The organism is Peteryoungia ipomoeae (genome assembly GCF_004912165.1).
Classification (GTDB): domain Bacteria; phylum Pseudomonadota; class Alphaproteobacteria; order Rhizobiales; family Rhizobiaceae; genus Allorhizobium; species Allorhizobium ipomoeae.
Genome location: NZ_STGV01000001.1, coordinates 964,689 through 1,077,882, shown reverse-complemented (window position 1 = coordinate 1,077,882; position 113,194 = coordinate 964,689). Strand labels below are relative to the sequence as shown.

The following is a 113,194-nucleotide window of genomic DNA, read 5'->3' as shown; positions in this document are numbered from 1 at the left end:
GGCAATATCCGATGCTCTCGGAGCCGCGCCCGGAGTACAATGGGGTTGTCCTGCATCAGACCTTCGGCAACTTCGCCTTCGCCATCGCCTGCCGTGTCCTCGGCCTCAGAGATCTTGGACCGGCGATTGCGCCGATGAACGCTTTCCTGCTCCTCACCGGCATCGAGACGCTGCCGCTGCGCATGCAGCGCCACTGCGACAATGCGATGAAGGTGGCAACCTGGCTGAAGAGCCATCCGAAGGTCGCCTGGGTGAACTATGCCGGCCTTGCTGACGATCCGAACAATGCTTTGCAGAAGCGCTATTCGCCGAAGGGCGCAGGGTCCGTCTTCACCTTCGGCATCAAGGGCGGGCTGGAAGCCGGCAAGGCGCTGGTTGGTGGCTTGAAGCTCTTCTCGCATCTTGCCAATATCGGCGACACCCGCTCGCTTATCATCCATCCGGCCTCGACGACCCATGCCCAGCTGTCCGAAGCACAGCAGATCGCAGCCGGTGCCGGGCCTGATGTGGTGCGCCTCTCCATCGGCATCGAAGATCCCGAGGATATCATCGCCGACCTCGAACAGGCGCTGGCCGCCGCGTGACACGAGAGAGGCGGCGCTTCAGGAAGAGCGCCGTCTCACTTTTTGGAGAATCTCATGATCCTTGCCCTGCCGTTCAATCCTGAAACCGTCACGCCGGAAGAAGGCGCGCCGGCGCCCGACCGCCTGATCTCTGGCGATCCGCGCTTCACCACCTGGAACATCGAGGAAGCCGAAGGCGGCATCTATGCCGGTATCTGGCAGTCGACGCCGGGCAAATGGAGGATCCACTACGAGGAGTGGGAATATTTCCACATGCTCGAAGGCCACTCTGTTGTGACCGAGGATGGCGGCGAGCCCATTCACTTGAATGCCGGTGACCGCCTCATCCTCAGACCCGGCTTCAAGGGAACCTGGGAAGTCCTTGAAACGACTCGCAAGGACTATGTGATCCGACTTTAAGCGTTCGCCTTTAGCTGCGCTGCTGCGGCTTCATGCTCCGCGACCATCTTGGCATCCTCTGCCGAGACCTTTTGCAGGCTCTCCCGGTTGCCGATCCGCTCCATATAGGCCTGGAAGGCGGGGCGCGCTTCCACAAGCCCGAACATGGTGGTCCAGCGCAGTGCGATCCCCCACAGCAGATCGGCAGCGGTGAACCTGTCGCCGAGCAGATAGGGACCCTTTTTCAGTGTGTCCTCCAGCAAGTCGATCAGCGAATCATAGCTTGCATAGGGCGTCTCGTTCATCGAGCTTGGTTCGCGCTTCATGTAGCGATCCACCACGGCCGGTTCGAAGCAGCTGCCATAGATGAACAGCCAGCGCAGATAGGCCCCGCGGTCGGAATCGGTGAGGGCAGGTGCAAGTCTTGCTTCCGGAAAGAGGTCGGCGAGATAGAGATAAATGGCTCCCTGCTCGGTCACCAGCGTGTCGCCAACATGGATTGCGGGGACCTTGCCGAGCGGGTTGATCGAGAGATAGGTCGGCTGGCGCTGTTCGCCCGTCTTCATGTTCAGGACATGAAGAGTGTAGGGCACCTTCAACTCCTCAAGCAGCACACGTGCGCCGGTCGCGCGGGTCTGGGGTGAGTAATAGAGGGTTATCGGCAGGGTGTTGCTCATTGAAATCTCCTTTTCGAATGCATCGCGCCGTAAGGCGATGCGTGGAGAATGCGCCGGCATACCTGTCAGATTCTGTCAGGTTGGTTTAGCATGATCGCCGAAAAGAGGATTTTGTTATGCGCGCGAGCCGGCTCATCAACATTCTGACCACCCTTCAGGCCAAGGGTCTGGTGACCGCCGAAGCGCTCGCCGAGGAAAATGCGGTCTCCGTGCGCACCATCTATCGCGACATTGACGCACTGTCCCTGTCAGGCATCCCCGTTTACAGCGAGCGGGGATCTGATGGCGGTTACAGGCTTCTCGACGGCTATCGTGTGCGCCTGAACGGGCTCTCTCTGGGCGAGGCCGAGGCCATGTTTCTCTCCGGCATCCCCGGTGCCGCTGCCGATCTCGGCCTCGGCTCGCTGATGGCGGCGGCGCAAAGGAAACTGACGGCGGCCCTTCCTGAGGATTTGAGGGACAGCGCCCGCAAGATGCAGGCGAAGTTTCACCTGGATGCGCCAACCTGGCTTTCGGCGGGTGAGCAGCCGGGCTATCTGCAGGCCGTTGCCGACGCGGTGTGGAATTCCAAGCGTATCCGCATGCGCTACCGTTCCTGGAAAGCGGAAAGGACACGGATCGCCGAGCCCCTGGGCATCGTAATGAAAGGGGGGGCCTGGTATCTCGTAGCCCAAGTCGAGGACACTGCACGCACCTACCGGATTTCCCGCATCCTTGATCTGCTGGTTACCGAAGAACGATTCGACTGGCCACGGGATTTCGATCTTGCCGAATACTGGCGAGAAAACACGCAGCGTCTTGAGAGAGAACTCTATCCGCACTGGGCAACGATCCGCCTTTCGGCGCGCGCGGTGAAGGAACTGCAACACACGGCCGCCCCCTTCGTGCTTAAGCACCTCGAGGTCAAGGGCGAGCCGGATGCGCAGGGTTGGCTGACGGCACGCATGCCGGTCGCGCATCCTCGGATGGCCGTTTCGGAATTGCTGCGACTGGGCGGTGACGTTGAGGTGCTGGAGCCGCAGGATCTGCGGCTCGCTTTGCTGGAGACGGTAAAGGGTCTACTGTCCCTCTATGCGAGAAATGACCTGCAAGCTGTTGAAAATATGAAAAAAATCTGAAGCTCTGCCGAGCCAAGGGGTGTGGTCGCGATCCGCTGTATGGTCATGTTGCCCAGCGAAGATCGAGCCGTTCAAGGCCATGGAAATGATAGACATCCTTGACCTTGGGGGTGGCCGCCAGGGCGAGGCCCGGCAGGCGTTTGAAAAGCAGAGGCAGAGCCACGTTCAGCTCCAGCCGGGCAAGCGGCGCGCCGATGCAGAAGTGAATGCCGGCGCCGAAGGACAGGTTGGCGCCTTCGTCGCGATCCGGCTTGAACTGTAGCGGCTCCGGGAATTTGCGAGGATCGAGATTGGCTGCGGCCAGGATCAGGCCCACCTTGTCGCCCCGCTTGAAGGAAAGGCCGTCGATTTCGGCCGGTTCAATGCACCAGCGCTCGAAGATGTGCACGGGCGCACAAATCCGCAGCGTTTCCTCGACAGTCCGTTCGGTTGTCTTTTCATCGGCAAACATTCTGGACGGATCGAGGCCGCTTTCGAGAATGACCCTGACGGAGTTGCCGATCTGGTGAACGGTTGCCTCATGGCCGGCATTGAGCAGCACGATTGTCGTCGAGATCAGCTCGTCCTCGGTCAGGAACTGACCCTTGTGCTCGGTATGGATCATATGGCTCAAGAGGTCGTCGCGCGGCTCTGCTCGCCGTTCGGCGATCACGCTGCGAACGTAGTCGGCAAATTCCTTGGCGGAGCGGTCCGCGGCTTCTTCATCGGCGCGTGTCCGCTTGAACATATACATGCCGACATAGTCGTGGCTCCATTTCAGAAGCTGCGGTCCCATCTCTTCCGGGATGCCGATCATCCGGGCAATCATCGTTACGGGAATGATATCGGCAAAGCGGGCCAAGAGCTCCACCGAGCCATCCGCCTCAAACTGATCGATCAGCTGGTTGGCCAGCACCTCGATCTCGCCCTTCATCTTCTCGACGTGCCGCGAAACAAATGCGCGGTTTATCAGCGTGCGCAGTCGCGTGTGTTCCGGCGGCTCGATTTCGAGCAGCGAATGCTCCTCCGCCTTGTCGAAATGACGCGTATGGGCGGCAGGCTCCGCCATTCCAAGTTCGTCCCGGCTGGCAACATGCAGGATCTGCCGGCCGAAACGCCGGTCGCGCAGCAAAGCGTTGACATGGTCGTAGCCGGTGAAAAACCACTGCTTCTGCTGGGTCCAGTAGAAGGTCGGGCACGCCGCATGAAGGGCGGCATAGGTCCGGTTCGGGTCGGCATAGAAGTCCGGCGCGCGGGCATCGAGCGAGACTTCCCGTGTGGCGGGATCGACATGGAGAAATGGAAGCTGGGTCATGTTGACTGTTTAGCGCAAGCCTGCCGTTGTGCAAGGGTGCTCAAGGTTCAGTCCAGGGTAGCGCCGGTCGCGGCAATCCGGCGCAAAATCGCAACCTGACGGTCGGCCTGCGCATCAATGCCGCGCGGTGCTTCGCCCGGAATGGTGACAAGCTTCTCGCCTGTCTTGATCGATGTGCGATTGCCGCCGCGGGCTATCGCTGCCGCCAGGGCTTCCGAGGCGGCTATCATCAGGGGCTCGAATTGGGCGGTTGCCGGTTCGGCAGTGGCTATGCCCACGCTGACGGTTGCTTTCTGGGTCGTGCCGCTCTGTGAGGTCCGGCTCTCCAGCGCAAGCCTGATTGCCTCGGCCAGAAGCACGGCCTGTCGCGCCCCCTCGACGCCAAGCGCCACGCTGAATTCCGCACTGCCGGTCCGGCCAAGCACCGCCTGTTCAGGCAGATGCGCCCCACACAGATAGGCAAACTCGACGAGAAGGGCATCACCGGCGCCGGGGCCAGATGCGGCATTGATTGCCCGGAAACCGTCCACCTTGAAGACAAGCAGGGCAATGACCGGCTTCTTCGATCCGGTTGAGGCCTTGAAGGCAGCAATGAAGCTTTGCCGATTGAGCGTTCCGGTCAGGCGATCCATCCGCCCCTGAAGCGCGTGATTCTGTTGGCTATGATCCAGGTGGATCCAGGCCATCAGGACGAGCGACACAATCATGCCAATCTGAAAAAGGATGACGGCGATGGACGGTGTCGGAATATCGGCTGCTTTGTCCGGTGCGACGATCACGACCGTGAGCGCCAGCGAGAGTGCGAAGCATGCCTGGAGGATCCAGCTCGCCGACAGCGAAACGCGCTGCCTGCTTCTTCCTCTGACTATCTGAAGGGCCGCGACAGCCAGCACCAGATGGCCGACGGAAAGTGCAAGCAGATAGACTGTAAGGCGATGCGCGAAACTATCCTGCAATGGCAACACCAGGCTGGCGGCAAACCAGATGAGAGCAGGGATCAACGCGGCTGCCGGCATATGCGCGCGCCGCGAATCGGCAAGGGCGACCGTCAAGGGCACAAAGGCAAAGAGAGAAAGGGGATAGCCGACCGCATCTGCCACACCTGGCGGCAATGGCGTCCACCCGCCGATCATCGTCAGGCCGAGAGAAGCGAACAGGAGGCCAAGCCCAAGAATGGCCAGGCGGACTTCACGGCGAGCGCCGAGCCACGCGCCCAGCAGCAGCACGGCCAGCGTGCCGGTCTGGATCACATGGAGAGCGAGGGCAATCTGCAGGTCTGGCACGTTGGATCGTCCCGATAAAGTTTGGGCCGTCACCATGAATGGCGAGGGCCTCCGTCTCGACAATGACCGTTATGTGGGGCGGCATCAATCCACGGCGAGAGTCCCTCCCGAGGAAAAAAATTACCGGAACTTCACCATGTTAGAAGGTACTTGTGGAGGTGGGGCCGTCGGCAGCCGAAGCGTTGGCGATTTGCCGTGAAACCGGCTAGAGGGTCGGCGTCTGGCACGCCGGACCATTAAGGATATCATTTCCTGCCGTCTTGAATGTCTGGGTGCGGACACTCTATGTAGGGATTGACAAGAGTTACGTGATTCCCGCCGCCGATGGGTCGGGGAGAGGCTGATAAAGGACCGACATGAAAAACCCCGTTGATACCGCCCTGGCTTTGGTGCCGATGGTCGTGGAGCAGACCAACCGTGGCGAACGTTCCTATGACATCTTCTCCCGCCTCCTGAAGGAGCGCATCATCTTTTTGACGGGACCGGTCGAAGACACCATGGCTTCGCTGGTCTGCGCCCAGTTGCTGTTCCTTGAGGCGGAAAATCCGAAGAAGGAAATCGCCATCTACATCAATTCGCCGGGCGGCGTTGTGACGTCTGGCATGGCGATTTACGACACGATGCAGTTCATTCGTCCGGCGGTGTCGACGCTCTGCATCGGCCAGGCTGCTTCCATGGGCTCGCTGCTGCTGGCAGCCGGCGAGAAGGGCATGCGCTTTGCCACCCCGAATGCCCGCATCATGGTGCATCAGCCTTCGGGCGGCTTCCAGGGCCAGGCGTCGGACATCGAGCGCCACGCACGCGACATCATCAAGATGAAGCGTCGCCTGAACGAGGTCTATGTGAAGCACACGGGCCGCACTTATGACGAAGTGGAAAACACGCTCGATCGCGACCACTTCATGGAGTCGAGCGAAGCCAAGGACTGGGGTCTGATCGACCGTATCCTGACCTCGCGCGCCGAAATCGAAGGCGCGGCACCTTCGGCCTCCTGAGGTCCGAATTGGCATTTTCGGCGGCTGCGCCGAAGCTTGTGAATGCGCCGGGGGTTTAAACTCTCCCGGAAAGCGCTAATACTAGGATTAAGGCTATGTTGAATCTTTGTGACATAGTCTGCCGTGATGGGAGTTTTCGTTGCCGCCGTTCCGAATATGCGGACCGGCTAGTGGCTCCAGATCGGAAGAAGGGTCGACCAACGGCGGCGGTCGACACCCAACAGTGAGAGTGACCGCCCGGCCGCGATTTGCGGTAGCGCGGCGTGCTGGAAGGATAAAGACATGAGCAAAGTCAGCGGAAGCAACGGCGGTGACTCCAAGAATACCCTTTATTGTTCCTTCTGCGGCAAGAGCCAGCACGAGGTCCGCAAGCTAATTGCCGGACCGACGGTGTTCATCTGTGATGAATGCGTCGAACTCTGCATGGATATCATCCGCGAAGAGAACAAGTCTTCGATGGTCAAGTCCCGTGACGGCGTTCCCACGCCGCAGGACATCATCAAGATCCTCGACGAATACGTCATCGGCCAGAAGCAGGCGAAGAAGATCCTGTCTGTCGCCGTGCACAACCACTACAAGCGCCTGTCGCATGCCTCCAAGGGCGGTGACGTGGAGCTGGCGAAGTCGAACATCCTGCTCGTCGGTCCGACTGGCTGCGGCAAGACCTATCTTGCCCAGACGCTGGCGCGCATCATCGACGTTCCCTTCACCATGGCCGATGCCACGACGCTGACTGAAGCCGGTTACGTTGGTGAAGACGTCGAAAACATCATCCTGAAGCTGCTGCAGGCTGCGGATTACAATGTCGAGCGCGCCCAGCGCGGCATCGTGTACATCGACGAAGTCGACAAGATCTCCCGCAAGTCGGACAATCCTTCGATCACCCGCGACGTGTCGGGCGAGGGCGTCCAGCAGGCGCTGCTGAAAATCATGGAAGGCACGGTCGCTTCGGTTCCGCCGCAGGGTGGCCGCAAGCATCCGCAGCAGGAATTCCTGCAGGTCGACACGACGAACATCCTGTTCATCTGCGGCGGCGCATTCGCCGGCCTCGACAAGATCATCTCGGCACGCGGCGAAAAGACATCCATCGGCTTCGGCGCAATGGTGTCCTCGCCGGAAGATCGCCGCGTCGGCGAAGTGCTGCGTGATCTCGAGCCGGAAGATCTGGTCAAGTTCGGTCTCATCCCGGAATTCATCGGTCGTCTGCCGGTTCTGGCAACGCTCGAAGATCTCGATGAGGATGCACTGATCCAGATCCTGTCGGAGCCGAAGAACGCCCTCGTCAAGCAGTATCAGCGCCTGTTCGAGATGGAAGACGTCGAGCTGACCTTCCACGAAGATGCCCTGCGCGAGATCGCCCGCAAGGCGATCGTGCGCAAGACGGGTGCCCGCGGTCTGCGCTCGATCATGGAAAAGATCCTGCTCGACACGATGTTCGAGCTGCCGGAGCTGGAAGGTGTCCGCGAAGTGGTCATTTCCGACGATGTCGTCAACGGCTCGTCGCGTCCGCTCTACATCTATGCGGATCGCCAGGAAGAGAAGGCCAACGCTTCGGCCTGACCGCTTCGGAGCTTAAATTGAAAAGAATGGGTCCGCCGCTGGCGGGCCCATTTTCGTTTGGGGGAAGGTCGCGATTAACCGTTTCTCCTGTTGCCTGTTTCGAGCTTTGGGCTAGAACGAAGAGAACGGCGCCGGTTTGTACTGTTGTCGACGCCTCGACCCCGACACAAAGTATGACGAGTATGTGTCAGTGCGAATCCGATCCTGTGCGTGCACATGGTTCGGTACAGCTTGCGTTGATAGCGTTCGATAAACGCCGTCCGCAAGGATCGGTGCCGATGAGGTGTCAGATCAGTCTGCAGGGTTGAATATCGCGGTTCCAAACGCCACTTGTTGGTGGAGCAAGAATATGCCGGTGCCTTTGGGCCGGCATCCAGTCCCGGTGCTCCGGGACCTTCGAAAGGAAGTGAAATGTCGAATACGTCTGCAGCAAATGAGGTTGCCACCTATCCGGTGCTGCCCCTGCGCGACATCGTTGTGTTCCCGCACATGATCGTCCCCTTGTTTGTCGGTCGTGAAAAATCCATCCGCGCTCTTGAAGAGGTGATGGGGTCCGACAAACAGATCATGCTGGCCACGCAAATCAATGCCAGCGACGATGATCCTGCGCCCAATGCCATTTACGAAGTTGGCACCATCGCCAATGTTCTGCAGCTGCTGAAGCTGCCTGACGGCACCGTGAAGGTGTTGATTGAAGGCCGTGCCCGCGCGAAAGTCGAAAACTATACCGACCGCGAGGACTACTACGAAGCCTCCGCGCGCGTTCTTGCCGAGCCGGCGGAAGATGCCGTCGAGATCGAAGCCCTGTCCCGCTCCGTCGTTTCGGAGTTTGAAAACTACGTCAAGCTCAACAAGAAGATCTCTCCCGAGGTCGTCGGCGCCGCAAGCCAGATCGAAGATTATTCGAAGCTTGCCGATACGGTTGCCTCGCACCTGTCCATCAAGATCACCGAAAAGCAGGAAATGCTGGAGACGGTCTCCGTCAAGACGCGCCTGGAAAAGGCGCTTGGCTTCATGGAAGGCGAGATCTCGGTTCTGCAGGTCGAAAAGCGCATCCGCTCGCGCGTCAAGCGCCAGATGGAGAAGACCCAGCGCGAATACTATCTCAACGAACAGATGAAGGCGATCCAGAAGGAACTCGGCGACGGCGAAGACGGCCGTGACGAGATGGCCGAGCTGGAAGAGCGCATTGCCAAGACCAAGCTTTCCAAGGAAGCCAAGGAAAAGGCCGATGCCGAGCTGAAGAAGCTGCGCCACATGAGCCCGATGTCGGCGGAAGCCACCGTCGTGCGCAACTATCTCGACTGGCTGCTCGGTCTGCCCTGGGGTAAGAAGTCCAAGGTCAAGATTGATCTTAACGCCGCGGAAAAGACCCTGGATGAGGATCATTTCGGCCTCGACAAGGTCAAGGAACGGATCGTCGAATATCTGGCCGTTCAGGCGCGTGCGACAAAGCTGAAAGGCCCGATCCTTTGCCTCGTCGGCCCTCCGGGCGTCGGCAAGACCTCGCTCGCCAAGTCGATCGCCAAGGCGACCGGCCGCGAATACGTGCGCATGGCGCTGGGTGGCGTGCGGGACGAGGCGGAAATCCGCGGTCACCGCCGGACCTATATCGGATCGATGCCCGGCAAGATCGTCCAGTCGATGAAGAAGGCGAAGAAGTCCAACCCGCTCTTCCTGCTCGACGAGATCGACAAGCTGGGCCAGGACTATCGCGGCGATCCGTCCTCCGCACTGCTGGAGGTGCTGGATCCAGAACAGAATGCAACCTTCATGGACCACTACTTGGAGGTCGAATACGATCTGTCCAACGTAATGTTCGTGACGACCGCCAACACGCTGAACATCCCGGGTCCGCTGATGGACCGCATGGAGATCATTCGCATCGCCGGTTACACGGAAGATGAGAAGCTGGAGATCGCCAAGCGCCATCTGCTGCCGAAGGCGATCAAGGAGCATGCCCTGCGTCCGGAGGAATTCTCCGTCGCGGACTCGGCGATCCTTGCCATCGTTCAGCAGTACACCCGCGAGGCCGGCGTTCGTTCCTTCGAACGCGAATTGATGAAGCTCGCCCGCAAGGCGGTCACCGAGATCATCAAGGGCAAGGTCAAGTCGGTTGCCGTCACCGGTGAGAACATCAGCGACTATCTCGGCGTTCCGCGCTATCGCCACGGCGAAGCAGAGGGCGAGGACCAGGTGGGCGTCGTCACGGGTCTCGCATGGACGGAAGTCGGTGGTGAACTGCTGACGATCGAAGGCGTGATGATGCCGGGCAAGGGTCGGATGACAGTGACCGGCAACCTCAAGGACGTCATGAAGGAATCGATTTCGGCGGCGGCATCCTATGTCCGTTCGCGCGCTGTCGATTTCGGCGTCGAGCCGCCGCGCTTCGATAAGTCGGACATCCACGTGCACGTGCCGGAAGGGGCAACCCCGAAGGACGGTCCGTCTGCAGGTATCGCGATGGCAACCGCCATCGTCTCGATCATGACCGGTATCCCGGTATCGAAGGATATCGCCATGACGGGTGAGGTGACCCTGCGCGGACGGGTGCTGCCGATCGGTGGCCTGAAGGAAAAGCTCCTTGCGGCACTTCGTGGTGGCATCAAGAAGGTTCTTATCCCGGAAGAGAATGCCAAGGATCTGGCGGACATTCCTGATAACGTGAAGAACAATCTTGAGATCGTCCCGGTCTCCCGCATGGGTGAGGTTATCCGTCACGCGCTGGTGCGGGTGCCGGAGCCCATCGAGTGGGACGGAACCGTTGAAACGCCGGCGATCGGTGCGGTTGAAACCACCGACGAGAATGGCGCCACCATCGCCCATTGATGCTTTTTGGCACCTATCTCGGCCACTTGGTTAAAAAAATGAAGGAAGACCGGCATTTTTGCCGGTCTTTTTTTGTGAACAGACGCTGAAAGCGCTTGTTTTCCGGGCCTTTCGAGTGCTTTTGAGTTGCGAAGGGCAGAAGCATTCGTATTCTCCGCCCGACTTGAGCACTTTGAGTCGTTTCATACCAATCAGAAAGGGTGGAAACATGAACAAGAACGAACTCGTATCCGCGGTCGCCGAAAAGGCTGGCCTGACCAAGGCCGACGCGGCGTCTGCCGTCGACGCCGTTTTTGAAACCGTCCAGGCCGAACTGAAGAACGGCGGCGACGTACGCCTCGCCGGCTTCGGCGCCTTCACGGTTGGTCGCCGCGAAGCTTCCAAGGGTCGCAACCCTTCCACCGGCGCTGAAGTTGATATCCCGGCGCGCAACGTGCCGAAGTTCACGGCCGGCAAGGGCCTGAAGGACGCTGTCAACAGCTGATCGGCCGCGACCGTCGCCACCCACGGTGCGATGGTCAGCTGACGACATTTTAAGCCCGGCTTCTGCCGGGCTTTTCTTTTGCCTCTCTTGCGCTGCCTTGAAAGGCTCCTTATGTGTCGAGCGCCGGTTTGCCGGCATTCGTTCTCAGGGCGGGGTGCAATTCCCCACCGGCGGTATGGGGTGTCCCCGAGCCCGCGAGCGCCTCCATTGCTGTGCAATGGAGGGTCAGCAGATCCGGTGCGATGCCGGAGCCGACGGTTACAGTCCGGATGAAAGAGAATGAGGTGGAGCCTGGATCCATGCCCGCAAGGGAATGGATCTGCTTGGCGTTTTGCCCGTTAAGAAATGGGCAGCCCCTCATCTGTCCTGATTTGTGTTGGTCCTTTGAAAAGGTAACAGGACATGAATCAGTTTTCCCCCACGCTCCTGCGGTCACGTGCCGTCATCGGCGCGGGCTTCATGGTTTTGGCAGGTATTGCCTTCGCAGCCTTGAACGTCGTGACGCAATGGCTGGCCATGACCTTGCAGTTCCCGCCGGCATCCACCGCCTTCTGGCAATATGGCTTTGCCCTCGTGCTTTCCCTGCCTTTGCTCTATCGGTTGGGACTTCGGGCGATGAAGACCGCCTATCCGGTTCGCCACGTCTTGCGTGTGCTTCTCGCAGCCTTCGGTGTGCAGGCCTGGGTTACGGGTCTCGTGACGGTTCCAATCTGGCAGGCCATCGCTCTGGTGATGACGTCGCCATTTTTCATCATCATCGGTGCGCGGCTGTTTCTGGGAGAAACGGTCGGTCGAGACCGCTGGCTTGCTACCCTGACCGGCTTTGTCGGGGCGATGATCATCCTTCAACCGTGGCCTGATGCCTTCACCCTGTCTGCGCTGCTCCCGGTCCTCTCTGCTTTGCTGTGGGGTGGCTCCTCGCTCATCATGAAGAACCTCACGCAATATGAGGCACCCGAGACGGTCACGGTCTGGCTGCTTGTGCTTCTGACGCCGATCAATGCGGGTCTGGCGCTTGGCAGCGGATTTGCCGTGCCGGAGGGCCTTGCCCTGTGGCTCTTGCTGGCTGCGGGCCTTCTGACGGCGATCGGCCAGTATCTGCTGACGCTTGCCTATAATGCCGCCGATGCTGCCTATGTCCAGCCGTTCGATGATCTGAAGCTGCCATTGAATGTGCTCGCCGGCTGGCTCGTGTTCGGATACGCGCCCTCAGGCTACCTGTGGATTGGCGCGCTGCTCATATTGGGAGCGTCGCTTTTCCTGATGTTGCGCGAAGCCGGCAAGGAAGGACGGGGTGAATAATCACCGCTTTGACATCCGAGTGGTCGGGCATGTCATCTGACTGTCACGCGCTTGCGCCAAAGACCTCCTGTTCCATTTCTGGATACAGGAGGTTTCCCGATGACCCATGGTCTCACGCGCGTCGCCTTGACGGCCGCACTTCTCGCATCTGTCGCCTTTCCGGCCTCTGCCGAACAGGTCTTCAACCGCATCGCCACCTTCCCGGTCGCGGCAAACCTGCCGGCTGACAAGGACAAGCTCTCCACCACATCCGCCGAGATCATCACGGCCTCGGAAGACGGCAACACGCTGATCTATTCCGATAGTCCGCTGGGCGGCATCGGCTTCATCGACATCACCGACGCCAAGGCCCCAAAGGCCGCCGGCGCGCTGATGATGGACGGAGAGCCAACCTCGGTCGTCGTCGCCGGTGGAAAGGTCCTCGTCGGCGTCAACACATCGGAGAACTTTACCAGCCCCTCGGGCAAGCTCGCAGTCGTTGACATCGCCTCCAAGGCCATCGACGCGACCTGTGACATCGGTGGTCAGCCGGATTCGGTTGCTGTCGCCAAGGATGGTTCCTTTGTCGCGATTGCCATCGAAAACGAGCGTGATGAGGAGGTCAATGATGGCGCTCTGCCGCAGATGCCGGCGGGTAACCTCGTGATCCTGTCCCTGAAGGACGGTGTTGCCGACTGCGCCTCGGTAAAGCGCGTGGCGCTTACCGGTCTGGCTGAAATCGCGCCGGAAGATCCGGAGCCGGAATTCGTTGCCATTAACAGCCTGGGCGAAATCGCGGTCACGCTGCAGGAGAACAATCATATCGCCATCATCGACGGCAAGACCGGTGAAGTGAAGGCACATTTCTCCGCCGGCACGGTCGACCTTGATGGTATCGACACGAAGTCTGACGGTGCACTGAAGTTTACCGGCACCAAGGAAGGCGTGCCGCGTGAACCGGATGCCGTCAAGTGGCTCGGCGACGACCGTCTCGTGGTCGCCAACGAAGGTGATTGGAACGGTGGCTCGCGCAGCTTCACCATTTTCGACAAGACCGGCAAGGTGGCCTACGAATCGGGTGCGTCGCTGGAGCATGAAATCGCCCGGATCGGCCATTTTCCGGACAAGCGCGCCAAGTCCAAGGGCATCGAGCCGGAAGGTCTGGAAGCCGCGACCTTTGGCGATCAGGACTATTTCTTCGTTCTCTCCGAGCGCTCTTCGATCGTCGGCGTCTACAAGGACACCGGTGCCGAGCCCGAGTTGACCCAGCTGCTGCCGTCCGGCGTCTCGCCGGAAGGAGCTGTTGCCATTCCCGCGCGCAACCTGATCGTCACAGCCAATGAGGTCGACCTTGGCGAAGACGGCGGCCCACGCTCGCATGTCATGCTCTACGAACTGGGCGAGGGGGTCGCTGCCTATCCTATGATCCAGTCCGCCATGATCGATGGTGCCCCCATCGGCTGGGGCGCGCTTTCCGGTCTCGTCGGCGATGCCGAAAAGGCAGGTCAGCTCTATGCCGTGAATGACAGCTTCTACGCCATGCAGCCATCGATCTTCACGATCGACGCGTCTCAGAAGCCTGCCGTGATCACGGCGGCCCTGCCGATCACCCGCGGCGGTGCTGCGGCCCAGAAGCTTGATATCGAGGGCATCACGCTGGATGGCAAGGGCGGTTTCTGGCTGGCCTCTGAGGGCGATGCCGCAAAGCTCGCCGGGCATGGCCTCTACAACGTCGATGCCAAGGGTGAGATCAAGGCAGAGATCGGCTTGCCGACAGAACTTCTCGCCGGCCAGACCCGATTCGGCCTCGAAGGCATTACGAGCGTCGGCACCGGCGACGACATGACCCTTTGGATGGCTGTTCAGCGCGAATGGGCTGACGATGAGAAGGGCTCGGTCAAGCTCCTCTCCTACAATCCCAAGTCCAAGGAATGGGGCGCCGTCCGCTACCCGCTCGAAACCGCGGATGCCGGCTGGGTTGGTCTCTCCGAAATTTCGGCCCATGGCGACTACGTCTACATCGTCGAGCGCGACAATCAGGTCGGTGACAACGCCAAACTCAAGAAGCTCTACCGCGTCGCGATTGCGGATCTGAAGCCGGCCAAGATCGGTGAAGAGCTTCCGACCGTCGTCAAGGAAGAAGTGCATGATTTCATCCCGGACCTGAAGGCGGCCACGAACGGCTACGTCGTCGACAAACTGGAAGGCTTTGCCTTCGACATCTCCGGCAAGGCCTTTGCCGTCACCGACAACGACGGCGTGGATGATAGTTCCGGTGAGACCCTGTTCTGGGAGGTGAACCTGCAGGGCACCAACTGATCGAAAGATCGAAATCCCGAAACGGCAGAGGCCGGGTGATCGCTCACCCGGCCTCTTTGGTTTGACGATCCCGACCGCTTACCAGCAGTGATGCACATGCTGTGCAATCAGCCGCTCATAGACCTCGCGCGAAGCCGCCATGACGTCTGCGGACAAGGGGGCAAGGCTTGCCGCCGCCGCGTTCGCCCGAGCCTGATCGCCATTGCGGGCGCCGGGGATCACCACCGTGACGGCCTCGTGCATGAGGATCCAGCGCAGGGCAAATTGTGCCATCGAGGCGCCCGCCGGAACCAGCTTGCGAACCTCTTCCACCGCCGCAAGGCCTGTCTCGAACGGCACGCCGGCAAAGGTCTCACCGACATCGAAAGCTTCGCCGTTGCGGTTGAAGTTGCGGTGATCCTCGGCGGCAAACTGGGTGCTCGCGTTGATCTTGCCCGAGAGGAGGCCACTTGCCAGCGGCACGCGGGCGATAACGGCGACGTTCCGACGCTTGGCTTCCTGGAAAAACAGGCCCGCCGGGCGCTGACGGAACATGTTGAAGATGATCTGGACGGAGACGACGCCCGGATACTCGATTGCCTTCAGCGCTTCCTCGACCTTTTCGACCGAGACACCATAGTGCTTGATCTTGCCGGCCTTGCGGATGTCTTCCAGTCCCGCGAACATCTCGGGCTGGTAGTAGACTTCGGTCGGTGGGCAGTGCAGTTGAACGAGATCAAGGCAGTCGATCTCAAGATTTTGCAGCGAGCGGTCTATGAAGGCTTCGATATTGGCCTTTGTGTAACCCGCAGCCACATGCGGGTTCAGTCGACGTCCTGCTTTGGAGGCCACCATCGGCCGTTCGCCACCGCGCTCCTTCAACACCTCGGCGATGATGCGTTCCGAACGACCGTCGCCATAGACATCCGCCGTATCGATGAAGGTGACGCCTGAATCGAGGGCGGCGTTCAGGGCCGCGCGCCCGTCGGCTTCTGATACCTCGCCCCAGGATCCGCCGATTTGCCAGGCGCCGAAGCCGATAGGGCTGACGGAAAATTCGGTTCTGCCGAAGGGGTTCTGTTCCATGGTCATGTCTCTCCCGTGATTGATGAGAGGACCTAGCAAGGGGAGGGGCGTTAAACAAGCGCAGGTCCGGGTGATCCGACATCAGCACGGGTGCGAAGAAGCGGTATGGCCCTGACCAGGAACTGCCGATGACCAAAATGACCAAGAAGAGCAATCTGCCGACGAAGCTCTGTCTTTGCTGCGCCAAGCCATTCGCCTGGCGCAAGAAGTGGCAAAGGGATTGGGAGACCGTCAGGTACTGCTCCGAGCGCTGTCGCCGAGCGGCGAAAACCGACGATCGCTCCAAGCCGTAGTGTAACCAAGCGACGGCACGTCGAAGTGGAGATATCATGGACCGACAAACCAATGGCAATGCGCGTTTTGCCCTTTACGCGCTGCCCGCCATTCCACTGGCTGCCATTGCGCTCCCGTTCTACATCGTCGTTCCAACCTTCTATGCGGAGAACTTCGGCATCTCGCTAACCGCAATCGGTGCCGTCCTTCTTGCAATCCGGTTTCTCGATGCGGTCACTGATCCGCTGTTCGGCTGGCTGTCGGATCGCGTGAGATCGCGCTTCGGTCGCCGCAGGTTCTTCTTCGTTATTTCCACGCCTTTGACGGCGCTATCTGCCTTTATGCTGTTTTGGCCTCCGACCGGCGCCGGGATCGGCTATCTTGCTGTATGGGGTGTGGCACTCTCGATTGGCGCCACCTGGTCGCTTCTTCCCTATACCGCATGGGGTGCCGAGCTTGCGACCGGTTACCAGGACCGCGCCCGCCTGTCGGGATGGCGGGAAGCGGCCACGCTGGTTGGCTCTTTGATAGCCATCACCATCCCTTTTGTTGGCGGGCTTGATGCAAGCCAAGCCTTTCATGGGCTTGCATGGCTTGCCGTCATGATCGCGGTTCTTCTGCCGAGCCTTGCTCTTGCCGCTGCGTGGCGGGTGCCCGAGCCCAAGGATTTCTCTAGGCGCCAGCTGGCCTTGCGGGAGGGCTTGAAGCACCTAATGCGCAACGGTCCTTTCCTCCGACTCGTGGCGGCTTTTCTTCTGAACAGCTTCGCCAATGCAATTCCGGCCTCCCTGTTCATCTATTTCGTCGGCGAGCGGCTAGGGCGACCGGATCTGCAGGGGCCGCTGCTGTTTGTCTATTTTCTCTGCGCTATTGCCGGTGTGCCGCTGGCGGTCCGTATGGCCAGACGCTTTGGCAAACATCGCACCTGGTGCGTTGCCATGCTGGCCGCCTGCCTGATTTTTTCGGTTGCCGGCCTTCTGTCGGAGGGCGATGTCGTCGCTTTCGCCATTGTCTGCATCCTGACCGGCTTGTTGCTCGGCTTCGACCTGACGCTGCCGGCGGCCATCCAGGCCGATGTGATCGATGAAGATACGGCGGTGTCTGGGGAGCAAAGAACGGGGCTCTATTTTGCTGCCTGGAGCTTTACCACGAAGCTGTCTGTCGCCCTGTCGGCCGGCCTTGTCTTTCCGCTCCTCGATGTCGCCGGTTTTGTTGCCAGCGCTTCCGGCCCGCAAACGCCAGAGGCCCTATCGATGCTGTCTGCCCTGTATGCCTGGCTGCCAATCCCGGCAAAGCTGGCAGCGATCGTGATCATGTGGCGCTTTTCCCTGGATGAGGATGCGCATCGCAAGCTTCGGGTGCGGCTGGAAGAAAGCTTGGTAAACAGCCGATGAAATGAGCGGTTACCGCTCTTGCACCGGGTCCTCGATCCGCTTTTGCTCAAGAAAATCTGTTGCCAAGCCGGCGATTATTCATTTTGTCATGCCAGTGTCGTCGTCACAGGTTCACGGATGGCTTTAAAGGCCGCCGATGGCACGTCAATGGATATGGGTGTTGCATGCGCGTTGTAATGATTGGTTCGGGATATGTCGGTCTTGTTTCGGGCGCCTGCCTTGCCGACTTTGGACATCGGGTGATCTGCGTCGACAAATCGCCGGATAAGATCGATGCGCTGGAGCGCGGCGAAGTGCCAATCTTCGAACCCGGTCTCGAGCAGATCATTGCGCAGAACACGACGGCCGGGCGTCTCGGCTTCTCGCTTGATCTGCCGCGTGCCGTTGCCGATGCCGACGTGGTCTTCATTGCGGTTGGCACGCCTTCACGCCGTGGCGATGGTCATGCTGACCTCTCTTATGTCTATGCCGCAGCCCGCGAGATCGCCGCCGCCGTGACCGGCTTTACCGTGGTCGTGACAAAATCGACGGTTCCCGTGGGGACCGGCGACGAGATCGAACGCATCTTTCGCGACGAGTTTCCAGAGAAGGATATCGTTGTGGTGTCAAATCCGGAATTCCTGCGCGAAGGTGCGGCAATCACGGATTTCAAGCGTCCCGATCGCATCGTCATCGGCACCGATGACGAGCGTGCCATCGACATCATGCGCGAGGTCTATCGCCCCCTCTACCTCAACGAGGCGCCGCTCTATTTCTGCGAGCGTCGTACCTCTGAGCTCATCAAATATGCGGCCAATGCCTTCCTCGCCATGAAGATCACCTTCATCAACGAGATCGCCGATCTCTGCGAGCAACTCGGTGCCGACGTGCAGAAGGTTGCCAAGGGCATCGGCATGGACAAGCGTATCGGCGACAAGTTTCTGCATGCGGGGCCCGGCTATGGCGGATCCTGCTTCCCGAAGGATACGCTGGCGCTGGTCAAGACCGCCCAGGACCACAACAGCCCGCTTCGACTGATCGAGACGACGGTGGCGATCAACGACAATCGCAAGCGTGCCATGGGCCGCAAGGTCATTGCTGCTTGCGGCGGTGCCGTTCGCGGCAAGAAGGTTGCCCTTCTGGGCCTGACTTTCAAGCCGAACACCGACGACATGCGCGACGCCCCCTCCATCACCATCGTCCAGGCATTGCTGGACGCCGGGGCCGATGTTCATGTTTTCGACCCCGAGGGCATGGAAGCGGCGAAATCCGTGCTCGGCCCCGTGACCTATGGTGACAGCCCTTACGCGATCGTGGATGGTGCAGAAGCCGTGGTGGTGGTGACGGAATGGGAAGAATTCCGTGCACTTGACTTCCGCGAGTTAAAGGCGCGGATGGCCAAGCCGGTGATTGTGGATCTGCGCAACATCTACAAGCCGGAAGAAATGGTGAAATACGGTTTCTCGCATTTCCCCATCGGCAAGCGGATAACAAAGGCCTGAGCATGCGTTATTTCATCACGGGGACGGCGGGTTTCATCGGGTTTCACCTTGCCCGCCGACTGCTGGCGGAGGGCCATGAGGTCGTCGGCTTCGACGGCCTGACGCCTTATTACAATGTCAAGCTCAAGGAAATGCGCCACGCGGCGCTGACACAGTATCCAGCCTTTCGACCCGTCATCGCCATGCTCGAGGACCGCGCCTCGCTTGAGGCCGCTCTTGGCGAATGCAAGCCCGATGTGCTGATCCACCTCGCGGCGCAGGCGGGGGTTCGATACAGTCTTGAAAACCCCGGCTCCTACCTGTCCTCCAATATTGCGGGCTCCTGGAACATTATCGAGCTTGCCGAGCGCTTCAAGGTGAAGCACCTGATGATCGCCTCGACCTCGTCTGTCTATGGCGCAAATGAGAGCATCCCGTTCCGCGAGACCGACAAGGCCGATGAGCCACTGACGATCTATGCGGCGACGAAGAAGTCGATGGAGCTGATCGCGCATTGTCATGCGCATCTGCACAAGCTGCCGACAACGGCGTTCCGCTTTTTCACCGTCTATGGCCCATGGGGCCGGCCTGATATGGCCTACTTCAAGTTCGCCGACCGCATTCTTGATGGCCAACCCATCGAGATCTATGGGGAAGGGCAGATGAGTCGCGATTTTACCTATATCGACGACCTCGTCGAATCGATCATCCGCCTCTCGGCCGTCATTCCGGGTGAGGCCAACAGGGTCGCAGACCCTTCGGTCGAGACGCTGTCGCACCAGGCGCCCTTCCGGGTGGTCAATATTGGTGGCGGACAGCCGGAAAGTCTGATGGATTTCGTCGAGACTGTCGAAAAGGCGCTGGGACGTCGCGCCATCCGTCAGTTGCTGCCGATGCAGAAAGGCGACGTGCCGCGCACCTATGCAGCCCCCGACCTTCTGCGCGCCTTGACGGGGTATGTGCCCCAGACGCGATTGGCGGAGGGCGTTCAGGCCTTTGTCGACTGGTATCGCGAAGCGCGAAGCGAAATCCGGGGCGGTTGATCTCATTCCCGCCATAGGCCTCTTCCGTCTGCACTTGACATTGCCTGGCGAAATTCGCTGTCTGGCGGGAGACAGGCGCATGGGCGCGAAGCATCGGGATTGAGACCATGGCTGCTGCCGACAAGGCAAAATCGGATCTGGCAGACGGCAGCGAGCCCGCAAGCGCTGAAGGCGCACGTCCGCGCGGCTCCAGCGCTGAAACCATCTATCAGTCCCTGCGACAGGATATCCTGGCCATGCTGCGGGCGCCGGGGAGCCCCCTGGATGAAACCCGGCTGTCCGAGCAGTTCGGCATGTCGCGCACGCCGGTCCGAGAAGCCTTGCTGCGGCTGACGGCGGAAGGGCTGGTGACCACCCTGCCGAATCGCAACACGATTGTTTCGGTCATCGATTTTTCGGCCCTGCCGACCTATTTCGAGGCCTTGTGCCTGATGTACCGCGTGACTACACGAGGTGCGGCGGCGAAATCTGGCGATGCCTTCATGGCGACGATTGTTGACCGGCAACGCAGCTTTGCCGAAGCCGTGGAGGCGCAGGATGCCTTTGCCATGATCGAAGCGAACCGCGAGTTCCACGTCGCCATCGCCGAGCGGGCCGGCAATGCCTATTACACGACTTTTTTCGCCCGCCTGCTTGATGACGGCCGCCGCATCCTCAGGCTCTACTATCAGACCTTCGACGACCGATTGCCGCGCCGCTATGTCGAGGAGCATGAGGCGATGATTGCTGCGATCAGGGCAGGGGATGTGGAAGAGGCCGACCGGCTCGCTGTCGTCCATGGCCAGCAGATCGTCCGGCAAATCCAGGATTACGTGGCGCGCAACAGCGCCGCTGCCGCAGCATTCCCGATCGCCTGAACAACGCAGCTGGTCATCCGTTCGCGGGGTGAGAGACGCGGCAAACCGCAGGCATCAGTCGGGATTGCGCTTGTCGACAAACTGTATATCATGTCTTGCATCATGCAAAGGAGCGTTCCATGACAACTGGCTGGCACGGCGTTTTCCCCGCCGCAACGACACAATTCAACGAAGATCTGTCGATCGATTTCGACGCAACGCAGCGCGTGCTCGATGCGCTCGTCAATGATGGCGTCAATGGTCTGATCGTCATGGGTACCTGCGGCGAGAACAACTCGCTCGACCCGGACGAAAAGCGCAAGGTGCTGAAGGCCGCTGTCGAAGTGGTCAATGGCCGTGTTCCGGTTGTCACCGGCGTGTCGGAATTCGATACCCGCCGCGCGTCAGCCTATGCCAGCGATGCGGAAAAGATCGGCGCCGATGGCCTGATGCTGCTGCCGGCCATGGTCTATGTGCCGAAGCCGCATGAGCTGGTTGCGCATTTCAAGACGGTGGCTGAGGCGACCGGCCTGCCGATCATGCTCTACAACAACCCGCCAGCCTACCGCGTCAACATCGGCGCGGAAGTGCTCGAAGCGCTGGATGGCGTGAAGAACATCAAGGCCGTCAAGGAAAGCGCGCCCGATCCGCGCCGCTTCACCGACCTGATCAACGCCTTCGGTGACCGCTACGACATCTTTGCCGGTCTCGACGATGTGGCGCTCGAAGGCCTGATGCTCGGCGCCAAGGGCTGGGTCTCCGGCCTCACCAGCGCCTTCCCGGCCGAATCGGTGGCACTCGTTGCTGCGGCCGATCGGGGCGACTGGATGGAAGCCCGCCGAATCTACCGCTGGTTCATGCCGCTGTTGCATCTCGATGCCGAACACGACCTGGTGCAATCGATCAAGCTCGCCGAACAGATCATGGGCCGCGGCTCCGAACGCGTCCGCATGCCCCGCATGCCGCTTGAAGGCGCACGCCGCGCCGAGGTGACCGCCATGGTCGAGAAGGCGGCGGCGACAAGGCCGGTGGGCGGGAAGTAAGCGTGAAAGATCCGTGAGATGCATGAGGCCCGTCGGAGCGATCCGACGGGCCTTCGTGCGCTGGTGGGGACGGTCACTCTTTGTCAAAGAAGCGATAGTAGGTTGTAAATCGAAAACTGGACCATTTGGGCCGGTATGCAACCCTCGAAGATTAGGCAGGCGACATGGCAGTCAATCATCGTCCTCCACGGCTTGCTGTGCTGATTGATGCAGACAATACGTCAAGCAAGATCATGGATGGCTTGTTCGAAGAAGTGGCTCGACTGGGCGAGGCCAGCGTCAGACGGATTTACGGCGACTTTTCCAGCCCGCACACCAAGGGTTGGAGCGAGATACTGATGCGCCACGCGATCGCTCCACACCAGCAGTTTGCCTATACGGTGGGTAAAAATTCCACAGATATCGCTCTGGTCATAGACGCCATGGATTTGCTCTGGAGCGGTCGCTTCGACGGCTTCTGTCTTGTGAGCTCTGACGGCGACTTTGCCCGACTCGCGACGCGACTCCGCGAACAGGGAGTGGATGTGTTCGGCTTCGGCAGAGAAAAATCATCCGAAGCCTTCCGTCAGGCCTGCCGGAAATTTATTTTTACCGAGAGCCTTGTCCGCGAAGCGGCTGCAACGTCGAAACCGAGGGCGTGTTCGCCACCAGTTAAGACCGTCGCGCCACCACCTGCTGCGACCGACGCAATTCCGGTTCTGGAGAAGATGCTGTCTTGCATGAAGAGCGATGGTGGTTGGGTTTCGCTTGCGGAACTCGGAACGCAGCTGTCGCAAGCCCAACCAAAGTTCGATCCTCGCGCCTATGGTTCCAGCAAGCTAAGTGGTCTCGTGAAAAAGACGGGCGCGTTCGACATCAAGCAGGCAGGACAAGCCGTGCATGTCAAAAGCAAGAAAATCTAACGCCAGAAGGAAAGGAATGGTGGGCGATGAGAGACTCGAACTCCCGACATCTTCGGTGTAAACGAAGCGCTCTACCAACTGAGCTAATCGCCCGTACGCTTGCCGGATCATGTCCGCCGCGTCGGTGGCTGTGATCTATGCGGATCGCGGAAATTCCGCAAGAGCGTTTGTGCAGATTTTTTCGTTTTTTTGTCATGCGCGTTTTTCGCGGTGTGGAAAACTTCTGATCGCGCCGAGCGTAAGGCCCTGCGGCGTGGTGTCGCGAAGGCAGGGGAGGCGAGGGATGGGAAATCGGGCCTGTGGGAAAAAATCTCATGGTCACGGTTTTGTCTCAGATGCTGCTTGACACCTCGAAACGAACCCCGTAGAGACCCGCTCATCGAACGGGCAAGCCCGGTCGGCGGGGTCGCCCTGACCCCTCAAATGGAAATGCGCGGGTGTAGCTCAGTTGGTTAGAGTGCCGGCCTGTCACGCCGGAGGTCGCGGGTTCGAGCCCCGTCACTCGCGCCATTCCACTGAAAATCAAGGCAAGTCGCTTAAAGGCGGCAAATGTGAACCTGGTTCACGAAAATGCGCGGGTGTAGCTCAGTCGGTTAGAGTGCCGGCCTGTCACGCCGGAGGTCGCGGGTTCGAGCCCCGTCACTCGCGCCATTCTCTCTAACCTCCACCCTTTGCGATCCTTCTGAAGACATCGCGCCCAAGCTTTCCTAACGACAGGCATTTTACCTCGTGGTAAGGTAAACTCGGTATCGGGTGAAAAGGTTTTACTTGGTCTTGCACTGGCTCACTGGCTGCGCTAACCACGGCTCGTTGCAACTCTCTTTCGGCTTGTCGGCTCCGCCCTATATGCCATTCGGCATGTGAGACAAGCAGGGTGATATGATGACTGATCTGCTCAGTTCCTACCTTCCGATCGCCATCTTCATCGGTATTTCCCTCGTGATCGGCATCGCGCTTCTCGTGGCGCCTTTTGCCGTGGCCTACAAAGCTCCCGATTCGGAGAAGCTTTCGGCTTACGAGTGCGGATTCAATGCCTTTGACGATGCGCGCATGAAGTTCGACATCCGCTTTTATCTGGTGTCGATCCTCTTCATCATTTTCGACCTCGAAGTGGCCTTCCTGTTCCCGTGGGCGGTCTCCTTCTCCGAGATCGGCTGGTTCGGTTTCTGGTCCATGATGGTGTTCCTCGGTGTGCTCACCGTCGGCTTTATTTATGAATGGAAGAAGGGGGCGCTCGAATGGGAGTGATCCAATCCGACGCCACGCTGGTGGCACCTCAGGCCAAGGGCATCATTGATCCGAATACCGGCAAGCCCATCGGCAGCGACGACAAGTTCTTCGGCGAGATCAACAATGAGCTCGCCGACAAGGGTTTTCTCGTCACTTCGACGGATGAGCTGATCAACTGGGCCCGTACCGGCTCGCTGATGTGGATGACCTTCGGTCTTGCCTGCTGTGCGGTCGAGATGATGCAGCTTTCCATGCCGCGTTACGACGCCGAGCGTTTCGGTTTTGCGCCGCGCGCCAGCCCGCGTCAGTCCGACGTCATGATCGTTGCCGGCACACTGACCAACAAAATGGCGCCTGCGCTTCGCAAGGTCTATGACCAGATGCCGGAGCCGCGTTACGTCATTTCGATGGGTTCCTGCGCCAATGGCGGCGGTTACTATCATTATTCCTATTCCGTCGTGCGTGGTTGTGACCGCGTCGTGCCGGTCGATATCTACGTGCCGGGCTGTCCCCCCACGGCAGAAGCATTGCTCTATGGCGTGATGCTCCTGCAGAAGAAGATCCGGCGCACCGGCACGATCGAGCGGTAAGGGAAGGGACGAGACAAATGAGTGAAGCCCTGAACGAGCTTGCCTCCTATCTGACGGAAACGCGCGGCGCGCTGATCGCGGCAAGCGAGATCGCCTATGGCGAGCTGACGCTGACGGCGAAGTCGGAAAACATCATTCCGCTTCTGACCTTCCTGCGTGATGACGTGCAGTGCGGTTTCGTCAACCTGATCGATATCTGCGGCGTCGACTATCCGACCCGAGAAGACCGGTTCGACGTCGTCTATCACTTGCTGTCGCCGCGTCAGAATCTGCGTATCCGCATCAAGGTATCGACGGGCGAATTCAAGCCGGTGCCATCTGCCTGCCCGGTCTTTCCGGGTGCCGACTGGTTCGAGCGCGAAGCCTGGGACATGTACGGCATCCTGTTCACCGATCACCCGGATCTGCGCCGCATCCTGACCGACTACGGTTTTGAAGGTCACCCGCTGCGCAAGGACTTCCCCACGACAGGCTTTGTCGAAGTGCGCTATGACGACCAGGCCAAGCGCGTTGTGTACGAGCCGGTCGAACTGAAGCAGGAATTCCGCAATTTCGACTTCCTCTCGCCTTGGGAAGGCACTGATTACGTGCTGCCCGGCGATGAAAAAGCGGCCAAGTGAGCGGAAGGGCAGGGACCATGACCGAGCATAATGTTCGCAACTTCAATATCAACTTCGGCCCGCAGCATCCGGCGGCGCACGGCGTTCTTCGCCTCGTTCTCGAGCTCGACGGCGAAATCGTCGAGCGCGTCGATCCGCATATCGGCCTTCTGCACCGCGGCACCGAAAAGCTGATCGAGACCAAGACCTATCTGCAGGCGCTGCCCTATTTCGATCGCCTCGACTATGTCGCGCCGATGAACCAGGAACATGCCTATTCGCTCGCGGTCGAGAAGCTGCTCGGTCTCGAGATCCCGATCCGCGGCCAGCTGATCCGCGTGCTCTATTCGGAAATCGGCCGTATCCTGTCGCACCTCCTGAACGTCACGACGCAGGCCATGGACGTCGGCGCACTGACGCCGCCGCTCTGGGGCTTCGAGGAGCGCGAGAAGCTGATGGTCTTTTATGAGCGTGCCTCGGGCGCGCGCATGCACTCGGCCTACTTCCGTCCCGGCGGCGTCCACCAGGATCTGCCGCATCAGCTCGTCGAGGATATCGGCAAGTGGTGCGACCAGTTCCCGGAAAAGCTTGACGACATCGACGACCTGCTGACCGGCAATCGTATCTTCAAGCAGCGCAACGTCGACATCGGCGTGGTTAGCCTCGACGACTGCTGGGCCTGGGGTTTCTCCGGCGTCATGGTCCGTGGTTCGGGTGCGGCCTGGGACCTGCGCAAGTCGCAGCCCTACGAGTGCTATGCCGACATGGATTTCGACATCATGGTCGGCAAGAACGGCGACTGCTACGATCGTTATCTGATCCGCATGTTCGAAATGCGCGAATCGGTGAAGATCATGAAGCAGTGCGTCAATCGTCTGCTCGGCGATGCGAAGACCGGCCCGGTCTCGTCGCTCGACGGCAAGGTCGTCCCGCCGAAGCGTGGCGAGATGAAGCGCTCGATGGAAGGCCTGATCCACCACTTCAAGCTTTACACCGAAGGCTATCACGTTCCAGCCGGCGAGGTGTATGCCGCCGTTGAAGCGCCCAAGGGAGAGTTCGGCGTGTTCCTCGTCTCCGACGGCACCAACAAGCCGTATCGCTGCAAGATCCGCGCGCCGGGTTATGCCCATCTCCAGGCCATGGACTTCCTGTGCCGTGGCCACCAGCTTGCCGACGTCTCGGCGGTTCTCGGATCGCTCGACATCGTGTTCGGAGAGGTTGACCGCTGATGCTGAAGGCTCTCGCCGCAATGATGCTCTGTCTTGCAGCCACCCAGGCGGTGGCGCAGGATCGGACTGCGTTGACGTCGAGATCGTCGGCTTCGATGGCCAAGCTCATCCAGGATGGATACGAGATCAAGAGTTCGACCTGGACCGGCTCGAAGATGTTCGTGTTCCTGCAGAAAGACCAATCGGCCTACGCCTGCGAGTTCGTCAACGTGACGACGACGCGGTGCGGTGCCATAAACTGACAAGGCGTGAGGAAGTATGTCCGTTCGTCGACTAGCCGAAGAGCAATTCCAGCCCGCAGCTTTTTCCTTCAATGCGGAAAACATCGCCTGGGCTGAGGCCACCATCCGCAAATATCCGGCGGGCCGCCAGCAGTCGGCCGTCATTCCGCTATTGATGCGGGCGCAGGAGCAGGATGGCTGGGTGACCAAGGCCGCGATCGAGCATGTCGCAGAAATGCTCGACATGCCGTATATCCGCGTGCTTGAGGTCGCGACCTTCTACACGCAGTTCCAGCTGAAGCCGATCGGCACGCGCGCGCATATCCAGGTGTGCGGCACGACCCCTTGCATGCTGCGCGGAGCGGAAGACCTGATCCACGTCTGCAAGTCCAAGATCCACCCGGAGCCCTTCGAGCGCAATGCCGAAGGCACGCTGTCGTGGGAAGAGGTCGAGTGTCAGGGCGCCTGCGTCAACGCGCCGATGGTGATGATCTTCAAGGATGCCTACGAAGACCTGACGCCGACGCAGCTTGAGCACATCATCGACCGCTTTGCGGCCGGCAAGGGCGACGACATCAAGCCGGGCCCGCAGGTCGATCGCATCCATTCGGCCCCGGTCGGCGGCCCGACGGCGCTCACCGATCCGATCCAGCCGATCCGTTTCTCGGACAATCCGGAATCGGCACCCGCCGCTGCTGCCTCTGTTCCGCCGGCAAATGCCGCCAAGCCGGATACGAGCGCTCCGGAAACCGATCCGAAGCTGAAGACGCCGGCAACGGCGAAGAAGGCTGCGGCTGAGAACGTCAAGGTCGAAGGCGAAAACGCCGACACCGCGCGTCCGGTGGAAAAGGCGGCAGCGGCTGCCCCTTCGCCGGAAAAGAACCGACCAGTCGGCATCGATCGGCCCGAAACGCCTGATGACCTGAAGATGATTTCCGGCGTCGGTCCCAAGATCGAGGCAACGCTGAATGGTCTCGGCATCTACACGTTCGAGCAGATCGCCAAATGGAAGAAGGCGGAACGCGAGTGGGTCGACACCTATCTCAAGTTCTCCGGTCGCATCGAGCGCGACGACTGGGCCAAGCAGGCCAAGGTGCTCGCCAAGGGTGGCGAAGCCGAGTACATCAAAGTCTTCGGCAAGAAGCCGCGCTGAGAGGTAAAGAGACATGTTGAAGGATCAGGATCGCATCTTTACCAACATCTATGGCCTCAAGGACAAGTCCCTGAAGGGCGCCATGGCGCGTGGCCACTGGGATGGCACCAAGCAAATCCTTGAAAAAGGCCGGGACTGGATCATCAACGAGGTGAAGAACTCCGGTCTGCGCGGCCGTGGCGGCGCGGGCTTCCCCACGGGTCTGAAGTGGTCCTTCATGCCGAAGGAATCGGACGGCCGTCCGCATTACCTCGTCGTCAATGCCGACGAATCCGAGCCCGGCACCTGCAAGGACCGCGACATCCTGCGCCATGATCCGCATACGCTGATCGAAGGCTGCGTCATCGCCTCCTTCGCCATGGGCGCGCATGCGGCCTACATCTATGTCCGCGGCGAGTTCATGCGCGAGCGTGAGGCGCTGCAGGCAGCGATCGACGAGTGCTACGATGCTGGCCTCCTCGGCAAGAACAACAAGCTCGGCTACGACATCGACATTTATGTCCACCACGGCGCCGGCGCCTATATCTGCGGCGAAGAAACCGCGCTGCTCGAAAGCCTCGAAGGCAAGAAGGGCCAGCCGCGCCTGAAGCCGCCGTTCCCGGCGAACATGGGTCTCTATGGCTGCCCGACCACGGTCAACAACGTCGAGTCGATCGCGGTGACCCCGACCATCCTGCGCCGTGGCGCCGGCTGGTTCTCGTCCTTCGGGCGCCCGAACAATGTCGGCACGAAGCTGTTCATGATCTCCGGCCACGTCAACCGTCCCTGCACGGTTGAGGAAAGCATGGGCATCACCTTCCGCGAAATGATCGAAAAGCATGCCGGTGGCATCCGCGGCGGCTGGGACAATCTGCTCGCGGTCATTCCTGGCGGCGCGTCCTGCCCGGTCGTCAAGGCCGAGGATATGATGGATGTCGTGCTTGATTTCGACGGTCTGCGCGAAGTGAAGTCTTCCTTCGGCACCGGCGGCATGATCGTCATGGACAAGTCCACCGACATCATCAAGGCGATCTGGCGCATCTCGGCCTTCTTCAAGCATGAGAGCTGCGGCCAGTGCACGCCGTGCCGCGAAGGCACCGGCTGGATGATGCGCGTCATGGAACGCATGGTGAAGGGCAACGCGCAGAAGCGCGAGATCGACATGCTGTTCCAGGTGACCAAGCAGGTTGAAGGTCACACCATCTGTGCGCTCGGTGATGCGGCGGCCTGGCCGATCCAGGGCCTGATCCGCAACTTCCGTCCTGAGATTGAAGCGCGCATCGATCAATACACCCGCAACGCGATGGCGCATGGTGTCGTCATGGAAGCGGCCGAATAAGGAGACGAGGCGATGACAGGCTCTTCGGACAAGAGCGGTGACGGAAAGTCGGGCAAGCCGACTGATGAAACCAGCGCTTCCGAAGATCTCGATAACCTCCTGAACGATCCGGCGGCCGTCATGGCCGCCGCAACGGCCTTCGGACTTTCCGTGGCGACGCAGATGAGCCGCTTCTGGCTTGGGTCTCTGCAGGGCGCGATGGAAGTGACCGGGCAACTGGCACGCCAGCTGGAAGAGGAGCGCAAAGCCAATGCGGCAGTGCGCGGCTCCGCAGAAGAGGCGGCAAAGCCGGTTTCTGAGCCGAAACCGCAGGCTGCGCCTACCGAGACGCCGGCGAGGTCAGAGCAGACTGGACCCGCTAAGTCCAAGGCGAAGGTCAAGGCGCCTGCAGCGCAGCCGAAGGCGGCTCCAAAGCGGTCTGTGACCAGGCCGGTGGCCGAGCCGGTTGCGACGAAGAAGGAGGCGACTGCCAAACGGGCTGTCGCGTCCAGGATGAAAAAGGGAAGTGGCCAGGCTGACGATTTGAAAAAGATCGAAGGCATCGGCCCGAAGCTCGAACAGGTGCTGCGGGGCAGGGGGATCTCCCGCTTTGTCGACCTGATGGACTTGGACGATGCCGCGCTTGCGGCACTCGATACGGAATTGGGTCTTGACGGACGCTCGCTTCGGGACGACTGGAAAGGCCAGGCAGCCCGACTCGTCAAGCCGGGCAGAAAGCCGCGCTAGTTGCGATCGGCAAACAGGAATTCGGACTAGGCTTCGGGCTGATGCCTGTGGCTCTGACCAAGGGATACAACAGGTCGATTGCGTTTCTTTTAGGGTGGCAATCGACCAACCGGAGCGAAAGGCTTCGGGTTCAGACGCGGAAGCGTGAGGCAGGAAGGCGAATATGGCAAAGCTGAAGGTCGACGGTAAAGAGATCGAAGTCCCGGATCATTTCACTCTCTTGCAGGCGTGCGAGGAAGCCGGCGCCGAGGTTCCGCGCTTTTGTTTCCATGAACGGCTGTCGGTTGCCGGCAATTGCCGCATGTGCCTCGTCGAGGTGAAGGGCGGCCCGCCGAAGCCGGCTGCCTCCTGCGCCATGGGCGTGCGCGATATCCGCGGCGGCCCGAATGGCGAACTTCCGGAAGTCTTCACCAACACGCCGATGGTCAAAAAGGCCCGCGAAGGCGTGATGGAATTCCTGCTGATCAACCATCCGCTCGATTGCCCGATCTGCGACCAGGGCGGCGAATGCGACCTGCAGGACCAGGCCATGGCCTTCGGCATCGATAGCTCGCGCTACACCGAAAACAAGCGCGCTGTCGAAGACAAGTACATCGGACCGCTGGTCAAGACCGTGATGAACCGCTGCATTCACTGCACGCGTTGCGTCCGCTTCACCACCGAAGTCGCCGGCATTGCCGAACTTGGCCTGATCGGCCGCGGCGAGGATGCCGAGATCACCACCTATCTTGAGCAGGCGATGACGTCGGAGCTGCAGGGCAATGTCGTCGACCTCTGCCCGGTCGGCGCACTGACCTCCAAGCCCTTCGCCTTCACCGCCCGTCCGTGGGAGCTGAACAAGACCGAATCGATCGATGTGATGGATGCGCTGGGTTCGGCAATCCGCGTCGATACCCGCGGTCGCGAAGTCATGCGCATCATGCCGCGCATCAATGAAGAGATCAACGAAGAGTGGATCTCCGACAAGACGCGCTTCATCTGGGATGGCCTGAAGACCCAGCGTCTCGACCGCCCTTACGTCAAGAAGGATGGCCGACTGCAGGCAGCGAGCTGGGCGGAAGCCTTCGCCGCGATCAAGGCAGCCGTTGCCTCGACGTCCGCCGACAAGATTGGTGCCGTCGCAGGCGACCTCGCATCGGTCGAAGAAATGTTCGCGCTGAAGGCGCTTCTGAACGGCCTTGGATCGGAAAACACCGACTGTCGCCAGGATGGCACGGCGCTGCACTCTGACCTTGGTCGCTCGACCTATCTCTTCAACGCCGGCATCGAAGGCATTGAATCTGCTGATGCAATCCTGATCGTCGGTGCCAACCCGCGCTTTGAGGCCGCCGTGCTCAACGCCCGCATTCGCAAGCGCTGGCGCCATGGCGGCATGCCAATCGGCGTGATCGGCGAAGGCGGCGAGCTGCGCTACCCTTACGACTATCTCGGCGCAGGCGCCGAGACGCTGGCCGACCTCGTTTCCGGCAAGAACAACTTTGCCGAAACGCTGAAGGCCGCCAAGAACCCGCTTATTATCGTCGGCCAGGGCGCGATCTCCGGTCCGGACGGCAAGGCGGTGCTCGCCAATGCCGCCAAGCTCGCTCTCGACGTTGGCGCCGTTAGCGAGGCATGGAACGGCTTCTGCGTGCTGCACACCGCAGCCTCGCGCGTCGGCGGCCTCGATCTGGGCTTCGTGCCGGGTGCAAATGGCGTTGCAGCCCGCGACATGCTGTCGTCGCTCGACGTCGTCTTCCTGCTCGGCGCCGATGAACTCGATTTCTCGACCAAGACGGCAAAATGCGTCGTCTATATCGGCAGCCATGGCGATAACGGCGCGCATCATGCCGATATCATCCTGCCAGGCGCGACCTATACCGAGAAGTCCGGCACCTGGGTGAACACCGAAGGCCGCGTCCAGATGGGCAACCGGGCCGGCTTTGCGCCGGGCGAAGCCCGCGAAGACTGGGCGATCCTGCGCGCACTCTCCGACGTGCTCGGCAACAAGCTGCCCTTCGATTCGCTGTCGCAGCTGCGCGCAACGCTCTATGCGAGCCAGCCGCACTTCGCCGCGCTTGACCAGATTGCACCGGGCGTTGCCGCCGATATTGCTGCGCTGGCGAAAAAACCGGGTAAGATCGGCAAGTCTCTGTTTGCGTCGCCGGTCAAAGACTTCTATTTGACGAACCCGATCGCACGTGCTTCGGCCGTCATGGCCGAGTGCTCGTCATTGGCCCGCAACAATTTCAAGGCTGCGGCAGAGTAAGGGCAGGGGACTATGGATAATTTCGTTTCCACCTATGTGTGGCCGGCGGCCATCATGATCGGGCAGTCGCTTCTGCTGCTGGTCTGCCTACTCGTGTTCATCGCTTACATCCTGCTCGCAGACCGCAAGATCTGGGCAGCGGTTCAGCTGCGTCGCGGCCCGAACGTCGTTGGTCCCTGGGGTCTGTTCCAGTCCTTCGCCGACCTTCTGAAGTTCGTCTTCAAGGAGCCGGTCATTCCGGCTGGCGCCAACAAGGGCGTCTTCCTTCTCGCTCCGCTCGTTGCAGTCACGCTGGCGCTCGCCACCTGGGCCGTCATTCCGGTGAATTCCGGCTGGGTGATTGCCAACATCAATGTCGGCATTCTCTTCGTCTTTGCGGTCTCATCGCTCGAAGTCTACGGCATCATCATGGGTGGCTGGGCTTCAAACTCGAAGTACCCGTTCCTCGGTGCGCTCCGTTCGGCAGCCCAGATGGTGTCCTATGAAGTCTCGATGGGCTTCGTTATCGTCACCGTTCTTCTCTGCGTTGGCTCGTTGAACCTGACCGACATCGTGGTCGCGCAGAACAACGGCCTCGGCACGATGATGGGCCTGCCAGCTTCCTTCCTCGACTGGCACTGGCTGGCGCTGTTTCCGATGTTCGTGATCTTCTTCATCTCGGCATTGGCAGAAACCAACCGTCCGCCCTTCGATCTGCCGGAAGCCGAATCCGAACTCGTTGCCGGCTTCATGGTCGAATACGGTTCGACCCCATACATGATGTTCATGCTCGGCGAATATGCGGCCATCGTCCTGATGTGCTCGCTGACGACGATCCTTTTCCTCGGAGGCTGGCTGCCGCCGGTTGATATCGCGATCCTCAACTGGGTCCCGGGCATCATCTGGTTCGTGCTGAAGGCCACGCTTGTCTTCTTCATGTTCGCCATGGTGAAGGCCTTCGTCCCGCGCTACCGTTACGACCAGTTGATGCGTCTCGGCTGGAAGGTCTTCCTTCCGATCTCGCTCGCCATGGTCATCATTACCGCATTCGTGCTGAAGCTGATGGGCTGGGCTTGATGCCCGCCCGGATGCTTGGCTGATTTGGAGAATAAGATGGCGATTGCACAGGCTATCAGTTCGCTCTTCCTGAAAGAGTTCGTCGGCGCATTCTTCCTGTCGATGCGCTACTTTTTCAAGCAGAAGGCGACCATCAACTATCCGTTCGAAAAGGGCCCGGTTTCGCCGCGCTTCCGGGGCGAACACGCATTGCGCCGCTATCCGAACGGCGAAGAGCGTTGCATCGCCTGCAAGCTGTGCGAGGCGATCTGTCCCGCCCAGGCCATCACCATCGAGGCCGGCCCGCGCCGCAATGACGGCACCCGCCGCACGGTGCGTTACGACATCGACATGGTGAAGTGCATCTATTGCGGTTTCTGTCAGGAAGCCTGCCCGGTCGACGCGATTGTCGAGGGTCCGAACTTTGAGTTCGCCACCGAAACGCGCGAAGAGCTCTACTTCGACAAGGCACGCCTGCTCGACAACGGCGACCGCTGGGAACGTGAAATCGCGCGCAACATTGCGATGGACGCGCCATACCGCTGAGCCCTTCCGGGCCGACGCCGCCAGCGAGGTGCAAGGCTTCGCCGGGGCATATGTTTAAATTGCAACGGGCATGTCGGTGGGGATACCGGTCATGCCTTATCGGGCGGCGGGGCAGGGCCCTCGTCCGGGGGAAGATGAAAAGGCACCAACATGGGTCTTCAGGCTCTCTTTTTCTATCTCTTCGCCTTTGTCGCGGTGGCTTCGGCTTTCATGGTGATATCGGCTCGGAACCCGGTCCATTCGGTCCTGTTCCTCATTCTGACCTTCATCAACGCAGCGGGCCTTCTGCTCCTCACCGGAGCTGAATTCCTGGCGATGATCCTGCTGGTCGTCTATGTCGGCGCGGTTGCGGTTCTCTTCCTCTTCGTCGTGATGATGCTCGACATCGACTTCACCGAATTGAGAGCAGGGGCCGCGAAATACGCGCCCATCGGTGCTCTGATCGGCCTGATCGTTGCCGTCGAACTCGTCGTCGTCATCGGCGGCAGCGTCATCAGTCCTGAGGCACAGCAGGCAATCACCCAGCCGATCCCGGCTGTGGCGGAACGCCAGAACACGCAGGCACTCGGCGATGTCCTCTACACGGACTACGTCTTCTTCTTCCAGATTGCGGGTCTCGTGCTCTTTGTCGCCATGATCGGTGCGATCGTGCTGACGCTGCGCCACCGCACAAACATCAAGCGCCAGGATATCTCCGCCCAGGTCGCCCGCACGCCCGAGACCGCCGTCAAGGTGGTCAAGGTCAAGCCGGGCCAGGGCGTCTGAGCCGAGCAAGAGGTCAAGGAACAGAAATATGGAAATCGGTCTTTCCCACTACCTCACGGTCAGTGCCATCCTCTTCACGCTCGGGGTCTTCGGCATCTTCCTGAACCGCAAGAACGTCATCGTCATCCTGATGTCGGTCGAACTGATCCTGCTGGCCGTCAACATCAACATGGTGGCCTTCTCGACCTTCCTCGGCGATCTCGTCGGCCAGGTCTTCGCGCTGTTTATCCTCACGGTCGCGGCCGCCGAAGCGGCCATCGGTCTCGCGATCCTGGTGGTGTTCTACCGTAATCGCGGCTCCATCGCCGTCGAAGACGTCAACATGATGAAGGGCTGATCGGGTCATGATCTACAAGGCTATCGTCTTTCTCCCCCTGATCGGCTTTCTGATCGCCGGCCTGTTCGGCCGTCAGATCGGCGCCAAGGCTTCGGAATACGTCACCACCGGTCTGATGATGATCGTCGCGGTCCTTTCCTGGATCGTGTTCTTCAACGTCGCCATGGGCCACGAGGCGCATGAGGTCATCAAGGTGCCCGTGCTGCGCTGGATCCAGTCCGGCGGCATCGACGTCGAATGGGCATTCCGGGTCGACACGCTGACTGCCGTCATGTTCGTCGTGGTCAACTCGGTGTCGTGCCTCGTGCACCTCTACTCGATCGGCTACATGCATCACGATCCGCATCGGCCGCGCTTCTTCGCCTATCTGTCGCTGTTCACCTTCGCGATGCTCATGCTCATCACGTCGGACAACCTCTTGCAGATGTTCTTCGGCTGGGAAGGCGTTGGTCTTGCGTCGTATCTCCTGATCGGTTTCTGGTTCAAGAAGCCATCGGCGTCGGCTGCCGCCATGAAAGCCTTCATCGTAAACCGCGTCGGCGACTTCGGCTTCATCCTCGGCATCTCCGCTCTTTTCGTGATGTTCGGTTCGATCAACCTCGAAACCGTCTTCGCCTCCGCGCAGTCGTATCTGCCGGCAGAAGGTGCGGGTTCGCCAGAGGTCGTGCTCAACCTCTTCGGCATGCAGCTCGACCGCAGCCACGCACTGACCGGCGCCTGCCTGCTGCTGTTCATGGGTGCCATGGGCAAGTCGGCGCAATTCCTGCTGCACACCTGGCTGCCGGACGCGATGGAAGGCCCGACCCCGGTTTCGGCCCTCATTCACGCGGCAACCATGGTCACCGCCGGCGTCTTCCTCGTCGCCCGCATGTCGCCGATCTTCGAACTCTCGCCGGATGCCCTGACCTTCGTCACCATCATCGGCGCGATCACCGCCTTCTTCGCGGCGACCGTCGGCCTCGTGCAGAACGACATCAAGCGCGTCATCGCCTATTCGACCTGCTCGCAGCTCGGTTACATGTTCGTCGCGCTCGGCGTCGGAGCCTATGGTGCAGCGGTCTTCCACCTTTTCACGCACGCCTTCTTTAAGGCTCTGCTGTTCTTGGGTGCGGGCTCCGTCATCCATGCCGTCGATGGCGAACAGGACATGCGTTACATGGGTGGTCTGCGCAAGCACATCCCTTACACCTTCTGGGCCATGACCATCGGCACGCTTGCGCTGACCGGCGTCGGCATTCCCGGCACGATCATCGGCTTTGCGGGCTTCTTCTCCAAGGACGCGATCATCGAATCGGCCTTTGCCTCGCACTCGGCCGTCGGCGGCTTCGCCTTCACGCTTCTGGTCATCGCGGCCCTGTTCACGAGCTTCTATTCGTGGCGCCTGGCCTTCATGACCTTCTTCGGCAAGCCGCGCGCGTCTGCCGATGTGATGCATCACGTGCATGAATCTCCCATGGTGATGCTGCTGCCGCTGCTTCTGCTCGGCATTGGCGCGATCTTTGCCGGTGTCGCGTTCCACGACTACTTCTTCGGCCATCACTATGCCGATTTCTGGAAGGGTGCTCTCTTCACGTTGCCGGAAAACGAGATCCTCGAGGAATTCCACCATGTGCCGCTTTGGGTAAAGTGGAGCCCGTTCTTCGCCATGGCCCTCGGCTTCGTCACCGCCTGGTACATGTATATCAAGAACCCGGCAGCGCCGAAGAAACTGGCAGAACAGCAGTGGATGCTCTACCAGTTCCTGCTCAACAAGTGGTACTTCGACGAACTCTACGACTTCCTTTTCGTCCGCTCTTCAAAGGCGCTCGGCCGCTTCCTCTGGAAGAAGTCAGACGTTGCGGTCATCGACCGCTACGGACCGAACGGTGTTGCCTCCGCAGTGAGCGGTCTGACTGACAAGGTCGTCCGTCTGCAGTCGGGTTACCTTTACCACTATGCCTTCGCGATGCTGATCGGCATTGCGGCCCTTGTTACCTGGATGATGCTCGGGAGCTCCCTCTGATGACCGATTGGCCCATTCTTTCAACGGTCACCTTCCTTCCCCTGGTCGGCGTGGCCCTGCTGCTTCTGACCCGTGGAGACACCTCGCTCGGCCGTCGCAACATCCTCAACGTCTCGCTGCTGACGACGGTTTTCACCTTCGTCGTCTCGCTCTTCATCTGGATCAACTTCGACAATTCGAATACCGGCTTCCAGATGGTGGAGAAGCATGCCTGGCTCGGGACCGGCATCTCCTATCACCTCGGTGTCGACGGCATTTCCATGCTGTTCGTCATCCTGACGACACTGCTCATGCCCTTCTGCATTCTTGCGAGCTGGACCTCGGTCGAGAAGCGCCTGAAGGAATACATGATCGCATTCCTGATCTTGGAAACATTGATGATCGGCGTCTTCGTCTCGCTCGACATCGTGCTCTTCTACGTGTTCTTTGAAGCCGGCCTCATTCCGATGTTCATCATCATCGGCGTGTGGGGCGGTAAGGATCGCGTCTACGCATCCTACAAATTTTTCCTCTACACGCTGCTCGGCTCGGTTCTGATGCTGCTCGCTATCATGGCGATGTACTGGCAGGCCGGCACGACGGATATCGCAGCCCTCCTTGAGCATGATTTTCCTGCATACATGCAAACCTGGCTATGGCTTGCCTTCTTTGCCTCTTTTGCGGTGAAAATGCCGATGTGGCCGGTCCACACCTGGCTTCCGGATGCGCACGTTCAGGCACCGACGGCAGGCTCGGTCATCCTGGCGGGTATCCTCTTGAAGCTTGGCGGCTACGGCTTCCTGCGCTTCTCGCTGCCGATGTTCCCACTGGCGTCGGATTTCTTCGCGCCGATGGTCTTCGCCCTCTCGGTGATCGCCATCGTCTACACCTCGCTGGTCGCGATGATGCAGGAAGACATCAAGAAGCTGATCGCATACTCCTCCGTCGCCCACATGGGCTACGTGACCATGGGTATCTTCGCGGCCAACCAGCAGGGCGTGCAGGGTGCGATCTTCCAGATGATCAGCCACGGTTTCGTTTCGGGCGCGCTCTTCCTCTGCGTCGGCGTGATCTATGACCGTCTGCACACCCGCGAAATCGCGGCGTATGGCGGCCTGGTCAACAACATGCCGAAATACGCCGTCGCCTTCATGGTCTTCACCATGGCGAATGTCGGCCTGCCGGGCACCTCGGGCTTCGTCGGCGAATTCCTGACCCTGATCGGCGTCTTCCGCGTCAATACCTGGGTTGCCCTGATTGCCGCCACCGGCGTCATTCTCTCGGCAGCCTACGCGCTCTGGCTCTATCGCCGGGTGGTCTTCGGTCCGCTCGAGAAGGACAGCCTCAAGGCGATGCTCGATCTTTCGGCGCGCGAGAAGCTCGTGCTCTATCCGCTGGTCGTCCTCACCATCTTCTTCGGTGTCTACCCGGCGCCGATCCTGGATGCGACTGCCGCCTCCGTCGACCATCTGGTCAACAATTACTCCGCAGCCTTGCAGGCAGCCCAGTCTCTGGCGCTGACAGCGAACTGACGACAGGATCCTTTGGACATGACCGCTGAAACTCTCATCACAAGCCTGCATCTGGTCACGCCGGAACTGATCCTGGCCGTTGGCGCCATGGTGCTGCTCATGATCGGCGTCTTTTCCGGCAATCGGTCGACCAATGTCGTCACCGGTCTCGCCGTGGCCCTCCTGATCTTCGCCGGCGTCTGGCTGGTCGTCGCCGGTGGCGAGGGCCAGGCCTTCAACGGCGCCTATGTAGCCGATGGCTATGCGCGCTTCATGAAGATCCTTGCCCTGATCGGTTCGGTCACGGCGATGATCATGGCGGTGGGCCATGCCCGCTTCGACCATCTCGACAAGTTCGAGTTCCCGGTCCTGCTCGTGCTTGCAACGCTCGGCGTCATGCTGATGATCTCGGCCAACAACCTGATCACGCTCTACATGTCGCTCGAACTGCAGTCTCTGGCGCTCTACGTTGTGGCCGCCATCAACCGCGACAGCCTGCGCTCCACGGAAGCCGGCCTCAAGTACTTCGTCCTCGGCGCCCTGTCGTCCGGCATGCTGCTCTATGGCATGTCGCTGGTCTACGGCTTCACCGGCAATGTCGGCTTTGAGCAGATTGCAGCCGTGCTGTCGCAGGGCGAGCCGTCGCTGGGGCTGATCTTCGGTCTGGTCTTCGTGCTGGCCGGTCTGGCCTTCAAGATCTCGGCCGTGCCGTTCCACATGTGGACGCCCGACGTTTACGAAGGCGCACCGACACCGGTCACGGCATTCCTGGCCGCCGCCCCGAAGGTCGGCGCCATGGCGATCACGGTCCGCATCGTCATCGAAGCCTTCATGCCGATCTTTGCCGAATGGCAGCAGATCATCGTCTTCATCTCGATCGCCTCCATGGTTCTGGGTTCGGTTGCCGCAATCGGTCAGCGCAACATCAAGCGCCTGATGGCCTATTCCTCGATCGGCCACATGGGCTATGCGCTGGTCGGTCTTGCCGCCGGCAGCGAGACCGGCGTATCGGGCGTGCTGCTCTACATGATGATCTATCTCATCATGACGCTCGGCACCTTCGCCTGCATCATGGCGATGCGCGTCAAGGAAGGCGGCAATGTCGAGAACATCGACGATCTCGCCGGTCTCTCGACCACCCGTCCGTTCATGGCGATCGTGCTGACGGCGCTGATGTTCTCGCTTGCCGGCATTCCGCCGCTGGCCGGCTTCTTCGCCAAGTACTTCGTCTTCGTCGCGGCCATCGAGGCGAAGCTCTACGCACTGGCCATCATCGGCGTGCTCGCATCCGTCATCGGCGCCTACTACTATCTGCGCCTGATCAAGGTCATGTGGTTCGACGAGGCCAAGGGCGAGTTTGTGCGGACGGCTGTCGAACTGCGGCTGGTCTTCGGCCTGTCCGGTCTCTTCGTGCTGGGCTACGTGCTGGTCGGTGGCCCGCTCGGAACGGCTGCCGAGGCTGCTGCGAAGTCCCTGTTTCATTGAGCGGGATCCCCATGTCGCGCCGGATGTCGATTGACGATTTCCGGCACGAGGCCCTCGATGAGGTTTCGTCGACCAACACCATCGCCATCGCCCGCGCTCGCGCGGGCGATCCTGGTTTGTTGTGGATCACGGCGAACCGCCAGTCCGACGGCCGGGGTCGGCGCGGTCGCCCCTGGGTCTCCGAGCCAGGAAATCTTTATTCATCCCTCCTGCTGATCGACCCCGCGCCCCAGCAGGCGATCGGGACCTTGCCGTTGGTCGTCTCGCTTGCCGTCCATGCCGCCATCTCGCGGGTGCTTCCACCGGGCGCGCCGCCTGCGGAAGTGAAGTGGCCGAACGACGTGATGATCGAGCGCCGCAAGACGTCGGGCATCCTGCTCGAGGCCGAACGCGTCGGCGACCGGCTGGCGCTGGCCATCGGCATCGGCATCAACATCCGGCATCGGCCCGAACTGTCGCAGTATCCGGTGACGAGCCTTGCCGAGAACGGTGCGGACATCGGGCCGCAGCAGTTCTTTGCGCATCTCTTCGCCGCCATGGCCGAGTATCTGGCGATTTGGGACGAGGGCCGGGCGGTTGCCGAGATTGTCGATCGCTGGCGCGCGGTGGCCTGTGGGCTCGGCGAGAAAATCACAGTCAATCTTCCTGATCGTTCGATTTCGGGTATCTTTTCCGGAATCGATGATAAGGGACTGTTGTTGCTCGACCGCGGCGCCGAAGGAATTCAGGCGATAGCCGCCGGAGACGTGTTTTTCGGGTAAGACTGGAACGGATAAGAAGAATGGCCAAGAACGACGAACTGGTTTTCCTGCCGCTGGGCGGCGTGGGTGAAATCGGCATGAACCTCGCACTCTACGGCTACGGGCCTCCGTCGAACCGTCAGTGGATCATGGTCGATTGCGGCGTCACCTTTGCTGGACCCGATCTTCCGGGTGTCGACCTCGTTCTGCCCGATATCGGCTTCATCAAGGCGCAGAAGAAGAACCTCAAGGGCATCATCATCACCCATGCGCATGAGGACCATTACGGTGCGCTGAACGACCTCTGGCCGGGTCTCAACGTGCCGGTCTATGCCTCCGGCTTCACCGCCGGCATGTTGGAGGCCAAGCGCGACTACGAAGGCTCGCGTGCGCAAATTCCGATCACGCCGTTCAAGCAGGGCGACCGGATCAATGTCGGCCCCTTCGAGATCGAGGCCATCGGCGTCAATCACTCGATCCCCGAGCCGATGTCGCTGGTCATCCGCACGCCGCTCGGCAATGTCGTACATACCGGCGACTGGAAGATCGACCACAACCCCTCGCTCGGCCCACTGACCGATGAAGCCCGCTTCCGTGCCGTTGGCGATGAAGGTGTGCTGGCTCTGCTCTGCGACAGCACCAATGCCGTGCGCGATGGTGTTTCGCCCTCCGAGGAGGAAGTCTCCGAGGGGCTGCGCAAGATCATCGAAGCGGCAGAGGGCAGGGTGGCGATCACGACCTTTTCGTCCAACGTCGGCCGTATCCGCTCCATCGCGCTCGCAGCCGAGGCAGCAGGTCGCGAAGTGCTGCTGCTTGGCAGTTCGCTGAAGCGCGTGACGGCAGTGGCCGATGACATCGGCATCATGCAGGGCATCAAGCCTTTCATCGCCGAAGACGAATATGGCTACATCCCGCGCGACAAGGTCGTCGTTATCCTGACGGGCAGCCAGGGTGAGCCGCGGGCGGCTCTCGCCAAGCTCTCGCGTGATGAGATGCGCAATGTGGCGCTGGCCGCCGGTGATACCGTGGTCTTCTCCTCGCGTGCCATTCCCGGCAACGAAAAGGCGATTCTTGACATCAAGAACGGCCTGATCGAGCAGGGTGTGCATATCGTGACGGATAGCGACGCACTGGTGCATGTCTCAGGACATCCACGCCGCAACGAGCTGCTCAAGATGTATGAGTGGACAAAGCCGCAGATCCTGGTTCCTGTTCACGGCGAAGCCGCGCATCTGGTGGCCCAGCGCGATCTCGCACTTCAGGCCGGTATCGGCCAGGTGCCGCGGGTGCGCAACGGCGATGTGCTGCGCTTGGCGCCCGGTCCCGCAGAAGTCATCGATGAAGCACCGTTCGGGCGTGTCTACAAGGACGGCCGCCTGGTGGGGTCGCTGGATGAGATGGGTATCTCAGACCGCAAGAAGCTCGCCTATGTCGGCCATGTCGCCGTGAATGTGATCCTGGACAGCCGCTTCGACTTTGTCGGTGATCCCGACGTGGAGGCTTTCGGCTTGCCGGAACTGGATCACGAGGGCGAGTTGATGGAAGACACGCTTTATGACGCCGTACTGGGTGCTGTCGAAAGCATTCCGCGAAGCCGGCGCAAGGAACTGGACACAGTCCGCGAAGCAGTGCGCCGCGCTGTTCGGTCTGCGGCCAACGAAGCCTGGGGTAAGAAACCGATCGTCACGGTGTTTTTGACCAAAGTCTGAGGGACGCGGGGCATGGGGCGATCTTAGTATCGCCCCGCCATCTCGAGGAGGACAGCATGCTCGGTCGCGTCAACCACATTGCCATAGCCGTACCGGATCTGAAGGCCGCTGTTGCTTCCTATCGGGATAGGCTTGGCGCCCGTGTTTCTCCCGCCGAATCTCTGCCTGAGCATGGCGTCACAGTGGTGTTCGTCGAGCTACCGAATACCAAGGTCGAGCTTCTCGAGCCCTTGGGCGAAACGTCACCCATCGCCGCGTTTCTGCAAAAGAACCCGGCAGGCGGCATGCACCATATCTGCTATGAAGTGGCCGACATCCTGCAAGCGCGCGACCAGCTTCTGGCGGCCGGGGCGCGTGTTCTCGGCACCGGTGAGCCCAAGATTGGCGCGCATGGCAAGCCGGTTCTCTTCCTGCATCCGAAAGACTTCTTCGGCACCCTGATCGAATTGGAACAGGTCTGACACCAAAGCTGCACAGAAGCGGATCCTCCGCGGTGCGACGCTTTGGACTTTGTGCTATTCTCCGCTCTCGACTATAGAAGCAAAAACTGGGCGATGCCGGGGGCTGTTTTAACCCGGCGAGCGAAAGGGAATGCGTGTGGCGCTGCTGTCTGTCTTTGCCGTTTATTTCGTCATCTGGTGGTTGACGCTGTTTGTCGTCCTGCCGATCGGGATGCGCACGCAGGCTGAAGACAACGAAGTGTTGCCGGGCACGGTCGCAAGCGCGCCGACACGGTTCAAGGCGTTTCGCATATTCGCAACGACGACCGTCATCTCCGCGCTGATTTATGGGGCCTGGTATCTTGCGGGCAATTATTTTGCCTTGAGCTTCCGGGATTTGCCGGTGTTCGGCCCGGGCCTTGAAGGCCGCTGAGCGGGGCCGGTTGTATTGGCCTTGCAGGTGTGGGGCTGCCGACAAGCCAAAAAAAAACAAGGTCCTGAGACCTTGTTTGAATATTCGCGTGATCCTTAACCATTTAAGGGGCTGCGGCAAAGCGCGCCAAAGATCTGATCCTCCCAAGACTTGACCGCGAGTGTGGCAGGAATTCGTTCTTCCTGCCTCTTTTATGAGCCGAAGCTAGCCCAAACAATTACCGTTGTCACTACCTAACTTGCAGATTTGTAACACTCGGAGGAAAAAAATGTCCGGGACGCATTTGTCGCACCGCTGTCATGCAGGATCCGAATTGCGCCTCGGAAAAGGGCGACTTCCAACACGGTGACGTCAAGAAGTGGCTTGCTTCTGTGGGCGACCGCTTAGCGAGCGCGTTGCGGGTTTTCTTCTAGAGGCCGAAGGGTTATGAACGCTGTCTGATATCCCGTTTCAATCGTTGATTCCGTGCTTCTCACGAAATCCTCCAACCATCTGGAAGTCTTTATGCGTCTGTCGCGCTACTTCATGCCAATCCTGAAGGAAACCCCCAAGGAAGCTGAAATCGTTTCTCACCGCCTGATGCTTCGCACCGGCATGATCCGCCAGCAGAGCCAGGGCATCTATTCGTGGCTGCCGCTCGGGAAGCGCGTTCTGGACAAGGTGAACGCCGTCATTCGCGAGGAGCAGAATCGTGCCGGCGCCATCGAGCTGTCGATGCCGACGCTGCAGTCGGCCGATCTCTGGCAGGAAAGCGGTCGTTACGAAGACTACGGCAAGGAAATGCTGCGCATTCGCGATCGCCAGGACCGCCCCATGCTGTACGGTCCGACGAACGAGGAAATGGTGACCGATATCTTCCGGTCCTATGTGAAGTCCTACAAGAGTCTTCCGCTCAACCTTTACCACATCCAGCTGAAGTTCCGTGACGAGATCCGTCCGCGCTTCGGCACAATGCGCTCGCGCGAGTTCCTGATGAAGGACGCCTATTCCTTCGACCTGACGCAGGCCGAAGCGATCCATTCCTACAACAAGATGTTCGTCGCTTACCTGCGCACCTTCGATCGTCTCGGTCTGCGCGCCATTCCGATGCGTGCCGACACCGGACCGATCGGCGGCAACCACAGCCACGAATTCATCATTCTCGCCGATACCGGCGAATCCGAAGTTTTCTGCCACAAGAGCTTCGTCGATTTCGACATCCCGCCTGTCGATACCGATTTCGACAATGTCGAAGGCCTGCAGACGATCTTTGACAAGTGGACCTCGGTCTACGCCGCAACCTCCGAAATGCACGACGAGGCCGCATTTGCCGCCATAGGCGAAGGCGACCGCCTGTCTGCCCGCGGCATTGAAGTCGGCCATATCTTCTATTTCGGCACGAAGTATTCCGAGCCGATGGGCGCCAAGGTTCAGGGGCCCGACGGCAAGGAGCACCCTGTCCATATGGGGTCTTATGGCATCGGTCCGACCCGTCTTGTGCCGGCGATCATCGAGGCATCGCACGACGAGAACGGCATCATCTGGCCGGAGTCGATCGCGCCCTTCAACGCGGTCGTCATCAACATGAAGCCGGGCGATGAGGCCTGCGACAGCACCTGCGAGCGGCTTTACGCAGCCCTGCAGAATGCCGGCAAGGATGTACTCTACGACGATACCGACGATCGTGCCGGCACGAAGTTTGCCACCGCTGACCTGATCGGTGTTCCGGTCCAGGTGATCGCGGGACCGCGTGCGGTTGCGGCCGGTGAGGTTGAGTTGAAGGATCGCAAGACGGGTGCCCGCGAAACGCTGACGATCGAAGCTGCGATCAACAAGCTGACCGCTTGATCGAAAACGATCAGACGCACACGAGCGCGAAATAACGGCAAGGAGTGACCATGGCCAACCCAGCCGCTGGTAACGAGACCTCAAACGCCGGAGAGGCCGCAACTGCGCGGCCCTTCTCCGGCTTCGAGCGAATGGTGGCTTGGCGCTACCTTCGCGCTCGCCGCAAGGAGGCCTTCATTTCGGTGATCGCGGGTTTCTCCTTCATCGGCATCATGCTGGGCGTTGCGACGTTGATCATCGTCATGGCGGTCATGAACGGTTTCCGTACCGAGCTCGTGTCGCGCATTCTCGGCATCAACGGCCACATGATTGTCCAGGCGGTCGATCAGCCGCTCTCGGACTACGCAGCGCTTGCCGACCGGATCGCTGGCGTTGAGGGTGTGGCGATGGCCCTGCCGCTGGTGGAAGGCCAAACACTTGCCTCAGGACGAGAGGGCGCCGGCACCGGCGCGCTGGTGCGCGGCATCCGGCCTGATGATCTGACCAAGCTTGCCACCGTCTCCGGCAATATCCGGCAGGGCGATATGGTCGGCTTTGCTGCGGGGCAGGGCGTTCTCGTCGGTTCCAGGATGGCCGCTCAGCTCGGTCTTTCGGCTGGCGATATCATCACGCTGGTGTCTCCGGAGGGGGATATCACGCCGCTCGGTGTCAATCCGCGCGTCAAGTCCTACCCTGTCTCGGGTATCTTCGAGATCGGCATGTCGGAATACGACGCCTCGATCATCTACATGCCGCTGGAAGAGTCGCAGCTCTATTTCAATGCCGAAGGCATCGTGCAGTCAATCGAGCTTTTCATCAACAATCCCGATGATGTCGATCGCCTTCGCCCGCTGATCGAGCAGGCCGCGGGGCGTCAGATCTTCATCACGGACTGGCGCCAGCGGAATCAGACCTTCTTCTCGGCCCTTCAGGTCGAGCGGAACGTCATGTTCATGATCCTGACGCTGATTGTGCTTGTGGCGGCGCTCAACATCATCTCCGGGCTGATCATGCTGGTGAAGGACAAGTCGAGTGATATCGCGATCCTTCGCACCATGGGCGCAAGCTCCAATGCCGTCATGCGGATCTTCTTCATGACAGGGGCGGCGATTGGCACGGCAGGAACTTTCGCCGGCGTGCTGCTGGGTGTGATTGTCTGCCTCAACATCGAGTCGATCCGACAGTTCTTTTCCTGGATTTCCGGAACCGTGATGTTCGATCCGGAACTCTATTTCCTGAGCCAGCTGCCGGCGGACATGAATGTCAGCGAGACGCTGTCTGTCGTCATCATGGCACTCAGCCTGTCTTTCCTCGCGACGATCTTTCCCGCATGGCGAGCCTCCAAGCTCGATCCCGTGCAGGCCCTGCGATACGAATAAGGATGCCGATACCGATGGCCAATGACATCGTACTCCACCTTTCCGGCATCGACCGCCACTATGGGCAGGGCGAAACGGTTCTCTCAATCCTGAAGGGCGCCGATTTCACCCTGCGGACAGGCGAGACCGTGGCCCTGGTTGCGCCGTCGGGAACGGGCAAGTCGACATTGCTGCATGTTGCCGGCCTGCTGGAGCATCCTGATGCCGGTGATGTGATCGTGGGCGGCGTTGCGTGCCAGGGGCTCGGCGATGACGCGCGAACGGCAATCCGCCGCCGCTCGATTGGGTTTGTCTACCAGTTTCACCATCTTTTGCCGGAGTTCTCGGCACTTGAAAATGTGATGATGCCGCAGCTCATTGCAGGCCTCGGCAAGGCTGACGCCGCCGAACGGGCGCAGCAGTTGCTCGACTACATGCGGGTAGGGCATCGCGCCCAGCATCGCCCGGCCGAACTTTCAGGTGGCGAGCAGCAGCGCGTGGCAATTGCGCGCGCTGTCGCAAATGCTCCGCTGGTCCTCCTGGCCGACGAACCGACCGGCAATCTGGATCCCGAAACGGCTGCCTATGTCTTTTCGGCGCTGGAAGCCCTTGTCCGTCAGTCTGGCCTGTCTGCCATGATTGCAACGCACAATCACGAAATTGCCCGCCGTATGGATCGTTGCGTAACGCTTATCGACGGCAAGGTTGTCGAGATCGACATCTAGGTTTCGCGTCATCGCCGCTTAAACGAAACGCGTTGCCTCTCTTCGGGGAGGCGACGCGAGGCGTCTGTTTGTGCCGCGATCAAATTTTCTCTCGGGCATTTCTGCGACGTCAAATGTGGCGACGGCAGCCACGACGTCGTCATCATTTTGACGGCGCCCGAAATCGCATTCGATTTCCCTGTGCTTTTTTAGGTTGACAAGGGAACAGAGGAAGAACAAAATAAAAACATAAAGAGATGGGAGCCAAACATGACGGATCTACTTCGTGACGTTGCCGCATTCGCCTCAATGGCAGTCTTTGTCGGCAGCATGGCCATTCTGATGATGGCCTTGTAATTTGCAGTGGTGAAACGTGGTTCGCGCCGCTTTGCAATCGACGCTTCCGTCGGTTTTCGGTATTCCCCTTGTGCTGAGACGGTTGTCGATTCAGGAAGTGCGGGGGCAAGACCATGGGCGAGGCGATCGGCGAAAAAGCCACTGACACGAATGCAGCCGGTCCTGGCTTCGTCCACCTTCGGGTTCATTCCGCCTTTTCGTTGCTGGAAGGCGCTTTGCCGCTGAAGAAGATCTTGGGCAAGGCCGTGTCTGACGGCCAGCCCGCGATTGCGATCACCGATACCAACAATCTTTTCGTTGCATTGGAGTTCTCGCAAAAGGCTTTGGGTGACGGCATTCAGCCGATCATCGGTTGCCAGCTCTCCGTCGATTTGGAGGATGGCTTCGGCGAAAAGCGTGGCGGTAACGGACACCTGCCGGAACTGCCGGCAATCGTCTTGCTTGCGGCCGATGAGGCTGGTCATGAGCGTCTCGTTGATCTCGTCTCTCGTGCCTATCTCGGTGGCGACAATGGGCAGCCGATCCATGTCAAAAAGAGCTGGCTCGAAGAAATCGGAACGGAAGGGCTGATCGCGCTCACCGGTGCGGCTGGCGGGCCAGTGGATCGCCTGCTGCGCGATGGCAACAAGGCGGGCGCCGAAGCCCGTCTTCTGGCGCTCAAAACTCTTTTTGGTGACCGGCTCTATGTCGAGTTGCAGCGCCATGGACGCTATGATCGCGCGCATGAGAGCCGTATCGTGCGGCTGGCCTATGATCACGATCTGCCGCTTGTCGCGACCAACGAGGCCTTCTTTCCCTCGCGCAACGACTATGATGCCCATGATGCCCTGATGGCGGTGGCGCACAATGCCATCGTCTCGAATGACGACCGCTTCCGCCTGACCCCGGATCATTATCTGAAAAGCCGCGAGGAAATGCAGGCGGTCTTCGCCGATCTGCCGGAAGCGCTTGAGAATACGATCGAGATTGCCCGTCGCTGTTCTTTTGTTCTCGATACGCGCAAGCCCATCCTCCCACGGTTTACCGGCGGCAGTGACGATCCGGAAGAGGCCGAGCGGGAAGAGGCCCTTGAGCTTCGCCGTCAGGCGGAAGAGGGGCTCGACCAGCGCCTCGCGGCACTTGGCATGGCGCCGGGTTATGAAGAAAAGGACTATCGCGAACGGCTGGAATTCGAGCTCTCGGTCATCGAGCGGATGAAGTTCCCTGGCTACTTCCTGATCGTTTCGGACTTTATCAAATGGGCCAAGCAACATGATATTCCGGTGGGCCCTGGACGTGGTTCAGGTGCAGGTTCTCTGGTTGCCTATGCGCTCACCATTACCGATGTCGATCCGTTGCGGTTCTCGTTGCTGTTTGAGCGCTTCCTTAATCCGGAACGCGTCTCGATGCCTGACTTCGATATCGACTTCTGCCAAGAGCGGCGCGAAGAGGTGATCCGATACGTGCAGCGCAAATACGGGCGCGAGCAGGTGGGGCAGATCATCACCTTCGGTTCGCTGCAGGCCCGCGCGGCGTTGCGCGACGTCGGTCGCGTGCTCGAAATGTCCTATGGCCAGGTCGATAAGATCTGCAAGCTGGTTCCCAACAATCCGGCAAACCCCACGCCGCTCTCCAAGGCGATTGAGGAGGAGCCCAAGCTGCAGGAGGCCGCCGCCGAGGAGCCGGTAGTGGCGCGTCTGCTCGAGATCGCCCAGAAGATCGAAGGGCTTTACCGCCACGCCTCGACCCACGCTGCGGGCATCGTCATCGGCGACCGCCCGCTGTCGAAGCTGGTGCCAATGTATCGCGATCCGCGTTCCGACATGCCGGTCACCCAGTTCAACATGAAATGGGTGGAACAGGCAGGCTTGGTGAAGTTCGACTTCCTCGGCCTGAAAACCCTGACCGTGCTGAAAACAGCTGTCGACTTCGTAAGGGAACAGCGCGGTGTCAGCGTTGATCTGGCTGCCATCCCGCTCGATGACAAACTGACCTACGAAATGCTGTCGCGCGGTGAAACCGTCGGCGTGTTCCAGGTGGAAAGTGCCGGCATGCGCAAGGCGCTCATCGGCATGCGCCCGGACTGCATCGAAGATATCATCGCGCTTGTGGCGCTTTACCGACCGGGTCCGATGGAAAACATCCCGGTCTACAATGCCCGCAAGCACGGGGAAGAAGAGATCGAGTCGATCCATCCGACCATCGACTACCTCCTGAAAGAGACGCAGGGCGTTATCGTCTACCAGGAACAGGTCATGCAGATCGCGCAGGTGCTCTCGGGCTATTCGCTCGGTGAGGCGGATCTGCTGCGCCGCGCCATGGGTAAGAAGATCAAGGAGGAGATGGACAAGCAGCGTGCCCGTTTCGTTGACGGTGCGGTGAAGAACGGCGTCTCCAAGCCCCAGGCCGACAACATCTTCGACCTCCTGGCCAAGTTCGCCAACTATGGCTTCAACAAGTCGCACGCGGCGGCCTATGCCATCGTCTCCTATCAGACCGCCTATATGAAGGCGCATTATCCGGTCGAATTCCTTGCCGCGTCGATGACCCTCGATATGGCGAACACCGAAAAGCTGGTGGATTTTCGCCAGGATGCCGGTCGTCTCGGGATCGAGATCGTTCCGCCGTCGGTCCAGACCTCCTTCCGTCATTTCCAGACCGGTCCAAAGCGGATCTATTATGCGCTGGCTGCGCTGAAAGGCGTCGGCGAGGCTGCCGTCGAGCATATCGTATCGGTGCGCGGCGACACGCCGTTCGAGAGCCTTGAGGATTTCTGCCTGCGGATCGACCCCAAACAGGTCAACCGCCGCGTCTTCGAAAGCCTGATTGCTGCCGGCGCTTTCGATTGTTTCGGACGCGATCGCGCCGAGCTCATCGGCAGCCTGGATCGCATCATGGGCTATGCCCAGCGTGCCCAGGAAAATGCCGTCAGCGGCCAGTCTGACATGTTCGGCTCGGGCGGTGCAACCGGCCCGGAAAAGATTGCCTTTGCGCCTTATGCACCCTGGCTGCCGTCGGAGAAGCTGATGCGGGAGTTCCAGGTGCTTGGCTTCTATCTCTCCGCCCATCCGCTCGATTCCTACCGCGATCTCCTGGACAAGCTGCGCGTGCAGAATTTTGCAGATTTTTCCGGTGCTGTGCGGCAGGGGGCGACGGCAGGACGGCTCGCAGGAACGGTGATTTCCCGTCAGGAGCGCAAGACGCGCACCGGCAACAAGATGGGCATCGTCACGTTCTCGGATGCCTCTGGCCAATATGAGGCAGTTCTCTTTTCAGAAGGCCTCAACCAGTACCGCGATCTCCTGGAAGCTGGAAAATCGCTCGTCATCACCGTCCAGGCCGAGGAGCGACCGGAAGGGATCGGTCTGCGCATCCAGACCGCGCAATCCCTTGAGGAGCAGTCGATCCGCATGCAGAAGGCCTTGCGTGTCTATGTGCGGGATTCTGGCCCGCTGCGCGCGGTCGCTGCCCACTTGAACACCCGAGGCGATGGACTGGTCTCCTTCATCGTGATCAAGGAGGAGGGGCAGCGCGAAATCGAGGTCGAACTCACCGAACGTTTCCGCATCTCCCCCGAAATCGCCGCCGCCATGCGATCGACGCCGGGCGTGCTGGATGTGGAGTTGGTGTGAGTTCTAATCCCGCACCAGGGTGATGAAGTCGGTGCCCTTTCCGGTCTCGGCGCTATAATAGTCATCCGTCACCGTCAGCGACGATCCGTCGCCCAGCATGGCCTCGATCGTCTCGCGCACAGACTTGGGGATCTCCATCCGGGAGAGTGCTTCTTCCGCTGTAATGGAAGAGGCCTCGTCGGGGGATGTTATGCCGAGGCGGCCTGCCTGGCGTTTCGTCAATGCGTTCGGAAGAGAAACCGCCTGCCAGTCGACAGCTGCATCCGCGCGGCCCGTGGCGGCTGCAAGAAACAGGTGGGTGCCGAGCGGCCGCTCAGGCTGCTTGATGGCAATATCAGCCGTCAGGATCTCCTTGTGGTCTTCCCTCAGGACGAGCTTTCCGGAAGGCGGCGCGCTCTTGCCGGATATGTGATAGAGGGATTCGAGCAGGGCCTCTGACAGGGGTTCGGATGCCTTCGGCACCAGATGGGCATCCCGGTAACTTTCCAATGCAGCCTTTGTCTTCGGCCCGAGAACGCCGTCCGCTTCACCGGTGTCAAAGCCGAGTTCTGTCAGCATCTCCTGAACATCCTTGATCTGATCCTGCTTCGATCGCCGGGTGATCAGCATGCGAAGCGTCGTGACTGGGTTTGAAGCCTTTTCTGCCGATGAAGCATTCATCGCAACTTCGACCGGACCTTTCGACGTCGCAAGCTGGGGCAGGGACCCGGCATCGGAGAGAAGTTCCGGTGCTGGAACAGGCGCGGCGGGCAGTGGGGCACGCGTAAACAAGGTGGCGTGGGTGATCGATCTCGGCGCGATCGAACCCTCGCTGATCACGACATGGACCCCGCCGCGCGTCATGCCGAACAGTTGCCGGGCGAAGCCCTTTGGCAGGCGCACGCAGCCGTGCGAGGCTGGATAATCCGGAACCCGTCCCTCGTGCAGGGCAATCCCGGACCAGGTGAGTCGCTGCATGAAGGGCATCGGCGCATCGGAATAGATGTTCGATTCGTGGTACTTGCGCTTCTGCAAGATCGAGAAGATGCCGGATGGCGTTTCGTGCCCGGGTTTGCCGGTCGAAACCTTGCTCGACGCAATCAGGGTGCTGCCATCATAGACGGTCATTGTCTGCTCGGCCTTTGATACGAAAATGCGCAGCCCGTCGGCGGCCTTGGCGTATTGGGGTGAGATGAAGAGGCAGACTGCGGAGGCAAGGAGGAGACGCTTGAACATGAAAACCACCAGATGCAAGAACGACGGCGCGCGCGCTATTCCGCAAGGAGCGAGAATTGTCATCGCAGGCCGTGATAGGGGCAGCAAATGCGCCATTGATGGCCAATGCGCTTTGCAGCTAAAACTCTAATGTTTTAAGTTTAAGAAAACTTCTCCCGCAGCACAGTGTCGGGGCGCACTGTGTCGGATCATTGCGATCTTGTTCGCCGAAATGGGGCCAGCGGATGTGTCCAGCGTCACCGCTTCGGCGTGAACGTGTAGCCCGTCTGGACGGTGCTCTTGCCGAATTTGTGCCGCAACGAGTCCATCGCCGCCTCGGCCGCCGCCCGCCGTGCCGCCTGCGGATCAACAAGGTCACCGGGGTCTGCGGTCGAGGGATCCTTGAGGTCGGTAACGCCGATGCCGATCAGGCGATAGTGTGTGCCATCGGCTTCCTTTTCCAGCAGGGAGAGGCCGACACGAAAGATGCGGTCTGCGAGCTGGGTCGGGTCATCCAGTCGCTTGTTGCGCGTTCTCGTCTTGAAATCCTTGGTCTTCAGCTTCAACACCACGGTCTGTCCGGCAATGCCATGTCGCTTCAGGCGCCAGGCGACCTTTTCGGACAGGGCGCGCAGGTGCGAAGTCAGTTCCGAGATAGCGCTGATATCGTCGAAAAAGGTGTTTTCCGCAGACACGCTTTTCGCGGCTTCGTTGAGGTGCACGCTGCGCTCATCAATGCCGCGGGACAGCCGCGACAGGCGCTGGCCCATGCTGCCATAGCGGCGCATCAGTTCGGTTTCCTCAATCGCCTGCAGCTGCCCGATTGTCCTTAGACCATCGGCTGCGAGCGTCGCCTCAAATGCCTTGCCCACGCCCCAGATCATGCTGACAGGTTTGTCCGACAGGAAGTGCTGCGCCTCAGCCTCACCAATCACTGAATAGCCGCGCGGCTTGTTCAGATCGGATGCGACCTTGGCGAGAAATTTGCAATAGCTCAGACCGACGGAAACGGTAATGCCGATTTCTGTTTCCACGCGCTTGGCAAATCGGGCGAGAACGCGAGACGGCGGATCGTGGTGCAAGAGTTCCGTTCCCTTCAGCTCAAGAAACGCCTCATCAATCGAGATTGGCTGCACCAGAGGCGTGAGCTCTTCCATCAGTGTCCTGATCTCTCGCCCGACCCGCACGTATTTTTCCATGTCCGGCCGAATGACGACCGCGTGCGGACAGGCCTCCAGCGCCTTGAACATCGGCATGGCAGAGCGCACGCCGTGGATGCGGGCGACATAGCAAGCGGTGGAAACCACACCCCGTTTTCCGCCGCCGATGATGACCGGTTTGTCGATGAGATCAGGATTGTCGCGCTTCTCGACAGAGGCGTAGAAGGCGTCGCAATCGATATGCGCAAGCGTCAGCTGGTGGAGTTCCGGATGGTAGATCAGGCGCGGGCTTCCGCAAGCACGGCAACGCCGCTGCCCCTCCGGTTGACCGGCAAGGCAATCGCGACAGAAGCCCGGATGGTCGTGGTGAACGCTGGACATCGGCGGAACAAAGGTTGAACATTTGCACCATAGGGTGCACGGAAAGGCTTGGCAAGTGCCGCACGGACATTCGCTGCCTGTCCCGGAAGATGTCAGAATTGGCCGGAGTCGAGGCCAGGTCGCACATAGTGGTAATAGGCAGCCGCAACGGCTTCCGGCTGGGTTTCTGTTGCCGAACAGAACGCCATGAGGGTCGGTTCATGTTGCAGGATAAAATCCAGCATGGCGCCGAGAAAGCCGGGATCGCTGGCGGCCGAGCGCATTTCCGAAGGTTGCACGCCGGTCAGTGCCAGGAATCGCGCCAGCATTTCCGGCTCCTGCGCCAGCCATCCCAGCACCGCGATTGCGTTTGATTCGGGATCCGCTTGAATTGGTGGGTTTTTCATAAAGTCTTTCCGCTGGATCTACCACATTTCCGATTTCGAAACCAAATAGCATTAGCCTATGGCGCGACGGAAGACGTAACTCGTGCAATGGTGGGCCATCAGGATGATTGTCCGGCACGGGATCAAGGATCGGGTGCATGCCGAAAAAGGTAATGATTGTCGAAGACAACGAGCTGAACATGAAGCTCTTCCGCGATCTTATCGAGGCGTCCGGCTATGAAACGGTGCAGACCCGCAATGGAATGGAGGCGCTTGATCTGGCGCGCCGGCATCAACCTGATCTGATCCTCATGGATATTCAGTTGCCGGAAGTCTCTGGTCTTGAGGTCACCAAGTGGTTGAAGGACGACCCGGATCTGCATGTGATTCCGGTGATCGCGGTTACGGCCTTCGCGATGAAGGGCGATGAAGAGCGAATTCGCCAGGGCGGATGCGAAGCCTATGTGTCAAAGCCCATTTCAGTGCCGAAATTCATCGAGACCATCAAGACCTATCTCGGCGATGCGTGAGGACGAGAGGCCATGACAGCGCGCATTCTCGTCGTCGATGACATACCCGCCAACGTCAAGCTGCTCGAAGCCCGGCTGATCGCCGAGTATTTCGAAGTGCTGACGGCGGCCAATGGTCATGACGCGCTTGATATTTGCGACCAGACCCAGGTGGATGTCGTTCTCCTCGATATCATGATGCCTGGCATGGATGGTTTCGAGGTCTGCGAGAGGCTGAAATCCAATCCGCGCACCGCCCATATACCCGTTGTCATGGTCACCGCGCTCGATCAGCCATCGGATCGCGTCCGCGGTTTGAAGGTTGGCGCGGACGACTTTCTGACAAAACCCGTGAATGACCTGCAGCTGGTGTCCAGGGTAAAAAGCCTGGTCCGGCTGAAGACGCTCAGCGATGAGCTGCGTATCCGCTCCCAGCCCGGCCTAGTCGCGGAACTGCAGGATCCCTTAAGGCTTCAGGAGGGCCGTATCGAAGACCAGGCGCAAGTGCTGCTGGTCGACGGCAGGGCCACGTCCCAGGAGCGCATCATCAAGACGCTGAAGCCGATTGCCGATGTCAAGGCGACGTCCGACCCGCAGGCCGCCGTGTTTGATGCTGCCGAGAACGCCTTCGATCTGGTCATCGTCAACGGCAATCTGGAAGATTACGATCCCTTGCGTCTCTGCTCGCAATTGCGCTCGCTGGAGCGGACGCGCATGCTGCCTGTGCTGTTGGTGACGGAGCAGGGCGACGAGGCCATGATCATCCGGGCGCTCGATCTCGGTGTCAATGATTACATCGTTCGCCCGGTGGACCCGAATGAGCTGGTGGCGCGAACGCTGACGCAGATCCGCCGCAAGCGCTACAACGACCGCCTGCGCAACAGCGTTCGCCAGACGATCGAACTGGCGGTGACGGATGGACTGACCGGCCTCCATAACCGCCGTTATCTCGATACGCATCTTCAAACGCTGTTTGCCCGAGCCATGGCCCGTGGCAAGCCCTTGACGATCTGCATCACGGATATCGACCGCTTCAAGCAGGTGAACGACCGCTACGGCCACGATGCCGGTGATGAGGTGCTGAAAGAGTTTTCCGGCCGAATTCGCAGCACGGTGCGTGGCGCAGATTTGGCGTGCCGCTACGGTGGCGAGGAATTTGTCGTCGTGATGCCCGATACCACGGCGGCGGTTGCGCAGGCCGTCGCTGAACGCCTGCGCGGCATGATCGAGGCTCGCCCCTTCCAGTTGCGTGCGGGCGAGTCACCGCTGATGTTGACGGCGTCGATCGGGATTGCGACGCTCGGGCCCGGGATCGTCACGCCAGAGCAGTTGCTCAAGCAGGCTGACCTTGCGCTGTATGAAGCCAAGAATCAGGGACGCAATCGCGTCGTGGCCTCGGCGGCCTGATCTTGCCTCCCCATATTCGGTGAGTTGTATTTTCCCCGCAGGCTCGCATTATCCGAGTAATCCACAGCCAAAAACGCAATGGCCGCTTCCTTATGTTGGAACAATTGCAGCTAATGCAATTTGAGCCAAGCTGGCTCACGTCCTCCAACTCTCTCAAAAAAACACAAGATATACGAGCATCCTGTCCAGGCGGCGTGACGTTTACGTGCAGTATTGTCCATACTCACCAATCAACCCATAAAGGTGATCGTGATCCGTATTCTGGTGGAGGGCTGTGACCTCTGCTGTTTAATTGACAGACCTGAGCGGTCGCTTGATGCAGTACTATCCTCGTCGAAAATATATTGAATTGGCAGCCGAAGGCTAAACTCCCGCTCTGCTGGTGCGATGGGCTGGGGACTGCAGAATTTAACCATATCGGAACGTCGAAGGCCCGGCCGGTTAATAAAGTGTTGATTTTTGTCTCGGTTTGAGAGACCTTCTCGTCATCACAGAACGCCTCGCGTGGAGGCAGTGCATACCCCATGATGCTCAGGTCCGCCGCATCTCCTGGGTCGTGGGGTCGGTCGGTTGGTGTTTGGCGATTAGCGGTTCCTCGTGCCGTGTCTTGCACCGACCGACCCCCTATTTGAACCGGCTCCCTTCGGGGAGCCGGTTTTTTTGTGCCTTCATGACGGAGAGGGGTGGCGCACGCGAGGGCAATAAAAAACGCGCCCGGAAGGCGCGCTCTTTATTCATCCAAGTCGGAATGAAGATCTTACTTGATCTTCGTTTCCTTGAACTCGACGTGCTTGCGAGCAACCGGGTCATACTTGGTCTTCGTCATCTTTTCCGTCATCGTACGGCTGTTCTTCGTGGTTACGTAGAAGAAACCCGTGTCGGCCGTCGACAGAAGCTTGATTTTAATGGTTGTAGCCTTGGCCATGGTCGTCCTGCCTCTAATAAACGAAGCCGTGGACGACCGAACGAGGCCCACGGCAAATCTGGCGCGAAACTACAAATCGCGCCCGAAAAGTCAAGTGCGTTTCGGGTTAAAAAGCAGCCGCGCCAGGGAAAGAACTACATAGAGCGCGAAGAATCCCGCAATAGCCCAGGCAAATCCATCATTGCCGGTAATATCGATGGCCGCACCAATGGCTTGGGGACCCGCGACCGTGCCCACGGCGTAGCAGAAGATGAAGGCCGCATTGGCGGCTGCGAGGTCCGCACCGGTGAGTCGCGAGCCGAGATGGCTGAGACCGACCGTGTAGAGACCGGAGACGCTTCCGCCCCAGAACAACAGCACCACCGCCATCAGCACCCAGTTTTCGGAAAGCCAGGGCAAAAGCACCGAGCCAGTGAGGCCGATGATCGACAGAATGGATAGAAGCAGCCGCCGGTCCCGCATTTTGTCGGAGAGAAGTCCGAGCGGGATCTGGAACACCATGTTGCCGATGCCCATGACGGTCAGCAGGAGCGCCGCCTGGCTTTCCGTGAAGCCGCTGCGGGTGGCGTAGATCGGAAACAGCGACAGGCCGCCGGCCTCGACCGCGCCGAACACGAAGACCGCAACCGTCGCTGTCGGGACGAGGAAGATGTAGCGCAAAAAATGCTGTTCCGGCTTCTCATCGAGAACGGGGCTCTCCTTGCGTGCTATGTAGATCGGAATGGCCGCTGCGAGGATGGCGATGGCGCCAACGGCAAAGGGCAGCAGTCCCTCGCTGCCAAGCGCGGAGAAGAGCAGGGGGCCGCAGGCAAAGCCGACAGCAAGGACCGTCGCATAGATGCCCATCACAAGCCCGCGTCGCCGGGACGGGGCTGCCGCATTGATCCAGAACTCGGAGAGCACAAAGAGTGTGGTTGTCGCCCCGTGGAACACGATCCGGAGCGGAAACCACATCCAGAACTGCGTGGCGTAGTAAAAGCCGACACCACTCAAGGCGGACAGGAGCACGGCCCAGAGCATGGTGTTTGCGACACCGAAGCGATGTGCGATCTTCGTGGTCAAAGGGGCCGCGACCATCGCCGCGATGCCGGCCATCGCCGAGTTCAATCCGATCAGCGTCGACGAAATCCCGCGCTTCTCAAGAATGATGCTGAGCAGGGGGAGCCCGAGACCAATTGCGATGCCGACAGCGGAAATGGCGGAAATGGCGGCGATCAGCGAATACCAGTGGATATCCTCGCGATCGCCGTTCGGCCTGCATTGCACCTCAGACATTGCACATCCCGTCGCAATCTGCGCTCCAGGACGTGTTCCAATCGCGTAGGCTAGGGACGATCAACATCTGATATGGCATTCTGCGTATTAGCTCCTGATGCTGCCTTGGGCCGGAATGTTCACACTGCAAGTCGACCGGTTGTCAATGCGCCAGGCGACTGACCGTCGATGATTTGTGGCGTCAAAGGCCGATGATATCAGCAAAAGTGTCAGAAGGGCGTGACGGGCGATTCACCTTCCGTCAGGCTCACACAACCTCTGGGTCGTCGCTCCCGCCGCCGAAGCCATGCATGCGCAAGGCCCATTGCAGGCCGACCACGCCGCCCTTGATCGGTTGCAGGCACAGGAGCGATGCCACAACGCCAATCGGCGCCCAGATGGCAAAATGAACCCAGGCGGGCAGCGGAAAGGCCATATCCGTCATCATGTAGCCGCCCACCAGCACGTGGCCAAGAATGAGGATGACGAGATAGGCCGGCAGATCATCGGCGCGGTGGTGATGGAGATCTTCACCACAGGCTTCGCAGCGATCGGCCACCTTGAGATAGGCACGAAACAGCTTGCCCTCACCGCAGGCCGGGCAGCGGCAAACAAGCCCGCGCTTGATCGAGTGCCCAAGCAGTCGCTCGGTTTGATCGGCTGCGATTTCGCCTGGTCGGCTTGAAGAGTGAATGGTCATGTCAGTGGCTCCTGAAACAGGCTGTGTCAGCGGCGTCCGCGAGGTGGGCGAGTGCCGGGAAGTTTCTTGCCACGACGGCCCGCCTTGTGGAAGGAGCGGCTGCCAGCGGGCATTTTGCGCCCCTCGCTCAACATTTCAAAACGCAAGGCACCCGCCAGAGGCACGGCTTCGACCAATCTGACCTCAACCGTGTCACCCAGCTGATAGCCCAGTCCCGACTTCTCGCCGGTCAGGGCCTGATGCGCTTCATCGTAGATATAGTAATCCCGTCCCAGCGTTGAAACCGGTATAAAGCCATCTGCGCCAAATTGCGGCAGGCTGATGAAAAGCCCGGCCTTGGTGACGCCCGCAACCTGGCCGTCGAATTCATCGCCGATACGGCCTGCGAGATGGTGTGCAATCAGGCGATTGATGGTGTCGCGTTCGGCGGCCATGGCCCGGCGTTCAAAGGTCGAAATTTCGGCTGCGATATCGTCGAGGCTTGCTTCCTCCTCGCGGGTTATCGCGCCCTCGCCAAGGCCGAGCGAGCCGACAAGCGCGCGATGCACGATGAGGTCGGCATAGCGGCGGATCGGCGAGGTGAAATGCGCGTATTTCATCAGATTGAGGCCAAAATGCCCGATGTTTTCAGGGCTGTAGACCGCCTGGCTCTGGCTGCGCAAGACCATCTCGTTGACCATCGTCTGATGCGGCGTGTCGACGGCCTTGGCGAGGATGCCGTTGAACGAGTTGGACCTCAGGTTGCCGCCCTTGACCAGCGAGAAGCCGATCGTGGCGAGGAATTCGCGCAGGACCTCCTGCTTGGCAAGTGTCGGGGCGTCATGCACCCGGTAAACCAGCGGCTGGCGCTTCTTCTCCAGCGTTTCGGCGGCCGAAACATTGGCCTGGATCATCATCTCTTCGATGAGCTTGTGGGCGTCGAGACGCTCCGGCACGTGCACGCGGTCGACTGTGCCATCCTCCTTGAGGATGATCTTGCGCTCGGGCATGTCCAGTTCGAGTGGCTGGCGGCGGTCTCGCCCGCGCTTCATCACCGCATAGGCATGCCACAGCGGCTTCAGGATCGGTTCCAGCAACGGTCCGGTCTTGTCATCCGGCTTGCCGTCGATTGCCGCCTGAGCCTGTTGATAGGAGAGTTTCGCCGCACTCTTCATCATGATGCGATGGAAGGTGTGGCTGGCCTTGCGGCCCTCAGTGGAAAACACCATGCGGACTGCAAGGGCAGGGCGGTCGACGCCTTCGCGAAGCGAGCAGAGATCGTTGGAAATGCGCTCCGGTAACATGGGAACGACGCGGTCCGGGAAATAGACGGAATTGCCTCGCTTCAGCGCCTCGCGGTCGAGCGCGGATTTCGTCCGGACATAGTAGGAGACGTCGGCGATCGCCACCGTGACGATCACACCGCCCGGATTGTCTTCCGATGGATCCGGCTCGGCGAAGACTGCGTCATCGTGGTCCTTGGCGTCGGCCGGATCGATGGTGATCAGCGGCAGATCGCGCCAGTCCTCACGATGCGCCATGGTTGCCGCTTCCGCGGCCTCGGCTTCGGAAATCACCGATTGCGGGAAAATATAGGGAATACCGTGGGCGTGGATGGCAATCATCGAGATCGCCTTTTCCGAGGCGACCGATCCAACGACGCTCAGCACCTTCGCACGGGCAAGTCCGAAACGGGCGGAGCGCGCTCCGACTTCCACTTCGACGAGATCGCCATCCTTGGCCTCGCCGAGCGCGTCTGCATCGATCTGCATTTCCTCGCCGCGGCGTTCGATTGGCATCAGCCGTGCGCCACCGTCGGGCAGCATCCTGATCACGCCGAGCATCGCGCCAACGCGACGGTCGAGGATCTTGATCACCCGCGCCGTGTAGGCAGGCCCCGAGCGATCCTTGTTGACGAAGATCTTGGCAAGAACGCGGTCACCAAGGCCGCCGACCGGCGCCTTGCCCTTGGAGCGGTCGGAACTCGATTGGCGCACGAGCACGGCCGGTGCCACACCTACTTCCTCCGGCCATTCCGCCGGGCGGCCGATCAACTCGCCATCCTTGTCGCGCGTGGTTATGTCGAGGACGGTCACGGACGGCAGTGCCCCCGGGCGGCTCAGCGCCTTGCGGCTCTTCTGCACCATGCCGTCGTTTTCAAGATCCTTCAGCGCCTGCTTCAGTTCCACGCGCTGCTCGCCCTTGAGCCCGAAGGCCTTCGCGATCTCGCGTTTCGAGGCCCGCTCGGGATTGTCGGTGATGAACTGCAAAAGCACGTCGCGCGGCGGCACCTCGCCATGGATCAAGGCCGAGGGATTTCCGGCCTTGGCCCGGGCCGCACCTTCCGCCCGACGGCTCTTGCGGTTGCCGGAGCCGGTCTCTTGGGCGGTGTCGCGGGTCGGTTTTTTCAAGTCGTACTCTTCTTCGTGGCTTTAGGCTTTGCGGCCGCCTTTGCTTTCGGCTTGGCTGCAGCCTTCTTCGGTTTGGCGTCTGTGCCGGCCTCATCCTTGGCGGCTTTCGCCTTGGTGGTCTTGGCGGCCTTTGCCGGGGCCTTCTTGGTCTTGCCGCCATCCTTGGCGGCACGCTCCGCGATCAGCACAAGCGCTTCGTCGACGCTCACATCCTGCGGATCCTTGCCCTTCGGCAGGGTGGCATTGACCTTGCCCCAGTTCACGTAGGGGCCATAGCGTCCGTCGCGAACGGTAATGGCGCCGCCGTCCGGGTGCTCGCCCAGTTCCTTGAGTGCCACAGCCGCGGCCCGACCACGTCCGCCGGGACCCTTGCTCTGCTTTTCGGCGAGCACGGTCACCGCGCGGTTGAGCCCGATGGACAAGACGTCCTCGATGCTTTCCAGGTTGGCATAGGTGCCGTCATGCAGCACGAAGGGTCCGTAGCGGCCAAGGCCGGCGGAAATCATCTTACCGGTTTCCGGATGGGCGCCGACTTCGCGCGGCAGCGACAGCAGGGAAAGCGCCTTCTCGAAGTCGATGTCGGCAGGCGACCAGCCCTTTGGCAGCGAGGAGCGTTTGGCTTCCTTGCCATCACCACGCTGGACGTAAGGCCCAAACCGGCCGGAACGCAGTGTGATGTCCTCGTCGGTCTGCGGGTCCTTGCCAAGCGCCCGCGGCTCGTTGCTGCCGCTGGCATCGGCTTCTGCGCCGCCATCGGAGGTCAGCTGCCGTGTATAATTGCATTCCGGATAGTTAGAGCAGCCGACAAAGGCGCCGTATTTGCCGAGCTTCAGCGACAGGTTGCCGGTGCCGCAGACCTGGCAGATGCGTGGATCAGAGCCGTCCTCGCGCTTCGGGAAAACAAGCGGTGCCAGCGCTTCGTTGAGCGCATCGAGAACATTGGTAACCCTGAGTTCCTTGGTGTCCTCGATCTGGGAGAAGAAGTCCTGCCAGAAATCCCGAAGAACGTCCTTCCAGTTGAGTTCGCCGGCCGAGATCTTGTCGAGCTTTTCCTCGAGATCGGCGGTGAAATCGTATTCGACATACTTCGTGAAGAAGTTTTCGAGGAAGGCCGTGACAAGACGTCCCTTGGAATGCGGGATCAGCTTGCGCTTTTCGGTGACGATATATTCGCGGTCGGACAGCGTCTTCAGCGTCGCGGCATAGGTGGAAGGACGGCCAATGCCGAGCTCTTCCATCTTCTTGATCAGCGAGGCTTCCGAATAGCGCGGTGGCGGCTCGGTGAAATGCTGGCTGGCGTTGATCTTCTGCTTGGCGAGGCTTTCGCGGGCATTGATCTCGGGCAGGCGGCCGTCCTCGTCGTCACCGTCCTCTGCCGGCTCACCTTCCTCGCGCTGGTCGGTATAGGCCGCGATGAAGCCATCGAACCGGATCACGGAGCCGACCGCGCGCAGGCCTGCCTTGGCGCCGTTGTTGTCCGCCAGGATCTCGACGGTCGTCCGCTCGATTTCGGCAGAGGCCATCTGACTGGCGATACCGCGCTTCCAGATCAGATCGTAAAGTCTGAGCTGATCGGCATCGAGGAATTTGCGCACCTTGTCCGGTGACCGGTTGAAGTCCGTCGGGCGGATGGCTTCGTGGGCTTCCTGGGCGTTCTTCGCCTTGGTGGAATAGATGCGCGGCTTTTCCGGCACGTATCGGGGGCCGAACTGCTCGGCAACCGCCGAGCGTGCCGCGTCGATCGCTTCGGGTGCCATCTGCACGCCATCGGTACGCATATAGGTAATGAGACCGACGGTCTCGCCGCCGATATCGATGCCTTCATAGAGCTTCTGCGCAACCTGCATGGTGCGCGAGGCCGAGAAGCCGAGCTTGGAGGATGCGGCCTGCTGCAGGGTCGAGGTGGTGAAAGGCGGACCTGGATTGCGCTTGACGGGTTTGGCCTCAACGCTCTCCACGGCAAAGGCCGCACCTTCGAGCAGCGTCTTGATGCTGGTGGCCTGATCCCCATTGGTCACGGAGTTGCGCTGCATGCGCTTGCCGTCATGCGATACGAGTTTCGCCTCGAACTCATCGCCACGCGGCGTCTTCAGCAAAGCGGAGATGTTCCAGTATTCTTCCGCAACGAACCGTTCGATCTCGGTTTCGCGGTCGCAGACCAGCCGCAGTGCAACCGACTGGACGCGTCCCGCAGACCGGGCACCCGGCAGTTTGCGCCACAGAACCGGTGAGAGATTGAAGCCGACGAGATAGTCAAGCGCGCGGCGCGCCAGATAGGCGTCGACCAGTGGCGTGTCGATATCACGCGGATTGGCCATGGCATCGAGCACGGCCTTCTTGGTAATGGCGTTGAAGACGACGCGCTTCACCGGCTTGTCGCCGATCACGCGTTTCTTCTTCAAGAGATCGAGCACGTGCCACGAAATGGCTTCCCCTTCGCGATCCGGGTCGGTCGCGAGAAACACCCTGTCGGAAGATTTCACTGCGTCGGCAATGTCCTTCATCCGCTTTTGCGAGGCGCTGTCGACCTCCCAGAACATCTCGAAGTCCTGGTCGGGGAGCACTGAACCGTCTTTCGCCGGAAGATCGCGCACGTGACCGAATGAAGCGAGCACCTTGTATCCGGAACCCAGATACTTGTTGATCGTCTTGGCTTTGGCCGGGGATTCTACGACTACGACGTTCATCGATACACTGCACCTTCATGTTTCCGATCGGCCGCACCACGCAGTCGTTCCCGGAACACGGAGTTCCGACATGGAGGGCGAAACGCCTGCGGTCAAGAGGGAGGGCCGATTTTCCCTCTCAGGCAGAAGTACAACCTATAGAGGTGTATCTATTGATTGCAATCATAGATAAATTAGGTATTGTGGTTGCAACGGGAGCGTTTGATGGCTTTTACAGCTCTTCGACTGCGAGCAATGAGATGGCGAACGATAACTTCGAGGCCGACCTGTACATGAGCAGATCCTTAGAAAATATTGCCTATATCCGCCAGATGCTGGGCGAGCTCCACGTCGTTGCAGAACGGGAGGGCGCGGAGATGCTGTGCTACCTGATCGGCATGGCCTATGTCGAGGCCGGCGACTTGCAGTCCGGGCGGCGATCTCTGTCAGTTGAAACTGGTCAGAGACACAAATCCCCCAGGGTGCCGTTCTAACCGACCTGCAATGTCGAGTTCCAGCAGCACTAGGTAGACTGCCGACGGAGAAAGGCCGGTATGGCGGATGACGTCATCGACCTCGACAGGCGTCGGGCCGAGCGCCTCGACGATCCGGCTCCGGTCGTCGTCGCTGGGGGGAGGGGCCATTGCGCGACCATCAGAATGCGGTTCCTCGACATCCGGCGAGGAGAACAGGTCCAGTTGAGAAATCGGTGCAAGCGCCTCCAGAACGTCCTGCGGTCCGGTGGTGACGGTCGCGCCCTCCTTCAGCAGCCGATTCGTGCCTTCGCAGCGCGGATCAAGCGGCGAGCCGGGCACGGCAAAGACCAGCCGCCCGAATTCGCCCGCAAGACGCGCGGTAATCAGTGAACCCGAGCGGGCGGCGGCCTCAATCACCACGACACCGAGCGCCATGCCGGCAATCAGCCGATTGCGACGGGGGAAATCGCGGGCCCTCGGTTCCCATCCAAACGGCATTTCGGAAATTGCCAAGCCCCGACCGCTGGTCATCTCGTCGAGAAGGCCAAGGTTCTCGGGCGGGTAGGGTTGGTCGAGACCGCCGGCTAGCGCCGCAATCGTGCCGGTCTCAAGCGATGCACGGTGGGCCGCCGTGTCGATGCCACGCGCGAGTCCGGAGACGATGCCGTATCCCGCCCGGCCGACATCACGGGCGATCATGGCGGCGAACTTCGTGCCGCTGATCGAGGCATTGCGGGCGCCGACCACGCCAACGGCAGGAAGGCTTGCCACCGAGAGGTCCCCTTTGACCGCAATCAGTGGCGGTGCGGCATCGATCTGGCGCAGCGCCGGTGGATAGTCAGGCTCGCCGATCCCGACAAACCTTGCCCCGAATTTGTGCGCATATTCGATTTCGCGCTCAGCCTCGGCAATGGAGGCGATCTTCAGCGTCCGGGCCGCTCCACCGCGGCGCGAAAGATCCGGCAGCGCCTCAAGGGCCGCATCTGCCGATCCGAAGTGATTGATGAGTTCGCGAAAGGTGGCAGGGCCGATGTTGTCGCTGCGAATAATGCGGAGCCAGGCAAGTCTTTGCCGGTCCGTCAGCGCAATTCCGTTTCGTCTTGCGCTGCCAGCCACCCTCAACCTTTCTCTAGCCCTTGGCGCCGATCTTGCTCTCGGTGCCCGCAATCAAACGTTGGATATTCTGCTTGTGCCGCCAGTAGGTGATGACGGTCATCGCCGCGGTCACGAGTGCCGCTTCCTCAACCCTTAGTATCCATAATGCAACCGGAATGACAAGTGTGGCGATCAAAGCCGACAACGAGGAGTAGCGCGTGATGAAGGCGACCGACAGCCAGACGGCGGCGAAGACGAGGACCATCAACGGCGCGACGCCAAGAAGCGTCCCGATATAGGTGGCGACGCCCTTGCCGCCCTTGAAGCCAAGCCAGACAGGGAAGAGATGGCCGATAAAGGCGGCAAAGCCGGCAAGCAGGCCTGCATTGTGGCCAAACACCGCCTGGGCAATCAGCGCGGCCGCGGTTGCTTTCAGCGCATCGAGGAGAAGTGTTGCGGCTGCGAGCTTCTTGTTGCCGGTGCGCAGCACGTTGGTTGCGCCGATATTGCCCGAGCCGATCGAGCGCAGATCGCCAAGGCCTGCAAACCGCGTCAGAACAAGGCCGAAGGGGATTGATCCCAGGAGGTAGCCGAGCACAAGAACGACGGCAACATTGAAGGGACCGAGCAGGCTGTAGTCGATGGTCGGCATGGTCATCTCCAGGAGCTTAGAGCGAGTGGATCAGGCGACCGCCGACATAGGTCGCGACCGCACGTCCCGAAAAGCGGGCATCCTCAAACGGCGTGTTCTTCGAGCGGCCAAGAAGGCTGTCGCGCGATACAAGCCAGGGCTCGTCGAGATCGACCAGCGCGATGTCGGCTGCGGCTCCGGGCTTCAGCGTCCCGCCCGGCAGGCCGAAGATCTCGGCCGGCCGCGTCGACATGGCCTCAATCAGGCGCATTAGCGGCACATGCCCGGCATGATGGAGCCTGAGGGCTGCCGACAGCATTGTCTCAAGACCGCTCGCACCATCGGCCGCCTCGGCAAAGGGCAAGCGCTTGGTGTCGACATCCTGCGGATCATGCGAGGAGACGATGATGTCGATGCGACCCTCGGCGAGTGCCTGGACCATCGCCATGCGGTCGTCTTCCGAGCGCAGCGGCGGGTAGAGCTTGAAGAAGCTGCGATACTCGCCGATGTCGTTTTCGTTGAGGCTGAGGTGATTGATCGAAATGGCGCAGGTCACGTTTGCGCCGCGCTTGCGGGCAAGCTCGATCGCCTCGACCGATTCCGGCACGGAGATCTGGGCGGCATGATAAAGTCCGCGGGTCAGCGCCGCAATCCTCAGATCGCGTTCGAGCGGAATGAGTTCTGCTTCCTTGGGGATACCCGAAAGGCCGAGCCAGCTTGCGAGCAGTCCTTCGTTCATTACGCCGTTGGCACCGAGATAGGGGTCCCGGGTTTCGAGCGCGATGACGGCGTTGAATTCGCGCGCATAGGTCATGGCGCGACGCAGGACCTGGCTGTCTTTCAGCCCATGGCGCCCATTGGTAAAGGCAACGGCCCCGGACTGCTGCAAAAGACCCATCTCGGTCATCTCGCTCGTCGTCATGCCCTTGGTCAGCGCCGCTGCCGGATAGACGTTGACGACGGCGGTGTCGCGGGCGGTCTTCTTGACGAATTCAACCAGCGCCACGTCATCAATGACCGGATCCGTCTCCGGCATCATGATGAAGGATGTAATGCCGCCGGCCGCCGCAGCACGGCTTGCCGACGCGATGGTCTCGCGATGCTCGGCGCCGGGTTCGCCGACGAACACACGTGCATCGACGAGGCCGGGAATGGCTGTAAGACCGCTGCAGTCGCGGATTTCAGCCCCTTCCGGAACGCCCTGGTTCCGCGCGTCGGCGCCGGCGGCGATGATCTTGCCATCCGCGCCGACGATGATGGTGCCCGTTTCGTCGAGCTTGCGCGATGGATCGATGATGCGGGCGTTCTTGAAGACGATCGGCTTGATCATGCGTCCATTCCTTCGCTGCGCGAGGCCTGGCCTTCGCTGCGCGGTCCATGGTTCTGCGACAGGAGAAGCGTTTCCATCACCGCCATGCGCACAGCGACCCCCATTTCCACCTGCTGCTCGATGACACTCTGCGGACCATCGGCGACCTCGGAGGCAATCTCAACGCCGCGGTTCATCGGGCCGGGATGCATCACGAGCGCGTCCTCCTTTGCCGCCTTCAGCTTTTCCGCGTCGAGGCCGTAGAAGTGGAAGTACTCGCGCACCGACGGCACGAAGGAGCCCGACATGCGCTCGCGCTGCAGCCGGAGCATCATCACGACGTCGGCATCCTTCAGGCCTTCCTTCATGTCGTGGAAGACTTCGCAGCCCATATCGGCAATGCCGGCGGGCAGCAGCGTGGCAGGCGCAACGACGCGAACGCGCGCGCCCATCGCGTTGAGCAGCAGGATGTTGGAGCGTGCCACGCGCGAATGCAGCACGTCGCCACAAATGGCGACGATGATGCGCGACAGCTTGCCCTTGGCGCGTCGAATGGTCAGCGCGTCGAGAAGCGCCTGGGTCGGATGTTCATGCTGGCCATCGCCGGCATTGACGACGGAGCAGGCGACCTTCTGGGCGAGAAGTGCTGCGGCCCCCGCCGAGGAATGGCGCACAACCAGAACATCCGGGCGCATCGCATTCAGCGTCATCGCCGTATCGATCAGCGTCTCGCCCTTTTTAACCGAGGAGTTGCCGACCGACATGTTCATGACGTCGGCGCCGAGGCGCTTGCCCGCCAGTTCGAACGAGGATTGCGTTCGTGTCGAGGCTTCGAAGAAGAGATTGATCTGGGTCAGGCCGCGCAGCGTGGACGTCTTCTTTTCGCGCTGCCGGCTGATCTTGACGGCCTCGTCGGCCTTGTCCAGCAATAGCGTGATGTCCTGCTCGGTGAGCCCCTTGATGCCGATGAGATGGCGATGCGGAAAGAAGACCATGGGTGCCCCTTGCTATGTTACGCGGTCTATAAAGATTGACGTCCTCAGGGGCAAGGTGGCGCGACCGTCTTCACAATATGGTCCCCATCTTCCATATGACTGTCTGCCTGGGTGCCGCAAATGGTGTTTTCGCTCACGCGACGCGCAGTTCAAATCGAGAAAATCAGGGCTTGGCCGTTGGCATAGCGACCGCAGTCTGATTATGAGATCAGCATGAGCACTTTGAATCGTTCCGAAGAAAAACTGGCCGCCCTGAACCAGCCCAAACCATGGTCCGGTGTCAATGCCTATCGGGCCGATCCACTGCTGGTCGATCTGACGAACCAGATGCCGCGGCAGTTGAAGGACGAATTCGATGCGATCGGCAAATATGTGACCTCTCCGGAAGCGCAGGAACTGGCGCGCATGGCGAATGTCAGCGCACCGACGCTGCGCACCCATGGTCCGCGCGGCGAGCGGCTTGATGTGGTTGAATTTCATCCCGCCTGGCATGCCCTGATGCGCCGCTCCATGTCGTCAGGCCTGCATTCCTCGGTCTGGGAAAACCTGCCGGAAGCCCGCGGTCGCGAGCACAAGGCGCGCGCCGTCCGCTTTTTCCTGACCTCGCAACTGGAAGCCGGTCATCTCTGCCCGTTGACGATGACAAGCGCCTCCGTGGCAGCGCTTGTGGCATCGCCCGCGGTGCAGAAGGAATGGACGCCGAAGATCCTCGCGCGCAAATACGATTCGTCCAATCGTCCGCCGATGCAGAAGAGTTCTGTTACCATCGGCATGGGCATGACGGAAAAGCAGGGCGGCACCGATGTCCGCGCCAATGTCACGCAAGGCGAGCGGGTCGGCGAGGGCATCTACCGCCTGTCCGGCCACAAATGGTTTCTCTCAGCGCCAATGTCGGATGCCTTCGTCATGCTCGCGCAAACGAAGGACGGCATGGGCTGCTTCCTCGTTCCGCGCCTCCTCGAGGACGGCTCTGCCAACGGCCTGGAATTCCAGCGCCTGAAGGACAAGCTTGGCAACCGCTCCAATGCGTCCGCCGAGGTCGAATTCGACGAGGCCTTCGGTTTCCTCCTGGGAACGCCGGGCGATGGCGTGCGCACCATTCTCGATATGGTCACGCTGACCCGCCTCGATTGCGCGCTCGCCTCCGCCGGCATGATGCGTGCATCGATGGCGGAAGCCGTGCACCACGTGCGTGGCCGCTCTGTCTTCGGCAAGAAGCTGATCGACCAGCCGATGATGACGCGGGTTCTCGCCGATATGGCGCTCGATGTCGCAGCCGCCACGGCTCTTGCCTTCCGCGTGGCCGACAGCTTTGACCGCGCCCGTGAAAACTCGGTGGATGCGGCCTATGCCCGCGTCATGACGCCGGTTGCCAAATACTGGGTCTGCAAGATTGCGCCTGCGCTGATCTATGAGGCGATGGAGTGCATCGGCGGCAATGGCTATGTCGAGGAGCGTGCGATCGCCCGCCACTACCGCGAAGCGCCGGTCAATGCGATCTGGGAAGGCTCGGGCAATGTCATGGCGCTCGATGTGCTCAGGGTCTTGAGCCGCGGCAAGGATCTCTTTGAAACCCTGTTTGCCGGACTGGAGCGCGATCTCGGACCCTCCGGGCGCAAGACCGTCGAAGTGCTGCGCGCTGCAACCGCCTTGGCAGACCAGGATGAGGCCGCAGGCCGCCTGCTGATCGAGCAACTGGCGCTTGCGGCAGGTGCTGCCGAGCTTTATCGCCTCGGGGCCTCCAAGATCGCCGATGCCTTCCTCGAAAGCCGCCTCGCCGGTGGCTGGCGTCACAGCTACGGCGTGATTGACGCCCGCTTTGACGCCCGCTTCGTGCTCGATCTTCTTTATCCGCCAGGTGCCTAAGCCAAAAGGGCAAGCACGATCGGCACGGTGACGAAGGCAAGCATCGTCTGCACCGTGGCCGCTGCCGCATAGAGGTCCGCGTCGCCGCCCATCTGCTTGGCCAGAAGATAGCCGTTCATGGCAGTCGGAACGGCAGCAGCCAGGGTGACCATCGCAAGCGTTTCGCCGGTCAGGCCAAACAGCAGGCTGAGCCCGACAGACACCAGTGGAAACAGAATGAGCTTCAGACCGGCGCTCAGGAAAACGCTGGGCGCTGGGCGCAAGGCATCGGCAATCTTCAGGCCGGCGCCGACGGTGAGCAGGCCGAGGGGCAGGGAGGTGCGCGCCACGAGCTCCACTGTCACCATGAAGGGATCGTAGATCGGTACCCCCGCGAGGTTCACCGCAACACCGAGCACCGCACCCAGGATGATTGGATTGCTGATGATGCGCTTGACGAAGGTCTTCATGTCGCGGCCTTGCCCGGAAAACCAGATCATGACGCCGACATTCATCAGGTTGATCGGGATGATGATGGTCGCCATGACAACCGCAATCACCGAAAGCCCGATCGACCCCGTCAGTTTTTCCGCCATGGCCAGCGCCATGAAACCGTTCCAGCGGGTCGCCGTCTGAAAGACGGAGGTGAAGGCCGGCCCCTGCATGCCGGCTGCTTTCAGCACCGGCCACAAACCAAGCGTCACAGCGGAAATGACGAGCACGGCAAGCAGCGAGACCAGGCTGACACCGGCGCCCTGGATCTGGGAAAAATCGGTCGTCGCCAGGGTCTCAAAGAGGAGGGCTGGAAACAGGACGTAATAGCCGAAGATTTCGAGGCCAGACCAGAAGCTTTCGGGAATCAGCGGGCTGCGTTTCAGTCCGACGCCGAGCAAGACCAGCAGGAAGATCGGCAGAATACTTTCAAGGATGATGAGCATGGCGGGTCCGCAATTGAAGGTCGCACCGATAGACCCTGGGCAAGGGTAAGGCAACGCCCGGCTTTTCACCTTTGATCGCGCTCAAGAGGGCGGTGCGGGCCGTGTTATCCCCAGGCCCCGTTAACCTTAACAAAAGGTTTACGTTGCGCAGCGCTGCTGCTCGGGACACCTTCGCCCTCTGTAAACGTTAATGGGTGCAATGGTGACGACCGAGCTTGGAGCACGCGCATTGCTGATTGCGATGACTTCGGCCTTCTTCTCGGGGCTGGCGCTCGATATCGCGGTGCCCGCCGTCGTCATGACAACGATGGCGCTCCTGCGGTGGGCGTTTGAAACTTGGACCCTGGCGAATGATACGCCAAGATTTGAAGAGGCAAGGGCGCTATGAAGGCACTATTGATCTTTTGGGCAGCACCCATCGCATTGCTCGCTGCTTGGTACGGCTTGTCCTATCACGACATGAGCTTCGGCTTCTTCATGCTGACGCGGCAGACGCATGATCTGGTCTTCCAGATCTATGGCAATGTTCTCGGCATTCCGCCGGAAACGATCCCGCCGCTTGTCATGCGTGCGATCGTTGTCGACAGCCTCATCCTGTTTGCCATCATCGGTTTTCGTCGTCGCAAGAAGATTGCGGCCTGGTGGGCGCAGCGTCAGGTGAAGTCTGCAGAAGTGTCGGAGGCGCGGGCAAGACCCGAGAGCCTGTCCAGCGCGCCCTGAAGGATGAAGCTTGCCGCCGCCGAATCAATGCGTTCGCTGCGCTTGGCGCGGGAGACATCCATTTCAAGCAGTGCCCTCTCGGCGGCCACGGTCGAGAGCCTTTCGTCCCAGAAGACAAAAGGAATATCGGTTTTATCCGACATCGAGCGCACGAAGGCGCGGGTTGCCTGCACCCTCGGGCCGTTTGATCCGTCCATGTTGACGGGAAGACCAATGATAAAGGCGGCGATCTTTTCTTTCGCCGCAAATGCGAGCAGAACCTCGGCGTCCTGAGTGAACTTGACCCGCTTGATGACGGGGCGGGGGGTGGCAAAGCGTCGACCGAGATCGGAGGCCGAAAGCCCGATGGTTTTCGTGCCTAGATCAAGCCCTGCAATCGCCTGGTTCGGCTCAAGCCTGGTCGCAAGTTCCTCGATCGTCAGCGTTGCCATTGTCGTCCTTTCCCGCAGTGATCAGCGTTTGCGCACGAATTCTGTGCGCAGCACCAGGCCCTTGATGGCATCATGCTTGCAATCGATATGCTCTGGATCGTCCGTCAGGCGGATCGAGCGGATCACGGTTCCCTGCTTCAAGGTCTGACCGGCGCCCTTGACCTTGAGATCCTTGATCAGGACGACCGAATCGCCGTCGGCAAGCTCGGTGCCGGAGGCGTCGCGCGCCACGGGCTTCTGCGCCGCTGCCGCTGCAATCTCCGATGCCGGGCGCCATTCGCCGGTGGCCTCGTCATACACATAGTCGTCATCGGCCATTATCGTTCCTTCCGGTCTTTATTACTTTATGGCTGTCATGCTGGTCGCATAATCAGGGCAGGGTAGCAAGCAAGTCGGCCTGCCGATGTTGCCCGTCGTCACGCAGACCATATATTGCCACTCGGACCTACACTCGGAGATATCGGATGAAAATCACCTGGCTCGGCCATGCCGCCTTTCGCCTCGACACAGCCAAGGCTTCGATCCTGATCGATCCCTTCCTGACGCATAATCCTGGCTTTGCGGGGCTTGATCGCAAGGACATGACCAAGGGCATCACCCATATTCTGCTCACCCATGGTCACGGCGACCATGTCGGCGATACGGTGAGCCTCGCCAAGGAAACCGGTGCCACCGTGCTTGCCAATGCCGATCTTGCGGCCTGGCTTGCCACAAAGGGCGTCGAGAAGATTGAAATGGGCAATACCGGCGGCACCATTCACTTTGAAGGCTTTTCGGCAACCTTCACCAATGCCCTGCATTCGTCCGCCCAGATCACCGAAGACGGCGTGTCGCATGCACTCGGCAATGCCAATGGGCTGATGCTGCATGTCGAGGATGATGCATCGCTGCTGCATATGGGCGATACCGACATCTTCTCCGACATGAAGCTCATCAATGAACTGCACCAACCCGATATCGGCCTTGTTCCGATCGGTGATCGCTTTACCATGGGCGGGGCTGTTGCGGCACTTGCCTGCCAGCGCTTCTTCGACTTCAAGACCGCGATCCCCTGCCACTACGGCTCCTTCCCGATCATCGACCAGACCCCGGAAAAGTTCGTGGCTGGAATGGAGGGAACCCGCACCCGTGTTCTGACACCTGCAGCCGGAACGGCTGTCTCGGTCTGACAAACCCCGTTGCACCAGCGCTTGACGGCCTTTATAGCGAAGACAACAGCCCATCTGGAGAATGCCATGTCTGTCGATATTGCCACCGTCAAGCGCGTAGCCCGTCTTGCCCGCATCGCTGTCAGCGACGAGGAGGCAGGCGGCATGACCGCGAAACTCAACGGCATTCTCGGCTTTGTCGAGCAGCTTGACGAAGTGGACGTGACAGGTGTCGAGCCGATGACCTCGGTCACGCCGATTGCCATGAAGAAGCGCGAAGACAAGGTGACTGACGGCCAGAAGGCCGACGAGATCGTCGCCAATGCGCCGGCGACGGATCGCAATTTCTTCCAGGTGCCGAAGGTTGTCGAATAAGGGCGGATCTGCCTGTCGTTCGAGCCACCCTAAGTTTTTCCGCCCAATCGGGCGCAGACCATTGAAGTGAACCTGCCATGAGCGAACTGACCAGCCTCACCATCGCCGAAGCCCGCGCGAAACTCGCCGCCAAGGAGATCAAGGCCGTCGAACTGACGGATGCCTATCTCTCGGCGATCGATCAGGCCAATGGCGCGCTGAATGCCTATGTCGCGGTCACCGCCGACATTGCCCGCGACATGGCCAAGGCCTCTGACGCCCGCATCGCGGAAGGCAAGGCCGGCGTGCTCGAAGGCATTCCGCTTGGCGTCAAGGATCTTTTCGCCACCAAGGATGTGCATACCCAGGCTTGCAGCCACATCCTCGACGGCTTCAAGCCGAAATACGAATCGACTGTCACCCAGAATCTCTGGGACGCCGGTGCCGTCATGCTGGGCAAGCTCAACATGGACGAATTCGCCATGGGGTCGTCGAACGAAAGCTCCTACTACGGCCCGGTCGTAAACCCCTGGAAGGCTTCGGGGTCGGACGAAAAGCTGGTGCCCGGCGGTTCGTCCGGCGGTTCGGCCGCAGCCGTGGCCGCCCATCTCTGTGCCGGTGCGACTGCAACCGATACCGGTGGCTCGATCCGTCAGCCGGCAGCCTTTACCGGCACCGTTGGAATCAAGCCCACTTACGGCCGCTGCTCGCGCTTCGGCATCGTCGCCTACGCCTCCTCGCTCGATCAGGCCGGCCCGATTGCCCGTGACGTGCGCGATGCCGCCATCCTCCTGAAGTCCATGGCAAGCGTCGATCCGAAGGACACGACCTCTGTCGACCTGCCGGTGCCGGATTACGAGAAGGCTCTCGGCGGTTCGGTGAAGGGCATGAAGATCGGTATCCCCAAGGAATACCGCGTCGAAGGCATGTCCGAGGAAATCGAAGCGCTCTGGAGCCAAGGCATCGCCTGGCTCAAGGAGGCCGGTGCCGAAATCGTCGACATTTCGCTGCCGCATACAAAATACGCGCTGCCGGCCTATTACATCGTCGCACCCGCGGAAGCCTCCTCCAACCTCGCCCGCTATGACGGCGTCCGCTACGGCCTGAGGGTCGATGGCAAGGACATCGCGGACATGTACGAGAAGACCCGCGCTGCCGGATTCGGCAAGGAAGTGCAGCGCCGCATCATGGTCGGCACTTATGTGCTGTCAGCCGGTTATTACGATGCCTATTACCTGAAGGCGCAGAAGGTCCGCACCCTGATCAAGCGCGATTTCGAACGCGCCTTCGAAGCGGGCGTCGATGCGATCCTCGCGCCAATCACGCCGTCTTCGGCCTTTGCCATCGGCGACAAGGACCTCGCAGCCGATCCGGTCAAGATGTACATGCAGGACGTCTTCACCATCACGCTGAACATGGCAGGTCTTCCGGGCATTTCGGTGCCGGCCGGTCTCGACAGCAAGGGGCTGCCGCTCGGCCTGCAGGTGATCGGCAAGCCCTTCGAAGAAGAAACCCTCTTCAAGACCGCCCATGTCATCGAACAGGCAGCCGGCAAGTTCGCGCCGGCCAAGTGGTGGTAAAGGACTTCGTCATACGCGAGATGACCCAGTCCGATGCGGAGAGCGTCGGCCGGGTGGGATTTGCGGCCTGGGCCGCCAATCCGGTACTGAATGCCTTTGGGCCTGATATGGTGGTCCGGATCCGCGAGAGCTTCCAGAGTTTTGCGCAAGAGCATTTTCGTCTGGTCACACTGGGCGAGCTCGGGGGTGAGGTCGTCGGCTGGACGGCACGCGAAGGCAGGCGTGACTATATCTCAGATCTCTGGGTTGACCCCGCCCATCAGGGTCTCGGCATTGGGTTCGCCCTCGTCTCCGCCACGCTGCGCGATATGCGCTCCGAGGGCTTGAAACTTGCCCGGATCGAAACCCATGCCGCCAATCAAGGGGCCATCCGGCTCTACGAGAGCCTTGGCTTCACAATTATCTGGCGTGGAATGCAGCATTCGCCTTCGATGAAAATGGCGGTTGAGAAGGTCCGCATGCAGCAGTCGTTGGCATGAGACCTCAGTTGAGGCTCTGGCCTGACTGCCAGCCGCGCGCCGGAGGACGAGCCGTCGGCAACGGTCGAATCGCTCTTGCGACTGACGCCGCTCACGCAAGGGTAGGAGCCTCAGGAAACGCCGATAAGCGACGGATACCATTTGCATTGTCTGAAGCCATTCTCAATCTCTGGTCAAGACGCAGCGTCGGTGCTTTACTGACCGCCACAGGGTGAGGCATTGATGATAACGATCCGCAAGGCACAGCAGGACGACTGGCAGGTGTTGGCGGAGATCGGGCTGCGCGCATGGCACAAGGCCATGATGCCGGTCGGTGAAACGGCTGCGATGATCGACAACGCCCGCAGCGCCTTTAGCCGCTTCACCCAGAATGGCTGGATCACCATCATCATCGTGGAAAGCGGCGGAACGCCGGTTGGATGGGCAGCTCGGGAAGATCTGGATGAAATGATCACGGATTTCTGGATCGATCCTGATCATCAACGTCAGGGTATGGGATCGGCGCTGCTGGCGGCCGTTGAAGAGGATATGAGGCGGATGGGGCAGAGCGAGGCACGTCTGGAAACCCATGCCCGCAACCACGAGGCAGTCGCCTTCTTCCGGAGCCATGGCTACGCAATCCAGTGGCTTTCGGTCGTCTACAATCCCAAGCTCGACCGCGATCTGGAGACGGTCGCTATGGTCAAGACGCTGGAAAGCGAGGAAGCGCTGACCTACGGACCGATGGGCTGATCATGCCCACAGGCCTGCAAAGTCTTGCACCGTCAGGCCATTTGCTCTAACCGGATAGGCAAATATCATTCGCATGGAAGAGCATGTCATGACCCTCGTCGACACCCGTACGCCCGACCCCAAACGCCTGATTCCCGGCGCCACCGGCGACTGGGAAATCGTTATCGGCATGGAGGTCCATGCGCAGGTCCTGTCGAATTCAAAGCTGTTTTCCGGCGCCTCGACGACCTTCGGCAATGCGCCGAATTCCAACGTTTCGCTCGTCGATGCCGCCATGCCCGGCATGCTGCCCGTGATCAACGAGGAATGCGTGGCCCAGGCCGTGCGCACCGGTCTGGGTCTGAAGGCTCAGATCAACAAGCGCTCGATCTTCGACCGCAAGAACTATTTCTATCCCGACCTGCCGCAGGGCTACCAGATCTCGCAGTTCAAGGATCCGATCGTCGGCGAGGGCAAGATCATCATCTCGCTCGGTCCCGACCGTCAGGGCAATTTCGAGGATATCGAGATCGGCATCGAGCGCCTGCATCTGGAACAGGATGCCGGCAAGTCGATGCATGATCAGCATCCGACCATGTCCTATGTGGATCTCAACCGTTCGGGCGTGGCTCTGATGGAGATCGTGTCCAAGCCCGACATGCGCTCCTCCGACGAAGCCAAGGCCTATATGACCAAGCTGCGCTCGATCGTGCGTTACCTCGGCACCTGCGACGGCAATATGGACGAAGGCTCGATGCGCGCCGACGTCAACGTTTCCGTGCGCAAGCCGGGCGGCGAATTCGGCACGCGCTGCGAAATCAAGAACGTCAACTCGATCCGTTTCATCGGTCAGGCCATCGAATACGAAGCCCGGCGACAGATCGCGATCCTGGAAGACGGCGGCGCGATCGATCAGGAAACCCGCCTGTTTGACCCGAACAAGGGCGAGACCCGCTCCATGCGCTCCAAGGAAGATGCGCATGACTATCGCTACTTCCCCGATCCGGACCTGCTGCCGCTCGAATTCGACGATGCCTATGTCGAGGCCCTGAAAAAGGACCTGCCGGAACTGCCCGACGACAAGAAGGCACGCTTTGTGTCGGAACTCGGCCTCTCCGTCTATGACGCCTCCGTGCTCGTCTCGGAGAAGGCGATCGCCGATTATTTTGAAGCCGTGGCCGAAGGGCGCGATGGCAAGACGGCTGCCAACTGGGTCATCAACGACTTGCTTGGCGCCTTGAACAAAGCCGGAAAAGCCATTGAAGAGACTCCGGTTTCTCCTGCTCAGCTTGGTGGCATTATCGATCTCATCAAGTCGGAAGTCATCTCCGGCAAGATCGCCAAGGACCTCTTTGAAATCGTCTGGACCGAAGGCGGCGACCCGGCTGAAATCGTCGAAGCGCGCGGCATGAAGCAGGTGACCGACACAGGCGCCATCGAAAAGGCCGTCGACGAGATCATCGCCGCCAACCCTGATCAGGTGGCCAAGGTACTCGCCAAGCCCACGCTTGCCGGCTGGTTCGTCGGCCAGGTCATGAAGGCGACCGGCGGCAAGGCCAACCCGCAGGCGGTTCAGGCGCTGGTCAAGGCCAAGCTCGGCCTCCCGGAGGAGTAAGCCCTTGTTCTTCGTCCGCACGGCCAATGATCGCGATATCGAACCGCTGCGGGCGCTGCTGACGCAGAGCTTCCACGCGACTTATGACCGGTTCTACGGGCCGGCCAAGGTCGAGGAGCTGATTTCCGCCTGGCACAATCAGGCGGAAATCAAAAGGCGCATCCATCTGAAGGGTGGCGAATATCTCGTCGCAGACGACGGCAAGCGGATCGGCGGCATGGCCTTTGCGGCCATGTCGGACAAGCTCACGAAGACGGCCATCCTGCACCAGCTCTATGTTCATCCGGATCAGCAGCGCCAGGGTATCGGCCGCGATCTCTTCGCCGAGATCGAGACCTGCTTTCCAGACGCCGAGATTTTGCGGCTCGAAGTCGAACCGCAAAACGAAGGCGCCATTGCCTTTTACACAGCCCACGACTTCGCCGAGGTTGACCGGACCCGAAATTGCGGCGGACCTGATAGCGGCATCGAAGCGCTGATCATGGAGAAATCGCTGCGATAAAGCGCGCGTCTGTAATCTCCTTGTCTCATCCTCTTTCTAGGGCGTGCGTCACGAACAGGAGAGCGCGATGGTGACGACAGCAGAACTGGTGATCAGGCAGGCGACGGAAGAGGATATCGATGCGATTATCGCGCTCTTTGCCGATGATCTGCTCGGTGGCCATGGCGACACGACCGATCCCGCCCTTCGCCACCACTACCTTGCTGCATTCGAGAAGATCGCCGCATCGCCCAACGAAGCGCTTTATGTCGCGGTCCTCGGCGGTGCAATCGTCGGAACCTTCCAGACGCTGGTGACCACCAGTTTTCCGGGACGCGGCTCATCCGCAATGATCGTCGAGGCCGTACAGACACGCAGTGACATGCGGGGTAGGGGCATCGGCAAGGCCATGCTCGAATTCGCGGTCAACGAAGCGCGTCAGGGTGGCATGGCGAAGGTGCAGCTGACGTCGAATGTCGTGCGCACGGATGCTCATCGATTCTATCAGCGCCTTGGCTTCGAAGCCTCGCATATCGGCTTCAAACGCAAGCTGAAATGACGAGATGGCGGCGGGGAATCACTGGACAAGCCGGGGTCAAGGCGGCATAAGCGAGAAATGATCGTCTGGGCCGGTTGCGGCCCGCGAACCAAGCCCAAGGACATGACATGAAGCAGCTTCTCTTGCAGATCTTCACCTGGTGGAACGGTCAGACCATGGGAACCCGTTTCTTCACCTGGCGGCACGGCAAGCGCGTTGGCGAAGACGAGTTCGGCAATGTCTATTACGAAGGCCCGATGACGAGCTGGGGACAGCCGAAGCGCTGGGTAATCTACAATGGTTACGCCGATGCCTCGAAGATCGCCTCGGGCTGGCATGGCTGGATGCATTATCGCACGGATACGCCGCCTTCCAAGGAAGACTACAAGGCGCGCGAATGGGAAAAGGCGCATCGCCCCAACATGACGGGCACGGCTGCCGCCTATCGCCCGCAGGGCTCCATTGCCGTTCATGGCGAGCGCCCGCGCGTGACGGGCGACTACGATGCCTGGACACCCGGCAGCTGATTACCCGATTTGGCCATAATCCGGCATTAGGGCCTCTCGCATGAGGCCCTTGTCATATCTGGTCTCGGTCGATTGCCGACAGTCGATCACGGTCAGGAAATGAGAGCCTTGGGAGTCGGCCAGTGGATGCAGGAAGAGTGAGCGGAACATGAAACTGACCCTCGGGAAACTGGCCCTTCCGGCCCTGGCATCCGTGGTTGTCGCACCGCTCACCCTGCCGGTGCCGGCTCAGGCCGAACGTCTCGCCAACCCCGTTGCCGAGTTCTCCGGCATCGACAAGATCACCGGCCGCATCACCACCTTCGATGTCTATGTCAACGAAACCGTACAGTTCGGCGCGCTGCAGGTAACGCCGAAGGTCTGTTATTCGCGCGACGAGACGGAAGCCCAGAAGATCGACAGTTTCGTCGAAGTCGACGAGATCACGCTTGATCGCAAGATCCGCCGCATTTTTTCCGGCTGGATGTTTGCCGATAGCCCGGCTCTGAACGCCGTCGAGCATCCGATCTATGACGTCTGGCTGACGGGCTGCAAGGCGACGTCCGATGTGCCGGCGCCCGAAGGTGTGAAGGCCACCCATCCCGCACCTGAGCCCGCCAAGGCGCAGACGGCTCAGGGGGCGACAACCCCGCCACCACAGCCGGCGACCGGTGCACCCGTCGCCCCGGCGACCCCGGAAATGGTGGCGCCGATCGAGGGCGAGACCGGTGCAGCACCTTTGGAGGCGCCGCAGCAGGTTCCCATGACGGATGGCCAGCAGCCAGCAGCCCCGGGGACCGTGCCGCCGCTCGACGCACCGACCGAGGTTCCCCCGCTGGATGCGCCCCAGGAGGTCCCGAGCGACATTCCAGGCGCGGCGCCATCCGATCTGCCCTATGGGACGGGGGAGCAGATCCCCGGTGACCCTGTGCCGCCTGCCGATGTGCTGAATGATGGCGGTCAGATCTACCCCGTTGACCCGCTGGCACCCGGCCAGCCGGGCACGACACCGCCGCCGGCCGCACCGCCGGGCGGTGTGGGTCTCTACTAAGATCAGGTTCCGCTGATTCACGTCGCGACGTGTCGATCCAAAGGGCGCCCCCGCAAGGGCGGTCATCGCTATTGACATTGTCCGCCATGAGAACAATATGGGAACAAATTGGAGTCTCGGCCATGGCGCTTTCCGAAAAATTCATCGTGCTACCCTTCAAGAAGAACCGGGGCGCCGTCGTTCCTGGCGAAATGCGTCAGGCTTCCAGTGCCGCTGCCGCTGAGAAGATTGCGACTGCGATGGCCCCTCGCCACATTGGCGTTGCTGCATATTCCGTACAGGTCGATGAGGAGAGCGGTGATATGACAAGCCCGAAGCTCATCATTGGCTTTGGAGAGGTGGCGGACCTCAACGCCGCCTGAGTGACCTCTTGTCGCTTCGCGCCATCACGATAGATACGGCGTTGAAACGAGGTGAAGGGTGCCGGGGGGCTGTGCGGCGAGCCTTAGCAGTGCGGCTGACGCGCCGAAAGCTGTAAAATTGCGACACGACATCTCTGGGAGGAAACGTCATGGCAGTGCCGAAGAACACGATATGCATCTGGTATGACCGCGATGCCGAAGAAGCCGCGCGTTTCTACGCAGACCTGTTTCCCGACTCCGAGGTCAAGAGCGTCGACCGCGCACCGTCGGATTTTCCCTCGGGCAAGGCCGGCGACGTCCTGACCGTCAACTTTACGGTCGCCGGCATTCCCTGCCTGGGTTTGAATGGTGGCCCGGCGTTTAAGCACTCCGAGGCCTTTTCCTTCCAGATCGCCACCGACGACCAGGAAGAAACCGACCGATACTGGAATGCAATTGTTGGAAATGGTGGCAGCGAGAGTGCCTGCGGCTGGTGCAAGGACAAATGGGGTATCAACTGGCAGATCACGCCGCGCGCGCTGACCGACGGCCTTGCCGCGGGCGGGGTTGAGGCCAAGCGCGTGTTCGAGGCGATGATGCAGATGGGCAAGATCGACATTGCGAAAATCAACGCCGCGAGACAGGGCTGACTGGACGTGGGGCGATGGTTGCGCTAGCCGAGTGGGGCAGCCCCGTGTCTGGAGTAAATGATAGTGCTACCCACGATCTTCTCGCCTTCCGAAAACTGCTGGCGAACAGAAGCGGCGGATGATTTCTCGATCCTGATCGATGCAAACGACTATTTCACCTCGATACGTGCTTCCATGATGGCGGCAAAGCGGGTGATCTTTTTTGTCGGCTGGGATTTTGACGCCTCCATTACGCTGGGTCACCCGGAGGTCGACGATGGAGCGCCACGCCGGGTCGGTGATTTCCTGCTCTGGCTTGCCCGTCGCACTCCGGGACTTGAAATCAGGATCGTGTTGTGGAGCCCGGCACCACTCGCAAGCTGGGCAAGGCCATCCAATCTTCCCTATCTCCTGCGCTGGAAGTGGAACCGGCAGATCACCGTTCGGCTCGATGGCAAGCACCCGATGGGCAGCTCCCATCATCAGAAGATGCTGGTGATCGATGATACGGTCGCCTATTGCGGCGGAATTGACGTGACCCTGGATCGTTGGGATACGCGTGAGCATCTTGACGATGACCAGAATCGGAAGCGTCCCAACGGCACGCCTTACGGCCCCTGGCACGATATCTCCACCCGCTTCACGGGCCCCGCGGCACGCGCGCTTGCAGAACTCTGCCGCTACCGTTGGACCCGCGCAGGGGGCGAGGATGTGCCGCTTCTGGCGCCTGTGCCGCCGCCGGTGGAGAGCGCCTCGAGCTTCTCGTTCGGAAAGGTTGAGCTGGCGATCGCCCGCACAAGTCCGGCCTATCAGGGTGAGGCGGCAGTCACCGAGATCGAACGGCTCTATATCGACATGATCAAGGCTGCCCGGCATGTCGTTTATGCCGAAAGCCAATATTTTGCATCGCGCGCGATTGCGCAGGCCATTGCAAAGCGGCTCGCGGAACCCGATGGACCGGAATTTGTGCTGATCAATCCAACCACTTCGGACAACTGGCTTGGTCAGATAGCCATGGATACGGCGCGCGCGCGTCTTGCAGAAGCGCTGCGCCGCCACGATCCCTATGATCGTTTCAGGATCTATCACCTCGTCACGGCAAAGGGGCAGCCGATCTACGTGCATGCCAAGCTGATGATCGTCGATGACGACTATCTCCGCGTCGGATCGTCCAACTTGAACAACAGATCCCTGCGCTTCGACCAGGAATGCGATGTTGCATTGGAAGCAGGCGACGACGGGCAGATGTCGTCCACGATAGCCCGTTTCAGAAATGACCTGTTGGCCGAGCATCTGGGGGCAGAGCCAGAGACTGTCGAGGCGGCAATCAAGGCAAACGGCTCCCTCATTGCCGCGATCGAAGTCTTGCGCGTGCGAAGCGCAGAAAACGGATTTGCCACGCTGAAACCCTATGAAACACCCGCGATATCAGAGATCGAAAAGTGGCTTGCGGACAACGAAATCCTCGATCCCGAGGGGCCGGAAGAGGTGTTTGAACCGATCGAAAAACGCGGTCTCTTCCGGGGCAGATTGAAACGTCCTCGCTAGGGCGTTTCGGATGGCGCATGGTCGGGATTGCCAGCCGCATCCGTCACTTCTTGAGATGATGAAAATGGTGCGCGAGTTCGCCGGTCGCTTTATTCAGCGACTCGATCGCAGCCACGATTTCGTTGAACGTCTCGATTTCCCCTGCTGTGGTGGGAAACTTGGGCGCGCTTTGCAGGTCTGCTTCCGATGAGCCGTCGGGAACGGGATCGCGGACAGGCGAGTTGTCAGCGGTGTTGTAGGCAAAGTCGAAGAGTTGCAGAAGTGCGGCTTCGACCGAGCGGCCAGTGTCCCAGTCGATTGTATTGAAGACGACGCCGATGCCACCGGCAGGCTTGATACGCGGATTGGTATAGGCCTCATAGATCGCCCCGCTGGCGCAATGTTCACTCAGACGGGTCCGAAAATTTCGACCGGTATATCCGAGATAGATCGGAATGAAACTGTTCAGATTGGGGGTCGTCGCAGCCCAGATGCTGTAGACGCCGCATTGATTGCCGGGGAGGGACTTCACACCCTCCGCTGCCCCCTCCAGTCCGCCTCCGAATACGTTGGCGTTGCCGTTGACTTTCATCAGGCTGAAATAGATCGCTTCGCTCTGCTGTTCCGCATAATTGGGCATTGTTGCTCTCCAGATGTAATCGCCTGCGCGTGCCGGTTTCTGGGGCCGGCCGGTTGGCGATGTTGTCATGGGGAGAGGTTTAGTCCTCGAGTGCGGGGTGCGTCTGTAACTGTTGCTACGCAGATGGTGGCAAGCAATCTCGATCATCGCTCGAAGGGGATGGTCCGCCAGCCCAAGTTCTGGCGGCCTAGAAGCGCAGCGTCTCGCTTTCCATCGCGCGGTCCAGCAAGACCCCATACTCCGCTTTCGGAATATCGATGGCCCCGAACGTCACCAAGTGCTCGGTGGTGAACTGCGTGTCGAGAAGCGTAAAGCCGCGTTCCCGCAAACGCTCCACGAGGTGGACAAGACAGATCTTCGAGGCATTCGTGCGTCGCGAAAACATGCTTTCGCCGAAATAGGCGGAGCCCAGGGTCACGCCATAGAGGCCACCGACAAGTGCGTCGCCTTCCCATGCTTCAACACTGTGAGCATGGCCCAGACGATGCAGCGCGCCGTAGAGGTCCTTGATCTGCGCGTTGATCCAGGTGCTTGGTCGATTTTCGACAGACTCGGCGCATTTTTCCACGACCTGATCAAAGGCGGTGTCAAAGCGGATGTCGAAGGGGTGTTTGCGCATTGCCTTGGCGAGGCTTTTCGAAACGTGGAAGTCATCAAGCGGGATGATCCCGCGAAGATCGGGTTCGACCCAGAAGAGTTCCGGATCATCGGCCGATTCCGACATCGGGAACATCCCGATGGAATAGGCGCGCAGCAGGAGTTCCGGCGTAATGCTTTGATCCCTGCTGCGGCGCCCAGCCATGTGTGTTACTTGGCCGAGGTTTCGGCCAGGTATTTCTCCAGCCAGTGGATATCGTAGTCGCCATTGGCGATATCCTGATTGGCCACGAGGTCCTGGAACAGCGGCAGCGTCGTCTTGATGCCGTCGACGACGAATTCGTCGAGCACGCGGCGCAGACGCATCATGCATTCGACGCGGGTGCGTCCATGCACAATGAGCTTGCCGATCAGGCTGTCATAATAAGGCGGGATCTTGTAGCCGGCATAGGCGCCACTGTCGACGCGAACGCCAAGGCCGCCCGGTGCATGGAAATGCGTGATCGTACCGGGAGACGGCACGAAGGTGCGCGGATCCTCGGCATTGATGCGGCATTCGATGGCATGACCGGAGAACACGATCTCGTCCTGCGTGACGGAGAGGCCGGCGCCGGAGGCGACGCGGATCTGCTCATGCACGAGGTCGATGCCGGTAATCGCTTCGGTGATCGGATGCTCTACCTGCAGACGGGTGTTCATTTCGATGAAATAGAACTCACCGTTTTCATAGAGGAACTCGATCGTGCCGGCACCCCGGTACTTCATCTTCTTCATCGCATCGGCGCAGATCTGGCCGATCTTCATCCGCTGCTCGACATTGAGGGCAGGGGAGTTGGCTTCTTCCCAGACCTTCTGGTGTCGGCGCTGCAGCGAGCAGTCGCGTTCACCCAGATGGATGGCGTTGCCCGCGCCGTCACCGACAACCTGCACCTCGATATGGCGCGGCTTGCCGAGGTACTTTTCCATATAGACGGCGTCGTTGCCGAAGGCAGCGAGGGCTTCGGAGCGCGCGGTCGAGACAGCCTCCTCCAGCTCTTCCTCGGTTTTTGCCACCTTCATGCCGCGACCACCGCCGCCGGCCGTCGCCTTGATCAGGACCGGGAAGCCGATCTGACGGGCGATTTCCAGCGCGTTTTCCGGCTTCACTTCGCCGTCCGAGCCGGGAACGACGGGGATGCCGAGTTCGACAGCTGTCTTCTTCGCGGTGATCTTGTCGCCCATCAGGCGGATATGCTCAGCCGTCGGTCCGATGAAGGTAATGCCATGCGCATCGAGAATGTCGGCGAACTTGGCGTTTTCCGACAGGAAGCCGTATCCCGGGTGGACTGCGTCAGCACCGGTGATCTCGCAGGCAGCGACAATCTGATGAATATTGAGATAGCTGTCACGCGAGGGCGGCGGGCCGATGCACACGCTCTCGTCGGCCAGGCGCACATGCATGGCGTCGGCGTCGGCGGTCGAGTGAACGGCGACCGTCTGGATGCCGAGCTCCTTGCAGGCGCGCAGAACGCGCAGCGCGATTTCGCCTCTGTTGGCGATGAGGATCTTCGAGATACCGCTCATCGGCTTACTCGATGATCACGAGAGGCTCGCCGTATTCGACGGGGCTCGCGTCGTCGACGATGATTTCGACAACCTTGCCCGACTTCGGCGAAGGAATCTGGTTCATGGTCTTCATCGCTTCGATGATGAGCAGGGTCTGGCCTTCCTTGACGGTGGCACCGACTTCGATGAACGGACGCGCGCCGGGAGCAGAGGCGAGATAGACGGTGCCGACCATCGGTGCAGTGACAGCCTTGGACAGGTCGCGACCGGCAGGTGCCGCAGGTGCGGCCGCAGCCGCCGGGGCTGCAACGGGAGCCGCAGCGGCAGGCGCCTGGAAGTTGAAGGCCGGCATCTGCGGCATCATCATCGGCGTGTTGCCGTTGCGCGAGACGCGGATGCGCAGGTCGTCCTGCTCGATTTCGATCTCGGTCAGGTCGGTGTCCTTCAGGATGTTCGCGAGATCGCGGATCAGGGCCTGGTCGATACCCGTTTTATTGTCAGCCATGGGTGGATGTCCTGTATTCTTGTTATTGCGTGATGGTGTTCAGCGCCTGAAGCGCCAGGATGTAGCTTTGGGGCCCGAAACCGCAGATGACCCCCTTGCAGGCAGGCGCTATCAGCGATTTGTGGCGGAATTCTTCGCGAGCATGCACGTTGGAAATATGGACCTCGATCACCGGCAGCGGCGCGACGGCCTTGATCGCATCGTGCAAGGCAATGGAGGTATGGGTATAGGCGCCCGCATTGATGGCAACGCCTGCGGCCTTTTCCCCCGCCTCATGGATCCAGCCGATGAGGTCACCCTCGTGATTGGATTGACGGAAATCGATGCCGCAGCCCAGATCTTTCGCCCAGGCAATGCAATCGGCCTCGATATCGGCGATCGTTTTGCCGCCATAGATACCGGGTTCGCGCTTGCCGAGCATGTTCAGATTGGGACCGTTCAGAACGAAAAAGGTCTTGCTCATCTATCCTACCGTCGACGTTTCACGGGTTCCTATAGCCCGGCAGTCCCGTTAGGAAAAGCCCTTTGGCATTGCCAAGCCTCCGCGTCCCCCGGAAATGCACCGGGAGAGCACGTGGTGTGACTGAGGGCACAGACAATCAGCAGCTTGCCTGACCGCAGGAGCGGACGTTCTCAAGCTTGGCCGACAGCGTCTCGGCGCCGACTGCACCGGGCAACAACTCGTCGCCGATGACATAGGACGGCGTGCCGGTGATGCCGAGGCTCGCGGCGAGCTTATAGGTTTCCTCAACGGATGCTGCGTTCGGGCTTTCGCTCATCTTAGCGCGGATTGCCTCTTCCTTGATGCCGAGGCTAGCGGCAATCTCGATCGCGCTTTCTTCTGATGCCCGGCCTTCCGCGGTCATCATGGCGCGGAAGAAGTCGCCGTATTTTTCAGGGGCGATCTTCTTTACCGCATCCGAAACCTTGTGCGCGGCCTCGGAATCCGGTCCGAGGATCGGAAATTCCTTCAGCACGTAGCGAATATTCTTGTCCTGCTCGAGCACGGCTTCCATGTCGGCATGGGCGCGACGGCAATAGCCGCAGTTATAGTCGAAGAATTCGACCACGGTCACATCACCGTCGACATTGCCGATCGAAACATCATGGCTCGACTTGAAGATCGTTTCGGTATTGCCCGCAACCGCGGATTTGGCCTGCTCCAGCCGGGCCGTTTCCTGCCGCTCCTGCAAGGCCTGCTGCGCCTCGATCAGCACTTGCGGATTCTCCAGCAGATATTCGCGGATGAAGGCGCCAAGTTCCTTCTTTTGCGCTTCATCGAGCGCCTGCGCCGAGAGCGGCATCATCAGGGGAAGGAGCGCAACCGTGGTCGCGGCGATCCGGGTGAAGGTCTGGGCCATGTTCTACCTCGTTGAGTGCGGCGCAACTGCCTGCCGCCTTCCTAAAGCCATAAGGTCATTGCGTAAACGTTCGGTTCGATGGCAAAGCACAAATGCCCTGATATCGAACCTCTTTCCTTGTGATGTGCCGGACTTTACGGCAAATGTCAGGCGAATTTCTAGCCGCGGAGTCCGTTCCCTTGATTTCAATCTCAGATCGCAGTGCCGTTGAGCCATTTCATGCCATGGATATCCTGGCCGAGGCCACGCGCCGCCGGCAGGCCGGACGTCCCGTTATTTCGATGGCGGTCGGGCAGCCCGGTCATCCCGCTCCACAAGCGGCGCTGCAGGCGGCACGTCTGGCGCTGGAAACCGGTCGGATCGGGTATACGGATGCGCTTGGCCTGGTGGATCTGCGTAAGGCGCTGGCGGCTGAATACACGCGCCGGCACGCAGTGGAGCTCGACTGGAACCGCATTGCGGTGACAACGGGGTCTTCCGCCGCTTTCAACCTCTCCTTTCTTGCATTGTTCGATGCCGGCGATGCTGTCGCAATCGCGCGCCCCGGCTATCCCGCCTACCGTGCCATTCTCGCCGCGCTCGGCCTCAAAGTCATCGAAGTGCCGGTCGGACCTGACACCGGCTACACGCTCACCCCCGAAAGCCTGGATCGCGCCCAGTCGGAAGCCGGTCTGCGTCTCAAGGGCGTGCTGCTCGCAAGCCCCGCTAACCCCACCGGTACCGTGACCACGAAGGCGCAGCTGAAAGCGGTCTACGACTACTGTCAGGGGCAGGGCATCAGCCTGATTTCCGATGAGATCTATCACGGTCTGACCTATGGCGCCGAGGAGGCGACGGCCCTGGAGATCGGTGAGGAGGCAGTCGTCATCAACTCCTTCTCCAAATACTATTGCATGACCGGCTGGCGCATCGGCTGGATGGTGCTGCCCGAAAGCCTTGTGCGACCGGTCGAGTGCCTCGGCCAGAGCCTCTATATCTCCGCGCCTGAATTGTCCCAGATCGCTGCACGCGGCGCGCTCGATGCGACGGACGAACTTGAGGACTACAAGGCCGCCTGCCGCGCCAATCGCGATTATCTCGCCGAGCGCCTGCCACAGCTGGGGCTACCCCTGATCTCGCCGATGGATGGCGCCTTCTATGCCTATGTCGATGCCTCCCGCTACACCAATGACAGCATGGATCTGGCAAGGACGATCCTGAGCGAGACGGATGTGGCCGTGACGCCAGGCCGCGATTTCGATCCGGTGGATGGTCATCTGGCGCTGCGCCTCTCCTATGCCGGCACGATGCAGGATATGGTCGAGGCGACCGCGCGGCTGGAGACATGGCTCGCGCGTGGTCAGGTCTAGAGAGAGCGATCGGCGCGCGTGAGGTTTGCAAGGGAGGAAAGTCAGATGGCCTTAACCGTTCAATTTGCGCCTCAGCTGGTAACAGATCGGCTTTTGCTACGCGGCCACTGGCTTGACGACTTCGATGCCATGGTGACACTCTGGCAGCACGAGACGACATATCGTTTCATCAGCGGGCGTGCCTCAACCCCAATGGAAACATGGAGCCGGTTGCACCGCTATGTCGGGCACTGGCAACTCCTCGGTTTTGGCTATTGGGCCGTGGAAGATCGGCGAACGGGTGCCTATCTCGGAGAACTCGGCTTTGCCGACTTTCATCGCGATATCGATCCGCCATTCGGCAAGACGCCGGAAGCCGGCTGGGTCTTGGACCCTAAGGTGCATGGCCAAGGGCTTGCGACTGAGGCGCTTGCTGCTGCCCATGGCTGGCTGGACGCCCAGACCATCAGCGAGCGGACTGTCTGCATTCTCCACCCCGATCACGCCATCTCTCGCCGTGTTGCGGAAAAGCAGGGATACGCCTTCGTTCGTACGGCCCGCTACATGGATGGTCCGACGACAGTGATGGAGCGCATCAAGCCGCCTGTCGCTTGATGCCTCTCGTCTTGGGGGCAGCAACGTCCACCCGATAGCCGCCCAAGAGAAAGGCCTCGACGATGATGTCGAGGCCTTCACAATCTTTATCCAATCGCTCTAGGCGGCCTCACTCAAAAGAAACCGCGCTTCTGCCACCAGCCGCCCTTCTTGGGCTTCGGCTCGTCGCCGCCATCCTCTGTGGCGCGCGTCGAGGTCACCAGCGGTTCGCTCGGAGCGGTATTTTCGCTGCGGGCAGGGCGCTGAACCACGGTCTCGGCCGCAGCCTCGTCCTTCACCTCGGCAGGAGCTTCCGGAGCAGCGGCGGCTGGAGCAGGTGTGGGTTCCGCTTGCGGCGCAACCTCTGGCGCAACAGCGTCAACGATCACCTCGGTCAGGACCGGGGCTTCCGCCGCAGCTTCAGCAACCACAACAACCTCTTCCGCAGCCGAGGTCTTCGCCTTGCGGCTCCGACGTGGCTTCGGCGTATCGGTCACATCGTCTGCAACCGCCTCATCCTCAGCCTTTACGGATTCGGCCTCTTCGGCGGCATCCGCGTCATAGGCATCGCTTGCGTCTTCGTCGCTGGCCTCGCCGTCAGCCGTCAGGCCGCCGTTCTCCTCGTCGGAACGGTTGCGGCGACCACCGCGCTTGCCGCGGCGGCGGCGCTTGCGCTTCTGGCTGTCCTCATCACCATTCTGGGCGGCTTCAGCGCCTGCAGCGCCGTCTGCCGTCGTCTCGGTGTCGTCGCCGTCTTCGTCTTCATCGTCACTAGCGTCTGCCGATGCGTCATCATTCACCGCATGGCCGTTGCCGTTCTGGCCGTTCTTGCCGCGACGACGACGACGGCGCTTGCGCTTGCGACCCTGCTGGTCGTCGCCATTGCCGCAATTGTTTTCGCGGTTTGCAGCCGGCTGTGCCGAGCCCTCGTCCGAGGTAACGATGATCTCTTCATCGTCTTCCTCTTCCGGCTCTGCCACGTAATCGTCTTCTTCCTCGATCTCCGGCAGAAGCGACATCAGGCTTTCGATCTTCACCGGATTGGCAACAGCTTCGCCGCGCTCGATGGTGAAGTGCTGTGCGCCGCCGTGCTGGGCCGGCATGCCGCCATCGATGACGATAGAGACGCCGAAGCGGCCCTCGTAGTCGACAATCGTGTCGCGCTTCTGGTTGAGCAGGTAGAGCGCGGTTTCCGGCGTCGTGTGAACGATAATGTCGTGCGTCGTGCTCTTGAGCAGAAACTCCTCGATACCGCGCAGCACATGCAGTGCAACGGAAGACTGCGAGCGGATCAGGCCGATGCCCTGGCAATGCGGGCAGACCTGCGTGGTCGATTCGAGCACCGAAGCGCGGATGCGCTGGCGCGACATTTCCAGAAGGCCGAAATGCGAGATCCGACCGACCTGGATGCGGGCGCGGTCATGCTTCAGGCAATCCTTCAGCTTCTTTTCGACAGCGCGGTTGTTGCGCTTTTCTTCCATGTCGATGAAGTCGATGACGATCAGGCCGGCGAGGTCGCGCAGCCGCAGCTGGCGTGCCACTTCTTCTGCGGCTTCGAGGTTCGTCTGAAGGGCCGTGTCTTCAATCGAGTATTCGCGGGTCGAGCGGCCGGAGTTGACGTCGATCGACACCAGCGCCTCGGTCTGGTTGATGATGATGTAACCGCCCGATTTCAGCGTTACCTGCGGCTGCATCATCTTGTCGAGCTGGCCTTCAATGCCGGAGCGCGAGAAGATCGGGTGCAGGTCGCGATAGGGCTGAACCACCTTGGCGTGGCTCGGCATCAGCATCTTCATGAAGTCTTTCGCTTCGCGATAGCCTTCTTCGCCCGAGACGATGATCTCGGAAATATCCTTGTTGTAGAGGTCGCGGATCGAGCGCTTGATCAGCGAGCCTTCCTCGTAGACGAGGCAGGGAGCCGTCGACGCAAGTGTCAGCGTGCGGACATTCTCCCAAAGGCGCATCAGATATTCGAAGTCGCGCTTGATCTCGACCTTGGTGCGGTTGGCACCGGCCGTGCGCAGGATCACACCCATGCCCTGCGGCACTTCGAGACCGCGGGCGATTTCCTTCAGGCGCTTGCGGTCGGTCGGCTGGGTGATCTTGCGGGAAATGCCGCCGCCACGCGCCGTGTTCGGCATCAGGACCGAATAGCGACCGGCAAGCGAAAGATAGGTGGTGAGAGCCGCGCCCTTGTTGCCGCGCTCTTCCTTGGCAACCTGCACCAGCAGGATCTGCCGACGCTTGATCACTTCCTGGATGCGATACTGCTTGCGCGGCTTGCGAACCACGCGATCCGGAACCTCTTCCATGGCGTCTTCGGCGCCGACGGATTCGATTTCTTCCTTCTCCTCGATATGGCCGTCGTCATCGTCGTCGCCATCATCGTCGTCGTCGCGGCCACGACCACGGCGCCCGCCGGCGTCTTCGGAGATTTCGTCCATGTCGACCATGGCGGCGATCGTGCCGCCGCTGGCATCGTCTTCGCCGTCTGCCGAAGATTCGGTCGCAGTCTCGTCCGTTGCGGCAGTCTTCTTGGCCCGGGGTTTGCGAACCCGCTTCGGCTTTGCCTTTTCGACAGGCTCTGCTTCCTCGGCCTTGGCCTCTGCCACGACGTCTTCGGAAGCTTCAGTCTCGACAGGGGCCTCGGCAGTTTCTGCGGCTGTATCGCTCACAGCGGCGGCCACCACCTCTGCCGGCGTGACCGGCTCGATGTCTGGCTGGTCCTGCAAAGCCGGGTCGCTGCTGACGAGATCGTCGTGATCGTTGTCGTCATCCTTGCGATGCTCTTCGGCTTCGGCGCGGAGAAGCGCCTGACGGTCGGCAAGCGGGATCTGGTAATAGTCGGGATGGATTTCCGCAAAGGCGAGGAAGCCGTGACGATTGCCGCCGTAATCGACAAAGGCGGCCTGGAGGGACGGTTCGACCCTGGTAACCTTGGCGAGATAGATATTCCCGCGGATCTGTTTCTTGTGCTGCGATTCGAAATCGAATTCTTCGATGCGGTTACCGCGAACGACAACGACGCGTGTCTCTTCCTCGTGAGACGCGTCGATTAGCATTTTGTCTGCCATGTAAGATGTGCTCCTCGGCGAACTCGCTCGCTGAGCCCGCCGCGCGCTGAACTTGGAAGCGGCAGGTTAGGGGGAGACGATGCGCCGGATACTTAAGGAAACGTGCGGGGGAGTGGATTTGCGGCGACCGCACGAGACACGGGAGATCGAAAGATCCCTGTCCATTCGTGACTATGTCAACTTGCCGCAACAACATCGAAAACCGCACGTCTACGACTATGATATGGATCCGCTTGGGATCCGATGAATGCTCAAAAAGAGCCGTTGGTGGAAACCCACCGTTGGTGGCCGGTCATGCCGGCGTGTTGAACCAGTTTCAGGTAAGTCTGCCACGACGGCAGATGAACATCCCGCTTGAAGGCGCCAAATCCATTGTCTGAGGTTGGCAGCCGTGGCGGAAACTCTATCCCGTTTGCACACTTATCCCTCGTTTGCGTTGTATGTATTATCCGTCACAATAGCAAGAGCAAACGGATTTACGCCATAAAGGCAGTCGATTAGACGAAGTGGCGGATTGCGCGCGATTCGCTTTTTGATTGTCCGTAAGTGCAGTAATTTTGCGCGGGATTTCGGTCTGCGAGAAACGCCGTTTCGGCTAAGGGGCGAAATTGGTGTCATTGTTCGCGTGTGACGGCCGTCACCGCGACGAAATGCGGATGGCATGGGAACGGGGCTTGGTTGTGGGCAAACGGGAATACGCGGCTCGACTTTCGTCAAAACCAGTGCGATTCGCCGCAGCGCTTGTTGTGATGCTTGCAGCGCTTCACCCTGCATCGAGGCTCATGGCGACAGAAGTCGAGACGACTTCGCCCGCATCGAAGGTTTCGCAGGCAGCAGAGAGCAAGTCGCTGCTGGTTGCCTATGCTGCCCGCATCGCCGGTGATGATGCTCGCACTCGAATCGTGATCGATTTCGATGGCGCGCCGGAGATTGCACTGCGCTACATCGCCAATCCCGATCGTATCGTGCTCGATTTGCCGGCCACCGCCTTTGCCTTCAACGACAAGAGCCTGCTGGCGACCGGTCTGTTCAGCGATATCCGCTACGGCTCGGTGGATAGCCGCTCGGCGCGCATCGTGTTTACAGCCGCTCGGCCGGCGCGTTTCGTCAAGCACGAGGTGCGCGAGAACGAGGCAGGAGACGGGTATCGACTGATCCTTGATGCAGAGCTTGTCACGGAGCAGGAATTTGCCGACCTCGTGCGGACGCAGGCCTGGGCCTCCCCGCCGGAAGCCAGCGTTACGGATGCCGTGGTGGTCGAGCCCTCGCACGATTTCGTGATCGCGATTGATGCGGGGCACGGCGGAATCGACGCTGGCGCGACAGGCGCACGCACCCGCACACCGGAAAAGCAGATCACACTCGCTTTTGCGCTCGAACTCCATGAACGTTTGAGCAAGGAGCCGGGCATCAAGCCGGTGCTGACACGCAAGGACGATACGTTTCTTTCGCTGTCGGAGCGCGTCCTGATCGCAAGGCGCAATGGGGCAGAGCTTTTGATTTCGCTGCATGCCGATAACCTGCGGCAACAGGATATTCGTGGCGCAACCGTCTACACGATCTCCGACAAGGCCTCCGACCACATGGCGGCGCAGCTTGCCGAGCGGGAAAACCTATCGGACGTCGTCGGCGGTGTTGAAATGCCGGCCGAAGCCCCCGAAGTGAATGATATCCTTCTGGATCTGACGCGCCGGGAAACCCAGGCCTTCTCGATTTCCCTGGCCCAGACCGTGGTCAAGTCTTTCGAGGGGCAGATTTCGCTGATCAACAATCCGCATCGCCATGCCGGCTTTCGCGTCCTGCAGGCACCGGACGTTCCCTCTATCCTTCTCGAGCTCGGCTTCTTGTCGAACAAGGAGGATGAAGCCCTGCTTCTCGACAAGGCCTGGCGTGCCAAGGTGGCAGACCATCTGGTGAAGGCGATCCGCAGTTATCGGAAGCCGCTTGCGGTGAATGGCGGCTGACGGCTTGGGTGGCGAAAAAGGGTAGGGCGAAACGTCTGTGGAGATGCCCTATTTTCCTCACATTATAACCGCAGGCCCGAAGCATAAACCCTGGCGGCGGTGATCGTCGAATCGTGAGCCTTCGCGGAACGGCGATAGGCTTGTCTTCCTTGGCGCGACGTGCAAAACGCCACAGAATGTGCGAAGCTTGCATCAGCGCGCTGTACTTGAGGTCGGACCCGGTAGCGGAAACATGATCAGACTGATTGGATATCTCTTCGGATTGGCATCCGTCCTTGCGCTTGGTGTTGCGGCGGTGGTTGCAATCTATCTGCATGGCGTGACGCGGGACCTGCCGGATTTCGAGGTCCTGGCGAGCTATGAGCCGCCGGTCACAACCCGCATCCACGCAGGCAACGGCGCGCTTATGGCCGAATATGCGCGTCAACGCCGTCTGTTTCTGCCGATCCAGGCAATCCCGGACCGCGTCAAGGCCGCTTTCCTGTCGGCGGAAGACAAGAATTTCTATAACCATCCCGGCGTCGATATCACCGGTCTCGGTCGCGCCATCGTCGTCAACCTGCAGAATCTCGGCTCCGGTCGCCGTCCCGTCGGGGCATCGACGATCACCCAGCAGGTTGCGAAGAACTTCCTTCTCAGCGCCGACCAGACCATGGACCGCAAGGTCAAGGAAGCGATCCTCTCCTTCCGCATCGAGCAGGCCTATTCGAAGGACAAGATCCTTGAGCTCTATCTCAACGAGATCTTCTTCGGCCTGAATTCCTACGGTATTGCCAGCGCCGCACTGACCTATTTCGACAAATCGGTCACCGAGCTGACGATTGCCGAGACGGCTTATCTGGCATCGCTGCCAAAGGGCCCGGCCAACTACCATCCTTATCGTCGGGAAGCCGCGGCCCTCGAGCGCCGCAACTGGGTCATCGACCGCATGGTCGAAAACGGCTTTGTCGAGCGCAGCGAAGCCGAGGAGGCCAAGAAGGAGCCGCTCGGTGTCAATCTTCGCCGCACCGGTTCTTATCTGTTCGCGTCCGATTACTTCTCCGAAGAAGTGCGCCGCCAGCTGATCGAGCGCTATGGCGACAAGTCTCTCTATGAGGGTGGTCTGTCCGTTCGCACCTCGCTTGATCCCGAGATGCAGATTGCCGCCCGCACCGTTCTGCAGGACGCGCTTCTGACTTACGATCAGCGCCGTGGTTACCGTTCGCCGATCAAGCAGATCCCGATGGATGGCGACTGGGGCGTGCCGCTGGCCGAGGTTCCCGCGCTGTCCGACGTGCCCGAATGGCAGGTGGCCGTTGTCCTGGACTCCTCCGATGACGGCGTGGATATCGGCCTGCAACCGGCCAAGGAAGCCGGCGGCAAGGTCGCTGCCGACCGCGTTCGCGCCCGCATTGAACCCAAAGACATGGAATGGGCCTATCGCTCGGCGGATCCGGACCGCAAGTCCGCCAAGTCGCCGGAAGGCGTGCTGTCGGCCGGCGATGTCATCTATGTCGAAAAGGTCGATGAAGATGGCAAGCGTTACCGCCTGCGTCAGCTGCCCCGCGTTCAGGGCGGGATCGTTGCGATGGATCCGCATACCGGTCGTGTTCTGGCGGTCGCCGGCGGCTTCTCCTATGCACAGTCGGAGTTCAACCGCGCCACCCAGGCGATGCGCCAGCCGGGCTCCTCTTTCAAGCCCTTTGTCTATGCAGCCGCTCTCGACACCGGCTACACGCCTGCCTCCGTTATTCTCGATGCGCCGGTTGAATTCGTCGCCGGTGGCGAAGTCTGGCGCCCGCAGAACTATGGCGGCGGCTCGGCCGGTCCGCAAACCCTGCGCATGGGCATCGAGAAGTCGCGAAACCTGATGACGGTTCGTCTTGCCAACGACATGGGCATGAACCTCGTTGCCGAATATGCCGAGCGCTTCGGCATCTACGACAAGATGAAGCCGGTGCTCTCCATGTCGCTCGGCTCAGGCGAGACCACGGTTCTGCGCATGGTCTCGGCCTATGCGGTCTTCGCCAACGGCGGCAAGCAGATCAAGCCGACACTGATCGACCGTATTCAGGACCGCCACGGCAAGACCATTTTCCGGCATGAAGACCAGATCTGCCAGACCTGCAACACCGACAAATATGCCGGTCAGGAAGAACCCGTCGTCGTCGACAATCGTCAGCAGGTTCTCGACCCGATGACCGCCTACCAGATCACCTCGATGATGGAGGGCGTCGTTTCGCGCGGGACGGCTGCCGGCAAGATCAAGCTCGATCGTCCGGTCGCCGGCAAGACGGGCACCTCGAACGACGAAAAGGATGCCTGGTTCGTTGGCTATACCCCGGACCTCGTCGCCGGTGTCTATATCGGCTTCGATACGCCAGCGCCGCTTGGCCGCGGTTCGACCGGCGGCTCGCTTGCTGCGCCGATCTTCGGCGAGTTCATGAAGCTCGCAACCAAGGGCAAGCCCGCCGGAAAATTCTTCGTGCCGGAGGGCATGAGCTTCATTCCGGTCAACCGCACCACCGGCATGTTTGCGCTCGAAGGCGAGCCGGACACGATCATCGAGGCCTTCAAGCCCGGCACCGGTCCCGCTGATTCCCTCTCGGTCATCGGCATGGACGGCTATGCGCCGCCAGAGGAAATCCTGAGGGAATCGCCTCAGGCCAACCAGGCGGTCACCTCGGGGTCCGGCGGCCTCTTCTGATCCATCACCGGCTTTCCGCATGCGCCCTGGCCTTTACATGAAGGGCCGGCGCAACTATTCGAGGGCCAGTTTTTCACCGATTGCCACGAGGTTGAGACCGAACGCATGCGCAATGAAATCGAGAATGTAGTCGACGAAATCAAGCAGGCCATAAGCCTGCTGAGGAGGCATCTTTGACTGGGACCAGGCGATAAGACGACTGGACTGGTTGAACAACAAGGCCGAGGATCCGAACCTCTGGAACGACGCCCAGGAAGCCCAGAAGCTGATGCGCGAGCGCCAGCAGCTGGATGACAATATCGCGGGCGTCAAACGTCTCGAACAGGCGATGAAGGACAACATCGAACTGATCGAGATGGGCGAGGAAGAGGGCGACGAGTCGGTCGTCAAGGATGCCGAGGATCAGCTGAAGGCGCTCAAGACCGAGGCTGCACGCCGGCAGGTCGAGGCCATGCTGTCTGGCGAAGCCGATGGCAACGACACCTATGTCGAAGTTCATTCCGGCGCCGGTGGCACGGAAAGCCAGGACTGGGCCAACATGCTTCTGCGCATGTACACCCGCTGGGCCGAACGTTCGGGCTTCAAGGTCGAAGTGCTGGAAGTGCATGACGGCGAAGAAGCCGGCATCAAGTCCGCGACCATTCTGGTCAAGGGCCACAATGCCTATGGCTGGATGAAGACCGAATCGGGCGTGCATCGCCTGGTGCGCATCTCGCCTTACGATTCGAATGCCCGTCGCCACACGTCCTTCTCGTCGATCTGGGTCTATCCCGTCGTTGACGACTCGATCCAGATCGAGATCAACGAAAGCGATTGCCGCATCGATACCTACCGCTCGTCGGGCGCGGGTGGTCAGCACGTCAACACGACGGACTCGGCCGTGCGTATCACGCATATCCCGACCGGCATCGCGGTTGCCTGCCAGCAGGAACGCTCGCAGCACAAGAACCGCGCCAAGGCCTGGGACATGCTGCGCGCACGCCTTTACGAAGTCGAGTTGAAGAAGCGCGAAGAGGCAGCCAATGCCGAAGCCGCTTCGAAGACGGATATCGGCTGGGGCCACCAGATCCGCTCTTACGTCTTGCAGCCCTACCAGCTGGTCAAGGATCTGCGCACAGGCGTCGAGAGCACCGATCCGGATAGCGTCCTGAACGGTGAACTCAACGAGTTCATGGAAGCCGCCCTTGCTCACCGCATCAGCGGCAAGGCCTCGGAAGTTTCCGACATCGATTGATCGGCGATTTCAGGTAGAAATTTAAATGGCGGTCCACCCGGGCCGCCATTTTTTGATGCTCTGTCGCAGTCATCAATCGAGTGCGGGAAGAAGGGGCGAGCCGGCGTCCAACGGCCAGCATCGTAACCATCACGCTCGGCTCGGGTTACGGTTGCGGCCGCGTGATGGAGGTGGGGTCAATTGCTCGCCCGCTCCACCCTGATGTCGCCGAGATCATCAATCAGCACGCTCCATTCTTCGGCGCGCTCGCTTGCGGGGTCCGTCTTCAGATAGACGGTGGCGAAAAAGCCGGGTGTGGCGCGAACGCCGTCCATGCCCTCCGGCTGAATGCCGGTCACATAGGGCTTGATGGCGGTAAACTCTTCCAGTTCCACGCTCTGGATAATCTCCGGGCCAGCGTCGCCCGATCTCACCGTCTGCAGAAAGACCTTCGAGCTTCGATCCGCCTGCCGGATGGAGATGAGCTTGTAGTAGCCTTTGCCCGACATCTTGGCGTCGGAGCCCGGAAGCGGCAGCCCGTCAGCGCCCGCATCCCAGAAGCCGCCGCTGATCACGAAGGTGGCGCTTGCCGGCACCTGGCCAATCTCGTCTGCCAGCAGGGGCAAGGGGGCAAAGAGCAGCAGGGCGGAGATCAGCAACGGGCGCATGGTCGAGGCCTCAATCGGAAAATTGTTCGGCAATGATCCGGTCGGACCAGGACCGACCGGGGTCTGAAAGAATGCGTGCGGTGGTATCCTCCGATTGCGCGATTTCCACGCGGAGAACGGATTTGACCTCGTTGTGGTCGGCCACCGCGTTGACCGGTCGCTTGTCGGATTCCAGCACCTCGACCACCACGGTCACCTTATCCGGCAGAAGCGCGCCACGCCAGCGGCGCGGTCGAAAGGCGCTGACAGGGGTCAATGCCAGGAGCGGTGCTTCAAGCGGCAGGATCGGGCCGTGGGCCGAAAGATTATAGGCCGTCGAGCCGACTGGCGTTGCCACCATCAACCCGTCGCAGATCAATTCCTCAAGGCGCACGCGGCCATCGACGATGACGCGCAGCTTCGAGGCCTGGTAGGATTGCCGGAACACAGAGACTTCGTTGATGGCCAGCGCAAAGGAGGTGGAGCCATCGGCATTTTGCGTCGTCATGCGCAAGGGATGGAACTCGTTTTCGACAGCGGCCTCGATCCGCTGCGGCAAACCTTCGACGGAAAAGTCGTTCATCAGAAAGCCGACCGAACCGCGGTTCATGCCATAGATCAGCTTTCCGCTGTTCATCGTGTCATGCAGCGTCTGCAACATGAAGCCATCGCCGCCCAGGGCGACGATCACATCCGCGCTCGTCGGCTCCGTATTGCCATAAATGCGAATCAGGGCATCGCGCGAGGCCTGGGCCTCAACGGTGTTTGACGCAACGAAAGACAGCGACCGGAACGTGCGAGACATGGCGAGCCCTGATGACAGTTGCGTCAGTCGTACATGACAAAGTACAGCAGCGACAAGCCGTTAGCCGTCAAAACGGTTCGCCGGTCGAACTATGCGAGCAATCTCTCCAACCCACAAAGATTTACCATCTGCGCTAACCGATTTCCGATTTTCCGCTTTACCAACTGCCAATTTTTGCCTAAAGACGCCGCACTGCCCTTGTAGCTCAGTTGGTAGAGCACCTGATTTGTAATCAGGGGGTCGCGGGTTCGAACCCTGCCGGGGGCACCATTCCTAATTTCTGCCGATATCGCAAACAGCATCACCGCCATCCGCAGATGGCGTGTGCCGGCATCCTCTGTCATCTTTCAAGGTATACGGGGAGGGGCCAATGCAGAAATTCAGGCTGATCGCAGTCCTATCCATCGCTCTGGCGCCGATGACGGCCGTGGCCGATGAGGCTGATGGCGAGGTACTCTACGGTTGCGATGACGGCAACAATCTGCGGGTTCGCTTCGACAGCAAAGAGGCGGTCGTCGTTCTGCCTCAGGGCGAAGCAGTCACGCTGCCGCAGCGGCCGTCCGGATCGGGATTCTGGTACTCGAACGGCCGCCATGAAATGCGGGGCAAGGGTGATGAGATGCAGTTCGCTGTTGGCCGCAGGGTACCGGTTTCCTGCCACCGCAAGAGCTGACCACCGGGACCAGTGCCACCGGTCTTGATCAGACGTAGCCGATCGCGCCGGTCTGCACCTTGCGGTCCGCGCCGTAGTCACGCGTGTGGTCGGTGAAGCGGCGATCCTTCCGGCGCTGGCCATGAAGCTCGAGCGTTGTTGCGGAAAATGCGCCATCGGCAAAAGTCCCGGTATCCGGCGTTTCGATTGTCGGCTCGCGAAGCGTGTTGATGAGTGCAAACATGAGTGTCCTCCAGATCTCGTGGAAATGGCCATGTGGCGCGAATGTTCCAAGGCTAACGGGGAAGATGTTGACCACTGGTTAACCATACCGAGAAAAGCGGCGAGGCTTGGGCAGGGCGGACCTCTCCCAGCCGTCCAGATTTTCCGGCGCGTGCATTGCAAAAAATGACAATTTACAAGTGTTGCGGATCGGCGCTTACTGTGGAGGCGGCAATCCTGGACGGAGTTTCATCATGATCTTCGCAATGACGCCTTTCACCCTGTTTCATGTCCTGCTCAGCCTTATCGGCATTGTCGCCGGTGTGGTCGCGCTGGCCGGCTGGCTTCGATCTGATCTCAGGTCGCGTTGGACGGCAGTTTTTCTCGGCGCAACGGTCGCGACCGTGGTGACCGGGTTTCTCTTCCCCTTTACTGTCGTCACGCCAGCGATAAGCGTCGGCATTCTGACCAGCGTCCTGCTGGCGCTGGCGCTCTTTGCTCTCTATGCCCGCCATCTGGCCGGGCATTGGCGTGATGTCTTCATGGCCTGTTCGATCGCCTCGCTCTACCTGAATGTTTTTGTGCTGGTGGCGCAGGCTTTCCTGAAGGTTCCGGCGTTGAATGACCTTGCGCCAACGGGCTCCGAACCCCCTTTCCTGGTGGCGCAGGTGCTCGTGCTCGCAGGCTTTCTCTGGCTGGGCTATCTGGCAATCCGGCGGTTCAGGCCGATCTCGATCTAGAGCACTTCCAGTGAAATCAAGCTTGGATTTCACGTCCGGACGGTGCGTAAAAGCAAGAAGCGAGGGCATTTCCGGTGAACGATGTTTGTCGGAGGTGTTCTAGCCTGTGGCTGCAGGCGTGTCCTCGGCATCCAGCCGCACCGCCTGCTGCATGTCGCGCAGAAGATCGGGCAGGGCGCTCTGCACGCGGCTCCAGCTTGGCATGAAGGGGGTCGCATTCGGGTTTTCGAGATAGACATTGCCGGCATCGATCAGGTTGGCGGCAAAGAGTTCGACGGCCTGCTCCTCACGGTGGCGGTCGGTCGTCAGGCCGTTCATGCGTGCGTCGTGATGGTAGATCTCCACCAGATCGAGCGCCGTGCGATAATAGGTCGCCTTCAAAGTCCGGAATGTGTCCTGACTGAACACCACACCATCGGTCGCCAGCTTGCGGTAGAGCGCCTTCGTAATGTCGATCGACATGCGTGACAGGCCTTTTGCCGCATCCTCAGGTGAAAGCGGCTGGTGCTTGTGATCATAGGAATCGGCAATATCGACCTGACAGACCTTGCGGCTCGACTGGTTGCGCCAGAGTTCAGACAGGACGCCGATCTCAAGCCCCCAATCGGAGGGTATGCGAATATCCGAGAGGATCTGCCCCTGCATGGCAAACTCGCCGGCCAGCGGGTAGCGGAAGGCTTTCAGATAATCGATATAGGCATGGTTGCCGATCACCTTTTCGAGACTGAGAAGAAGCGGCGTCACCAGGAGCCGGGTCACGCGACCATTGAGGGATCGCTCGGCAATGCGCGGATAATAGCCCTTGGAAAAGACATAGGGAAAGCGCGGATTTGCAACGGGATAGACAAGCCGGGCCAGCATGTCGCGCGAATAGGTCACGATATCGCAGTCGTGCAGGGCAACGACTCCCTGTCTGCCTGAACCGAGGACATAGCCCATGCAGAACCAGACATTGCGCCCTTTGCCCGGCTGATCCGGTGACAGGTCTTCCGCCTTCAGCTTGTCGTCGATGCCGCGCATCCGCGGCCCATCATGCCAGATTATCGTGTGCTTTTGGGGCAGGCGCGAGAAGTAGTGTTTCGCATGCTGAAATTGCCGCTCGTCGGCCTGGTCAAGGCCAATGACAATTTCGGCCAGATACGGCACCTGCGACAGTTCCTGGACAATATGATCGAGCGCCGGGGCCTCGAGCTCGGAATAGAGTGAGGGCAGGATCAGTGTGATCGGTTTTTCCTGCGAGAAGACGGCCAGTTCCTTTTCCATCCGGTCCAGCGAGCGTTCCCTTAGATTGTGCAGGGTTGCGACGACGCCATTCTGATGAAAATCGGCCATTCAAAATTCCTTCTAGCAAGTGCAGCCGTTGGTTCCCGGCTCAGAAATCTCCCGCCTGAACGAGGCTATGGATCATCTGGTTCCAGCCCACAGGGCCAATCTCCGTGCTGCGCAGAATGAACCCGTCGCGCTCCCGTTTTGTGACGGGCAGCGGGGCGTGCGAGGGATTGGCGATGATGATGCCGCAATCGGCCGCCTGAAGCATGTCGAGATCATTCATGCCATCGCCAAGCGCCACGGTGCGTACGCTCTCACCTGAAGATGCAGCTAAGCTCGCCGCGACCTCGGCCATACGCGCTGCCTTGGAGGTCTTCGGCATCAAGGTGAAAAACCGGCCGCCCTGAACGGCCGAAAAGCCTGAGGCGTCCAGCAGCCGAACAAACTCTGCTTTTTGCGCCTCCGTGCCGGAAAAGCGTCCGGGTTCGGAAAAGCGTCGCGTCTTGGCTCTGGCGGCTGCCTCGGCGGAAAGGCCGGTCTCTGCCACGACGCGGGTGAGATCCCAGTCGGAAAACCCCTCAAAGCACCCCTGGAGGTGTTTTGGTAATTGCCGAACTGCCTTCGTGAGGGCTGCGTGGACGTGGTTGCCCTGCTCTGATGGGGTGTTGACCGATGTGTCGGCAATGCCGGCGCCATTCTCAACGATCATGGGGCCTTGAAGCCCCATGGCCTCGGCAATCGGTCGCATCTCCGCTTCCGTCTTGCTGCTCGCCAGCACCAAAGGGATTTTGCGGTTCTTCAACAGGGCAAGGGCCGGCTTCGCCGCCTCAAAAGAATAGCTATCGTGATCGAGCAGCGTTCCATCGAGGTCGGAAAAGACGACAATCATCAGGCCCGGGCCAGATGCTGGCGGGTGGCGTAAAGAGCGATGGCCGCAGCATTCGAGACGTTGAGCGACTTGATTTCGCCCGGCATGTCGAGCCTTGCAAGGGCCGATACCGTTTCGCGCGTCTTCTGCCTGAGGCCCTTGCCCTCGGAGCCCAGCACCAGCGCAATCCGCTTGCCGCTTAAGGTCTCTTCCATCGGCGCGGGTCCTTCCGAATCAAGGCCGACTGTGAAGAAGCCGAGATTGTGCAGCTCACCCAGAGCGTCGGCGAGATTGCCAACCTGGATATAGGGAATCATTTCCAATGCCCCGGAGGCTGATTTCGCCAGAACGCCTGATTCGGTCGGGCTGTGTCTCTGGGTGGTGATGACAGCACCGGCACCGAAGGCGACCGCCGAGCGCATGATGGCGCCTACGTTGTGCGGATCTGTCACCTGGTCGAGCACCAGAAGCAGCGGGCTTTCCTTCAGCGCTTCCAGCCGGCGCACGGGGAGTGGCCGCGTTTCGAGCAACACGCCCTGGTGAATCGCTTCCGGTCCGAGAATCTTGTCGAGATCCTGCGGCGTCACCGTTTCGAAGGGAATGCCGAGGTTTTCCACAGATGCGATCTCGAGCCGGACCAGGGCGTTCTGGGTGGCCGAAAGCTTGATCAGCTTGCGCTCGGGATTGTCGAGGGCCGCTCGCACGGTGTGCAGTCCATAGAGCAGAACCTGGTCTGGCGCGATCGGCGGCGGCGTCCAGTCCGCATTGCTCTTGCGGCGCTTTTGCGGTGCCGGCGTTGGAATTTCTCCCCGTTCACGCTTGGCATCGCGCACCTGGCGGCGCAGTGTTGCATAGTGGGTGTCGCGGGCGGATTTATCGGTTTTGGGATCTTTGGCCATATCCCGTTATAGCCACCGGCGCTCCCGCGGCATAGACCCGCTGCAAAAATCCCGCAGCTGTCGGGCCTCTGAAATTTTTCGGAATTTTCCTCAAACTTCGTGTTGACAGGAGCCGGTTGGACCGTCATATACCCGCCGCAGACCGAGGGGCGACGCTCTCCGGTTCAGACTGAAAAGCTTGGTCGAACGATCCGGACGAAAGAATGGAGAGATGCCCGAGTGGTTAAAGGGGACGGACTGTAAATCCGTTGGCTCAGCCTACGTTGGTTCAAATCCAACTCTCTCCACCATTCGTCCTCGGATCGCAGAACGCGGGTATAGCTCAATGGTAGAGCAGCAGCCTTCCAAGCTGAATACACGGGTTCGATTCCCGTTACCCGCTCCAAAGCAGTCCCCAACAATTCGTTCTGTGATTTAGTCCGGTTGCACGCATAATCCTTGCGTCGGCGCTGTGTGACGCGCGTCATCCTCCGGCTCCGTTGAAGCCTTTCCTGCACATTTTGACCAAGATTCCCGCCATGAGTGAGTTTGCCCGCTTGGCCGGCGGGCTTAGCTGTCATGCAGTCAGGAGCTTGGCCCATGAAGATGTCGCTCACCATGCCGCAAATCCGTTCGGTTCTCCTTGTCGCAACGGCGGCCGGTCTGGGCACGACACCTTCATGGGCTGAGCCTCGGGCTGACGTGACCCGGGATGTCCAGGGCATTGCGGTCGCCACCTGTCTCACCCGCCAGTCGGATCCGGTCTTGAAAGAGCAGGGCGAGGGGTGGTTGCAGATGCTCTCAGAACGCGCGAAGGCCCAACCGGAAGACTGGAAAGACCTGTCCGATACCATCGACGCAGCGCTGGCTGAAGCCATGGTGCCGGTGGTCATGGGAGATAAGCCCGGCGAAGAGCGTCCCATGCCTTTGATCCTTTGCGCTGAACTCACCGACGATCCGATCGTCGCGCGCCAGGTCGATCTCCTGATCGAAAGGCTGCGTCCGGCCTATCAGGCTCGATGATGGCCTTTAGGCCCACCCCGATGCTTTCGATTTAAGGCTTGCGCATTGGATGCGAAAGCCTTAAACGGCCAGACCAAACCGGCCAGCCCGGGGTAACCTCTTTTCGTTCATAGGAAGCATTCAAATGGCAAAGAGTAAGTTTGAGCGTACCAAGCCGCATGTGAACATCGGCACGATTGGCCACGTCGACCACGGCAAGACGTCTCTGACGGCAGCGATCACCAAGTATTTCGGTGAATTCAAGGCCTATGACCAGATCGACGCAGCCCCGGAAGAAAAGGCACGCGGCATCACCATCTCGACGGCACACGTCGAGTATGAGACGGCCAACCGTCACTATGCCCACGTTGACTGCCCCGGCCACGCCGACTACGTCAAGAACATGATCACCGGTGCAGCGCAGATGGACGGCGCGATCCTGGTTTGCTCGGCAGCCGACGGCCCGATGCCGCAGACCCGCGAGCACATCCTGCTTGCTCGTCAGGTTGGCGTTCCGGCGATCGTCGTCTTCCTCAACAAGGTCGACCAGGTTGACGACGCCGAACTGCTCGAGCTCGTTGAACTGGAAGTTCGCGAACTTCTGTCGTCCTACGACTTCCCGGGCGACGACATCCCGGTCGTCAAGGGTTCGGCTCTTGCTGCCCTGAACGACAGCAACAAGACGATCGGCGAAGACGCTGTTCGCGAGCTGATGGCCCAGGTTGACGCCTACATTCCGACGCCTGAGCGTCCGATCGACCAGCCGTTCCTGATGCCGATCGAAGACGTGTTCTCGATCTCCGGCCGTGGTACGGTTGTGACGGGTCGCGTTGAGCGCGGTATCGTCAAGGTTGGCGAAGAAGTCGAATTCGTTGGTATCCGCGATACCAAGAAGACGACGGTTACCGGCGTTGAAATGTTCCGCAAGCTGCTCGACCAGGGCCAGGCTGGCGACAACATCGGTGCACTGGTTCGTGGTATCCAGCGTGACGACGTCGAGCGTGGTCAGGTTCTGTGCAAGCCGGGTTCGGTCAAGCCGCACAAGAAGTTCATGGCAGAAGCCTACATCCTGACGAAGGAAGAAGGCGGCCGTCATACGCCGTTCTTCACGAACTACCGTCCGCAGTTCTACTTCCGCACGACGGACGTGACCGGTATCGTGTCGCTTCCGGAAGGCACGGAAATGGTTATGCCTGGCGACAACGTCACCGTTGCCGTTGAGCTGATCGTTCCGATCGCGATGGAAGAAAAGCTGCGCTTCGCGATCCGCGAAGGCGGCCGTACCGTCGGCGCCGGCATCGTCGCTTCGATCGTCGAGTAATCGACGATCGACGGCGGGGCCGAAAGCTGCCGACGCCGCTCTGAAATATTTGGATGGCGCGCAAGCGCGATCCAAAAGCGGCGCCGGCATCGTCGCTTCCGATCGTCGAGTGATATTTATCCCGCAAGGGAACGAGAAAGCCCCGCTGGCAACAGCGGGGCTTCTTGCGTTAAGATGATAGATGGATTGCGAGCATATGGCCTGGAGGGGGCGGCATCGCGTCGAATGCCTCATTCAGGCAGGAATAGCTATGATGTACTCAGGCGCTCGCCTGCAGCTCGGCTGCTTCTGCCAATCGCAGCAGCTCCGTCACCAGATGGCCGTTGATCGTCATGCCGGTCAGATCGCATTCGGCAATCGACACATCGGCAAGGCTCGCGAAGCGGATGGTGCAGCCGTTCATGTCGACATGCGTCAGGCTAGCCCCATCCATGGCCACGTTTTCCAGGATGGCCCCCGACATGCCGATATTGCGCAGGGCCATCTGATCGGCGTCGGAATCGGTGATCAGGCCGCGCACGAGGTTGACGTTGCTGAACACGGCCTGCCGAAGCGCCGCATTGCTGAACTGCGCCTCTGAGAGGTCGCTGTCGTGGAATTCAGAGCCGGGCAGGGTGGCATTGCTGATTCTGAGCATGGCGGGTCCTTCGGGAGGGACGGCATGCAAAACTATCCGGCAAAGACAGCCGTCTGGCAAGTGAGCCCCGGGTCAGCACCTTCTTTGCCAGGCTTGGAGACGCCCGACTGCCGAGCGCGCGAGCGCTAAGTGTCTTTTATGTTTCCCTAATTTTGTGAGCGTTTGGGCGGGGTCCTGCGCAGCGTCGGCTGGCTAATCCGGAGTGAGAGCGCGATGTCAGCCGGCGAATCGGCGAGCTTCAGCGCCAGCATGGCGTCTGCCATCTCGCTGATTCGTTGCAAATGAAGCGGCGAGGGGTTTCGGCTCGCCACGTGATGCGGCATTAAGACGGCAAGGTGCCGGTCGTCGTGAGGAATGGGGCGGGCGGGTAGCTTCGGGATTATCCGTGACATAGCGACAAAAGGAGAAAATAGGCACTTGCCATTCCTGTTCTGTCGTCTTAAAGGGAGCGCCATGCTTCGAACGAAACGGATTTTTGTTCGAAGGGCAGGCTTAGGGGTATAGCTCAGTTGGTAGAGCGGCGGTCTCCAAAACCGCAGGTCGTCGGTTCAAGCCCGGCTGCCCCTGCCATTTCCGTTCGGCGCGCATGCGTGCGGCGACGAGCTTAGAGATCTGGTACAGCCTGGAAGTTGCGAAAGAACATTTCCCTCTTGTGAAAGTGGGAAACGGTCTTTATGTAGGGTTCAAACAGACACGCGGTGCGTGGGGCTGACCAAGGTCGGCTTTACGCGCCGTAAAAGCGTGGGCATTAAATGGCATCCAAGTCTAATCCATTTGCGTTTCTGCAGCAGGTTCGCTCCGAGACGTCCAAGGTGACGTGGCCCTCGCGTCGCGAGACCACGATCTCGACCCTCATGTGTCTGGCGATGGTGTTTTTCGCTGCGCTGTTTTTCTTCGGCGCAGACCAGCTCATCAGCTGGGTCCTCGGCTTCGTGCTGAGCGTTGGTAACTGATTGGGCGGAGACGAACATGGCGGCACGTTGGTACATCGTCCACGCATATTCTAATTTTGAGAAGAAGGTCGCGGAAGACATCGAGAACAAGGCTCGCCAGAAGGGGCTTGAGCATTTGTTCGAAAAGATCCTCGTGCCGACTGAAAAGGTTGTCGAGGTTCGTCGCGGTCGCAAGGTCGACAGCGAGCGCAAGTTCTTCCCCGGCTACGTGCTGGTGCGCGCGAACCTGACGGATGAGGCCTATCACCTCATCAAGAATACCCCGAAGGTCACGGGCTTCCTCGGTTCCGACAACAAGCCGGTTCCGATCCCTGATTTCGAGGCAGAGCGCATCCTGGGCCAGGTCCAGGAAGGTGTCGAGCGTCCGAAGTCTTCCGTCTCCTTCGAGATCGGCGAGCAGGTCCGCGTTTCCGACGGTCCGTTCGCCTCCTTCAACGGTGTCGTTCAGGATGTCGATGAAGAGCGCTCGCGCCTTAAGGTCGAGGTCTCGATCTTCGGTCGCGCAACGCCGGTCGAACTCGAATACGGTCAGGTCGAAAAGGTCTGATCGAAAAGGGGAGGGAACTCCCCGATCCGCGTGGGAGAATGGCAGTCACTTAAGCCGGGCTGTTCATACGCACCACGCAACCGCAGCCGCCGGATAGTTCCGGCATCAGTGGATCGGGAAACCGGTCTGAGTAGAAAGGCAGAGAGTAATGGCTAAGAAAGTTGCAGGCCAGCTCAAGCTCCAGGTCAAGGCAGGATCGGCAAACCCGTCCCCGCCGATCGGCCCGGCCCTTGGTCAGCGCGGCATCAACATCATGGAATTCTGCAAGGCGTTCAACGCCGCCACGCAGGAAATGGAAAAGGGTATGCCGATCCCGGTCGTCATCACCTATTACCAGGACAAGTCCTTCACCTTCGCAATGAAGCAGCCGCCGGTTACCTACTGGCTGAAGAAGGAAGCGAAGATCACCTCCGGTTCCAAGACGCCTGGTAAGGGCGGCAAGGCTGGCACCATCACCAAGGCTCAGGTCCGTGCGATCGCCGAAGGTAAGATGAAGGATCTCAACGCTGCCGACATCGAAGGCGCAATGCTGATGGTTGAGGGCTCTGCCCGATCCATGGGCCTGGAAGTGGTGGCTTGATCATGGCAAAGCTTGCAAAGCGTCTTCAGAAGATCCGCGAAGGCATCGATCCGACCAAGCTGGTCGCCCTGCCGGAAGCAATCGCCCTCGTCAAGGAACGCGCTACCGCGAAGTTCGACGAAACCATCGAAATCTCGATGAACCTCGGCGTTGACCCCCGTCACGCGGACCAGATGGTCCGTGGCGTTGTCAACCTGCCGAACGGCACGGGCCGCGACGTCAAGGTTGCCGTCTTCGCCCGTGGCGCCAAGGCTGACGAAGCCAAGGCTGCCGGTGCAGACATCGTCGGCGCCGAAGACCTGCTGGAAATCGTCCAGGGCGGCAAGATCGACTTCGATCGTTGCATCGCCACCCCGGACATGATGCCGCTCGTCGGTCGCCTCGGTAAGGTTCTCGGCCCGCGTGGCATGATGCCGAACCCGAAGGTCGGCACCGTGACCATGGACGTCGCAGGCGCCGTCAAGGCTTCCAAGGGCGGTGCAGTCGAGTTCCGCGTCGAGAAGGCTGGTATCGTCCATGCCGGCATCGGCAAGGCTTCCTTCGACGCCAAGGCTCTTGAAGAAAACATCAAGGCTTTTGCTGACGCCGTCATCAAGGCCAAGCCGACCGGTGCGAAGGGCAACTACGTCAAGCGCGTAGCGATCTCCTCGACCATGGGCGTCGGCGTCAAGGTCGAGCCTGGCTCGGTCAACGCCTGATTTATGAATTGACCTGGGCCCCGTGCCCAGGTCCGCACTGTTTCCGGCCTTTCGGGGCCGGAAATGTCTGATCGCAAGATCAGGCACTCCTGTCCGAGATTGTGGGTGGCCTAAAGGCCTTAATGATCGCCCTCATGAGACGGGTAAGATCCGGTATTTAAACGTCTGATGACGTCTTGAAGTTCGGTTCGAGCCTTATTCGCCTTAGCATCGAAGCGAGCTTTGATGCGAGGGGACAGGATCCTCAAGCGTCGCTCGGGGTCCGACATGTTTGGATCCCTTGAGGCAAAGGCAAACCCGGTGGGGCCTGCAGGATTGCGGTCTCATCAACTGGAGACAGACAGTGGAAAGAGCGGAAAAGCGCGAATTTGTCACGGAGCTGAACGAAGTCTTCAAGGCTTCCGGTTCGGTTGTCGTGGCCCACTATGCTGGTGTCACAGTTGCGCAGATGAACGACTTTCGTTCGAAGATGCGCGCTGCTGGCGGCACCGTCAAAGTCGCGAAGAACCGTCTGGCCAAGATCGCTCTTCAGGGCACGGAAGCCGAAGGGATGACAGATCTCTTCAAGGGTCAGACGCTGATTGCATACAGCACCGACCCGATTACGGCTCCCAAGGTCGTCGTCGATTTCGCCAAGACCAACGACAAGATCGTTGTTCTCGGTGGCGCAATGGGCACGACCACGCTGAACGCTGAAGCAGTCAAGTCGCTTGCGACCCTGCCTTCGCTGGACGAACTGCGTGCAAAGCTGCTGGGTATGATTCAGACCCCGGCGACCCGCATCGCAGGCGTTGTACAGGCACCGGCTTCGCAGCTGGCGCGCGTTTTTGCGGCCTACGCAAAGAAGGACGAAGCCGCGTAAGGCGGTTTTTCGCTGTTCAATAAACAAACCAGTTCGAACCGAACTATCAAAGGACTAATAAAATGGCTGATCTCGCTAAGATCGTAGAAGACCTCTCTGCTCTGACCGTTCTGGAAGCTGCTGAGCTTTCCAAGATGCTCGAAGAAAAGTGGGGCGTTTCGGCTGCTGCTCCTGTAGCTGTTGCCGCTGCTGGCGGTGGCGCTGCTCCGGCTGCTGCTGAAGAGGAAAAGACCGAATTCGACGTTATCCTGACGGACGCTGGCGCCAACAAGATCAACGTCATCAAGGAAGTTCGCGGCATCACCGGCCTCGGCCTCAAGGAAGCCAAGGACCTGGTCGAAGGCGCTCCGAAGCCGGTCAAGGAAGGCGTTTCCAAGGCTGAAGCCGCTGACCTCAAGAAGAAGCTTGAAGACGCCGGCGCTAAGGTCGACGTTAAGTAATATCGGAATGCGGCGGGGGAGAGTTTCTCTCTCCCGTCCATTTCTCCGGAACGTATTACCCAGGATCCGTGTCAAAACGGCTCCTGGGTAATGGGTTCTTCAAGAGGATGGTTGCGAATCGCTGCAAGAAGGCAATCCGGCCTGAGCGACGATTTCAGCAACGAGATTGATTGATCCATGATCGACGGCACCGCCTGGCCAGCGTGTTCCGTCCGTTGCAGGCCCGGTTGCAAATTGACAAGGAGCGACGATGGCTCAGACCCTTTCGTATAATGGTCGCAGGCGCGTACGCAAGTTTTTCGGAAAAATCCCAGAAGTCGCTGAAATGCCGAACCTCATCGAGGTTCAGAAGGCGTCTTACGACCAATTCCTCATGGTCGACGAGCCCGAGGGCGGTCGTCCCGATGAGGGCCTTCAGACCGTTTTCAAGTCGGTCTTCCCGATCACGGACTTCTCCGGCGCTTCGATGCTGGAATTCGTGTCCTACGAATTCGAGCCGCCGAAGTTCGACGTCGACGAATGCCGTCAGCGCGACCTGACCTATGCCGCACCATTGAAGGTGACGCTGCGCCTCATCGTGTTCGATATTGATGAGGATACAGGCGCGCGTTCGATCAAGGACATCAAGGAACAGTCCGTCTACATGGGCGACATGCCGCTCATGACGAACAACGGTACGTTCATCGTCAACGGCACCGAGCGCGTTATCGTGTCTCAGATGCACCGTTCGCCGGGCGTGTTCTTCGACCACGACAAGGGCAAGAGCCATTCGTCGGGCAAGCTTCTGTTTGCTGCCCGCGTGATCCCTTATCGCGGTTCCTGGCTCGACATCGAGTTCGACGCCAAGGACATCGTCCACGCGCGTATCGACCGTCGCCGCAAGATCCCCGTGACCTCGCTGCTGATGGCGCTTGGCATGGACGGCGAAGAAATTCTGTCGACCTTCTACTCGAAGTCCGTCTACGAGCGGGATGGCAAGGGTTGGCGGTTCCCGTTCAATCCGGAAACGCTGAAGGGCGCAAAGACGCTGTCCGACCTCGTCGACGCCGATACCGGCGAAGTCGTTGTCGAAGGTGGCAAGAAGCTCACCCCGCGTCTGCTTCGTCAGCTTTCGGAAAAGGGCCTGAAGTTCCTCAAGGCGTCCGACGAAGATCTCTACGGCAACTACCTTGCAGAAGACCTGGTCAACATGTCGACCGGTGAAATCTACATGGAAGCCGGCGACGAGATCGACGAAAAGACCCTGCCGCAGATCCTCGACACCGGCT

The 113,194-nt window shown here is 60.2% G+C and carries 107 protein-coding genes, 7 tRNA genes, 1 pseudogene and 1 riboswitch (2 of these 116 only partly in view); of the genes and pseudogenes, 81 read left to right on the top strand and 34 right to left on the bottom strand.

Annotation, left to right across the window (positions count from 1 at the left end):
* Together FAA97_RS05240 and FAA97_RS05235 are read left to right on the top strand one after the other, a co-directional pair.
* Positions 1–584: the final stretch of an O-acetylhomoserine aminocarboxypropyltransferase gene (locus tag FAA97_RS05240; RefSeq protein ID WP_136597429.1), read on the top strand. The gene continues 703 nt to the left of window position 1, outside the view; 584 of the gene's 1,287 nt are visible here — the last part of the coding sequence; its start codon lies off the left edge, out of view; its stop codon occupies positions 582–584.
* Between the two features lie 54 nt (positions 585–638).
* Positions 639–983 (top strand): cupin domain-containing protein, encoded by a 345-nt coding sequence (locus FAA97_RS05235; RefSeq protein ID WP_136597428.1) that lies wholly within the window; start codon positions 639–641, stop codon positions 981–983.
* Here the strand turns inward: FAA97_RS05235 and FAA97_RS05230 are convergent.
* Entirely contained in the window at positions 980–1,639 is a 660-nt protein-coding gene (locus tag FAA97_RS05230) for a glutathione S-transferase family protein (RefSeq protein WP_136597427.1), read from the bottom strand. The two genes, FAA97_RS05235 and FAA97_RS05230, sit on opposite strands and share 4 nt — an antisense overlap.
* A 116-nt stretch (positions 1,640–1,755) precedes the next feature.
* Between FAA97_RS05230 and FAA97_RS05225 the strand changes: the two genes are divergently transcribed.
* A complete protein-coding gene (locus FAA97_RS05225; protein WP_136597426.1) occupies positions 1,756–2,757 on the top strand; it encodes a helix-turn-helix transcriptional regulator in 1,002 nt (333 codons plus the stop codon).
* A 43-nt stretch (positions 2,758–2,800) separates the two neighbouring features.
* Here the strand turns inward: FAA97_RS05225 and FAA97_RS05220 are convergent, their stop codons facing one another.
* Positions 2,801–4,051, bottom strand: a complete 1,251-nt coding sequence (locus tag FAA97_RS05220; RefSeq protein WP_136597425.1) for a cytochrome P450 — start codon at positions 4,049–4,051, stop codon at positions 2,801–2,803.
* A gap of 47 nt (positions 4,052–4,098) precedes the next feature.
* The gene (locus FAA97_RS05215) at positions 4,099–5,334 is read right to left on the bottom strand and encodes a GGDEF domain-containing protein (protein ID WP_168800920.1); all 1,236 of its coding nucleotides are present in this window, start codon (positions 5,332–5,334) and stop codon (positions 4,099–4,101) included.
* Positions 5,335–5,690: 356 nt separating this feature from the next.
* Here FAA97_RS05215 and FAA97_RS05210 point away from each other — a divergent pair, with 356 nt between their 5' ends.
* The 6 genes from FAA97_RS05210 (at position 5,691) to FAA97_RS05185 (ending at position 14,802) form a co-directional block, all read left to right on the top strand.
* Entirely contained in the window at positions 5,691–6,329 is a 639-nt protein-coding gene (locus tag FAA97_RS05210; RefSeq protein WP_136597423.1) for an ATP-dependent Clp protease proteolytic subunit, read from the top strand.
* Positions 6,330–6,611: 282 nt separating this feature from the next.
* Positions 6,612–7,889, top strand: a complete 1,278-nt coding sequence (gene clpX / locus FAA97_RS05205; protein WP_136597422.1) for an ATP-dependent Clp protease ATP-binding subunit ClpX — start codon at positions 6,612–6,614, stop codon at positions 7,887–7,889.
* Between the two features lie 411 nt (positions 7,890–8,300).
* Complete coding sequence (gene lon / locus FAA97_RS05200) at positions 8,301–10,718, top strand: endopeptidase La (protein ID WP_136597421.1); 2,418 nt, start codon at positions 8,301–8,303, stop codon at positions 10,716–10,718.
* Between the two features lie 208 nt (positions 10,719–10,926).
* On the top strand, positions 10,927–11,202 hold the full coding sequence (hupB, locus tag FAA97_RS05195; RefSeq protein WP_136597420.1) for a DNA-binding protein HupB: 276 nt from the start codon (positions 10,927–10,929) through the stop codon (positions 11,200–11,202).
* Between the two features lie 136 nt (positions 11,203–11,338).
* A riboswitch (FMN riboswitch) is annotated at positions 11,339–11,487 on the top strand.
* Positions 11,488–11,604: 117 nt separating this feature from the next.
* A complete protein-coding gene (locus FAA97_RS05190; RefSeq protein WP_136597419.1) occupies positions 11,605–12,504 on the top strand; it encodes a DMT family transporter in 900 nt (299 codons plus the stop codon).
* 99 nt (positions 12,505–12,603) lie between these two features.
* Positions 12,604–14,802, top strand: coding sequence for an esterase-like activity of phytase family protein (locus tag FAA97_RS05185; RefSeq protein ID WP_136597418.1), 2,199 nt, complete (start codon positions 12,604–12,606; stop codon positions 14,800–14,802).
* Between the two features lie 78 nt (positions 14,803–14,880).
* Here the strand turns inward: FAA97_RS05185 and FAA97_RS05180 are convergent, their stop codons facing one another.
* Entirely contained in the window at positions 14,881–15,867 is a 987-nt protein-coding gene (locus FAA97_RS05180; RefSeq protein ID WP_136597417.1) for an aldo/keto reductase, read from the bottom strand.
* A gap of 128 nt (positions 15,868–15,995) precedes the next feature.
* Here FAA97_RS05180 and FAA97_RS05175 point away from each other — a divergent pair, with 128 nt between their 5' ends.
* The 7 genes from FAA97_RS05175 to FAA97_RS05145 all read left to right on the top strand — a co-directional run bounded on the left by FAA97_RS05175 (position 15,996) and on the right by FAA97_RS05145 (position 22,818).
* A complete protein-coding gene (locus FAA97_RS05175) occupies positions 15,996–16,160 on the top strand; it encodes a DUF2256 domain-containing protein (protein ID WP_136597416.1) in 165 nt (54 codons plus the stop codon).
* Between the two features lie 36 nt (positions 16,161–16,196).
* Positions 16,197–17,534, top strand: coding sequence for an MFS transporter (locus FAA97_RS05170; RefSeq protein ID WP_136597415.1), 1,338 nt, complete (start codon positions 16,197–16,199; stop codon positions 17,532–17,534).
* A gap of 164 nt (positions 17,535–17,698) precedes the next feature.
* A complete protein-coding gene (locus FAA97_RS05165) occupies positions 17,699–19,015 on the top strand; it encodes a UDP-glucose dehydrogenase family protein (protein ID WP_136597414.1) in 1,317 nt (438 codons plus the stop codon).
* A 2-nt stretch (positions 19,016–19,017) separates the two neighbouring features.
* Positions 19,018–20,037 carry an NAD-dependent epimerase/dehydratase family protein gene (locus FAA97_RS05160; protein WP_136597413.1) on the top strand — a complete coding sequence of 340 codons (1,020 nt, stop codon included), beginning with the start codon at positions 19,018–19,020 and terminating at the stop codon, positions 20,035–20,037.
* A gap of 107 nt (positions 20,038–20,144) precedes the next feature.
* Entirely contained in the window at positions 20,145–20,894 is a 750-nt protein-coding gene (locus FAA97_RS05155) for a GntR family transcriptional regulator (protein WP_136597412.1), read from the top strand.
* Between the two features lie 119 nt (positions 20,895–21,013).
* On the top strand, positions 21,014–21,916 hold the full coding sequence (locus FAA97_RS05150; protein WP_136597411.1) for a dihydrodipicolinate synthase family protein: 903 nt from the start codon (positions 21,014–21,016) through the stop codon (positions 21,914–21,916).
* 164 nt (positions 21,917–22,080) lie between these two features.
* Entirely contained in the window at positions 22,081–22,818 is a 738-nt protein-coding gene (locus FAA97_RS05145) for an NYN domain-containing protein (RefSeq protein WP_136597410.1), read from the top strand.
* Between the two features lie 17 nt (positions 22,819–22,835).
* Here the strand turns inward: FAA97_RS05145 and FAA97_RS05140 are convergent.
* Positions 22,836–22,911 (bottom strand) — tRNA-Val (locus tag FAA97_RS05140).
* A gap of 340 nt (positions 22,912–23,251) precedes the next feature.
* Between FAA97_RS05140 and FAA97_RS05135 the strand changes: the two genes are divergently transcribed.
* The 26 genes from FAA97_RS05135 to dnaE all read left to right on the top strand — a co-directional run bounded on the left by FAA97_RS05135 (position 23,252) and on the right by dnaE (position 50,947).
* Positions 23,252–23,328 (top strand) — tRNA-Asp (locus FAA97_RS05135).
* Positions 23,329–23,392: 64 nt separating this feature from the next.
* Positions 23,393–23,469: transfer RNA gene (locus FAA97_RS05130), tRNA-Asp, on the top strand.
* Between the two features lie 231 nt (positions 23,470–23,700).
* Positions 23,701–24,066, top strand: coding sequence for an NADH-quinone oxidoreductase subunit A (locus FAA97_RS05125; protein ID WP_136597409.1), 366 nt, complete (start codon positions 23,701–23,703; stop codon positions 24,064–24,066).
* Positions 24,057–24,638: a NuoB/complex I 20 kDa subunit family protein gene (locus FAA97_RS05120; protein ID WP_136597408.1), complete on the top strand. Its 582-nt coding sequence runs from the start codon at positions 24,057–24,059 to the stop codon at positions 24,636–24,638. The genes FAA97_RS05125 and FAA97_RS05120 overlap by 10 nt, the downstream gene beginning before the upstream one ends.
* Positions 24,639–24,655: 17 nt before the next feature.
* Positions 24,656–25,258 carry an NADH-quinone oxidoreductase subunit C gene (locus FAA97_RS05115; protein WP_136597407.1) on the top strand — a complete coding sequence of 201 codons (603 nt, stop codon included), beginning with the start codon at positions 24,656–24,658 and terminating at the stop codon, positions 25,256–25,258.
* A gap of 17 nt (positions 25,259–25,275) precedes the next feature.
* Positions 25,276–26,466, top strand: coding sequence for an NADH-quinone oxidoreductase subunit D (locus FAA97_RS05110; RefSeq protein WP_136597406.1), 1,191 nt, complete (start codon positions 25,276–25,278; stop codon positions 26,464–26,466).
* On the top strand, positions 26,466–26,708 hold the full coding sequence (locus FAA97_RS05105; protein WP_136597405.1) for a hypothetical protein: 243 nt from the start codon (positions 26,466–26,468) through the stop codon (positions 26,706–26,708). Before FAA97_RS05110 ends, FAA97_RS05105 begins: the two co-directional genes overlap by 1 nt.
* 16 nt (positions 26,709–26,724) lie before the next feature.
* Positions 26,725–27,840 carry an NADH-quinone oxidoreductase subunit E gene (locus tag FAA97_RS05100; protein WP_136597404.1) on the top strand — a complete coding sequence of 372 codons (1,116 nt, stop codon included), beginning with the start codon at positions 26,725–26,727 and terminating at the stop codon, positions 27,838–27,840.
* A gap of 13 nt (positions 27,841–27,853) precedes the next feature.
* Positions 27,854–29,158, top strand: a complete 1,305-nt coding sequence (nuoF, locus tag FAA97_RS05095; RefSeq protein ID WP_136597403.1) for an NADH-quinone oxidoreductase subunit NuoF — start codon at positions 27,854–27,856, stop codon at positions 29,156–29,158.
* 12 nt (positions 29,159–29,170) lie between these two features.
* The gene (locus FAA97_RS05090) at positions 29,171–29,884 is read left to right on the top strand and encodes an NADH-quinone oxidoreductase subunit E (protein WP_136597402.1); all 714 of its coding nucleotides are present in this window, start codon (positions 29,171–29,173) and stop codon (positions 29,882–29,884) included.
* 163 nt (positions 29,885–30,047) lie between these two features.
* Positions 30,048–32,129 (top strand): NADH-quinone oxidoreductase subunit NuoG, encoded by a 2,082-nt coding sequence (gene nuoG, locus FAA97_RS05085; protein WP_136597401.1) that lies wholly within the window; start codon positions 30,048–30,050, stop codon positions 32,127–32,129.
* Between the two features lie 12 nt (positions 32,130–32,141).
* A complete protein-coding gene (gene nuoH / locus FAA97_RS05080) occupies positions 32,142–33,185 on the top strand; it encodes an NADH-quinone oxidoreductase subunit NuoH (protein WP_136597400.1) in 1,044 nt (347 codons plus the stop codon).
* 36 nt (positions 33,186–33,221) lie between these two features.
* A complete protein-coding gene (gene nuoI / locus FAA97_RS05075) occupies positions 33,222–33,710 on the top strand; it encodes an NADH-quinone oxidoreductase subunit NuoI (protein WP_136597399.1) in 489 nt (162 codons plus the stop codon).
* A gap of 150 nt (positions 33,711–33,860) precedes the next feature.
* Positions 33,861–34,475, top strand: a complete 615-nt coding sequence (locus FAA97_RS05070; protein WP_136597398.1) for an NADH-quinone oxidoreductase subunit J — start codon at positions 33,861–33,863, stop codon at positions 34,473–34,475.
* Between the two features lie 28 nt (positions 34,476–34,503).
* The gene (nuoK, locus tag FAA97_RS05065; RefSeq protein WP_006727580.1) at positions 34,504–34,812 is read left to right on the top strand and encodes an NADH-quinone oxidoreductase subunit NuoK; all 309 of its coding nucleotides are present in this window, start codon (positions 34,504–34,506) and stop codon (positions 34,810–34,812) included.
* Positions 34,813–34,819: 7 nt separating this feature from the next.
* Complete coding sequence (nuoL, locus tag FAA97_RS05060; RefSeq protein WP_136597397.1) at positions 34,820–36,814, top strand: NADH-quinone oxidoreductase subunit L; 1,995 nt, start codon at positions 34,820–34,822, stop codon at positions 36,812–36,814.
* Complete coding sequence (locus FAA97_RS05055) at positions 36,814–38,325, top strand: NADH-quinone oxidoreductase subunit M (RefSeq protein ID WP_136597396.1); 1,512 nt, start codon at positions 36,814–36,816, stop codon at positions 38,323–38,325. The genes nuoL and FAA97_RS05055 overlap by 1 nt, the downstream gene beginning before the upstream one ends.
* A gap of 18 nt (positions 38,326–38,343) precedes the next feature.
* Positions 38,344–39,789, top strand: coding sequence for an NADH-quinone oxidoreductase subunit NuoN (gene nuoN, locus FAA97_RS05050; protein ID WP_136597395.1), 1,446 nt, complete (start codon positions 38,344–38,346; stop codon positions 39,787–39,789).
* A gap of 11 nt (positions 39,790–39,800) precedes the next feature.
* Positions 39,801–40,550: a biotin--[acetyl-CoA-carboxylase] ligase gene (locus tag FAA97_RS05045; protein ID WP_246041338.1), complete on the top strand. Its 750-nt coding sequence runs from the start codon at positions 39,801–39,803 to the stop codon at positions 40,548–40,550.
* 20 nt (positions 40,551–40,570) lie between these two features.
* The gene (locus tag FAA97_RS05040) at positions 40,571–42,238 is read left to right on the top strand and encodes a ribonuclease J (protein WP_136597394.1); all 1,668 of its coding nucleotides are present in this window, start codon (positions 40,571–40,573) and stop codon (positions 42,236–42,238) included.
* A gap of 56 nt (positions 42,239–42,294) precedes the next feature.
* Positions 42,295–42,699: a methylmalonyl-CoA epimerase gene (gene mce / locus FAA97_RS05035; protein WP_136597393.1), complete on the top strand. Its 405-nt coding sequence runs from the start codon at positions 42,295–42,297 to the stop codon at positions 42,697–42,699.
* Positions 42,700–42,829: 130 nt separating this feature from the next.
* Entirely contained in the window at positions 42,830–43,111 is a 282-nt protein-coding gene (locus tag FAA97_RS05030; RefSeq protein WP_136597392.1) for a DUF1467 family protein, read from the top strand.
* A 504-nt stretch (positions 43,112–43,615) separates the two neighbouring features.
* Positions 43,616–44,938, top strand: coding sequence for a proline--tRNA ligase (gene proS, locus FAA97_RS05025; RefSeq protein WP_136597391.1), 1,323 nt, complete (start codon positions 43,616–43,618; stop codon positions 44,936–44,938).
* A gap of 50 nt (positions 44,939–44,988) precedes the next feature.
* Positions 44,989–46,296, top strand: a complete 1,308-nt coding sequence (locus tag FAA97_RS05020; protein ID WP_136597390.1) for a lipoprotein-releasing ABC transporter permease subunit — start codon at positions 44,989–44,991, stop codon at positions 46,294–46,296.
* Between the two features lie 14 nt (positions 46,297–46,310).
* A complete protein-coding gene (locus FAA97_RS05015) occupies positions 46,311–47,000 on the top strand; it encodes an ABC transporter ATP-binding protein (RefSeq protein ID WP_136597389.1) in 690 nt (229 codons plus the stop codon).
* Positions 47,001–47,449: 449 nt separating this feature from the next.
* Entirely contained in the window at positions 47,450–50,947 is a 3,498-nt protein-coding gene (gene dnaE / locus FAA97_RS05010; protein WP_136597388.1) for a DNA polymerase III subunit alpha, read from the top strand.
* A 3-nt stretch (positions 50,948–50,950) separates the two neighbouring features.
* On the opposite strand, the gene FAA97_RS05005 is transcribed toward dnaE, so the two are convergent.
* From FAA97_RS05005 to FAA97_RS04995, 3 genes are all read right to left on the bottom strand, one after another.
* A complete protein-coding gene (locus FAA97_RS05005) occupies positions 50,951–52,162 on the bottom strand; it encodes a L,D-transpeptidase family protein (RefSeq protein WP_136597387.1) in 1,212 nt (403 codons plus the stop codon).
* A gap of 236 nt (positions 52,163–52,398) precedes the next feature.
* Positions 52,399–53,682 (bottom strand): DNA polymerase IV, encoded by a 1,284-nt coding sequence (locus FAA97_RS05000; RefSeq protein ID WP_136597386.1) that lies wholly within the window; start codon positions 53,680–53,682, stop codon positions 52,399–52,401.
* A gap of 92 nt (positions 53,683–53,774) precedes the next feature.
* Positions 53,775–54,068 carry a DUF3572 domain-containing protein gene (locus tag FAA97_RS04995; RefSeq protein ID WP_136597385.1) on the bottom strand — a complete coding sequence of 98 codons (294 nt, stop codon included), beginning with the start codon at positions 54,066–54,068 and terminating at the stop codon, positions 53,775–53,777.
* 137 nt (positions 54,069–54,205) lie between these two features.
* On the opposite strand from FAA97_RS04995, the gene FAA97_RS04990 reads away from it, so the two are divergent.
* Both FAA97_RS04990 and FAA97_RS04985 read left to right on the top strand, forming a co-directional pair.
* On the top strand, positions 54,206–54,577 hold the full coding sequence (locus FAA97_RS04990; protein ID WP_136597384.1) for a response regulator: 372 nt from the start codon (positions 54,206–54,208) through the stop codon (positions 54,575–54,577).
* 12 nt (positions 54,578–54,589) lie between these two features.
* Positions 54,590–55,963: a PleD family two-component system response regulator gene (locus FAA97_RS04985; protein ID WP_136597383.1), complete on the top strand. Its 1,374-nt coding sequence runs from the start codon at positions 54,590–54,592 to the stop codon at positions 55,961–55,963.
* Between the two features lie 757 nt (positions 55,964–56,720).
* Here the strand turns inward: FAA97_RS04985 and rpmG are convergent.
* From rpmG to topA, 5 genes are all read right to left on the bottom strand, one after another.
* Positions 56,721–56,888, bottom strand: a complete 168-nt coding sequence (rpmG, locus tag FAA97_RS04980; protein ID WP_097138867.1) for a 50S ribosomal protein L33 — start codon at positions 56,886–56,888, stop codon at positions 56,721–56,723.
* A gap of 90 nt (positions 56,889–56,978) precedes the next feature.
* On the bottom strand, positions 56,979–58,163 hold the full coding sequence (locus FAA97_RS04975) for an MFS transporter (RefSeq protein ID WP_136597382.1): 1,185 nt from the start codon (positions 58,161–58,163) through the stop codon (positions 56,979–56,981).
* A 247-nt stretch (positions 58,164–58,410) separates the two neighbouring features.
* The gene (locus FAA97_RS04970; RefSeq protein ID WP_136597381.1) at positions 58,411–58,842 is read right to left on the bottom strand and encodes a DUF983 domain-containing protein; all 432 of its coding nucleotides are present in this window, start codon (positions 58,840–58,842) and stop codon (positions 58,411–58,413) included.
* 26 nt (positions 58,843–58,868) lie between these two features.
* Positions 58,869–61,127 (bottom strand): ribonuclease R, encoded by a 2,259-nt coding sequence (gene rnr / locus FAA97_RS04965; RefSeq protein WP_246041355.1) that lies wholly within the window; start codon positions 61,125–61,127, stop codon positions 58,869–58,871.
* A gap of 101 nt (positions 61,128–61,228) precedes the next feature.
* Positions 61,229–63,919, bottom strand: coding sequence for a type I DNA topoisomerase (gene topA / locus FAA97_RS04960; RefSeq protein ID WP_136597379.1), 2,691 nt, complete (start codon positions 63,917–63,919; stop codon positions 61,229–61,231).
* Positions 63,920–64,158: 239 nt separating this feature from the next.
* Here topA and FAA97_RS04955 point away from each other — a divergent pair, with 239 nt between their 5' ends.
* Complete coding sequence (locus FAA97_RS04955; RefSeq protein WP_136597716.1) at positions 64,159–64,392, top strand: hypothetical protein; 234 nt, start codon at positions 64,159–64,161, stop codon at positions 64,390–64,392.
* On the opposite strand, the gene dprA is transcribed toward FAA97_RS04955, so the two are convergent.
* Genes dprA through FAA97_RS04935 form a run of 4 tightly spaced genes read right to left on the bottom strand, consistent with a single transcriptional unit; the run spans position 64,345 to position 68,404 of the window.
* Positions 64,345–65,496 carry a DNA-processing protein DprA gene (dprA, locus tag FAA97_RS04950; RefSeq protein WP_136597378.1) on the bottom strand — a complete coding sequence of 384 codons (1,152 nt, stop codon included), beginning with the start codon at positions 65,494–65,496 and terminating at the stop codon, positions 64,345–64,347. The genes FAA97_RS04955 and dprA overlap by 48 nt on opposite strands.
* Positions 65,497–65,503: 7 nt before the next feature.
* The gene (gene plsY / locus FAA97_RS04945; protein ID WP_136597377.1) at positions 65,504–66,121 is read right to left on the bottom strand and encodes a glycerol-3-phosphate 1-O-acyltransferase PlsY; all 618 of its coding nucleotides are present in this window, start codon (positions 66,119–66,121) and stop codon (positions 65,504–65,506) included.
* 16 nt (positions 66,122–66,137) lie between these two features.
* Positions 66,138–67,430, bottom strand: coding sequence for a dihydroorotase (locus FAA97_RS04940; RefSeq protein ID WP_136597376.1), 1,293 nt, complete (start codon positions 67,428–67,430; stop codon positions 66,138–66,140).
* Positions 67,427–68,404 carry an aspartate carbamoyltransferase catalytic subunit gene (locus FAA97_RS04935; protein WP_136597375.1) on the bottom strand — a complete coding sequence of 326 codons (978 nt, stop codon included), beginning with the start codon at positions 68,402–68,404 and terminating at the stop codon, positions 67,427–67,429. Before FAA97_RS04935 ends, FAA97_RS04940 begins: the two co-directional genes overlap by 4 nt.
* A gap of 213 nt (positions 68,405–68,617) precedes the next feature.
* Between FAA97_RS04935 and FAA97_RS04930 the strand changes: the two genes are divergently transcribed.
* On the top strand, positions 68,618–70,270 hold the full coding sequence (locus tag FAA97_RS04930) for an acyl-CoA dehydrogenase family protein (RefSeq protein ID WP_136597374.1): 1,653 nt from the start codon (positions 68,618–68,620) through the stop codon (positions 70,268–70,270).
* Here FAA97_RS04930 and FAA97_RS04925 read toward each other — a convergent pair.
* Complete coding sequence (locus tag FAA97_RS04925) at positions 70,267–71,187, bottom strand: AEC family transporter (RefSeq protein ID WP_136597373.1); 921 nt, start codon at positions 71,185–71,187, stop codon at positions 70,267–70,269. The two genes, FAA97_RS04930 and FAA97_RS04925, sit on opposite strands and share 4 nt — an antisense overlap.
* 202 nt (positions 71,188–71,389) lie before the next feature.
* On the opposite strand from FAA97_RS04925, the gene FAA97_RS04920 reads away from it, so the two are divergent.
* Entirely contained in the window at positions 71,390–71,575 is a 186-nt protein-coding gene (locus FAA97_RS04920) for a hypothetical protein (protein WP_168800877.1), read from the top strand.
* Positions 71,572–71,907: a DUF6105 family protein gene (locus FAA97_RS04915; RefSeq protein ID WP_136597371.1), complete on the top strand. Its 336-nt coding sequence runs from the start codon at positions 71,572–71,574 to the stop codon at positions 71,905–71,907. Before FAA97_RS04920 ends, FAA97_RS04915 begins: the two co-directional genes overlap by 4 nt.
* On the opposite strand, the gene ruvX is transcribed toward FAA97_RS04915, so the two are convergent.
* Both ruvX and FAA97_RS04905 read right to left on the bottom strand, forming a co-directional pair.
* Positions 71,841–72,338, bottom strand: coding sequence for a Holliday junction resolvase RuvX (ruvX, locus tag FAA97_RS04910; protein WP_136597370.1), 498 nt, complete (start codon positions 72,336–72,338; stop codon positions 71,841–71,843). The two genes, FAA97_RS04915 and ruvX, sit on opposite strands and share 67 nt — an antisense overlap.
* A gap of 21 nt (positions 72,339–72,359) precedes the next feature.
* A complete protein-coding gene (locus FAA97_RS04905; RefSeq protein WP_136597369.1) occupies positions 72,360–72,656 on the bottom strand; it encodes an alkylphosphonate utilization protein in 297 nt (98 codons plus the stop codon).
* 146 nt (positions 72,657–72,802) lie between these two features.
* On the opposite strand from FAA97_RS04905, the gene FAA97_RS04900 reads away from it, so the two are divergent.
* The 13 genes and pseudogenes from FAA97_RS04900 (at position 72,803) to FAA97_RS04840 (ending at position 83,319) form a co-directional block, all read left to right on the top strand.
* A complete protein-coding gene (locus FAA97_RS04900) occupies positions 72,803–73,507 on the top strand; it encodes a metal-dependent hydrolase (protein WP_136597368.1) in 705 nt (234 codons plus the stop codon).
* A gap of 66 nt (positions 73,508–73,573) precedes the next feature.
* Positions 73,574–73,861, top strand: a complete 288-nt coding sequence (gene gatC / locus FAA97_RS04895; RefSeq protein WP_136597367.1) for an Asp-tRNA(Asn)/Glu-tRNA(Gln) amidotransferase subunit GatC — start codon at positions 73,574–73,576, stop codon at positions 73,859–73,861.
* A 77-nt stretch (positions 73,862–73,938) separates the two neighbouring features.
* Positions 73,939–75,420 (top strand): Asp-tRNA(Asn)/Glu-tRNA(Gln) amidotransferase subunit GatA, encoded by a 1,482-nt coding sequence (gatA, locus tag FAA97_RS04890; RefSeq protein WP_136597366.1) that lies wholly within the window; start codon positions 73,939–73,941, stop codon positions 75,418–75,420.
* A 20-nt stretch (positions 75,421–75,440) separates the two neighbouring features.
* Positions 75,441–75,899 (top strand): GNAT family N-acetyltransferase, encoded by a 459-nt coding sequence (locus tag FAA97_RS04885; protein WP_136597365.1) that lies wholly within the window; start codon positions 75,441–75,443, stop codon positions 75,897–75,899.
* Positions 75,900–76,121: 222 nt separating this feature from the next.
* On the top strand, positions 76,122–76,631 hold the full coding sequence (locus FAA97_RS04880; protein ID WP_136597364.1) for a GNAT family N-acetyltransferase: 510 nt from the start codon (positions 76,122–76,124) through the stop codon (positions 76,629–76,631).
* Positions 76,632–76,719: 88 nt separating this feature from the next.
* A complete protein-coding gene (gatB, locus tag FAA97_RS04875) occupies positions 76,720–78,225 on the top strand; it encodes an Asp-tRNA(Asn)/Glu-tRNA(Gln) amidotransferase subunit GatB (RefSeq protein ID WP_136597363.1) in 1,506 nt (501 codons plus the stop codon).
* 4 nt (positions 78,226–78,229) lie between these two features.
* Positions 78,230–78,727 (top strand): GNAT family N-acetyltransferase, encoded by a 498-nt coding sequence (locus FAA97_RS04870; protein ID WP_136597362.1) that lies wholly within the window; start codon positions 78,230–78,232, stop codon positions 78,725–78,727.
* A gap of 67 nt (positions 78,728–78,794) precedes the next feature.
* Positions 78,795–79,265: a GNAT family N-acetyltransferase gene (locus tag FAA97_RS04865; protein ID WP_136597361.1), complete on the top strand. Its 471-nt coding sequence runs from the start codon at positions 78,795–78,797 to the stop codon at positions 79,263–79,265.
* 107 nt (positions 79,266–79,372) lie between these two features.
* Positions 79,373–79,771 (top strand): NADH:ubiquinone oxidoreductase subunit NDUFA12, encoded by a 399-nt coding sequence (locus tag FAA97_RS04860; protein WP_136597360.1) that lies wholly within the window; start codon positions 79,373–79,375, stop codon positions 79,769–79,771.
* A 148-nt stretch (positions 79,772–79,919) separates the two neighbouring features.
* Positions 79,920–80,348 (top strand): annotated as a pseudogene (locus tag FAA97_RS21240) (DUF2155 domain-containing protein); the annotation flags it as partial.
* 575 nt (positions 80,349–80,923) lie between these two features.
* Positions 80,924–81,163, top strand: a complete 240-nt coding sequence (locus FAA97_RS04850) for a hypothetical protein (RefSeq protein ID WP_136597358.1) — start codon at positions 80,924–80,926, stop codon at positions 81,161–81,163.
* Between the two features lie 149 nt (positions 81,164–81,312).
* Positions 81,313–81,792: a VOC family protein gene (locus FAA97_RS04845; protein ID WP_168800918.1), complete on the top strand. Its 480-nt coding sequence runs from the start codon at positions 81,313–81,315 to the stop codon at positions 81,790–81,792.
* Between the two features lie 57 nt (positions 81,793–81,849).
* Entirely contained in the window at positions 81,850–83,319 is a 1,470-nt protein-coding gene (locus FAA97_RS04840) for a phospholipase D-like domain-containing protein (RefSeq protein ID WP_136597357.1), read from the top strand.
* A 43-nt stretch (positions 83,320–83,362) separates the two neighbouring features.
* On the opposite strand, the gene FAA97_RS04835 is transcribed toward FAA97_RS04840, so the two are convergent.
* From FAA97_RS04835 to FAA97_RS04810, 6 genes are all read right to left on the bottom strand, one after another.
* Positions 83,363–83,938 carry a hypothetical protein gene (locus FAA97_RS04835; RefSeq protein ID WP_136597356.1) on the bottom strand — a complete coding sequence of 192 codons (576 nt, stop codon included), beginning with the start codon at positions 83,936–83,938 and terminating at the stop codon, positions 83,363–83,365.
* A gap of 187 nt (positions 83,939–84,125) precedes the next feature.
* Positions 84,126–84,740 (bottom strand): leucyl/phenylalanyl-tRNA--protein transferase, encoded by a 615-nt coding sequence (gene aat / locus FAA97_RS04830; protein WP_136597355.1) that lies wholly within the window; start codon positions 84,738–84,740, stop codon positions 84,126–84,128.
* A 5-nt stretch (positions 84,741–84,745) separates the two neighbouring features.
* Positions 84,746–86,098 carry an acetyl-CoA carboxylase biotin carboxylase subunit gene (gene accC / locus FAA97_RS04825; protein ID WP_136597354.1) on the bottom strand — a complete coding sequence of 451 codons (1,353 nt, stop codon included), beginning with the start codon at positions 86,096–86,098 and terminating at the stop codon, positions 84,746–84,748.
* A 4-nt stretch (positions 86,099–86,102) separates the two neighbouring features.
* Positions 86,103–86,585: an acetyl-CoA carboxylase biotin carboxyl carrier protein gene (gene accB, locus FAA97_RS04820; protein WP_136597353.1), complete on the bottom strand. Its 483-nt coding sequence runs from the start codon at positions 86,583–86,585 to the stop codon at positions 86,103–86,105.
* Positions 86,586–86,607: 22 nt separating this feature from the next.
* On the bottom strand, positions 86,608–87,048 hold the full coding sequence (gene aroQ, locus FAA97_RS04815) for a type II 3-dehydroquinate dehydratase (protein WP_136597352.1): 441 nt from the start codon (positions 87,046–87,048) through the stop codon (positions 86,608–86,610).
* 136 nt (positions 87,049–87,184) lie between these two features.
* Positions 87,185–87,946 (bottom strand): DsbA family protein, encoded by a 762-nt coding sequence (locus FAA97_RS04810; protein WP_136597351.1) that lies wholly within the window; start codon positions 87,944–87,946, stop codon positions 87,185–87,187.
* A gap of 179 nt (positions 87,947–88,125) precedes the next feature.
* Between FAA97_RS04810 and FAA97_RS04805 the strand changes: the two genes are divergently transcribed.
* Both FAA97_RS04805 and FAA97_RS04800 read left to right on the top strand, forming a co-directional pair.
* On the top strand, positions 88,126–89,295 hold the full coding sequence (locus tag FAA97_RS04805; protein WP_136597350.1) for a pyridoxal phosphate-dependent aminotransferase: 1,170 nt from the start codon (positions 88,126–88,128) through the stop codon (positions 89,293–89,295).
* A gap of 45 nt (positions 89,296–89,340) precedes the next feature.
* A complete protein-coding gene (locus FAA97_RS04800) occupies positions 89,341–89,889 on the top strand; it encodes a GNAT family N-acetyltransferase (RefSeq protein WP_136597349.1) in 549 nt (182 codons plus the stop codon).
* A 113-nt stretch (positions 89,890–90,002) separates the two neighbouring features.
* Here FAA97_RS04800 and FAA97_RS04795 read toward each other — a convergent pair whose 3' ends face one another.
* Positions 90,003–92,942, bottom strand: coding sequence for an Rne/Rng family ribonuclease (locus FAA97_RS04795; RefSeq protein ID WP_136597348.1), 2,940 nt, complete (start codon positions 92,940–92,942; stop codon positions 90,003–90,005).
* Positions 92,943–93,598: 656 nt separating this feature from the next.
* On the opposite strand from FAA97_RS04795, the gene FAA97_RS04790 reads away from it, so the two are divergent.
* The 3 genes from FAA97_RS04790 (at position 93,599) to prfB (ending at position 98,826) form a co-directional block, all read left to right on the top strand.
* Positions 93,599–94,906, top strand: a complete 1,308-nt coding sequence (locus tag FAA97_RS04790; protein ID WP_425467396.1) for an N-acetylmuramoyl-L-alanine amidase — start codon at positions 93,599–93,601, stop codon at positions 94,904–94,906.
* Between the two features lie 232 nt (positions 94,907–95,138).
* On the top strand, positions 95,139–97,592 hold the full coding sequence (locus tag FAA97_RS04785) for a penicillin-binding protein 1A (protein ID WP_136597347.1): 2,454 nt from the start codon (positions 95,139–95,141) through the stop codon (positions 97,590–97,592).
* Positions 97,593–97,697: 105 nt separating this feature from the next.
* Positions 97,698–98,826, top strand: a protein-coding gene (gene prfB / locus FAA97_RS04780; RefSeq protein WP_168800917.1) for a peptide chain release factor 2 whose coding sequence is annotated in 2 segments (ribosomal slippage) — positions 97,698–97,766 and positions 97,768–98,826 — 1,128 coding nt in all. Because the reading frame shifts where the segments join, the coding sequence is not laid out codon by codon here.
* Positions 98,827–99,002: 176 nt separating this feature from the next.
* Here the strand turns inward: prfB and FAA97_RS04775 are convergent.
* On the bottom strand, positions 99,003–99,473 hold the full coding sequence (locus FAA97_RS04775) for a hypothetical protein (RefSeq protein WP_136597345.1): 471 nt from the start codon (positions 99,471–99,473) through the stop codon (positions 99,003–99,005).
* A 10-nt stretch (positions 99,474–99,483) separates the two neighbouring features.
* Positions 99,484–100,257: an NAD kinase gene (locus FAA97_RS04770; protein ID WP_136597344.1), complete on the bottom strand. Its 774-nt coding sequence runs from the start codon at positions 100,255–100,257 to the stop codon at positions 99,484–99,486.
* A 194-nt stretch (positions 100,258–100,451) separates the two neighbouring features.
* Between FAA97_RS04770 and FAA97_RS04765 the strand changes: the two genes are divergently transcribed.
* A tRNA-Thr gene (locus FAA97_RS04765) sits at positions 100,452–100,527 on the top strand.
* Positions 100,528–100,627: 100 nt separating this feature from the next.
* Complete coding sequence (locus FAA97_RS04760) at positions 100,628–100,930, top strand: MliC family protein (RefSeq protein ID WP_136597343.1); 303 nt, start codon at positions 100,628–100,630, stop codon at positions 100,928–100,930.
* 28 nt (positions 100,931–100,958) lie between these two features.
* Here FAA97_RS04760 and FAA97_RS04755 read toward each other — a convergent pair whose 3' ends face one another.
* The gene (locus tag FAA97_RS04755; protein WP_136597342.1) at positions 100,959–101,153 is read right to left on the bottom strand and encodes a hypothetical protein; all 195 of its coding nucleotides are present in this window, start codon (positions 101,151–101,153) and stop codon (positions 100,959–100,961) included.
* 232 nt (positions 101,154–101,385) lie between these two features.
* Between FAA97_RS04755 and FAA97_RS04750 the strand changes: the two genes are divergently transcribed.
* Positions 101,386–101,871 carry a hypothetical protein gene (locus FAA97_RS04750; protein WP_136597341.1) on the top strand — a complete coding sequence of 162 codons (486 nt, stop codon included), beginning with the start codon at positions 101,386–101,388 and terminating at the stop codon, positions 101,869–101,871.
* Positions 101,872–101,970: 99 nt separating this feature from the next.
* Here FAA97_RS04750 and FAA97_RS04745 read toward each other — a convergent pair whose 3' ends face one another.
* From FAA97_RS04745 to rlmB, 3 genes are read right to left on the bottom strand one after another with little or no spacing between them, the layout of a single operon-like run.
* Entirely contained in the window at positions 101,971–103,203 is a 1,233-nt protein-coding gene (locus tag FAA97_RS04745) for a glycosyltransferase family protein (protein WP_136597340.1), read from the bottom strand.
* A 40-nt stretch (positions 103,204–103,243) separates the two neighbouring features.
* Positions 103,244–104,029, bottom strand: coding sequence for an HAD-IIB family hydrolase (locus tag FAA97_RS04740; RefSeq protein ID WP_136597339.1), 786 nt, complete (start codon positions 104,027–104,029; stop codon positions 103,244–103,246).
* Entirely contained in the window at positions 104,029–104,907 is an 879-nt protein-coding gene (gene rlmB / locus FAA97_RS04735) for a 23S rRNA (guanosine(2251)-2'-O)-methyltransferase RlmB (RefSeq protein WP_136597338.1), read from the bottom strand. The genes FAA97_RS04740 and rlmB overlap by 1 nt, the downstream gene beginning before the upstream one ends.
* 205 nt (positions 104,908–105,112) lie before the next feature.
* Here rlmB and FAA97_RS04730 point away from each other — a divergent pair.
* The 4 genes from FAA97_RS04730 to tuf all read left to right on the top strand — a co-directional run bounded on the left by FAA97_RS04730 (position 105,113) and on the right by tuf (position 107,209).
* Positions 105,113–105,197: transfer RNA gene (locus FAA97_RS04730), tRNA-Tyr, on the top strand.
* Between the two features lie 21 nt (positions 105,198–105,218).
* Positions 105,219–105,292: transfer RNA gene (locus FAA97_RS04725), tRNA-Gly, on the top strand.
* Positions 105,293–105,486: 194 nt separating this feature from the next.
* A complete protein-coding gene (locus tag FAA97_RS04720; RefSeq protein ID WP_136597337.1) occupies positions 105,487–105,909 on the top strand; it encodes a hypothetical protein in 423 nt (140 codons plus the stop codon).
* Between the two features lie 124 nt (positions 105,910–106,033).
* Complete coding sequence (gene tuf, locus FAA97_RS04715) at positions 106,034–107,209, top strand: elongation factor Tu (protein WP_136597324.1); 1,176 nt, start codon at positions 106,034–106,036, stop codon at positions 107,207–107,209.
* Between the two features lie 259 nt (positions 107,210–107,468).
* Here the strand turns inward: tuf and FAA97_RS04710 are convergent, their stop codons facing one another.
* Complete coding sequence (locus FAA97_RS04710; RefSeq protein WP_136597336.1) at positions 107,469–107,846, bottom strand: pentapeptide repeat-containing protein; 378 nt, start codon at positions 107,844–107,846, stop codon at positions 107,469–107,471.
* Positions 107,847–108,340: 494 nt separating this feature from the next.
* Between FAA97_RS04710 and FAA97_RS04705 the strand changes: the two genes are divergently transcribed.
* The 8 genes from FAA97_RS04705 to rpoB form a co-directional block, all read left to right on the top strand.
* Positions 108,341–108,416 (top strand) — tRNA-Trp (locus tag FAA97_RS04705).
* 182 nt (positions 108,417–108,598) lie between these two features.
* Positions 108,599–108,799 (top strand): preprotein translocase subunit SecE, encoded by a 201-nt coding sequence (gene secE, locus FAA97_RS04700; protein WP_136597335.1) that lies wholly within the window; start codon positions 108,599–108,601, stop codon positions 108,797–108,799.
* Positions 108,800–108,815: 16 nt separating this feature from the next.
* The gene (gene nusG, locus FAA97_RS04695) at positions 108,816–109,346 is read left to right on the top strand and encodes a transcription termination/antitermination protein NusG (protein WP_136597334.1); all 531 of its coding nucleotides are present in this window, start codon (positions 108,816–108,818) and stop codon (positions 109,344–109,346) included.
* Positions 109,347–109,494: 148 nt separating this feature from the next.
* Positions 109,495–109,926 (top strand): 50S ribosomal protein L11, encoded by a 432-nt coding sequence (gene rplK / locus FAA97_RS04690; RefSeq protein ID WP_112730803.1) that lies wholly within the window; start codon positions 109,495–109,497, stop codon positions 109,924–109,926.
* A gap of 2 nt (positions 109,927–109,928) precedes the next feature.
* Positions 109,929–110,624 carry a 50S ribosomal protein L1 gene (rplA, locus tag FAA97_RS04685; protein ID WP_136597333.1) on the top strand — a complete coding sequence of 232 codons (696 nt, stop codon included), beginning with the start codon at positions 109,929–109,931 and terminating at the stop codon, positions 110,622–110,624.
* Positions 110,625–110,967: 343 nt separating this feature from the next.
* Positions 110,968–111,486, top strand: a complete 519-nt coding sequence (rplJ, locus tag FAA97_RS04680; protein WP_136597332.1) for a 50S ribosomal protein L10 — start codon at positions 110,968–110,970, stop codon at positions 111,484–111,486.
* 62 nt (positions 111,487–111,548) lie between these two features.
* On the top strand, positions 111,549–111,926 hold the full coding sequence (gene rplL / locus FAA97_RS04675; RefSeq protein WP_136597331.1) for a 50S ribosomal protein L7/L12: 378 nt from the start codon (positions 111,549–111,551) through the stop codon (positions 111,924–111,926).
* Between the two features lie 250 nt (positions 111,927–112,176).
* Positions 112,177–113,194 carry the 5' end (the start) of a DNA-directed RNA polymerase subunit beta gene (gene rpoB / locus FAA97_RS04670; RefSeq protein ID WP_136597330.1) on the top strand. The gene runs 3,119 nt beyond the window's last position, so only the first 1,018 of its 4,137 coding nucleotides appear in the window; its start codon is at positions 112,177–112,179; its stop codon lies beyond the right edge, outside the window.

Bases quoted from the DNA above. Each gene is read 5' to 3' on its own strand.
- FAA97_RS05235 (WP_136597428.1), top strand. From the start codon at position 639: ATGATCCTTGCCCTGCCGTTCAATCCTGAAACCGTCACGCCGGAAGAA.
- FAA97_RS05230 (WP_136597427.1), bottom strand. From the start codon at position 1,639: ATGAGCAACACCCTGCCGATAACCCTCTATTACTCACCCCAGACCCGC.
- FAA97_RS05225 (WP_136597426.1), top strand. From the start codon at position 1,756: ATGCGCGCGAGCCGGCTCATCAACATTCTGACCACCCTTCAGGCCAAG.
- FAA97_RS05220 (WP_136597425.1), bottom strand. From the start codon at position 4,051: ATGACCCAGCTTCCATTTCTCCATGTCGATCCCGCCACACGGGAAGTC.
- FAA97_RS05210 (WP_136597423.1), top strand. From the start codon at position 5,691: ATGAAAAACCCCGTTGATACCGCCCTGGCTTTGGTGCCGATGGTCGTG.
- clpX (WP_136597422.1), top strand. From the start codon at position 6,612: ATGAGCAAAGTCAGCGGAAGCAACGGCGGTGACTCCAAGAATACCCTT.
- lon (WP_136597421.1), top strand. From the start codon at position 8,301: ATGTCGAATACGTCTGCAGCAAATGAGGTTGCCACCTATCCGGTGCTG.
- hupB (WP_136597420.1), top strand. From the start codon at position 10,927: ATGAACAAGAACGAACTCGTATCCGCGGTCGCCGAAAAGGCTGGCCTG.
- FAA97_RS05190 (WP_136597419.1), top strand. From the start codon at position 11,605: ATGAATCAGTTTTCCCCCACGCTCCTGCGGTCACGTGCCGTCATCGGC.
- FAA97_RS05185 (WP_136597418.1), top strand. From the start codon at position 12,604: ATGACCCATGGTCTCACGCGCGTCGCCTTGACGGCCGCACTTCTCGCA.
- FAA97_RS05180 (WP_136597417.1), bottom strand. From the start codon at position 15,867: ATGGAACAGAACCCCTTCGGCAGAACCGAATTTTCCGTCAGCCCTATC.
- FAA97_RS05175 (WP_136597416.1), top strand. From the start codon at position 15,996: ATGACCAAAATGACCAAGAAGAGCAATCTGCCGACGAAGCTCTGTCTT.
- FAA97_RS05170 (WP_136597415.1), top strand. From the start codon at position 16,197: ATGGACCGACAAACCAATGGCAATGCGCGTTTTGCCCTTTACGCGCTG.
- FAA97_RS05165 (WP_136597414.1), top strand. From the start codon at position 17,699: ATGCGCGTTGTAATGATTGGTTCGGGATATGTCGGTCTTGTTTCGGGC.
- FAA97_RS05160 (WP_136597413.1), top strand. From the start codon at position 19,018: ATGCGTTATTTCATCACGGGGACGGCGGGTTTCATCGGGTTTCACCTT.
- FAA97_RS05155 (WP_136597412.1), top strand. From the start codon at position 20,145: ATGGCTGCTGCCGACAAGGCAAAATCGGATCTGGCAGACGGCAGCGAG.
- FAA97_RS05150 (WP_136597411.1), top strand. From the start codon at position 21,014: ATGACAACTGGCTGGCACGGCGTTTTCCCCGCCGCAACGACACAATTC.
- FAA97_RS05145 (WP_136597410.1), top strand. From the start codon at position 22,081: ATGGCAGTCAATCATCGTCCTCCACGGCTTGCTGTGCTGATTGATGCA.
- FAA97_RS05125 (WP_136597409.1), top strand. From the start codon at position 23,701: ATGACTGATCTGCTCAGTTCCTACCTTCCGATCGCCATCTTCATCGGT.
- FAA97_RS05120 (WP_136597408.1), top strand. From the start codon at position 24,057: ATGGGAGTGATCCAATCCGACGCCACGCTGGTGGCACCTCAGGCCAAG.
- FAA97_RS05115 (WP_136597407.1), top strand. From the start codon at position 24,656: ATGAGTGAAGCCCTGAACGAGCTTGCCTCCTATCTGACGGAAACGCGC.
- FAA97_RS05110 (WP_136597406.1), top strand. From the start codon at position 25,276: ATGACCGAGCATAATGTTCGCAACTTCAATATCAACTTCGGCCCGCAG.
- FAA97_RS05105 (WP_136597405.1), top strand. From the start codon at position 26,466: ATGCTGAAGGCTCTCGCCGCAATGATGCTCTGTCTTGCAGCCACCCAG.
- FAA97_RS05100 (WP_136597404.1), top strand. From the start codon at position 26,725: ATGTCCGTTCGTCGACTAGCCGAAGAGCAATTCCAGCCCGCAGCTTTT.
- nuoF (WP_136597403.1), top strand. From the start codon at position 27,854: ATGTTGAAGGATCAGGATCGCATCTTTACCAACATCTATGGCCTCAAG.
- FAA97_RS05090 (WP_136597402.1), top strand. From the start codon at position 29,171: ATGACAGGCTCTTCGGACAAGAGCGGTGACGGAAAGTCGGGCAAGCCG.
- nuoG (WP_136597401.1), top strand. From the start codon at position 30,048: ATGGCAAAGCTGAAGGTCGACGGTAAAGAGATCGAAGTCCCGGATCAT.
- nuoH (WP_136597400.1), top strand. From the start codon at position 32,142: ATGGATAATTTCGTTTCCACCTATGTGTGGCCGGCGGCCATCATGATC.
- nuoI (WP_136597399.1), top strand. From the start codon at position 33,222: ATGGCGATTGCACAGGCTATCAGTTCGCTCTTCCTGAAAGAGTTCGTC.
- FAA97_RS05070 (WP_136597398.1), top strand. From the start codon at position 33,861: ATGGGTCTTCAGGCTCTCTTTTTCTATCTCTTCGCCTTTGTCGCGGTG.
- nuoK (WP_006727580.1), top strand. From the start codon at position 34,504: ATGGAAATCGGTCTTTCCCACTACCTCACGGTCAGTGCCATCCTCTTC.
- nuoL (WP_136597397.1), top strand. From the start codon at position 34,820: ATGATCTACAAGGCTATCGTCTTTCTCCCCCTGATCGGCTTTCTGATC.
- FAA97_RS05055 (WP_136597396.1), top strand. From the start codon at position 36,814: ATGACCGATTGGCCCATTCTTTCAACGGTCACCTTCCTTCCCCTGGTC.
- nuoN (WP_136597395.1), top strand. From the start codon at position 38,344: ATGACCGCTGAAACTCTCATCACAAGCCTGCATCTGGTCACGCCGGAA.
- FAA97_RS05045 (WP_246041338.1), top strand. From the start codon at position 39,801: ATGTCGCGCCGGATGTCGATTGACGATTTCCGGCACGAGGCCCTCGAT.
- FAA97_RS05040 (WP_136597394.1), top strand. From the start codon at position 40,571: ATGGCCAAGAACGACGAACTGGTTTTCCTGCCGCTGGGCGGCGTGGGT.
- mce (WP_136597393.1), top strand. From the start codon at position 42,295: ATGCTCGGTCGCGTCAACCACATTGCCATAGCCGTACCGGATCTGAAG.
- FAA97_RS05030 (WP_136597392.1), top strand. From the start codon at position 42,830: ATGCGTGTGGCGCTGCTGTCTGTCTTTGCCGTTTATTTCGTCATCTGG.
- proS (WP_136597391.1), top strand. From the start codon at position 43,616: ATGCGTCTGTCGCGCTACTTCATGCCAATCCTGAAGGAAACCCCCAAG.
- FAA97_RS05020 (WP_136597390.1), top strand. From the start codon at position 44,989: ATGGCCAACCCAGCCGCTGGTAACGAGACCTCAAACGCCGGAGAGGCC.
- FAA97_RS05015 (WP_136597389.1), top strand. From the start codon at position 46,311: ATGGCCAATGACATCGTACTCCACCTTTCCGGCATCGACCGCCACTAT.
- dnaE (WP_136597388.1), top strand. From the start codon at position 47,450: ATGGGCGAGGCGATCGGCGAAAAAGCCACTGACACGAATGCAGCCGGT.
- FAA97_RS05005 (WP_136597387.1), bottom strand. From the start codon at position 52,162: ATGTTCAAGCGTCTCCTCCTTGCCTCCGCAGTCTGCCTCTTCATCTCA.
- FAA97_RS05000 (WP_136597386.1), bottom strand. From the start codon at position 53,682: ATGTCCAGCGTTCACCACGACCATCCGGGCTTCTGTCGCGATTGCCTT.
- FAA97_RS04995 (WP_136597385.1), bottom strand. From the start codon at position 54,068: ATGAAAAACCCACCAATTCAAGCGGATCCCGAATCAAACGCAATCGCG.
- FAA97_RS04990 (WP_136597384.1), top strand. From the start codon at position 54,206: ATGCCGAAAAAGGTAATGATTGTCGAAGACAACGAGCTGAACATGAAG.
- FAA97_RS04985 (WP_136597383.1), top strand. From the start codon at position 54,590: ATGACAGCGCGCATTCTCGTCGTCGATGACATACCCGCCAACGTCAAG.
- rpmG (WP_097138867.1), bottom strand. From the start codon at position 56,888: ATGGCCAAGGCTACAACCATTAAAATCAAGCTTCTGTCGACGGCCGAC.
- FAA97_RS04975 (WP_136597382.1), bottom strand. From the start codon at position 58,163: ATGTCTGAGGTGCAATGCAGGCCGAACGGCGATCGCGAGGATATCCAC.
- FAA97_RS04970 (WP_136597381.1), bottom strand. From the start codon at position 58,842: ATGACCATTCACTCTTCAAGCCGACCAGGCGAAATCGCAGCCGATCAA.
- topA (WP_136597379.1), bottom strand. From the start codon at position 63,919: ATGAACGTCGTAGTCGTAGAATCCCCGGCCAAAGCCAAGACGATCAAC.
- FAA97_RS04955 (WP_136597716.1), top strand. From the start codon at position 64,159: ATGGCGAACGATAACTTCGAGGCCGACCTGTACATGAGCAGATCCTTA.
- plsY (WP_136597377.1), bottom strand. From the start codon at position 66,121: ATGCCGACCATCGACTACAGCCTGCTCGGTCCCTTCAATGTTGCCGTC.
- FAA97_RS04940 (WP_136597376.1), bottom strand. From the start codon at position 67,430: ATGATCAAGCCGATCGTCTTCAAGAACGCCCGCATCATCGATCCATCG.
- FAA97_RS04935 (WP_136597375.1), bottom strand. From the start codon at position 68,404: ATGGTCTTCTTTCCGCATCGCCATCTCATCGGCATCAAGGGGCTCACC.
- FAA97_RS04930 (WP_136597374.1), top strand. From the start codon at position 68,618: ATGAGCACTTTGAATCGTTCCGAAGAAAAACTGGCCGCCCTGAACCAG.
- FAA97_RS04925 (WP_136597373.1), bottom strand. From the start codon at position 71,187: ATGCTCATCATCCTTGAAAGTATTCTGCCGATCTTCCTGCTGGTCTTG.
- FAA97_RS04915 (WP_136597371.1), top strand. From the start codon at position 71,572: ATGAAGGCACTATTGATCTTTTGGGCAGCACCCATCGCATTGCTCGCT.
- ruvX (WP_136597370.1), bottom strand. From the start codon at position 72,338: ATGGCAACGCTGACGATCGAGGAACTTGCGACCAGGCTTGAGCCGAAC.
- FAA97_RS04905 (WP_136597369.1), bottom strand. From the start codon at position 72,656: ATGGCCGATGACGACTATGTGTATGACGAGGCCACCGGCGAATGGCGC.
- FAA97_RS04900 (WP_136597368.1), top strand. From the start codon at position 72,803: ATGAAAATCACCTGGCTCGGCCATGCCGCCTTTCGCCTCGACACAGCC.
- gatC (WP_136597367.1), top strand. From the start codon at position 73,574: ATGTCTGTCGATATTGCCACCGTCAAGCGCGTAGCCCGTCTTGCCCGC.
- gatA (WP_136597366.1), top strand. From the start codon at position 73,939: ATGAGCGAACTGACCAGCCTCACCATCGCCGAAGCCCGCGCGAAACTC.
- FAA97_RS04885 (WP_136597365.1), top strand. From the start codon at position 75,441: ATGACCCAGTCCGATGCGGAGAGCGTCGGCCGGGTGGGATTTGCGGCC.
- FAA97_RS04880 (WP_136597364.1), top strand. From the start codon at position 76,122: ATGATAACGATCCGCAAGGCACAGCAGGACGACTGGCAGGTGTTGGCG.
- gatB (WP_136597363.1), top strand. From the start codon at position 76,720: ATGACCCTCGTCGACACCCGTACGCCCGACCCCAAACGCCTGATTCCC.
- FAA97_RS04865 (WP_136597361.1), top strand. From the start codon at position 78,795: ATGGTGACGACAGCAGAACTGGTGATCAGGCAGGCGACGGAAGAGGAT.
- FAA97_RS04860 (WP_136597360.1), top strand. From the start codon at position 79,373: ATGAAGCAGCTTCTCTTGCAGATCTTCACCTGGTGGAACGGTCAGACC.
- FAA97_RS04850 (WP_136597358.1), top strand. From the start codon at position 80,924: ATGGCGCTTTCCGAAAAATTCATCGTGCTACCCTTCAAGAAGAACCGG.
- FAA97_RS04845 (WP_168800918.1), top strand. From the start codon at position 81,313: ATGGCAGTGCCGAAGAACACGATATGCATCTGGTATGACCGCGATGCC.
- FAA97_RS04840 (WP_136597357.1), top strand. From the start codon at position 81,850: ATGATAGTGCTACCCACGATCTTCTCGCCTTCCGAAAACTGCTGGCGA.
- FAA97_RS04835 (WP_136597356.1), bottom strand. From the start codon at position 83,938: ATGCCCAATTATGCGGAACAGCAGAGCGAAGCGATCTATTTCAGCCTG.
- aat (WP_136597355.1), bottom strand. From the start codon at position 84,740: ATGGCTGGGCGCCGCAGCAGGGATCAAAGCATTACGCCGGAACTCCTG.
- accC (WP_136597354.1), bottom strand. From the start codon at position 86,098: ATGAGCGGTATCTCGAAGATCCTCATCGCCAACAGAGGCGAAATCGCG.
- accB (WP_136597353.1), bottom strand. From the start codon at position 86,585: ATGGCTGACAATAAAACGGGTATCGACCAGGCCCTGATCCGCGATCTC.
- aroQ (WP_136597352.1), bottom strand. From the start codon at position 87,048: ATGAGCAAGACCTTTTTCGTTCTGAACGGTCCCAATCTGAACATGCTC.
- FAA97_RS04810 (WP_136597351.1), bottom strand. From the start codon at position 87,946: ATGGCCCAGACCTTCACCCGGATCGCCGCGACCACGGTTGCGCTCCTT.
- FAA97_RS04800 (WP_136597349.1), top strand. From the start codon at position 89,341: ATGGCCTTAACCGTTCAATTTGCGCCTCAGCTGGTAACAGATCGGCTT.
- FAA97_RS04795 (WP_136597348.1), bottom strand. From the start codon at position 92,942: ATGGCAGACAAAATGCTAATCGACGCGTCTCACGAGGAAGAGACACGC.
- FAA97_RS04790 (WP_425467396.1), top strand. From the start codon at position 93,599: ATGGCATGGGAACGGGGCTTGGTTGTGGGCAAACGGGAATACGCGGCT.
- FAA97_RS04785 (WP_136597347.1), top strand. From the start codon at position 95,139: ATGATCAGACTGATTGGATATCTCTTCGGATTGGCATCCGTCCTTGCG.
- FAA97_RS04775 (WP_136597345.1), bottom strand. From the start codon at position 99,473: ATGCGCCCGTTGCTGATCTCCGCCCTGCTGCTCTTTGCCCCCTTGCCC.
- FAA97_RS04770 (WP_136597344.1), bottom strand. From the start codon at position 100,257: ATGTCTCGCACGTTCCGGTCGCTGTCTTTCGTTGCGTCAAACACCGTT.
- FAA97_RS04760 (WP_136597343.1), top strand. From the start codon at position 100,628: ATGCAGAAATTCAGGCTGATCGCAGTCCTATCCATCGCTCTGGCGCCG.
- FAA97_RS04755 (WP_136597342.1), bottom strand. From the start codon at position 101,153: ATGTTTGCACTCATCAACACGCTTCGCGAGCCGACAATCGAAACGCCG.
- FAA97_RS04750 (WP_136597341.1), top strand. From the start codon at position 101,386: ATGATCTTCGCAATGACGCCTTTCACCCTGTTTCATGTCCTGCTCAGC.
- FAA97_RS04745 (WP_136597340.1), bottom strand. From the start codon at position 103,203: ATGGCCGATTTTCATCAGAATGGCGTCGTCGCAACCCTGCACAATCTA.
- FAA97_RS04740 (WP_136597339.1), bottom strand. From the start codon at position 104,029: ATGATTGTCGTCTTTTCCGACCTCGATGGAACGCTGCTCGATCACGAT.
- rlmB (WP_136597338.1), bottom strand. From the start codon at position 104,907: ATGGCCAAAGATCCCAAAACCGATAAATCCGCCCGCGACACCCACTAT.
- FAA97_RS04720 (WP_136597337.1), top strand. From the start codon at position 105,487: ATGAAGATGTCGCTCACCATGCCGCAAATCCGTTCGGTTCTCCTTGTC.
- tuf (WP_136597324.1), top strand. From the start codon at position 106,034: ATGGCAAAGAGTAAGTTTGAGCGTACCAAGCCGCATGTGAACATCGGC.
- FAA97_RS04710 (WP_136597336.1), bottom strand. From the start codon at position 107,846: ATGCTCAGAATCAGCAATGCCACCCTGCCCGGCTCTGAATTCCACGAC.
- secE (WP_136597335.1), top strand. From the start codon at position 108,599: ATGGCATCCAAGTCTAATCCATTTGCGTTTCTGCAGCAGGTTCGCTCC.
- nusG (WP_136597334.1), top strand. From the start codon at position 108,816: ATGGCGGCACGTTGGTACATCGTCCACGCATATTCTAATTTTGAGAAG.
- rplK (WP_112730803.1), top strand. From the start codon at position 109,495: ATGGCTAAGAAAGTTGCAGGCCAGCTCAAGCTCCAGGTCAAGGCAGGA.
- rplA (WP_136597333.1), top strand. From the start codon at position 109,929: ATGGCAAAGCTTGCAAAGCGTCTTCAGAAGATCCGCGAAGGCATCGAT.
- rplL (WP_136597331.1), top strand. From the start codon at position 111,549: ATGGCTGATCTCGCTAAGATCGTAGAAGACCTCTCTGCTCTGACCGTT.